This window comes from Micromonospora sp. CA-248260, assembly GCF_050942205.1.
In the GTDB taxonomy this organism is placed as follows: Bacteria; Actinomycetota; Actinomycetes; order Mycobacteriales; family Micromonosporaceae; genus Micromonospora; species Micromonospora antibiotica.
On record NZ_CP192021.1, the window covers coordinates 2,966,780 to 3,079,211 of the forward strand.

At 72.9% G+C, this 112,432-nt stretch carries 104 protein-coding genes and 2 pseudogenes (1 of these 106 only partly in view); 58 read left to right on the forward strand and 48 right to left on the reverse strand.

The features are described 5' to 3' along the window. The 3 genes from ACQP2H_RS13095 to ACQP2H_RS13105 form a co-directional block, all read right to left on the reverse strand. Nucleotides 1-311: the start of a hypothetical protein gene (locus ACQP2H_RS13095; RefSeq protein ID WP_433232974.1), read on the reverse strand. 523 nt of this gene lie to the left of the window's left edge; the window shows 311 of its 834 coding nt (coding positions 1-311); it begins with the start codon at nucleotides 309-311; its stop codon lies beyond the left edge, outside the window. A 269-nt stretch (nucleotides 312-580) separates the two neighbouring features. Continuing rightward, complete coding sequence (locus ACQP2H_RS13100; protein ID WP_208566347.1) at nucleotides 581-1,006, reverse strand: OsmC family protein; 426 nt, start codon at nucleotides 1,004-1,006, stop codon at nucleotides 581-583. A gap of 81 nt (nucleotides 1,007-1,087) precedes the next feature. After that, nucleotides 1,088-2,038 carry a serine/threonine-protein kinase gene (locus ACQP2H_RS13105; RefSeq protein WP_357533860.1) on the reverse strand — a complete coding sequence of 317 codons (951 nt, stop codon included), beginning with the start codon at nucleotides 2,036-2,038 and terminating at the stop codon, nucleotides 1,088-1,090. 240 nt (nucleotides 2,039-2,278) lie between these two features. On the opposite strand from ACQP2H_RS13105, the gene ACQP2H_RS13110 reads away from it, so the two are divergent. The 5 genes and pseudogenes from ACQP2H_RS13110 to ACQP2H_RS13130 all read left to right on the forward strand — a co-directional run bounded on the left by ACQP2H_RS13110 (nucleotide 2,279) and on the right by ACQP2H_RS13130 (nucleotide 8,671). After that, a complete protein-coding gene (locus ACQP2H_RS13110) occupies nucleotides 2,279-2,512 on the forward strand; it encodes a hypothetical protein (protein WP_433232976.1) in 234 nt (77 codons plus the stop codon). 133 nt (nucleotides 2,513-2,645) lie between these two features. After that, complete coding sequence (locus tag ACQP2H_RS13115; protein WP_219460972.1) at nucleotides 2,646-3,392, forward strand: response regulator transcription factor; 747 nt, start codon at nucleotides 2,646-2,648, stop codon at nucleotides 3,390-3,392. 52 nt (nucleotides 3,393-3,444) lie between these two features. Beyond that, nucleotides 3,445-4,908 (forward strand): annotated as a pseudogene (locus tag ACQP2H_RS13120) (HAMP domain-containing sensor histidine kinase); the annotation flags it as partial. Between the two features lie 167 nt (nucleotides 4,909-5,075). Further along, a complete protein-coding gene (locus ACQP2H_RS13125) occupies nucleotides 5,076-7,448 on the forward strand; it encodes a glycosyltransferase family 39 protein (protein ID WP_433232979.1) in 2,373 nt (790 codons plus the stop codon). After that, nucleotides 7,445-8,671 (forward strand): glycosyltransferase, encoded by a 1,227-nt coding sequence (locus ACQP2H_RS13130; protein WP_357533853.1) that lies wholly within the window; start codon nucleotides 7,445-7,447, stop codon nucleotides 8,669-8,671. The genes ACQP2H_RS13125 and ACQP2H_RS13130 overlap by 4 nt, the downstream gene beginning before the upstream one ends. Before the next feature lie 178 nt (nucleotides 8,672-8,849). Here the strand turns inward: ACQP2H_RS13130 and ACQP2H_RS13135 are convergent, their stop codons facing one another. The 10 genes from ACQP2H_RS13135 to ACQP2H_RS13180 all read right to left on the reverse strand — a co-directional run bounded on the left by ACQP2H_RS13135 (nucleotide 8,850) and on the right by ACQP2H_RS13180 (nucleotide 18,548). Continuing rightward, on the reverse strand, nucleotides 8,850-9,920 hold the full coding sequence (locus ACQP2H_RS13135) for a LacI family DNA-binding transcriptional regulator (protein ID WP_433232981.1): 1,071 nt from the start codon (nucleotides 9,918-9,920) through the stop codon (nucleotides 8,850-8,852). A 39-nt stretch (nucleotides 9,921-9,959) separates the two neighbouring features. Further along, entirely contained in the window at nucleotides 9,960-10,622 is a 663-nt protein-coding gene (locus ACQP2H_RS13140) for an SDR family NAD(P)-dependent oxidoreductase (RefSeq protein WP_433232983.1), read from the reverse strand. Beyond that, the gene (locus ACQP2H_RS13145; protein WP_357533849.1) at nucleotides 10,619-11,401 is read right to left on the reverse strand and encodes an HpcH/HpaI aldolase family protein; all 783 of its coding nucleotides are present in this window, start codon (nucleotides 11,399-11,401) and stop codon (nucleotides 10,619-10,621) included. Before ACQP2H_RS13145 ends, ACQP2H_RS13140 begins: the two co-directional genes overlap by 4 nt. Then, a complete protein-coding gene (locus ACQP2H_RS13150) occupies nucleotides 11,401-12,498 on the reverse strand; it encodes an ABC transporter substrate-binding protein (RefSeq protein WP_208566337.1) in 1,098 nt (365 codons plus the stop codon). The genes ACQP2H_RS13145 and ACQP2H_RS13150 overlap by 1 nt, the downstream gene beginning before the upstream one ends. Further along, the gene (locus ACQP2H_RS13155; protein WP_357533847.1) at nucleotides 12,495-13,355 is read right to left on the reverse strand and encodes an ABC transporter permease; all 861 of its coding nucleotides are present in this window, start codon (nucleotides 13,353-13,355) and stop codon (nucleotides 12,495-12,497) included. The genes ACQP2H_RS13150 and ACQP2H_RS13155 overlap by 4 nt, the downstream gene beginning before the upstream one ends. After that, nucleotides 13,352-14,143, reverse strand: a complete 792-nt coding sequence (locus ACQP2H_RS13160; protein ID WP_232377477.1) for an ABC transporter ATP-binding protein — start codon at nucleotides 14,141-14,143, stop codon at nucleotides 13,352-13,354. The genes ACQP2H_RS13155 and ACQP2H_RS13160 overlap by 4 nt, the downstream gene beginning before the upstream one ends. A gap of 2 nt (nucleotides 14,144-14,145) precedes the next feature. Then, on the reverse strand, nucleotides 14,146-15,084 hold the full coding sequence (locus tag ACQP2H_RS13165; RefSeq protein WP_357533844.1) for a polysaccharide deacetylase family protein: 939 nt from the start codon (nucleotides 15,082-15,084) through the stop codon (nucleotides 14,146-14,148). Next, on the reverse strand, nucleotides 15,078-16,223 hold the full coding sequence (locus tag ACQP2H_RS13170; RefSeq protein ID WP_433232988.1) for an MmgE/PrpD family protein: 1,146 nt from the start codon (nucleotides 16,221-16,223) through the stop codon (nucleotides 15,078-15,080). The genes ACQP2H_RS13165 and ACQP2H_RS13170 overlap by 7 nt, the downstream gene beginning before the upstream one ends. Nucleotides 16,224-16,509: 286 nt before the next feature. Continuing rightward, the gene (locus ACQP2H_RS13175) at nucleotides 16,510-17,541 is read right to left on the reverse strand and encodes a quinone oxidoreductase family protein (protein ID WP_357533841.1); all 1,032 of its coding nucleotides are present in this window, start codon (nucleotides 17,539-17,541) and stop codon (nucleotides 16,510-16,512) included. Next, nucleotides 17,538-18,548, reverse strand: a complete 1,011-nt coding sequence (locus ACQP2H_RS13180; RefSeq protein WP_219461002.1) for an asparaginase — start codon at nucleotides 18,546-18,548, stop codon at nucleotides 17,538-17,540. The genes ACQP2H_RS13175 and ACQP2H_RS13180 overlap by 4 nt, the downstream gene beginning before the upstream one ends. A gap of 258 nt (nucleotides 18,549-18,806) precedes the next feature. Here ACQP2H_RS13180 and ACQP2H_RS13185 point away from each other — a divergent pair, with 258 nt between their 5' ends. Next, a complete protein-coding gene (locus tag ACQP2H_RS13185) occupies nucleotides 18,807-19,496 on the forward strand; it encodes a helix-turn-helix domain-containing protein (protein ID WP_433232990.1) in 690 nt (229 codons plus the stop codon). A gap of 1,212 nt (nucleotides 19,497-20,708) precedes the next feature. Here the strand turns inward: ACQP2H_RS13185 and ACQP2H_RS13190 are convergent. Next, a complete protein-coding gene (locus ACQP2H_RS13190) occupies nucleotides 20,709-21,107 on the reverse strand; it encodes a VOC family protein (RefSeq protein WP_363819485.1) in 399 nt (132 codons plus the stop codon). A gap of 184 nt (nucleotides 21,108-21,291) precedes the next feature. Here ACQP2H_RS13190 and ACQP2H_RS13195 point away from each other — a divergent pair, with 184 nt between their 5' ends. From ACQP2H_RS13195 to ACQP2H_RS13210, 4 genes are all read left to right on the forward strand, one after another. Beyond that, a complete protein-coding gene (locus ACQP2H_RS13195) occupies nucleotides 21,292-21,582 on the forward strand; it encodes a hypothetical protein (protein WP_433233793.1) in 291 nt (96 codons plus the stop codon). Between the two features lie 15 nt (nucleotides 21,583-21,597). After that, entirely contained in the window at nucleotides 21,598-23,019 is a 1,422-nt protein-coding gene (locus ACQP2H_RS13200) for a class I SAM-dependent methyltransferase (protein WP_433232993.1), read from the forward strand. Beyond that, nucleotides 23,012-25,060, forward strand: coding sequence for a sulfatase-like hydrolase/transferase (locus tag ACQP2H_RS13205; RefSeq protein ID WP_433232995.1), 2,049 nt, complete (start codon nucleotides 23,012-23,014; stop codon nucleotides 25,058-25,060). The genes ACQP2H_RS13200 and ACQP2H_RS13205 overlap by 8 nt, the downstream gene beginning before the upstream one ends. A 224-nt stretch (nucleotides 25,061-25,284) precedes the next feature. Beyond that, nucleotides 25,285-26,568: a citrate synthase gene (locus ACQP2H_RS13210; protein ID WP_219461036.1), complete on the forward strand. Its 1,284-nt coding sequence runs from the start codon at nucleotides 25,285-25,287 to the stop codon at nucleotides 26,566-26,568. An 83-nt stretch (nucleotides 26,569-26,651) separates the two neighbouring features. On the opposite strand, the gene ACQP2H_RS13215 is transcribed toward ACQP2H_RS13210, so the two are convergent. After that, on the reverse strand, nucleotides 26,652-28,058 hold the full coding sequence (locus ACQP2H_RS13215) for a glycosyltransferase family 4 protein (RefSeq protein WP_357533836.1): 1,407 nt from the start codon (nucleotides 28,056-28,058) through the stop codon (nucleotides 26,652-26,654). Between the two features lie 325 nt (nucleotides 28,059-28,383). On the opposite strand from ACQP2H_RS13215, the gene glgX reads away from it, so the two are divergent. Genes glgX through treZ form a run of 3 tightly spaced genes read left to right on the forward strand, consistent with a single transcriptional unit; the run spans nucleotide 28,384 to nucleotide 34,578 of the window. Further along, nucleotides 28,384-30,504 (forward strand): glycogen debranching protein GlgX, encoded by a 2,121-nt coding sequence (gene glgX, locus ACQP2H_RS13220; protein ID WP_219461039.1) that lies wholly within the window; start codon nucleotides 28,384-28,386, stop codon nucleotides 30,502-30,504. 1 nt (nucleotide 30,505) lies between these two features. Beyond that, nucleotides 30,506-32,848: a malto-oligosyltrehalose synthase gene (gene treY / locus ACQP2H_RS13225; RefSeq protein WP_357533831.1), complete on the forward strand. Its 2,343-nt coding sequence runs from the start codon at nucleotides 30,506-30,508 to the stop codon at nucleotides 32,846-32,848. Next, nucleotides 32,845-34,578 carry a malto-oligosyltrehalose trehalohydrolase gene (treZ, locus tag ACQP2H_RS13230; RefSeq protein ID WP_219461048.1) on the forward strand — a complete coding sequence of 578 codons (1,734 nt, stop codon included), beginning with the start codon at nucleotides 32,845-32,847 and terminating at the stop codon, nucleotides 34,576-34,578. Before treY ends, treZ begins: the two co-directional genes overlap by 4 nt. A gap of 346 nt (nucleotides 34,579-34,924) precedes the next feature. Here treZ and ACQP2H_RS13235 read toward each other — a convergent pair whose 3' ends face one another. Beyond that, nucleotides 34,925-35,161 (reverse strand): winged helix-turn-helix domain-containing protein, encoded by a 237-nt coding sequence (locus ACQP2H_RS13235; RefSeq protein WP_219461053.1) that lies wholly within the window; start codon nucleotides 35,159-35,161, stop codon nucleotides 34,925-34,927. A gap of 314 nt (nucleotides 35,162-35,475) precedes the next feature. Here ACQP2H_RS13235 and ACQP2H_RS13240 point away from each other — a divergent pair, with 314 nt between their 5' ends. After that, a complete protein-coding gene (locus ACQP2H_RS13240) occupies nucleotides 35,476-36,657 on the forward strand; it encodes a helix-turn-helix domain-containing protein (RefSeq protein ID WP_433232999.1) in 1,182 nt (393 codons plus the stop codon). A gap of 193 nt (nucleotides 36,658-36,850) precedes the next feature. Here the strand turns inward: ACQP2H_RS13240 and ACQP2H_RS13245 are convergent, their stop codons facing one another. Then, nucleotides 36,851-38,488 carry a cellulose-binding domain-containing protein gene (locus ACQP2H_RS13245; RefSeq protein ID WP_433233001.1) on the reverse strand — a complete coding sequence of 546 codons (1,638 nt, stop codon included), beginning with the start codon at nucleotides 38,486-38,488 and terminating at the stop codon, nucleotides 36,851-36,853. Nucleotides 38,489-38,730: 242 nt separating this feature from the next. Between ACQP2H_RS13245 and ACQP2H_RS13250 the strand changes: the two genes are divergently transcribed. The 5 genes from ACQP2H_RS13250 (at nucleotide 38,731) to ACQP2H_RS13270 (ending at nucleotide 43,751) form a co-directional block, all read left to right on the forward strand. Continuing rightward, nucleotides 38,731-39,657 carry a hypothetical protein gene (locus ACQP2H_RS13250; RefSeq protein ID WP_433233003.1) on the forward strand — a complete coding sequence of 309 codons (927 nt, stop codon included), beginning with the start codon at nucleotides 38,731-38,733 and terminating at the stop codon, nucleotides 39,655-39,657. Continuing rightward, complete coding sequence (locus ACQP2H_RS13255; protein ID WP_433233005.1) at nucleotides 39,654-40,112, forward strand: ABA4-like family protein; 459 nt, start codon at nucleotides 39,654-39,656, stop codon at nucleotides 40,110-40,112. Before ACQP2H_RS13250 ends, ACQP2H_RS13255 begins: the two co-directional genes overlap by 4 nt. Before the next feature lie 52 nt (nucleotides 40,113-40,164). Continuing rightward, the gene (locus ACQP2H_RS13260) at nucleotides 40,165-41,418 is read left to right on the forward strand and encodes a sensor histidine kinase (RefSeq protein WP_433233007.1); all 1,254 of its coding nucleotides are present in this window, start codon (nucleotides 40,165-40,167) and stop codon (nucleotides 41,416-41,418) included. Continuing rightward, the gene (locus ACQP2H_RS13265; RefSeq protein WP_219461069.1) at nucleotides 41,415-42,041 is read left to right on the forward strand and encodes a response regulator transcription factor; all 627 of its coding nucleotides are present in this window, start codon (nucleotides 41,415-41,417) and stop codon (nucleotides 42,039-42,041) included. Before ACQP2H_RS13260 ends, ACQP2H_RS13265 begins: the two co-directional genes overlap by 4 nt. 138 nt (nucleotides 42,042-42,179) lie before the next feature. Further along, nucleotides 42,180-43,751, forward strand: a complete 1,572-nt coding sequence (locus tag ACQP2H_RS13270) for a pentapeptide repeat-containing protein (protein WP_433233009.1) — start codon at nucleotides 42,180-42,182, stop codon at nucleotides 43,749-43,751. Between the two features lie 44 nt (nucleotides 43,752-43,795). Here the strand turns inward: ACQP2H_RS13270 and ACQP2H_RS13275 are convergent, their stop codons facing one another. The 4 genes from ACQP2H_RS13275 to ACQP2H_RS13290 form a co-directional block, all read right to left on the reverse strand. Beyond that, nucleotides 43,796-43,951, reverse strand: coding sequence for a hypothetical protein (locus ACQP2H_RS13275; protein WP_219461075.1), 156 nt, complete (start codon nucleotides 43,949-43,951; stop codon nucleotides 43,796-43,798). Then, on the reverse strand, nucleotides 43,948-44,169 hold the full coding sequence (locus tag ACQP2H_RS13280; RefSeq protein ID WP_208566316.1) for a helix-turn-helix domain-containing protein: 222 nt from the start codon (nucleotides 44,167-44,169) through the stop codon (nucleotides 43,948-43,950). Before ACQP2H_RS13280 ends, ACQP2H_RS13275 begins: the two co-directional genes overlap by 4 nt. Then, nucleotides 44,169-44,648, reverse strand: coding sequence for a DUF2975 domain-containing protein (locus ACQP2H_RS13285; protein ID WP_219461077.1), 480 nt, complete (start codon nucleotides 44,646-44,648; stop codon nucleotides 44,169-44,171). Before ACQP2H_RS13285 ends, ACQP2H_RS13280 begins: the two co-directional genes overlap by 1 nt. A gap of 68 nt (nucleotides 44,649-44,716) precedes the next feature. Beyond that, entirely contained in the window at nucleotides 44,717-46,195 is a 1,479-nt protein-coding gene (locus ACQP2H_RS13290; RefSeq protein ID WP_208566314.1) for a glutamate--cysteine ligase, read from the reverse strand. A 163-nt stretch (nucleotides 46,196-46,358) separates the two neighbouring features. Here ACQP2H_RS13290 and ACQP2H_RS13295 point away from each other — a divergent pair, with 163 nt between their 5' ends. Further along, nucleotides 46,359-46,694, forward strand: coding sequence for a DUF3817 domain-containing protein (locus ACQP2H_RS13295; protein WP_357533820.1), 336 nt, complete (start codon nucleotides 46,359-46,361; stop codon nucleotides 46,692-46,694). A gap of 141 nt (nucleotides 46,695-46,835) precedes the next feature. Here ACQP2H_RS13295 and ACQP2H_RS13300 read toward each other — a convergent pair whose 3' ends face one another. Continuing rightward, nucleotides 46,836-47,378 (reverse strand): hypothetical protein, encoded by a 543-nt coding sequence (locus ACQP2H_RS13300; protein ID WP_363819453.1) that lies wholly within the window; start codon nucleotides 47,376-47,378, stop codon nucleotides 46,836-46,838. A 175-nt stretch (nucleotides 47,379-47,553) separates the two neighbouring features. On the opposite strand from ACQP2H_RS13300, the gene ACQP2H_RS13305 reads away from it, so the two are divergent. From ACQP2H_RS13305 to ACQP2H_RS13320, 4 genes are all read left to right on the forward strand, one after another. Continuing rightward, nucleotides 47,554-48,672 carry a Vms1/Ankzf1 family peptidyl-tRNA hydrolase gene (locus ACQP2H_RS13305; RefSeq protein ID WP_219461083.1) on the forward strand — a complete coding sequence of 373 codons (1,119 nt, stop codon included), beginning with the start codon at nucleotides 47,554-47,556 and terminating at the stop codon, nucleotides 48,670-48,672. Beyond that, nucleotides 48,665-50,428 (forward strand): thiamine pyrophosphate-binding protein, encoded by a 1,764-nt coding sequence (locus ACQP2H_RS13310; protein WP_219461088.1) that lies wholly within the window; start codon nucleotides 48,665-48,667, stop codon nucleotides 50,426-50,428. Before ACQP2H_RS13305 ends, ACQP2H_RS13310 begins: the two co-directional genes overlap by 8 nt. A gap of 134 nt (nucleotides 50,429-50,562) precedes the next feature. Continuing rightward, nucleotides 50,563-51,966: a hypothetical protein gene (locus ACQP2H_RS13315; protein WP_363819600.1), complete on the forward strand. Its 1,404-nt coding sequence runs from the start codon at nucleotides 50,563-50,565 to the stop codon at nucleotides 51,964-51,966. Between the two features lie 334 nt (nucleotides 51,967-52,300). Further along, complete coding sequence (locus tag ACQP2H_RS13320) at nucleotides 52,301-53,440, forward strand: SigB/SigF/SigG family RNA polymerase sigma factor (RefSeq protein WP_357533815.1); 1,140 nt, start codon at nucleotides 52,301-52,303, stop codon at nucleotides 53,438-53,440. Nucleotides 53,441-53,517: 77 nt separating this feature from the next. Here the strand turns inward: ACQP2H_RS13320 and ctaD are convergent, their stop codons facing one another. The 4 genes from ctaD to ACQP2H_RS13340 all read right to left on the reverse strand — a co-directional run bounded on the left by ctaD (nucleotide 53,518) and on the right by ACQP2H_RS13340 (nucleotide 58,693). Continuing rightward, nucleotides 53,518-55,524 (reverse strand): aa3-type cytochrome oxidase subunit I, encoded by a 2,007-nt coding sequence (ctaD, locus tag ACQP2H_RS13325; protein ID WP_433233014.1) that lies wholly within the window; start codon nucleotides 55,522-55,524, stop codon nucleotides 53,518-53,520. Nucleotides 55,525-55,613: 89 nt separating this feature from the next. Next, nucleotides 55,614-56,342 carry an ATP-binding protein gene (locus ACQP2H_RS13330; protein WP_433233016.1) on the reverse strand — a complete coding sequence of 243 codons (729 nt, stop codon included), beginning with the start codon at nucleotides 56,340-56,342 and terminating at the stop codon, nucleotides 55,614-55,616. A 112-nt stretch (nucleotides 56,343-56,454) separates the two neighbouring features. Further along, nucleotides 56,455-57,612 carry a glycosyltransferase gene (locus ACQP2H_RS13335; RefSeq protein ID WP_219461098.1) on the reverse strand — a complete coding sequence of 386 codons (1,158 nt, stop codon included), beginning with the start codon at nucleotides 57,610-57,612 and terminating at the stop codon, nucleotides 56,455-56,457. A gap of 100 nt (nucleotides 57,613-57,712) precedes the next feature. Next, nucleotides 57,713-58,693, reverse strand: a complete 981-nt coding sequence (locus tag ACQP2H_RS13340) for a glucosyl-3-phosphoglycerate synthase (protein WP_308290700.1) — start codon at nucleotides 58,691-58,693, stop codon at nucleotides 57,713-57,715. Nucleotides 58,694-58,945: 252 nt separating this feature from the next. On the opposite strand from ACQP2H_RS13340, the gene ACQP2H_RS13345 reads away from it, so the two are divergent. Then, entirely contained in the window at nucleotides 58,946-59,980 is a 1,035-nt protein-coding gene (locus tag ACQP2H_RS13345; RefSeq protein ID WP_433233019.1) for a Gfo/Idh/MocA family protein, read from the forward strand. Then, nucleotides 59,973-61,061: a zinc-binding dehydrogenase gene (locus tag ACQP2H_RS13350; RefSeq protein WP_219461106.1), complete on the forward strand. Its 1,089-nt coding sequence runs from the start codon at nucleotides 59,973-59,975 to the stop codon at nucleotides 61,059-61,061. Before ACQP2H_RS13345 ends, ACQP2H_RS13350 begins: the two co-directional genes overlap by 8 nt. Before the next feature lie 66 nt (nucleotides 61,062-61,127). Here ACQP2H_RS13350 and ACQP2H_RS13355 read toward each other — a convergent pair whose 3' ends face one another. Further along, nucleotides 61,128-62,960 (reverse strand): KedN5 family methylcobalamin-dependent radical SAM C-methyltransferase, encoded by a 1,833-nt coding sequence (locus ACQP2H_RS13355; protein WP_433233021.1) that lies wholly within the window; start codon nucleotides 62,958-62,960, stop codon nucleotides 61,128-61,130. 86 nt (nucleotides 62,961-63,046) lie between these two features. Beyond that, nucleotides 63,047-63,655, reverse strand: a complete 609-nt coding sequence (locus ACQP2H_RS13360) for a LysE/ArgO family amino acid transporter (RefSeq protein WP_208566302.1) — start codon at nucleotides 63,653-63,655, stop codon at nucleotides 63,047-63,049. Between the two features lie 650 nt (nucleotides 63,656-64,305). Between ACQP2H_RS13360 and secA2 the strand changes: the two genes are divergently transcribed. The 4 genes from secA2 to ACQP2H_RS13380 all read left to right on the forward strand — a co-directional run bounded on the left by secA2 (nucleotide 64,306) and on the right by ACQP2H_RS13380 (nucleotide 69,096). Beyond that, nucleotides 64,306-66,597 (forward strand): accessory Sec system translocase SecA2, encoded by a 2,292-nt coding sequence (gene secA2 / locus ACQP2H_RS13365; RefSeq protein ID WP_433233024.1) that lies wholly within the window; start codon nucleotides 64,306-64,308, stop codon nucleotides 66,595-66,597. Nucleotides 66,598-66,773: 176 nt separating this feature from the next. Further along, nucleotides 66,774-67,514 carry a GAF and ANTAR domain-containing protein gene (locus tag ACQP2H_RS13370; RefSeq protein WP_219461117.1) on the forward strand — a complete coding sequence of 247 codons (741 nt, stop codon included), beginning with the start codon at nucleotides 66,774-66,776 and terminating at the stop codon, nucleotides 67,512-67,514. A gap of 257 nt (nucleotides 67,515-67,771) precedes the next feature. Further along, nucleotides 67,772-68,233, forward strand: coding sequence for a DUF2231 domain-containing protein (locus tag ACQP2H_RS13375; RefSeq protein WP_433233026.1), 462 nt, complete (start codon nucleotides 67,772-67,774; stop codon nucleotides 68,231-68,233). Between the two features lie 101 nt (nucleotides 68,234-68,334). Next, nucleotides 68,335-69,096: a class I SAM-dependent methyltransferase gene (locus ACQP2H_RS13380; protein ID WP_219461124.1), complete on the forward strand. Its 762-nt coding sequence runs from the start codon at nucleotides 68,335-68,337 to the stop codon at nucleotides 69,094-69,096. Nucleotides 69,097-69,256: 160 nt separating this feature from the next. Here ACQP2H_RS13380 and ACQP2H_RS13385 read toward each other — a convergent pair whose 3' ends face one another. Then, the gene (locus ACQP2H_RS13385) at nucleotides 69,257-69,649 is read right to left on the reverse strand and encodes an ankyrin repeat domain-containing protein (protein ID WP_208566297.1); all 393 of its coding nucleotides are present in this window, start codon (nucleotides 69,647-69,649) and stop codon (nucleotides 69,257-69,259) included. A gap of 179 nt (nucleotides 69,650-69,828) precedes the next feature. Between ACQP2H_RS13385 and ACQP2H_RS13390 the strand changes: the two genes are divergently transcribed. From ACQP2H_RS13390 to ACQP2H_RS13435, 10 genes are all read left to right on the forward strand, one after another. Then, nucleotides 69,829-70,281 (forward strand): cysteine dioxygenase, encoded by a 453-nt coding sequence (locus ACQP2H_RS13390; RefSeq protein ID WP_433233029.1) that lies wholly within the window; start codon nucleotides 69,829-69,831, stop codon nucleotides 70,279-70,281. 96 nt (nucleotides 70,282-70,377) lie between these two features. Further along, the gene (locus ACQP2H_RS13395; RefSeq protein ID WP_208566295.1) at nucleotides 70,378-70,869 is read left to right on the forward strand and encodes a rhodanese-like domain-containing protein; all 492 of its coding nucleotides are present in this window, start codon (nucleotides 70,378-70,380) and stop codon (nucleotides 70,867-70,869) included. 51 nt (nucleotides 70,870-70,920) lie between these two features. After that, complete coding sequence (locus tag ACQP2H_RS13400) at nucleotides 70,921-71,511, forward strand: winged helix-turn-helix domain-containing protein (RefSeq protein ID WP_219461132.1); 591 nt, start codon at nucleotides 70,921-70,923, stop codon at nucleotides 71,509-71,511. Nucleotides 71,512-71,793: 282 nt separating this feature from the next. After that, complete coding sequence (locus tag ACQP2H_RS13405; RefSeq protein ID WP_219461137.1) at nucleotides 71,794-72,402, forward strand: winged helix-turn-helix domain-containing protein; 609 nt, start codon at nucleotides 71,794-71,796, stop codon at nucleotides 72,400-72,402. Nucleotides 72,403-72,426: 24 nt separating this feature from the next. Then, complete coding sequence (locus tag ACQP2H_RS13410; protein WP_219461142.1) at nucleotides 72,427-73,095, forward strand: uridine kinase; 669 nt, start codon at nucleotides 72,427-72,429, stop codon at nucleotides 73,093-73,095. 174 nt (nucleotides 73,096-73,269) lie between these two features. Beyond that, nucleotides 73,270-73,668 carry a TraR/DksA family transcriptional regulator gene (locus ACQP2H_RS13415; RefSeq protein WP_219461145.1) on the forward strand — a complete coding sequence of 133 codons (399 nt, stop codon included), beginning with the start codon at nucleotides 73,270-73,272 and terminating at the stop codon, nucleotides 73,666-73,668. Between the two features lie 291 nt (nucleotides 73,669-73,959). Next, entirely contained in the window at nucleotides 73,960-74,151 is a 192-nt protein-coding gene (locus ACQP2H_RS13420; RefSeq protein ID WP_219461148.1) for a hypothetical protein, read from the forward strand. Nucleotides 74,152-74,155: 4 nt separating this feature from the next. Then, nucleotides 74,156-74,584, forward strand: coding sequence for a DUF2267 domain-containing protein (locus tag ACQP2H_RS13425; protein ID WP_208566289.1), 429 nt, complete (start codon nucleotides 74,156-74,158; stop codon nucleotides 74,582-74,584). 153 nt (nucleotides 74,585-74,737) lie between these two features. Continuing rightward, nucleotides 74,738-75,043, forward strand: a complete 306-nt coding sequence (locus ACQP2H_RS13430) for a hypothetical protein (RefSeq protein ID WP_208566288.1) — start codon at nucleotides 74,738-74,740, stop codon at nucleotides 75,041-75,043. 8 nt (nucleotides 75,044-75,051) lie between these two features. Further along, nucleotides 75,052-76,320: a cupin domain-containing protein gene (locus tag ACQP2H_RS13435; RefSeq protein WP_433233034.1), complete on the forward strand. Its 1,269-nt coding sequence runs from the start codon at nucleotides 75,052-75,054 to the stop codon at nucleotides 76,318-76,320. Between the two features lie 67 nt (nucleotides 76,321-76,387). On the opposite strand, the gene ACQP2H_RS13440 is transcribed toward ACQP2H_RS13435, so the two are convergent. The 5 genes from ACQP2H_RS13440 to ACQP2H_RS13460 form a co-directional block, all read right to left on the reverse strand. Then, nucleotides 76,388-77,047: a hypothetical protein gene (locus ACQP2H_RS13440; protein WP_219461155.1), complete on the reverse strand. Its 660-nt coding sequence runs from the start codon at nucleotides 77,045-77,047 to the stop codon at nucleotides 76,388-76,390. Beyond that, a complete protein-coding gene (locus tag ACQP2H_RS13445; protein ID WP_357533798.1) occupies nucleotides 77,044-79,728 on the reverse strand; it encodes an FtsK/SpoIIIE domain-containing protein in 2,685 nt (894 codons plus the stop codon). The genes ACQP2H_RS13440 and ACQP2H_RS13445 overlap by 4 nt, the downstream gene beginning before the upstream one ends. After that, entirely contained in the window at nucleotides 79,721-80,812 is a 1,092-nt protein-coding gene (locus tag ACQP2H_RS13450) for a hypothetical protein (protein WP_363819428.1), read from the reverse strand. The genes ACQP2H_RS13445 and ACQP2H_RS13450 overlap by 8 nt, the downstream gene beginning before the upstream one ends. A gap of 9 nt (nucleotides 80,813-80,821) precedes the next feature. Next, on the reverse strand, nucleotides 80,822-81,082 hold the full coding sequence (locus ACQP2H_RS13455; protein WP_208566284.1) for a hypothetical protein: 261 nt from the start codon (nucleotides 81,080-81,082) through the stop codon (nucleotides 80,822-80,824). A 202-nt stretch (nucleotides 81,083-81,284) separates the two neighbouring features. Next, entirely contained in the window at nucleotides 81,285-81,662 is a 378-nt protein-coding gene (locus tag ACQP2H_RS13460) for a hypothetical protein (RefSeq protein ID WP_208566283.1), read from the reverse strand. Nucleotides 81,663-81,784: 122 nt separating this feature from the next. On the opposite strand from ACQP2H_RS13460, the gene ACQP2H_RS13465 reads away from it, so the two are divergent. Genes ACQP2H_RS13465 through ACQP2H_RS13475 form a run of 3 tightly spaced genes read left to right on the forward strand, consistent with a single transcriptional unit; the run spans nucleotide 81,785 to nucleotide 84,859 of the window. Next, a complete protein-coding gene (locus ACQP2H_RS13465) occupies nucleotides 81,785-84,337 on the forward strand; it encodes an ATP-dependent Clp protease ATP-binding subunit (protein ID WP_219461175.1) in 2,553 nt (850 codons plus the stop codon). Nucleotides 84,338-84,350: 13 nt separating this feature from the next. After that, entirely contained in the window at nucleotides 84,351-84,515 is a 165-nt protein-coding gene (locus ACQP2H_RS13470; protein ID WP_208566281.1) for a hypothetical protein, read from the forward strand. After that, nucleotides 84,515-84,859: a DUF3140 domain-containing protein gene (locus ACQP2H_RS13475; RefSeq protein WP_219461179.1), complete on the forward strand. Its 345-nt coding sequence runs from the start codon at nucleotides 84,515-84,517 to the stop codon at nucleotides 84,857-84,859. Before ACQP2H_RS13470 ends, ACQP2H_RS13475 begins: the two co-directional genes overlap by 1 nt. 146 nt (nucleotides 84,860-85,005) lie before the next feature. Here the strand turns inward: ACQP2H_RS13475 and ACQP2H_RS13480 are convergent, their stop codons facing one another. From ACQP2H_RS13480 to ACQP2H_RS13490, 3 genes are all read right to left on the reverse strand, one after another. Further along, the gene (locus ACQP2H_RS13480) at nucleotides 85,006-85,242 is read right to left on the reverse strand and encodes a hypothetical protein (protein ID WP_208566279.1); all 237 of its coding nucleotides are present in this window, start codon (nucleotides 85,240-85,242) and stop codon (nucleotides 85,006-85,008) included. Between the two features lie 19 nt (nucleotides 85,243-85,261). After that, on the reverse strand, nucleotides 85,262-86,260 hold the full coding sequence (locus ACQP2H_RS13485; RefSeq protein WP_208566278.1) for a LysR family transcriptional regulator: 999 nt from the start codon (nucleotides 86,258-86,260) through the stop codon (nucleotides 85,262-85,264). Nucleotides 86,261-86,345: 85 nt separating this feature from the next. Continuing rightward, the gene (locus ACQP2H_RS13490) at nucleotides 86,346-86,966 is read right to left on the reverse strand and encodes a hemerythrin domain-containing protein (protein ID WP_208566277.1); all 621 of its coding nucleotides are present in this window, start codon (nucleotides 86,964-86,966) and stop codon (nucleotides 86,346-86,348) included. 312 nt (nucleotides 86,967-87,278) lie between these two features. Here ACQP2H_RS13490 and ACQP2H_RS13495 point away from each other — a divergent pair, with 312 nt between their 5' ends. Next, a complete protein-coding gene (locus ACQP2H_RS13495; RefSeq protein WP_357533794.1) occupies nucleotides 87,279-88,607 on the forward strand; it encodes a M20/M25/M40 family metallo-hydrolase in 1,329 nt (442 codons plus the stop codon). A gap of 47 nt (nucleotides 88,608-88,654) precedes the next feature. Then, entirely contained in the window at nucleotides 88,655-89,317 is a 663-nt protein-coding gene (locus tag ACQP2H_RS13500; protein WP_208566275.1) for a hypothetical protein, read from the forward strand. A gap of 177 nt (nucleotides 89,318-89,494) precedes the next feature. Here the strand turns inward: ACQP2H_RS13500 and ACQP2H_RS13505 are convergent, their stop codons facing one another. From ACQP2H_RS13505 to ACQP2H_RS13530, 6 genes are all read right to left on the reverse strand, one after another. After that, a complete protein-coding gene (locus tag ACQP2H_RS13505; RefSeq protein ID WP_088646215.1) occupies nucleotides 89,495-89,686 on the reverse strand; it encodes a DUF5703 family protein in 192 nt (63 codons plus the stop codon). A 155-nt stretch (nucleotides 89,687-89,841) separates the two neighbouring features. Then, a complete protein-coding gene (locus ACQP2H_RS13510; RefSeq protein ID WP_219461182.1) occupies nucleotides 89,842-90,411 on the reverse strand; it encodes a DUF3105 domain-containing protein in 570 nt (189 codons plus the stop codon). Beyond that, complete coding sequence (locus ACQP2H_RS13515) at nucleotides 90,408-91,616, reverse strand: PqqD family protein (protein WP_208566273.1); 1,209 nt, start codon at nucleotides 91,614-91,616, stop codon at nucleotides 90,408-90,410. Before ACQP2H_RS13515 ends, ACQP2H_RS13510 begins: the two co-directional genes overlap by 4 nt. Further along, nucleotides 91,613-92,716 (reverse strand): HesA/MoeB/ThiF family protein, encoded by a 1,104-nt coding sequence (locus ACQP2H_RS13520; RefSeq protein WP_208566272.1) that lies wholly within the window; start codon nucleotides 92,714-92,716, stop codon nucleotides 91,613-91,615. Before ACQP2H_RS13520 ends, ACQP2H_RS13515 begins: the two co-directional genes overlap by 4 nt. Nucleotides 92,717-92,786: 70 nt before the next feature. Beyond that, entirely contained in the window at nucleotides 92,787-92,909 is a 123-nt protein-coding gene (locus tag ACQP2H_RS13525; protein WP_255470009.1) for a hypothetical protein, read from the reverse strand. Between the two features lie 540 nt (nucleotides 92,910-93,449). Then, on the reverse strand, nucleotides 93,450-94,421 hold the full coding sequence (locus tag ACQP2H_RS13530) for an aldo/keto reductase (protein WP_208566271.1): 972 nt from the start codon (nucleotides 94,419-94,421) through the stop codon (nucleotides 93,450-93,452). A 400-nt stretch (nucleotides 94,422-94,821) separates the two neighbouring features. On the opposite strand from ACQP2H_RS13530, the gene ACQP2H_RS13535 reads away from it, so the two are divergent. The 6 genes from ACQP2H_RS13535 (at nucleotide 94,822) to mshC (ending at nucleotide 100,303) form a co-directional block, all read left to right on the forward strand. Further along, entirely contained in the window at nucleotides 94,822-95,874 is a 1,053-nt protein-coding gene (locus tag ACQP2H_RS13535; protein ID WP_433233041.1) for an LLM class F420-dependent oxidoreductase, read from the forward strand. Further along, the gene (locus ACQP2H_RS13540; RefSeq protein ID WP_219461202.1) at nucleotides 95,871-96,707 is read left to right on the forward strand and encodes an undecaprenyl-diphosphate phosphatase; all 837 of its coding nucleotides are present in this window, start codon (nucleotides 95,871-95,873) and stop codon (nucleotides 96,705-96,707) included. The genes ACQP2H_RS13535 and ACQP2H_RS13540 overlap by 4 nt, the downstream gene beginning before the upstream one ends. 91 nt (nucleotides 96,708-96,798) lie before the next feature. Continuing rightward, nucleotides 96,799-97,503: a histidine phosphatase family protein gene (locus tag ACQP2H_RS13545; protein WP_208566268.1), complete on the forward strand. Its 705-nt coding sequence runs from the start codon at nucleotides 96,799-96,801 to the stop codon at nucleotides 97,501-97,503. Between the two features lie 103 nt (nucleotides 97,504-97,606). Further along, the gene (locus ACQP2H_RS13550) at nucleotides 97,607-98,185 is read left to right on the forward strand and encodes a DUF3090 domain-containing protein (RefSeq protein WP_208566267.1); all 579 of its coding nucleotides are present in this window, start codon (nucleotides 97,607-97,609) and stop codon (nucleotides 98,183-98,185) included. Beyond that, on the forward strand, nucleotides 98,182-98,997 hold the full coding sequence (locus tag ACQP2H_RS13555; RefSeq protein WP_219461206.1) for an SCO1664 family protein: 816 nt from the start codon (nucleotides 98,182-98,184) through the stop codon (nucleotides 98,995-98,997). Before ACQP2H_RS13550 ends, ACQP2H_RS13555 begins: the two co-directional genes overlap by 4 nt. A 67-nt stretch (nucleotides 98,998-99,064) precedes the next feature. Next, on the forward strand, nucleotides 99,065-100,303 hold the full coding sequence (gene mshC / locus ACQP2H_RS13560; protein ID WP_433233044.1) for a cysteine--1-D-myo-inosityl 2-amino-2-deoxy-alpha-D-glucopyranoside ligase: 1,239 nt from the start codon (nucleotides 99,065-99,067) through the stop codon (nucleotides 100,301-100,303). A 175-nt stretch (nucleotides 100,304-100,478) separates the two neighbouring features. Here the strand turns inward: mshC and ACQP2H_RS13565 are convergent. Further along, nucleotides 100,479-100,547, reverse strand: a pseudogene (locus tag ACQP2H_RS13565) (Lrp/AsnC ligand binding domain-containing protein); the annotation flags it as partial. Between ACQP2H_RS13565 and ACQP2H_RS13570 the strand changes: the two are divergent. Beyond that, nucleotides 100,548-101,354 (forward strand): LysE family transporter, encoded by an 807-nt coding sequence (locus tag ACQP2H_RS13570; protein WP_308290704.1) that lies wholly within the window; start codon nucleotides 100,548-100,550, stop codon nucleotides 101,352-101,354. It abuts the pseudogene before it with no gap. 142 nt (nucleotides 101,355-101,496) lie between these two features. Here ACQP2H_RS13570 and ACQP2H_RS13575 read toward each other — a convergent pair whose 3' ends face one another. Both ACQP2H_RS13575 and ACQP2H_RS13580 read right to left on the reverse strand, forming a co-directional pair. Next, entirely contained in the window at nucleotides 101,497-102,288 is a 792-nt protein-coding gene (locus tag ACQP2H_RS13575; RefSeq protein WP_219461215.1) for a GntR family transcriptional regulator, read from the reverse strand. A gap of 159 nt (nucleotides 102,289-102,447) precedes the next feature. Further along, nucleotides 102,448-103,317: a PAC2 family protein gene (locus ACQP2H_RS13580; protein WP_208566261.1), complete on the reverse strand. Its 870-nt coding sequence runs from the start codon at nucleotides 103,315-103,317 to the stop codon at nucleotides 102,448-102,450. Between the two features lie 316 nt (nucleotides 103,318-103,633). Here ACQP2H_RS13580 and metH point away from each other — a divergent pair, with 316 nt between their 5' ends. From metH to ACQP2H_RS13595, 3 genes are all read left to right on the forward strand, one after another. Beyond that, the gene (metH, locus tag ACQP2H_RS13585) at nucleotides 103,634-107,092 is read left to right on the forward strand and encodes a methionine synthase (RefSeq protein ID WP_433233534.1); all 3,459 of its coding nucleotides are present in this window, start codon (nucleotides 103,634-103,636) and stop codon (nucleotides 107,090-107,092) included. A gap of 696 nt (nucleotides 107,093-107,788) precedes the next feature. Continuing rightward, entirely contained in the window at nucleotides 107,789-109,177 is a 1,389-nt protein-coding gene (locus ACQP2H_RS13590; RefSeq protein WP_433233047.1) for a hypothetical protein, read from the forward strand. Between the two features lie 594 nt (nucleotides 109,178-109,771). Next, a complete protein-coding gene (locus ACQP2H_RS13595; RefSeq protein WP_433233049.1) occupies nucleotides 109,772-110,221 on the forward strand; it encodes a hypothetical protein in 450 nt (149 codons plus the stop codon). 155 nt (nucleotides 110,222-110,376) lie between these two features. Here ACQP2H_RS13595 and ACQP2H_RS13600 read toward each other — a convergent pair whose 3' ends face one another. After that, nucleotides 110,377-110,601, reverse strand: coding sequence for a winged helix-turn-helix domain-containing protein (locus ACQP2H_RS13600; protein WP_433233051.1), 225 nt, complete (start codon nucleotides 110,599-110,601; stop codon nucleotides 110,377-110,379). A 510-nt stretch (nucleotides 110,602-111,111) separates the two neighbouring features. Between ACQP2H_RS13600 and ACQP2H_RS13605 the strand changes: the two genes are divergently transcribed. Both ACQP2H_RS13605 and ACQP2H_RS13610 read left to right on the forward strand, forming a co-directional pair. After that, nucleotides 111,112-111,330: a flavin reductase gene (locus tag ACQP2H_RS13605; RefSeq protein ID WP_433233053.1), complete on the forward strand. Its 219-nt coding sequence runs from the start codon at nucleotides 111,112-111,114 to the stop codon at nucleotides 111,328-111,330. After that, complete coding sequence (locus ACQP2H_RS13610) at nucleotides 111,327-111,500, forward strand: hypothetical protein (protein WP_433233055.1); 174 nt, start codon at nucleotides 111,327-111,329, stop codon at nucleotides 111,498-111,500. Before ACQP2H_RS13605 ends, ACQP2H_RS13610 begins: the two co-directional genes overlap by 4 nt. A gap of 36 nt (nucleotides 111,501-111,536) precedes the next feature. Here ACQP2H_RS13610 and ACQP2H_RS13615 read toward each other — a convergent pair whose 3' ends face one another. Continuing rightward, nucleotides 111,537-111,911: a winged helix-turn-helix transcriptional regulator gene (locus ACQP2H_RS13615; protein ID WP_363819390.1), complete on the reverse strand. Its 375-nt coding sequence runs from the start codon at nucleotides 111,909-111,911 to the stop codon at nucleotides 111,537-111,539. Between the two features lie 71 nt (nucleotides 111,912-111,982). Between ACQP2H_RS13615 and ACQP2H_RS13620 the strand changes: the two genes are divergently transcribed. Beyond that, nucleotides 111,983-112,393: a RidA family protein gene (locus tag ACQP2H_RS13620; protein ID WP_219461227.1), complete on the forward strand. Its 411-nt coding sequence runs from the start codon at nucleotides 111,983-111,985 to the stop codon at nucleotides 112,391-112,393. Nucleotides 112,394-112,432 lie beyond the last annotated feature (39 nt).

A 112,432-nucleotide genomic window follows, 5' to 3' on the forward strand; every position in this document is an offset into this window, starting at 1 on the left:
GCCCGGTCCCGTGCGCGGGAGGCCCGCTGTTCGTCGGCGGCCCGGTCGGCCAGCACCTCCTGCACCGGCCGGGGCCGCTGCCGGTCGACGTGGTGCGTGCCGGCGAACGCGATGAGCCCCAGACAGCAGGTGACGCCGCCGGCGAGGGCGATCCGGGCGGGGACCGAGGCGAACGGGGTGCGGACGCCCCGCCGGGGCGGCTCCGGTGCGCGGTGCCGGCCGATCCTCCGTTCGTCCGAGGTGGCCCCGGTCGAAGGGTCAGCCGCGTGCTGTCGGGCCGGTCGCTGCTCATCGGTGTCGTCGGGGTGCACCCGCCGAGGCTAGAGAGGTTTCGGCCGCGGACCACCGCCGTGCCGGGTGGCCTACGCCACAACGGGTCACTTTCCGCCCGGATCTTCTCCGCATATCGCTATGGAAGCCGCGTAAGACTCAGACCGCTTCTGTCGCTTATAGTATTACTTATTAATGCGATAGCGGGCAGAATATCATCGTTGCTGATCGATCGGTGGGCATCGTTCGTCCGGTGGGGGCGATGGTGGCCGTACCACCGATGGCGCCTCCACCGGCCGAACGATGTGGCTCAGTGCCGGCCGTTGTCGGCCGCGCTCACCGTCAACCGGTGCCGGCTGCTGTCGTCGCTGGAGAACGGCCAGAGCCGGTCGGCGTACGCGACCAGCTCGGCCAACTGGTCGCGGCTCAACCCCACCGACGAGATGCTGGCGTGCACGTCGGCCCGGTACCGGCCGTCGTCGTCGCGTCCCAGCTTCGCCTCGGCGGTCACCTGCACCGTGTGCGCCTCGTCGGTGATCTCCCCGGCCGCCTCGACCGCCGCGTGGTGCAGGCAGGAGGCGAAGGCGGCGGCGAGCAGCTGCTCCGGGGTCAACCCCGTGCAGTGCGGCGCGAGCGGCGACGCCAGCGCGGTGGAGAGCCCACCGTCGTCGGTGCGTACGTGCCCGCCCGTGGCGGTCGCGCTGGCCTCGTGCAGCCAGGAACTCGGATCCGGCATCGCGTTCCTCCCTCACTCGTGGGCCGGATTCCCGGCCACGAACGGGTGAAACGCCGTGCCGCGCGGCCGGCGGAACCGGGATCAGACCGATCCGGTACGCGACCAGTCGTGCAACGCCACCACCTCGGTCGCCTCCGCCGCCGCCCGCTCGGTCCAGGGCGACATCGACGCCGTCCGGGGCCGGGGCACCGGTGCCAGCATCGGCACGTAGACCCGGGCGTCGACCACCTCCGCCAGCTCCAGCGCCGCCACCAGACTGCTGGGCCGCTGCCGGGGGTCGTCGTCGAGGCAGCGCCGGCACAGGTCCACCACCTCGGGTGGCAACCCCGCGATCGGCGGCAGCGGTTCCGCCGTGATCTTCCACCGGGCCCCGACCAGTTGGGTGGCGGTGGTCCCCGCCGCGTACGGCAACCGGCCGGTGAGGCAGTAGTAGAGCAGGACCCCCACCGCGTACATGTCGGCGGCGGGGGTGGCCGGCTGCCTGTCGAACTGCTCCGGGGCCAGGTACGCCGGGGTGCCCACCACCATGCCGTCCGGGCTGCGGTCGGGGGCCCCCGCCGGGGTGGCGATGCCGAAGTCGAGCACCTTCGCCCCCGACGGGGTGAGCATGACGTTGGCCGGTTTGACGTCGCGGTGCACGATGCCGTGGGCGTGCGCCGCGGCGAGCCCGGCGGCCACCTCGGCGCAGACCCGTACGGCGATGCGCCAGTCCAACGGCCCGGCCCGCAGGTGCGCGGCGAGGGTCTCCCCCTCCACCAGCTCCATCACGATGTACGGCATCTCCCGGCCCGGCAGCGTCGTGGAGGTGCCGAAGTCGTGGACACTGGCGACGTTGGGATGCACGAGCCGGGCGGCGGAGCGGGCCTCGGTCCGGATCCGCTCGACGGAGGTCTCCTCGCCCCGGTGGGCGGGGGACATCAGCTTGACCGCGACCGGCCGGTCCAGCACGACGTCGTGCGCCCGCCAGACCTCCGACATCCCACCCATGCCGATGCGCTGTTCGAGCTGGTACCGCCCGGCGAGCGTCCTCATCGACCCGCTCCTGTCCATGCCGACCGCGTCGCCGGGATGGCGATGGCGCTGCCGAGCCGGTACCCGGCCGCTGCGCAGGGCAAACCGTCCGCCCGCCCCGGTGGACCCCGGAACCGCCAGGTGCCGGCCCGTCGTGCGGCCTCCGTCGTGCGGCGTCCGTCGTGTGCCCCCGGCCCGGCCGGGTGTGCGGTAGCTTGCCGGGGTGGCCGGCGTACCGTCGGCCCACCACCGGGAGGGTCGATGGGCGAGGTGACCGTACGCTTCCTCGGTGGGCCGGCCCACGACCTGGTCAGGGCGTTGCCAGCCGACCCGGCGGGCGCGCCGCCGGTGCGCTGGGTGCTGCGCCACCCGGACACCCCGCCGACCCCGGGCGGGGGCGGCCCCGACCACCTCTACCAGCGGGACCGGCCGACCGCCGACGGGGTCTGGACGATGTCCTTCGTGCACACCTACCCGCTCGGCGCGGGCCAGTAGCGGCCCACAGAAGCACGATCGGCCCACCCGACCCCGTCCGGCCCGGTACGGTCGAGCGGGGCCGCCGCACGCGCACAGCCGGCACACAGGATGCGCATAGATCAGGACCAGCAACCGGTCCCACGATGGGGGCATGGTGACCGACGGGCAGACCGTACCGAACCGGATCGAGCTTCGCCGTCCCGACGGTGAGCCCGTCCGGGTGCTGGTGGTCGACGACGAACCTACCCTGACCGACCTGCTCTCGATGGCACTGCGCTACGAGGGCTGGCAGGTGCGCAGCGCGGGCAACGGGATGGCGGCGCTCAGCGCGGCCCGGCAGTTCCAACCCGACGCGGTGGTGCTCGACGTGATGCTGCCCGACCTGGACGGCTTCCAGGTGCTGCGCCGGCTGCGCGAGCAGACCCCGACCGTGCCGGTGCTGTTCCTGACCGCCCGTGACGCGGTCGAGGAACGGATCGCCGGGCTGACCGTCGGCGGCGACGACTACGTCACCAAGCCGTTCAGCCTGGAGGAGGTCATCGCCCGGTTGCGCGCCCTGCTGCGGCGTACCGGCTTCGCGGTGACCGCCCGGGAGGAGGCCGTGATCACCGTCGGCGACCTCACCCTCGACGAGGACAGCCACGAGGTACGCCGGGGCGACGACCTGATCACCCTGACCGCCACCGAGTTCGAGCTGCTGCGCTACCTGATGCGCAACCCGCGCCGGGTGCTGAGCAAGGCGCAGATCCTCGACCGGGTCTGGAACTACGACTTCGGTGGGCAGGCCAACGTGGTCGAGCTGTACATCTCGTACCTGCGTAAGAAGATCGACGTGGGACGCCGCCCGATGATCCACACCTTGCGCGGCGCCGGTTATGTCCTCAAGCCCGCGCCGTGACCCGGTCGGCCGGCTGCGTCGCCGGCTGTCCGGTGCGGTCCGGGCACGGTGGCTGGCCGGTTGGTCCCTGCGCCGCCGGCTGGTGCTCACCGTGGTCGCGCTGCTCGCGCTGGTCAGCGTCGGCATCGGCGGGCTGACCACGATCGCGCTGCGGCACTTCCTGATCAACCAGGTCGACAACCAGTTCGCCATGGACAACCGCCGCTTCGACAGCCGGCTGCCCTGGGACCGATCCCCGGACCAGCCGCGCCCTCTCGACCAGTCCGCCAACCGGCAGGGGTCACCCGATCCACCGCCGACGTTCCCGGTCGGCTCGGTCGGTATGCGGGTCACCCCGCAGGGGGAGACGTCGGCCCGCATCCGTAGCAGCTCCGGGGCGACCGAGGCGCTCACCGCCGCCGAGGTCGCCCCGCTGACCCGGCTACCCACCGACCGTGCGCCGCACACCGTCGCACTCGGCGACCGCGGTGACTACCGGGCGGTGTCCCGCCGGCTCCCCGATGGCGACATCCTGATCTTCGCCATCCCGCTGCAGCTGGTGCAGGAGACGGTGTGGTGGATGGTCGTCGCCCAGGCGGGCGTCGCGGCCGCCGGTCTGCTCGTCGCCGGCAGCCTGGGCGCGTTGATCGTCCGGGCCACACTGCGTCCGCTGCACCGGGTGGCGGCCACCGCCGGAAGGGTCGCCGAGCTGCCGCTGGACCGGGGCGAGGTGGCCCTGTCGGTGCGGGTGCCCGACGCCGACACCGATCCGCGTACCGAGGTGGGGCAGGTGGGCGCGGCGCTGAACCGGATGCTCGGTCACGTCGCCGCCGCGCTCGCCGCCCGGCAGGCCAGCGAGACCCGGGTACGCCAGTTCGTCGCCGACGCCTCGCACGAGCTGCGCACCCCGTTGGCCGCGATCCGGGGCTACGCGGAGGTGGCCCGCCGGGGCCGCGACCAGGTGCCGCCGGACGTCGCCCACGCGCTGCGCCGGGTGGAGTCCGCCAGCACCCGGATGACCAGCCTCGTCGACGACCTGCTGCTGCTGGCCCGGCTCGACTCCGGCCGGCCGCTGGCCACCGGGCCGGTCGACCTGACCGCGCTGGTGGTGGACGCGGTCAGCGACGCCCACGTGGCCGGCCCCGAACACCGGTGGCAACTCGACCTGCCCGACGAGGCGGTGGAGGTGCCCGGTGACGCCGTCCGGCTGCACCAGGTGGTGGCGAACCTGCTGGCCAACGCCCGGGTGCACACCCCGCCCGGCAGCACCGTCACCACCCGGCTCGCCCCGATGCCCGGCGCGGTGCAGATCAGCGTCACCGACGATGGCCCCGGGGTGCCGGCGGAGCTGCGCGACGAGGTCTTCGAACGGTTCGCCCGGGGGGACAGCTCGCGGTCCCGGGAACACGGCAGCACCGGCCTCGGCCTGGCCATCGTCGCCGCCGTGGTCGAGGCTCACCACGGCACCGTCGCGTTGGAGAGCCGACCGGGCCGCACCGTCTTCACCGTACGGCTGCCGGACTCCACCGCCCCCGCGCCCCCGTCCTCGGACCCGCCGACACCGGCACGTCCCGCCGCCCCCGCGCCGCAGGTTTCCGTCGCGCCCGCGCGGTCGGACGGCGACGGGCCCGCGTCCCCGGATTCCACAGCGCACGCATAGCCAGGGCACGGGATCGACCCAACCAGCCCGGCCAGGCTGACCGCATGGACAGAACCGAGAGCCTGCTGACGACGCCGGCCAGCCCGCCGGACGCCGCGACCGCACCGCCGGCCCGGTCGGCGACCGTTCACCCGGACGCGGGCGACGCGCCCCCACGACGGGACCCGCGCTGGGTCAGACCCGCGCTGGCCGTGCTGCTGCTCGGCACCGCCCTGCTCTACCTGTGGGGCCTGGGGGAGTCCGGCTGGGCGAACTCGTTCTACTCGGCGGCCGTGCAGGCCGGTGCGGAGAGCTGGAAGGCGTTCTTCTACGGCTCCTCCGACGCGGCCAACTCGATCACCGTCGACAAGACGCCAGCCTCGCTGTGGCTGATGGCCCTGTCGGTACGGATCTTCGGGCTGAACAGCTGGGCGATCCTGGTGCCGCAGGCGTTGCTCGGCGTCGCCTCGGTCGGCGTCCTGTTCGCCACCGTCCGCCGCTGGTACGGCCCGGCCGCCGGCCTGATCGCCGGGACGGTCCTGGCGCTCACCCCGGTCGCCACCCTGATGTTCCGGTTCAACAACCCGGACGCGCTGCTGGTGCTGCTGCTCGTGCTCGGCGCGTACGCCACGGTGCGGGCGGTGGAGACGGCCAGCACCCGGTGGATCGTGCTGGTCGGGGTGCTGGTCGGCTTCGGCTTCCTCACCAAGATGCTCCAGGCGTTCCTGGTGGTCCCGGTCTTCGCCGGGGTCTACCTGCTGGCCGCGCCGACCGGTTTCTGGCGGCGGATCCGGCAACTGCTGCTGGCCGGCCTGGGGCTGGTCGTGGCCGCCGGGTGGTGGGTGGCGACGGTGGAGCTGGTCCCGGCCAGCGCCCGGCCCTACATCGGCGGGTCGCAGGGCAACAGCATCCTGGAGCTGACCCTGGGCTACAACGGCCTCGGCCGGATCACCGGCGACGAGGAGGGCAGCGTCGGCGGCGGCGCCCGGCCGGGCGGCGGTGGGCCGTTCTCCGGGCAGACCGGCTGGTTGCGGATGTTCGACACCGAGGTCGGCGGCCAGATCTCCTGGCTGCTGCCGGCCGCGTTGATCCTGCTCGTCGCCGGCCTGGTGCTGGCCGGGCGGGCGGCCCGCACCGACCGCCGGCGTGCCGGGCTGCTGCTGTGGGGCGGTTGGCTGCTGGTCACCGGGTTGATCTTCAGCTTCATGTCCGGCATCTTCCACGCGTACTACACGGTGGCCCTGGCCCCGGCGGTCGGCGCGCTGGTCGGCATCGGCACCGTCCTGCTCTGGCGGGAACGCCGGGCCGCCGCCCGACCCGCCACCCCGGTCACCGGTACGGCGACGCCCGCCGCGCCGGTCACCGCGTCGGCTGTCCACCCGGGACCGACGCCGGGGGCCGACCCCGGCCCGGCGCAGCCTGTCGCCGGTGCCGCGCCGGGGGCCGGTGGTCGGCGGTCCGCCCGGTGGCGGGGGGTGTTCGCCACCGTCGTCCTGGCCGGCACCCTCGCGGTGACCGCCTGGTGGTCCTGGACCCTGCTCGGGCGCAGCCCCGACTTCCACCCCTGGCTGCGCCCGGCCGTGCTGGTGGTCGGCCTCGCCGTGGCGGTGCTGATCCTGGCGGCCCGACTGCTGCCCCGGCGGCTGGTGCCGGTGGCGCTGGCCCTCGGCGCGTCGGCCGCGCTGGCCGGCCCGGCGGCGTACGCGGCGCAGACCACCGGTACCCCGCACACCGGGTCCATCCCGAGCGCCGGCCCGGCCGTGCAGGGCGGCTTCGGCCCGGGGCGTGGCGGACCCGGCGGCCGGATGGGCAACGGCATGGAGTTTCCCGGTGGCGGCTTCCCGGGCGGCAACCGGCCCGGCGGCACCGGCCAGAACGGTCAGCCTCCCGGCTTTCCCGGTGGTATCGCCGACGGCGGCCCGGGCCAGTTCCCCGGCTTCCCCGGCGGCACCGGCCAGAACGGCGGCCCGGGGCAGAACGGCGGCACCGGCCGCAACGGCGGCACGGGGCAGGACGGTGGGCGTACCGGGGGTGGCCAGGGGCGCACCGGCGGTGGGATGGGCGGGCTGCTCGACTCCCGCGAGCCGAGTGCCGCGCTGAAGGCGCTGCTGACGGCCGACGCCGACGACTACACCTGGGTCGCGGCGGCCGTCGGCTCCAACAACGCCTCCGGATACCAGCTGGCCACCGGTCGTCCGGTGATGGCGGTCGGCGGCTTCAACGGCAGCGACCCGTCGCCCACCCTGGCCCGGTTCCAGGAGTACGTGGCCGCCGGGAAGATCCACTACTTCGTCGGCGGGGGCGGCTTCCGGGCCAACGGGGGCAGCTCCGCCTCCCAGGAGATCGCCGCCTGGGTCGCCGAGACCTTCACCGCGCAGACCGTGGACGGGGTCACCGTCTACGACCTGACCAGTGCCGGACAGGAGGCACAGGGATGACCACGATCGGCAGCCCCCGACGCGCCATCGAGACCCGGACCGACACCCCCACCGCCGTGCTCGACGTGGTGGTGCCGGTCTACAACGAGGAGACCGACCTCGGCCCCTGCGTACGTCGGCTGCACGAGCACCTCAGCGCGCACTTCCCGTACCCGTTCCGGATCACCGTGGCGGACAACGCCAGTGTCGACGGCACCCTCGGGGTGGCCGAGGCGCTCGCCGCCGAACTGCCGCACGTCGAGGTGCGGCACCTGAGCGCCAAGGGTCGGGGCCGCGCGCTGCGGGCCGCCTGGTCGGCCTCGGACGCCCCGGTGCTGGCCTACATGGACGTGGACCTGTCGACCGACCTGGCCGCGTTGCTGCCGCTGGTCGCCCCGCTCATCTCCGGTCACTCGGACCTGGCCATCGGCACCAGACTGGCGCGGACCTCCCGGGTGGTGCGGGGCGCCAAACGGGAGGTGATCTCCCGGGCCTACAACCTGCTGCTACGGGGTGCCCTCGCGGCCCGGTTCTCCGACGCGCAGTGCGGTTTCAAGGCGATCCGCGCCGACGTGGCCCGGGAGTTGCTGCCGTTGGTGCAGGACACCGGATGGTTCTTCGACACCGAGTTGCTGGTGCTCGCCCAGCGGGCCGGGCTGCGCATCCACGAGGTGCCGGTGGACTGGGTCGACGACCCGGACAGCCGGGTGGACATCGTGGCCACCGCCCTGGCCGACCTGCGCGGCATCGGCCGCCTGGGGCGGGCCCTGCTCACCGGGGCGTTGCCGCTGGCCACCCTGCGCGCCCAGTGGGGCCGGGCACCGCTGGCCGGGCAGCCGGCGCGGGTGCCGGTCGGGCTGCCCGGCCAGTTGGCCCGCTTCGCGCTGGTCGGGGTGGTCAGCACCGTGGCGTACCTGGTGCTGTTCGTGGCGACCCGCGGGGTGCTCGGCGCGCAACCGGCGAACCTGGTGGCGCTGCTGGTGACCGCGGTGGGCAACACCGCGGCGAACCGGCGGCTCACCTTCGGCATCACCGGTCGCCGGTCGGTCGGTCGGCACCACCTCCAGGGCCTGCTCGCCTTCGCCCTCGGGCTGGCGTTGACCAGTGGTGCGCTCGCCGCGCTGCACGCCGTCGGCACCCCGGCCCGGTCGGTCGAACTGGTGGTGCTGGTGGCGGCGAACCTGGCCGCCACGGCGCTGCGGTTCCTGCTGCTACGCCTGGCGATGCACCACCGCCGGCGCTGACCGGCCGGGCGGCGACGCGTCGTGACCGCCGTACCCCGCACGACCGGCCCCCGGCACCGGACCGGGTGGCGCGGGGCACGGGCGGATCCGGTCCGGGCGGACCTGGTCCGGGTGGCGCGGGCGGATCCGGTCCGGGCGGCACGGCGGGTGCCGGCCGACCGGGTCCGCCGGGCGGCCGTCAGTTCAATGGTGTGCCCACCCGGGACACCGCCGGCAGCGCGACGGTACCCGCCACCGCCCTCGTCGCGTCGGGGAGGAAGTCGGCGGTGGTCGCCCGGACGACCAGCTCCGGGGCCAGCCGCACCGACGTGGTGCTGCCCGAGTCGAGCAGGGTGAGCAGGGCGTGCAGCGCCTGCGAGCCCATGTCCCGCAGCGGGGTACGGATCGAGGTGAGCGGCACCAGGAGCTGGGCGTCCACGTCGATGTCGTTGTACCCGACCACCGCCACCTCCCGACCGACCCGCAGGCCGTGGTCGCGCAGGGTGCCCATCGCGCCGATCGCGGCGAAGTCGTTGACCGCGAAGACCCCGTCGGGACGACCGGTGGCCAGCAGCCCGGCCATCGCCGAGGCCCCACCGGCGACGTCGAAGGTGGACGGTGCGACCCACCGGGGGTCGACCGGGACGCCCCGGGCCTTCGCCGCGGCGAGGAAGCCCGCGACCCGGTCGGCGGAGGTGCTGGCGTGGCCGGGGCCGGCGATCACCGCCAGTCGCCGGCAGCCCACGTCGATCAGGTGCTCGGCGGCGAGCCGCCCACCGAGGCGGTCCCGGCCGGTCACCGACGGGAAACCCCGGGAGGCCCGGCTGACCAGCACGAACGGCACCCCGTCGGCGGCCAGCCGGGCCAGCATCGGGTCGTTGCGGCGGGCGTCACCGATGATCAGCCCGTCCACCCGTTCCCCGATCAACCGCTGGATGCGCAGCGCCCGCGCCTCGTCGTCGTCCCAGCTGCTGCTGACCACCGCCTGGTAGCCGGCGGCGGCAGCGGCGGCGTCGATGCCCTCGAAGACGGTGGCCAGCACGATGTCGGTGATCCGGGGAACCAGCACGCCGATCACCCCGGTCTTGCCGCTGCGCAGGCTGGCCGCCCAGCGGTCCCGGTGGAACCCGAGCTGCTTGGCGGCCTCCACGATCCGGGTCGCGGTCGCCGGGGCGACCCGCACGTCGTCGCCGCGCAGCACCCGGGAGACCGTGGAGACGTGCACCCCGGTGAGGCTGGCGACATCGCGCAGGGTCACCCGTTTGTTCACTGTGCCTCCCGTGCCGGACCGGTACCCGTACCCGGCAACCTAGCTGAGATGACTGCCCCCGTTCACATCGAAGGTCATGCCGGTGACCGTGGCGCAGGAATCGGAGAGCAGGAACAGCACGATGTCGGCGATCTCCTGTGCCGAGGAGACCCGGCCCAGCGGCATCCGGGCCCGCAGCCCCGCCTTCTGCTCGGCGGTGAGCCGGTCGTGCATCGGGGTGGCCACCGGGCCGGGCGCGACGGCGTTGACCCGTACCCCTTGCGGTCCGAAGTCGACGGCCAGGTGCCGCATCAGGCCCAGCACCCCCGCCTTCGCCGCCGCGTACGCCGTGCCCGACAGCCGGGTGCCGCCGTCACGGGCGTTGAGGCTGCTCATCAGCACCAGCGACCCGCCGCCGGCCGCCGCCATCCGGGGCACCACGGCCTGGCTGACGACGAACGCGGCGGTGAGGTTGTTGAGCAGGGTGCGTTCCCACTCGGCGAGGCTGGTCTGTTCGATGCCACCGGAGCTGACCACCCCGGCCAGGTGGGCCACCCGGCGCGGGGTGCCGATCGCGTCGACGAACTCGCCCACCGCGACCGGGTCGGCGGCGTCCACGCCGGTGGAGACGTCCAGCACGTGGACCGTCTCGCCCCGGGCGCGGGCGGCGGCGACCACGGCCGCGCCGATGCCGCTGGCCCCGCCGGTCACCAGCAGGCTCACGACGTGCCGCCGAGGATCTCGTCGCGGGCCCGCCGGTAGGCGTCGGAGAGCAGCATCTCCGGCTGGGAGTAGACGACGAAGCGGACGCCCCGGTCGATCCAGCGGCGGGCCTCCTCGGCGGAGTAGGCCAGCATGCCGGCGACCCGGCCGGCGGCGACGACCCGCTCGACGAAGTCGACCGCGTGCTTCTCCACCTCCGGGTGGGTGGGCTGGTAGCCCAGGCCCAGCTTGACCGACAGGTCGGCCCGCCCGAGCATGAGCACGTCGAGGTCGGCGGCGAGGATGTCGTCCAGGTTGGCCAGCCCGGCAGGGGTCTCGACCAGGGCGACGACCGTGGTGTTCTGTCCGGCCCAGGTCAGGTAGCGGTCGAAGTCGCCCCGGGCGGTGCCGTGCCCGGCGGCCCGCGCCGCCGAGCACAGCGTCCGGTCACCGACCGGCGGGTAGTGGGTCAGCCGGGCCGCCTCGACGGCCTGCGCGCCGGTCTCCACCAGCGGCAGCACCACCCCACCGGCACCGCTGTCCAGGGACCAGAGCAGGTCCTTCTCCTCGATCCGGCGCAGCCGGACCAGCGGGGTGGTCCCCGCCGAGCCGGCCGCCCGGACCATCGCCAGCACGCTCTGCTCGTCGGCCGCGGCGTGCTCGGTGTCCACGACCAGGAAGTCGTAGCCGAGGGTGCCGAGGATCTCGCCGATCGCCGGTTCCTGGAGCAGGGTCAGGCTGCCGAGGGCGACGCCACCGTCGCGCAGCACCTCGGCCAGCCGGCTCGGACGGGGATACATCAGGACTCCAGCTTCTGCACGCCGCCGCAGTCGCGGTTGGCCGGCACCTCGCCGACGATCTTCAGGGCGGCGTCGACGACGGAACCGTCGTGCCACTCACCGACCTCCGGCAACTTTTCGATGATCTTGTTGTCGAGCAGCCACTTGCCGTCCTCGGCGGTCACCGTGGCGGTGTCCACCCGACCGTTCGGGTCCATGTACGGCCACTGGTCGGTGCCGTACAGCTTGGTGATCGTCTCCGCCGGCACCTTGGTCCGCTCGGCCACGATCTTGATGACGTCGTCCTTGTTGGCCGGGTCCTGGTAGTAGCGCACGCCCTCCAGCCAGCCGGCCATCCACCGGGCCGCGACCTCGGGCCGCTTGCTGATGAAGTCCTGCGACATGGTGATCAGGCCCTGCTCCTGGTTGGGCGCCACCTCGTTCATCGCCAGCACCCGCTTGGCCTGCCCGTCGGTGATGAGCTGGTACGCCAGCGGCTGCACCACGAAGCCGGCGTCCACCGCACCGCTCTTGAGCGCGTTGGCCGTGTCCGGGTAGCTCAGGGTGACGATCTGCCCCAGGTCGGACTGCTTCAACCCGACCTCACCCAGCGCCCGGTCCAGCCAGTACTCGGTGGTCGAACCCTTGGCCAGGATGGCGACCTTCTTGCCCTTGAGGTCGGCCACGCTCTTCAGGCCGCCGTCGAAGGCCTGGGTACGGGCCAGCAGGAGGTTGTCCGACGCGCACCGGTACTGCTGCCGGTCGGCCACCGCCCGCACCCGCAGGCCCTGGTTGACCGCGTTGAACAGCGCGCCACCGGTGCCCGGGATGTTCACGTCGAGCTTGCCCTGACCCTGCACCGCCAGCCGGGAGTAGATGTCGGCGTTGCTGAACTCCACCTCGACCTGGTGCTTGCCGAAGAAGCCCTTCGCGTCGGCCACCATCATCGGCGCCAGCGAGAGGATCTCCAGCGAGTTGACCGTCACCTTGTCGGTGCCGTCGGCGCCCTTCGACTCCGCGTCGTCACCGCAGGCCGCGGTGCCGAGCAGCAGGCTCGCCCCCAATAGCGCGGCGATGACACCTTTTTGCTTGATCGTCGTGATCCGCTTGATTGTCATGATTGGCCCTCCGTCCAGCTGAAGAAGCGCCGCTGCACGCGCAGCGTCACCGTGGTGAGGAAAAAGCCCATCGCCGCGATCACCGCGAGCGTGGCGTACATGTTGTCGATCTGATAGATCTGCCAGTACCGCCAGGTCATCGACCCGACGCCGTCACTGGCGGCGAGGAACTCACCGGCGATGGTGCCCAGCAGGGCCAGCCCCGCGGCCAGCCGGATGCCGGCGAAGATGGACGGCAGGGCGCCCGGCAGGACGATCTTCCAGAGGATCTGCTGCCGGCCGGCGCCCAGGTTGCGGGCCATCAGGATCAGCCGCTCGTCGACCTGGAGCACCCCGGACATCGCGTTCACCACGGCCGGGAAGAACGAGATGATCCCGGCGAGCACCACGATCGGCCGCCCGCCGGTGCCGAAGATGACCAGCAGCAGCGGCAGGATCGCCACCACCGGGATCGGGTACGTGATGGCGATCAGCGGGTCGATCAGCACCCGAACCCACCTCGACCGTCCCATCGCGATGCCCAGCAGCGTCGCCGGGATCACCCCGAGCAGGAAGCCGAGCAGGATGCGCTGGGCGGTGATCCCGACGTTGGGCAGCAGCTCCCCGGAGGAGAAGAGCTCGACCAGGGCCTGCACGCACTCCGACGGGGCCGGGAAGAAGGTCTTGTCGATCAGCCCGGCCATGCTGCCGCCCTGCCACAGCGCCAGCACCACGACCACCGGGACCATGCTGCCCAGCCCGCTGCTGAGCAGCTTGAAGCCGCGACCCGGCGGGCGTTCCGCGCGGGGGTCCACCGCGTAGCGGACCACGGGTTCGTCGGGCGTCCGCTCCCGGGTCGGCACGCTCTGCTCGCTCATCGGTCCCCCTTCGCTTCCGCCCACTCGGCCGCCAGGGTGGCGTCCCGCAACTGCGCCCACAGGTGGCGCTTCAACTCGGTGAACCGCGGGTCCAACTCGACGTCGCGGGTACGCGGCCGGGGGAACGGCACCCGGATCTCCTCGACCACCCGGGTCGGCCGGGGCCCGAGCACGATGATCCGGTCCGCCAGCAGCAGCGCCTCCTCGATGCTGTGGGTGATGAACAGGACCGTCTTGCGGTGCTTCGACCAGACCTGGAGCAGCTCGTCCTGCAACAGGGTCCGGGTCTGGGCGTCCACCGCCGCGAACGGCTCGTCCATCAGCAGGACCTCGGGGTCGCTCGCCAGGGCCCGGGCGATCCCGGCCCGCTGGCGCATCCCGCCGGACAACTCGTGCGGCTTGTTGTCGGCGAACGCCTCGATGCCCATCATCGTCAGGTGCTCCCGGGCCACCTCGCGCCGCCGGGCGGCGGGCACCCCGCGCAGCTCCAGCCCGAAGCCGACGTTGTCGGCGATGGAGCGCCAGGGGATCAGCGCGTAGTCCTGCCAGACGATTGAGGTGAGCGGGCCGGCGGCGGTGCGCTCGCCGACGAAGCGGATCTCCCCGTCGTCCGGCCGGCGCAGCCCGCCGAGCAGGCCGAGCAGCGTCGACTTGCCGCACCCGCTGGGCCCGATCACGCAGACGAACTCCTGCGCCTCGATCGTGGTGCTGAGGCTGCCGACCACCGACAGTCGGCTCCCGTCGGCCCGGGGATACCCCTTGGCCACGTTGTCGATCTCGATGCGCATGGTCACTGCCCTCCGTGGGCCGGCAGGTCGGAGTAGTTGTGGTGCCACCAGTCGGCGATGTCGCGCCGCCTGGCGAACCAGACGCCGGGCAGGTCCTGCGCCCAGGCGATCAGGTCACGCAGCGCGGAGGCCCGCCCGGCCTGGCCGATCAGCCGGGCGTGCAGCCCGATCGAGATCATCTTGGGGGAGGTCTCGCCCTCCTCCCACAGGTACTCGATGCCCCGCCGGCAGTTCTCGAAGAAGTCCGTCGGGTTGCCGTAGCCGGGGCTGAAGGCGAACCGGCCGTCGTTGTAGGTGTGGGTGTACGGCACCACCAGGTGCCGCTGGTCGGCCACCTGCACCCAGTACGGCAGGTCGTCGTTGTAGGCGTTGGAGTCGTAGCGGAAGCCACCCTCCTCGACCAGCAGCCGCCGGGTCCGGTCCGACGGGGCGTAGCGGGAGTACCAGCCGACCGGGCGTTCCCCGCACAGCTCGGTGATCGTCGCCACCGCCTGCCGGATCTCCGCGCGTTCCTCGTCCTCGGTCATCCCCGACGGCTCCCGCCAGCGCAGGCCGTGCGAGCAGATCTCGTGCCCGGCGTCGACGAACGCCTTGGTCAGCGGCCGGTTACGGGCCAGCGCCTCGGCGCAGCCGTAGACGGTCACCGGGGTCTGCGTGCGGTCGAACAGCCGCAGCAACCGCCACGCCCCGGCCCGGCTGCCGTACTCGTAGACCGACTCCTGGGACAGGTCACGGTGCTCGGCGCTGGTCGGCGTGTACGAGATCTCGCCGACCCACTCGTTGACGCTGTCGCCGTCGAGGAGGCTGTGCTCGGCGCCCTCCTCGTAGTTGAGGCACAGGCTCACCGCCACCCGGGCACCACCGGGCCACTCGACGCGGGGCAGGTCCGCGCCGTAGCCGATGAAGTCCCGCTCGGTGCCGGGTTCGACTCTGATCACCATGACGTCATGTCCTTTCTGCCGGATGGGCCGGGCCCAGCGGGAACCGACGGCGGGCCGCCGTTCGGATTCGGTGCCCCACCGCGCACCAGCGCGGTGAGGTCTCGCAGTCGGGTCGCCCCGGGGGCCCGGGTCAGCCCGTGCAGCAGCTCGGCCGCCCCCGCCGGCACCCCCGGCGTACGCAGCAGCGCGGCGTCCACGGCGGCCAGCTCGTCGGCCGTCATCGGGTCCTCCCGGTCGCCGTGGTGGAACCGGGCCCGCCCGGTCAGCCGGGCCCCGCTGCGGGTGGTCACCTCCACCACCGCCGGCCGGCCCGCCGGATATCCCTGGTCCAGCCCGGGGTCGTGGCGTACGGTCACCCGCTCGGCGAGCCGGGCCGCGCGGGCCCGCCGGTCGTCCGCCGGCCCGTCCGGGGCACCCGGGTCGGTGCCGACCAGCCCGCAGGCGACCACCCACGGGATGCTGAACTGGCGTGCCAGCCGGCCGACCGGACGACGCTCGGCGAGCAGGGCCGCGCCCGCGTAGGTGTCCACGGTCACCGTCGCCACCTCGTCGGCCGTCAGGTCCCGGGCCATCGCGCGGGCCACCGTCCACCCGGTCAGGGTGTGCGCGCAGACCCCCACCGGTTTGAAGTAGGCGTCCGGCAGCAGCGGTCGGGATCCCAGCGCGCCGTCCACGGGCCGGTCGGTTCCGCCGTGGTGGACGGTCCGGGCGAGGTGCGGCAGCGCCGGACCGGTGGCCGGGAACCCGGCGTCGGCGAGCCGGGCGACGGTCAGCCCGTTGGCGGTGCCGAGGGCGGGCAGCAGGTAGTGGGCGGCGTGTCCTCGCCGGGTGTCGGCTTCGGGCCCGGCCAGCGCCACGGTCAGCGCCAGGTTCACCGTGTCGGTGACCCCGGCGGTGTCCTGACCGGTGACGATCCCGGCGGCGGCCGCCGCCGCGCCGGTGCCCCACCCGCCGTGCGGGTGCACCCCGGGGCGGGGTGCGCCGAGGAGCAGACCGAGCCGGGCGCCCACCTCCCAGCCGACCGCCAGCGCCCGCAGGAACACCCGCAGGCTGCGGCCGTCGGCTTCGGTGGCGGCCAGCGCGGCGGCGTACGCGTGCAGCCCGGGGTGCCCCGGGATTCGCGCAGGCCCTCGTCGCACTGGCTGACGGTGATCGCCGTCGCCGTCACCGCCGCCGCCCGCGCCGGCTCGTCCGTCCCGCCCGGGGCGGCCAGCAGGGTGCACCGGCCGTGCGGGTCGCCGGGGGTGTCGAGCCCGGCGGGCAGGTGCCCCCGGGCCGCGACGGCGTTGGCGGTCAGCCGGGCTGCCACCTGCCGGACCAGCACCTGTCCAGCGCCGGTGGCCAGCAGCGTGTCGGCGGCCTCGACGGCACCGGCGACGAGCGTGGCCAGCACGTCGCCGCGGGCATCCCCCCGCCGGTGGTCGGTCACGGTGTGATCACCTGCTTGCCGAGCACCCGCCGGTCGGCGAGCGCCTGGTGGGCCCGGCCGGCGTCGGCCAGCGGGAGGACCGCGTCGACCCGGGGGGTGAGTTGTCCCGCCGCGACCAGGCCCAGCACCCGGGCGATCTCGTCGGGGCGCTGGCTGCGCGACCCGCGCAGCTCGTACTCGTTGCGGAAGGTCTCGATGAGGTCGAGGTGCGGGTGCTCCCCGGCGTGGCCGCCGCCGACGATCAGTCGGCCGGTGGGGGCGAGGGTGCCCAGCGCGGCCTCGAAGACGTCGCCGCCGATGTGTTCGACGATCACGTCGAAGCCCGCACCCCCGGTGATCTTCCGGGCCTCGGTGGCCCAGTCGGGATCGCGGGTGCTCAGCACCGCGTCGGCGCCGAGGGAGGAGACGAAGTCGGCCTTCGCCGGGTCGCCGATCAGGCCGACCACCCGCGCGCCGCCGAGCTTGGCGAGCTGCACCACCGCGTGCCCGAGCCCACCGGCGGCACCCGGGGCGAGGACCCACTCGCCGGGCGCGAGTCGGCCGATGGAGTACAGGGTGCGCCAGGCGGTGCCGAAGGAGATCGGGGTGGAGGCGGCGACCACCGGGTCGAGGTCGCCGATGTCGAGCAGGCCGCGCGCCGGGGCCACCGCGTGCCGGGCGTAGCCGCCCCACCTGGTGATGCCGGGCATGTCGGCGTTCGGGCAGAGGTTGGCCCGGCCGCCCAGGCAACGGGGACAGGTCCCGCAGGGCGTGTTGGGCAGCACCAGCACGCGGTCGCCCGGGGCCCGGTCGGTGACCCGGGAGCCGAGCCGTTCCACCACGCCGACGACCTCCCGGCCGAGCACGTGTGGCAGCCGCAGCGGCATCCGGGACACCCCGCTGCGCAGGTCGGCGTCGAGGTGGTTGACGGCGACCGCGAGCACCCGCAGCAGGACCTCGTCGGGGCCGGGTTCGGGCAGGTCGACCTCGGTGAGGGTGAGCGTCTCGGGGCCGCCGTACCCGTTCATGGTCACTGCTTCGGTCTTCACGCGTGACGTCCTTCCACCATGGTGCGCAGGGCTGCCGGCACGGCGCCGGGTTCTTCGACGGCCAGGGCGAGGGCCAACGCCACCCGGGCCTGGGTGCCGGTGAGGTCACCGGCGAAGAGCGCGCCGGCGCGGGCGAGGGTCGCCCCGCCGCCGGCGTAGACCGGGCGGACCCGGCCCGCCCCGGTCCGGCTGGTGATGACCACGGGTACGCCGCGTCGGCCGGCCTCCGCGACGGCCTCGGCGACCGCGGGTGGGGCGTTGCCCGCGCCGAACGCCTCGACCACGATGCCGGCGGCACCGGCGCGCAGCGACGCGTTCAGGTGGGTGCCGTCCACACCGGCGACGAGCTTGACCAGGTCCACCCGGGGAAGTGCGGTGGGGACCGGTCGGTCGGCGTAGTGGCTGCCCCGGGCGGCGGTGGAGACGCGGAGCACGCCGTCCGGGTCGACCAGGGCCAGCACCCCGGCCGTTCCGCCGGAGAACGCCGACACCGCCGAGGTGTGCACCTTGCGGCTCTCCACCGCGGCGTAGGCGACCCCGCCCATGACCGTCGCCGCGCCGACCGGCTGCGGGGCGGCGACGATCCGGATCGCGTCGGCGAGGTTGCGTCCGGCGTCGGAGTCGGGCTCGTCGGCGCTGCGTTGCGCGCCGGTCAGCACGACGCGGGCGTCGGGGCCGGTGAGCTGCCCGGTCAGGTAGGCGGCTTCCTCCAGCGTGTCGGTGCCGTGGGTGACGACGACGCCGGAGAACCCGTCGGCGAGCTTGGCCCGGACGGCCCGGACGGTGCCGAGCATGTCGTCCAGGGAGAGCGCGAAGCTCGGCCGGCAGGACAGGTCGAAGCCGTGGATTTCCACGCCGGCCGGGACGGTGACGTTCTTCAGCAGGTCCGTGACGGAGTCGGTCACGGCCAGGCCCTCGTCGGGGTCCCACCGCGACGCGATCGTCCCACCGGTTGCCAGAACCGCGATCCGCACCAGCCACACCCCCTTGCGCAAACGATTGCTCAACTGGGTGATGACAGTTGCACAAACGTTCGCCCTGCACAAGAGCTGCGGGAACGCGGAAGCGAGGAAGTTATGCGATGGCGATCTGCCAGGTGACGGCCCGATGTCCGGCCTGTTTCGGTGTCCGTCGTCGTCCGGTTCGGGCCGGTGGCCGGTGGCGTGGCGCGGTCCCCGGCCGGTGGCCGGTGGCGTGGCGCGGTCCCCGGCCGGTGGCCGGTGGCGTGGCGCGGTCCCCGGCCGGTGGCGTGGCAGGCTGGGTCCGTGTACCGGGAACGGCCTGCCGAGATGATCGTCGGCGCGGTGCTCTGGGCGAGCGAGAGTCGACCGGACGCCGCGCCGACGCGGGTGCTGCCCGATGGCTGCCTGGATCTGCTCTGGTCGAGCCGGGCGGGCCTGCTGGTCGCCGGGCCGGACCGCACGGCCTACCTGAGCCTGTCCCGGCAGGGGGAGCGGTGGCGTGGTGTCCGGCTACCGCCCGGGCTGGGCCCGGCCGTCTTCGGCGTCCCCGCCGACGAGTTGCGCGACCGTCGGGTGCCCCTCGACGCCCTCTGGGGGCGGACCGCCCTCCGGCTCGCCGACCAACTCGGCGCGTCGCCCACCGCCGCCGATCTGGCCACGGTGGCGGCCGACCGGCTCGCCCGGGTGGGCGGCGCGGACCCGCTGGGCCCCCGGGTGGCCGCCCTGCTCGCCGCCGGCGCCACGGTCACCGCGACCGCCGCCGAGGTCGGCCTCGGCCCGCGCGCCCTGCACCGACGCAGCCAGGCCCTCTTCGGGTACGGCCCGAAGACCCTCGCCCGCATCCTGCGGCTGCGCCGCGCCCTCGCCCTGGCAGGTCGCGGGGTCGGCCTGGCCGAGGTGGCTGCCCGTGCCGGCTACGCCGACCAGGCCCACTTCACCCGCGACGCCCGGGACCTGGCCGGAGTCCCGCCGACCACCCTGCTCGCCCGGTGACCCCGCCCCGTCGGCAGTGGTGCCCCTTGACCCGCGCTGTCCGTTGCCCGGTAGTGCCCGTTGCCAGGGTGTTGCCTGTCGCTGTCCGTTGCCCGGTAGTGCCCGTTGCCGTTACTCGGGGCTGCCCGTCATCGGGTGCCTTGGCAGCCGTGGGCGGCTCCGTCGACATCGGCGCGACGACGGACGGGGCAGTCGGTCGTCAGTCACGTCGTGGTCGCCGTGGGCCGGGTGCTGGGCAAGCGTGGCCGGGCGATGGCCCGGAAGTCCGTTGCGGAAGGGCCGCCAGCGGACGCCGGGCCACGGCGGGCATCGTCGGGCTGATCGAGACGATTCCGGTGCTCCGGCCGGCGCACTGAGCGCCGGGCCGTCGCCCGGGCCATTACCCGGGCCGTCGCCCGGGTCGTCGGACAGCCCGGCTGACCATGTGCTGTCCGGGCCCTTTCGAGCTGATGACCCAAACGACTCACCACCCTGCCTCCGCCCCGGTCGTCCGGAGTCCTCGTCGGTCACCACCCTGCTTCCGCCCTGGTCGTCCGGAGCCCTCGCCAGTTTCTCCAGGACCTTCCACGCCCGCCGGTCGGCGTCGGAGGGGAGGGCCGATGACGCCACCGACCGACGATGTCGGCTCGGGGATGAGAGGGTGGCGGGCCGGTTCTGTCCTCGTTCTCCCCGCTCCGCCTGCCCGAACCGGCCCGGCAGCGGCGAAGTCGGTGAGCGGGCCGGTCGAGTGAATCGTTGACATCATCAGCTCGAAAGGACCCGAACAGCACCACGCCTGGTCCCGCTCCCGGCAGGATCCCGCGTCCGGGTGGCATCCCGGGCAGTGTGGCGCGCGGGCGCGGGCTGTGGTGGTGCGGCGAGTGGCCGCGCGGGCTGTGGTGGTGCGGGGGAATGGCCGCGCGGGCTGTGGCCGCGCGGGCTGTGGTGGTGCGGGCTGTGGTGGTGCGGGCTGTGGCCGCGCGGGCTGTGGTGGTGCGGGCTGTGGTGGTGCGGGCTGTGGTGGTGCGGGGGAGTGGCCGCGCAGGCTGTGGTGGTGCGCGGGCTGTGGCGGGGCAGGCGGTGGCCGCCCGTGGCTGTGGCCCCGTGGGGCGGTGGCGGTGGCGGTGCGGTGGCGCGGGCAGTGGTGGCGCGAGCCGGGTCTTCTCGGTTTCGGTTACCACGCCGTCCCGCCGGCAGCAGGTGGGAATGCCGGCAAATCCGTGGCCGCCGTGGTCAGCTCGGGTCGAGCGGGGCGAAGAGGTCGACACCGTTGCCGTCCGGGTCGTGCAGGACGGCGTACCGCTGGCCCCAGAAGGCGTCCCAGGGGGCGACCTCACCGTGGAAGCCCGCGTCGGTCAGCGCGGTCCAGTACCGGTCCACCTCGGCCGGGTCGGCGCAGCGGAAGGCGAGGCTGGCGCGCGGGCTGCCGCTGGGTGGCGTCCAGTCGGGGTGGAAGCCGCGCAGCAGCGTCACGGTGTCCCAGGCCAGCCGCAGCCCACCCGGCAGGGTGACCTCGACGTGGTCCTCGTGGTCGGCGTCGGCGGGGATGTCGAGCCCGAGCCGGCGGTAGAAGTCCAGGGTGCGGGCCATGTCGTTGACCGCGGTGCCGATGAGGTCGAAGCGGGGCGTCATGGGTTCAGGCTAGGTCGGTGCCCGACCCGGGGTCTTGAACGGAACGGACCGAGGAAACCATGTGCCCCTCGCGCGGGGACCGGACGACGTACGGTGTCAGGGGAGAAACCCGCCTTTCAGGTTCAAATGCCTCGTAACGGCGTGCCTGTCGGCGGTCCATGACGGCGAGGGAAGGGAGCGGCCGATGATGCACCTGGCCTACCTGGACGCGGGATCCGGCAGTCTGATCGTGCAGGCGGTGGTCGGCGGAACAGCGGGCGCAGCGGTCGCCGCCAAGCTCTACTGGCGGCGGGTGGCGGCCCGCTTCCGTCGCCAGCCCACCGAACCCGTCGAGGCCCGCCCACCCGGCCAACCCGCCGGGCAGGCCGAGGCCACCGCGACCGGGCGGCAACCGGTCGCGACCGGGCGGCACCCCTCCGTACCGGCCGAGGCCACCCGGACCGACCGGCAACCGCGACAGCCCGCCGGCAACTGACGGGCCGGCGCACGGATGACCACCGCCGACCTCGGGATCCGGGCCGAACCCGGCTCCTTCCGCGACCCCGCCAACCGGGTCTTCCACCTGGGCGAACAGGTGCTGCGCGGGCTCGGCCCGCAGGGCACCGCCGACTGGCAGGTCCTTGCGGCCAGCGGGTTCTTCGCCGCGCTGCTCGCCGAGGGCAAGGTCTGCGCCACCTCGGCGGTGGACCCGGCGACGCTGCCGGACACCGGGTGGACCACGGTGCTGCGGCACGAGCGCATCCCGTTCGTCTCGCATCCGTACGAGTGGTCGTTCGGCATGTTGCGCGACGCCGCCCTGCTGCACCTGGAGATCCTGCGTCGGGCGCTGGAGGCGGGGTTCACCGTCAAGGACGGCTCGGCCTACAACCTCCAGTGGCGGGGGGCCACCCCGGTCTTCATCGACATCGGCTCGTTCGCGCCGCTGACCGAGGGCGAGCCGTGGGCCGGCTACCGGCAGTTCTGCCAGACCCTGCTCTATCCGCTGCTGCTTCAGGCCCATCTCGGGGTGGACTTCCAGCCCTGGCTGCGGGCCCGGGTCGACGGCATCACCCCCGACCAGCTCCGACCGTTGTTCCGGGGCGTGCGCCGGCTGCTGCCCGGGGTGCCCACGCACGTGCACCTGCACGGCGCGATGCAGGCCCGCAACGCCGACGCCAGCAGCAACGCCGTCGCCGCCCAGCTGCGCGACGCGGGCTACTCCCGCCAGCTGGCCCTGGCCACCGTACGACGGTTGACGCGGCTGGTCAGTCGGCTGGACCGTCGGGTGGCCGGCAGCCACTGGGTCGACTACCCGCGCACCTGCGGCTACACCACGGCGGACCGGGCGGCCAAGGAGAGCTTCGTCGAGGCGGCGGTGGCGGCGGGCGGCACCCCCCGGCTGGCGCTCGACCTGGGCGCCAACGACGGCCGGTACGCCCGGATCGCCGCCCGGCACGCCGCCCAGGTGGTCGCCGTCGAGCAGGACCCGGCCGTGGTCGACGCCCTCTACCGGGCGCTGCGTGCCGAGGGTGACCGGCGGATCCTGCCGCTGGTGATGGACCTGGCCGACCCGTCACCCGGCGGCGGCTGGCGGGGCGTGGAACGGGCCGGGTTCGCCGCCCGGGCCCACGCCGACGTGGTGCTCGCCCTCGCCGTCGTGCACCACCTGGCGATCGGCCACAACGTGCCGCTTCCCGAGGTGGTCGACCAGCTGGTCGGGTACGTCCGACCCGGTGGTCGGCTGGTGGTGGAGTTCGTCGATCCGCAGGACCCGATGGCGCGGCGGCTGCTGGCGAACAAGCCGGCCGGGATCTTCCCCGACTACCGGCGCGACGAGTTCACCCGGCTGCTGACCGCCCACTGCCGGATCGAGCGTCGGTGCGAACTGCCCTCCGGCACCCGGACGCTCTACCAGGTGGTGGTGGGTGACTGAGCCGACCCTCACCCGGACCGAGCCCGTCGCGCCGCCCGCGCCGGATGAGCGGAGCGCGCCGTCCACCCGCCGGGTCGAGCTGCGCCGGGCGGCGGAGCTGGTCGCCCTGGTCGGCCTGGTGGTCACCCAGCCGTTGCTCGACGTGCTCGGGCGCAGCCCCGACTTCTTCCTGTTCCACCGGGCCGGCAGCGGGGACGTGCTCGCGCTGGTGGCGTTGGTCGCGGTGGTGCCCGGCCTCGCCGTGGTACTGCTCGGGGCGGCGACCCGGCTGGCCGGGGCCCGGGTCCGGGCCGGTGCCCACACGGTGCTCGTCGGGCTGCTGCTGGCCGGGCTGGCCGTGCAGGTGGGCCGGCAGGTGACGGCGCTGCGGGGCGTACCGCTGGTGGTGGTGGCGGTGCTGGCCGGGGCAGCCGGGGCGGTGGCACACCGGCGCTGGTCGCTGCCCGGCCGGGTGTTGCGGGTGGCCGCCGTCGGACCGGTCGTCTTCGTCGGGTTGTTCCTGTTCGCATCGCCCGCCTCGGCGGTGGTGCTGCCCCGCGCGCACGAGGGTGCCGCCGGGGTCGCCGGCCCGGGCTCGCACCCGCCGGTCGTCATGATCGTCCTGGACGAGTTGCCGCTGGTGTCGCTGCTCGGTCCGGACGGACGGATCGACGCGGCCCGCTACCCGAACTTCGCCGAGCTGGCCGGCGGCTCCACCTGGTACCGCAACGCCACCGGCGTCAGCGGGTGGACGCCGTACGCGTTGCCGGCGATGTTGACCGGCCGCTACCCGTCGACCCCGGCCGCCCCGCACTACTCGCAGTACCCGGACAACCTGTTCACCGCCCTCGGCGGCCTGTACGACATCCGGGCCCAGGAGAGCATCACCCGGCTCTGCCCGCCCAGCCGCTGTGACCAGCCGGTCGCCCCCGAACAGGGGCTCGGCGTGCTGGTCCGGGAGAGCGGGGCGCTGCTGGGCCGCATCGCCGCCCCGGTGGACAGCCGGGTCGACCCGCAGGAGTCGTACCGGGAGCAGACCGCCGCCGAGGTGGGCCTGGACGCCGCCGAACCGGTCCCGGCCGACCCGAAGTTCCGTTGGGACAGCCTGAACGACAACCAGCCGGCCCGGTTCACCGCTTTCCTGGCCGGGCTGCGCCCGTCCGACCGGCCGACCCTGCACTTCCTGCACCTGCTGATGCCGCACGCCCCGTGGGTGTACCTGCCGTCCGGAGCGCGTTACGACGCACCGGACGACCTGCCCAACGACGGCGCGGGTTGGGCGGAACTGGCCCGGGCCCGGCACCTGGCCCAGTTGCGGTACACCGACCGGCTGGTCGGCGAGACGCTGCGCACCCTGCGCGCCTCCAGCCTGTACGACAGGTCGCTGGTCGTGCTCACCGCCGACCACGGGGTGAGTTTCGCCCCGGACTGGCAGGGGCGGGGGATGGGGGCCATCACGCACGCGCCCGGCGAGGTGGCCTGGGTGCCGCTGTTCGTCAAGGAGCCCGGTCAGCATGCCGGTCGGGTCGACGACCGCAACTGGGAGCACGTGGACCTGCTGCCCACCATCGCCGACGAGGTGCACGTCCGGGTCCCGTGGCGGCTCGACGGCCGGTCTGCGCAGCAGCCGCCCCGGGAGCGTGCCGAGAAGTTCTTCTACGACCAGCCCGGTGAGCGGGTGGCCCTTCCCGGCGGGGTGCCGGCCCGTCCCGCGCCGCCCGTCCCGCATCCGCTGGTCGGCACGACGGTGGGGGAGAAGCCGTCGGGTGGTACCGCCTCGGTGGCGCACCTGGGCGCGTTCGACCACGTCGATGCGGGGGCGGGGGAGCTGCCGGCCCTGGTGTGGGGGACCGTGCCCAGGCAGGTGCCCGACGGCACGCTGCTCGCGGTGGCCGTCAACGGCCGCATCGGCGCGGTCGTCCCGGTGGTGCCCCCGGACCGGGGGGGTCGCCGGTTCGCCGCGTTCCTCCCCGACGACCGGCTGTTCCGGGCCGGGGCGAACCGGTTGGACATCTACCGGGTGGGCAGCGGCGGCGATCTGCGTCGATTGACCCTCTCCTAAGCTGTAGTGCAATTTCCTGGCATTTCGCCGCTTTTCTGCGTCCCGTCACCGGTGTCCGGCTCCGGCCGTACCCCCGGGCCCGGCGGGGTTTCCGCGCCGCTGGGTCGGGAATCGGGTGACGCATACCTCACCGCAGAACCACGGGGGGCGGTATCCCCGCGACCGCGATTACGGTAAAAGCGAAGGCAATTCAACGAAGATTCGCCGGCGAAGCGAGGAACCACATGACGGAAGTCAAGCTCGACCACCCCGGTGGGCAGCTTTCGATGCCGGTGCAGGGCGCGGTCGAGGGCCCTGCGGGCATCGGGGTCAGTAAGTTGCTCAAGGAAACCGGGATGACAACATACGACCCCGGTTTCGTGAACACCGCATCCTGTTCTTCCGCGATCACCTACATCGACGGTGACGCGGGCATCCTGCGGTACCGCGGCTACCCGATCGATCAGCTGGCCGAGAAGTCCTCCTTCCTGGAGGTCTCCTACCTGCTCATCTACGGTGAGCTGCCGACCCAGCAGCAGCTGGGCGAATTCAGCGAGCGGATCCGGCGGCACTCCCTGCTGCACGAGGAGATGCGCCGGTTCTTCGACGGCTTCCCCCGGGACGCCCACCCGATGGCCGTGCTGTCCTCGGCGGTCAGCGCCATCTCCACCTTCTACCAGGACAGCCTGGACCCGTTCGACTCCGAGCACGTGGAGATGTCCACGGTCCGGCTGATGGCGAAGGTCCCCACCATCGCCTCGTACGCCTACAAGAAGTCCATCGGTCAGCCGCTGCTGTACCCGGACAACTCCCTGGGTTACGTGGAGAACTTCCTGCGGATGAACTTCGGCGTGCCCGCCGAGCCGTACGAGGTCGACCCGGTGGTGGCGCGGGTGTTGGACATGCTGTTCGTCCTGCACGCCGACCACGAGCAGAACTGCTCGACCTCCACCGTCCGGCTGGTCGGCTCCAGCAACGCCAACCTCTTCGCCTCGGTCTCGGCCGGGGTGAACGCCCTGTTCGGTCCGCTGCACGGCGGGGCGAACCAGGCCGTGCTGGAGATGCTGGAGAAGATCGAGGCCGACGGCGGTGACGTCGCGTCCTTCGTCCGCAAGGTCAAGGACAAGCAGGACGGCGTCAAGCTGATGGGCTTCGGGCACCGGGTCTACAAGAACTACGACCCCCGGGCCGCCATCGTCAAGAAGGCCGCCCAGGACGTGCTCGGCCGGATGGCCAAGCCGGACCCGCTGCTGGACATCGCGATGCAGCTGGAGGAGATCGCGCTCGCCGACGACTTCTTCGTGTCCCGCCGGCTCTACCCGAACGTGGACTTCTACACCGGGTTGATCTACAAGGCGATGGGCTTCCCGACCAAGATGTTCACGGTGCTGTTCGCGCTGGGCCGGCTGCCCGGCTGGATCGCCCAGTGGCGCGAGATGATCAGCGACCCGGAGACCAAGATCGGCCGGCCCCGGCAGGTCTACACGGGTGCGCCCGAGCGGGAGTTCACCGCGATCTCGCAGCGCTGACCCCGGTCACGACGAAGGCCGCCGACCCCGCTGGGGGTCGGCGGCCTTCGCGTACGGGAGACCGGGCGTCGGGGCCCGGTGGATCAGCGCAGGCCGGCGGCGACGAGCAGGTTGCCCGCCGGGATCGGGGCGGTGACCCGGCCGGTGGCCATCCGCTGCTCGGCCCGCTGCGCGGTGAACGCGGCGTCCCCGGCGATCGCCGAGGCGTACGCCGTCGCGGTGCGGGCGGCGATCGCCGACCAGCCGTACTGCTCGTGGACCATGGCGCGGGCCCGGCGGGCGAGCACCCGGGCGCGTTCCCGGTCCGACAGCAGCGCGTGCACGGCCTCGGTGAGGTCGGCCGGGTCCTCCGGGGCGAAGGTCATCCCGGTCACCCCCGGCTCGACGATCTCGGCCAGCCCGCCGGTCTCGGCGACCGCGAGCGGTGCGCCGGCCGCCGCGCCCTCCAGGGCGACCATCCCGAACGGCTCGTAGATGCTGGGCACCGCGAAACAGTCCGAGGCGGCCATCACGGCCGGCAGGTCGGTGCCGCCGAGGAAACCGGGCATGGCGACCGTGCCGCCCAACCCGAGCCGGCGCACCTCGGCCTCCAGCTCCGCCTTGTACGGCCCGTCGCCGACGATCACCGCGCGCAGGCCGGGGTGCCGCTCGCGCAGCCGGGGCAGGCCGGCGAGGAGGTGCTGGACGCCCTTCTCGTAGACCAGCCGGCCGGCGAAGGTGACCAGCGGCCCGTCCCCGGCGAACCGGGCGCGGGCCGCGGTGACCGCCGAGGTCGGCACCTTCCAGCGGTGCGGCTCGACCCCGTTGGGGACCACGTCGACCCGGGCGGTCGGAACGTCGAACAGCGCGCCCACCTCGTCGCGCATGTACCGGGAGCAGACGATGACCCGACCCGACTCGGCGGCCAGCCACTGCTCGACGCCGTGGATGGTCCGGTTCATCTCCCCCGGCAGCCAGCCCTGGTGCCGGCCGGCCTCGGTGGCGTGGATGGTGGTCACCAGCGGCACGTCCAGGTGGGCGCGCAACGTCATGGCGGTGTGCGCGACCAGCCAGTCGTGGGCGTGGATCACGTCGTACGCGCCGGACTCGGTGGCCCGCAGGGCGGCCCGGGTCAGGGTGTGGTTGAACGCCATCGTCCAGGCCAGCAGCGAGTCGGTGGCCAGCGGGAAGGTGACCGGGTCCTCGGCGGCCCGGACGATCCGCACGCCGTCGGCGTACTCCTCCAGCGCCGCGCCCTCGGTGTGCCGGGTGACGACGGTGACCTCGTGCCCGGCGGCGGCCAGGGCCACCGACAGGGCGTGCACGTGCCGGCCGAGCCCGCCCACCAGCACCGGCGGATACTCCCAGGAGAGCATCAGGATGCGCCGGGTGCGCGGGGGCACGCCGGAGCCGCCGCCCTGCTGGGGGAGCTGGGGCCGGAAGGTGGGGGTGGGCCGGCGGGTCCGGTCCACAGCGGTCGCGAGCTGGTCGCTGACCCGCAGGGTGGTCACATCAATCTCCGTCCATGCGCACGCGATCACGCCGGCAGCGGTGACGGCGGGAGGGGGCGGTGGTGGGGGTGGCCGAGGGCCGAGTGGCGACGTGCCCGCGCGGGCGCGTCGCGTCTAGCAAAGGGCATCGGGCGGCTCGGCGCATCTCGAAAGGGCCTATCGTGACGGACGACACCTGACGGTGGGTGATCCCTCGGACGGGTGGAAATCGGGTGCCGTCCGAACGGGTGGATTGGCCGACCCGGCCACGGGGCATCAGTGGCGTGCGCATCGGCCGGTCCCCGACTCGGCAGGTGTGCTCATGATCATGGGCCGAAGGAGCGACATGCAGGTCTGGCCGGGTGAGCGTTATCCCCTGGGCGCCACCTACGACGGGATGGGCACCAACTTCGCGATCTTCTCGGAGGTCGCCGAGAAGATCGAGTTGTGCCTGTTCGACGAGTGGGACACCGGCGCGGAGCGCCGGGTCGAGCTGCGTGAGGTCGACGCGTACGTCTGGCACGCGTACATCCCCGGGATCGAGCCGGGCCAGCGGTACGGCTACCGGGTCCACGGCCCGTACGACCCCGCCAACGGTGTCCGGTGCAACCCGCACAAGCTGCTGCTCGACCCGTACGCCAAGGCGGTCGACGGGGAGGTCAGCTGGGACCCGGCGGTCTACGACTACGAGCTGGGCGGTGACCCGGACCGGATGTCGCAGACCGACTCGGCCCCGTTCATGCCCAAGTCGGTGGTGGTGAACCCGTACTTCGACTGGGGCAACGACCGGCCGCCGCGCATCCCCTACCACCACTCGGTGATCTACGAGGCACACGTGCGCGGGCTCACCATGCGTCACCCCGGCATCCCGGAGGAGCTGCGCGGCACCTACGCGGCGATCGCCTCCCCGGTGATGATCGACTACTTCCGGCAGCTCGGGGTGACCGCCATCGAGCTGATGCCGGTGCACGAGTTCGTGCACGACCACCGGCTGGCCGACCTCGGCATGCGCAACTACTGGGGTTACAACAGCATCGGCTTCTTCGCCCCGCACCACGGCTACTCCGCGCTGGGCCGCCTCGGCCAGCAGGTGCAGGAGTTCCGGGGCATGGTCAAGGCGCTGCACGCCGCCGGCATCGAGGTCATCCTCGACGTGGTCTACAACCACACCGCCGAGGGCAACCACCTGGGCCCGACGTTGAGCTTCAAGGGCGTCGACGCCCCCAGCTACTACCGGTTGTCCGAAGAGGACCGCCGGTACTTCGTCGACTACACCGGCACCGGCAACAGCCTCAACGTGCGCAGCCCGCACTCCCTCCAGCTGATCATGGATTCGCTGCGCTACTGGGTGACCGAGATGCACGTCGACGGGTTCCGCTTCGACCTCGCCGCCACCCTGGCCCGCGAGTTCTACGAAGTCGACCGGCTGTCCACGTTCTTCGAGGTGGTGCAGCAGGACCCGGTGGTCAGCCAGGTGAAGCTGATCGCCGAGCCGTGGGACGTCGGCCCCGGCGGCTACCAGGTCGGCAACTTCCCGCCACTGTGGACGGAGTGGAACGGCAAGTACCGCGACACGGTCCGCGACTTCTGGCGCGGCGAGCCGGCCACCCTGGCCGAGTTCGCCTCCCGCATCTCCGGCTCGGCCGACCTCTACCAGGACGACGGCCGCCGCCCCTTCCACAGCATCAACTTCGTCACCTGCCACGACGGGTTCACCCTCAACGACCTGGTGTCGTACAACGACAAGCACAACGAGGCCAACGGTGAGGAAAACCGCGACGGCGAGGGCCACAACCGGTCCTGGAACTGCGGCGTCGAGGGGGAGACCGACGACGCCGGCATCACCGCACTGCGGGCCCGGCAGCGCCGCAACTTCCTCGCCACCCTGATGCTCTCCCAGGGCGTGCCGATGCTCGGCCACGGCGACGAGCTGGGCCGTACCCAGCACGGCAACAACAACGCCTACTGCCAGGACAGCGAGCTGGCCTGGGTGGACTGGGAGCACGCCGACGACGACCTGCTGGCCTTCGTCCGGCGGCTCACCGACTTCCGCAACCGGCACCAGGTGTTCCGTCGCCGCCGGTTCTTCACCGGCCTGCCGGTGGGTGGCCGCAACGCCGAGGCGGGGCTGCCGGACCTGGCCTGGTACACCCCCGACGGCCGGGAGATGACCGGTGAGGACTGGGGCAACGACTTCGGCCGGTCGGTGGCCCTGTTCGTCAACGGCGACGGCATCCCCGAGCGCGGCCAGTACGGCCAGCGGCACCGGGACTCCTCGTTCCTGCTCTGCTTCAACGCCCACGACGCGCCGCTGGACTTCACCCTGCCCGGTGCGGAGTTCGGGCAGCGCTGGGAGTTGGTGATCAGCACCGCGGAACCGGATCCGGAGAAGCCGACGGTGGTCGAGGCGGGCGGCGCGGTCTGCGTGCCGGACCGTTCCCTGGTGGTCCTGGAGAGGACGGTCTGACATGCCCGCTCAGCCCGCACCCGACTCGACGGCGACGGTCGGGTCGACGTACCGCGTCCAGGTCCGACCCGGGTTCGACCTGGACACCACCGCCGGGCTGGCCGACTGGCTCGCCGACCTGGGCGTCACCCACCTCTACACCGCACCGCTGCTCACCGCGACCCCCGGCTCCGCGCACGGCTACGACGTGGTCGACCACCGCGCGGTCAACCCGGAGCTGGGCGGGGAAGCCGGCCGGCAACGGCTGGTCCGGGCGTTGCGGGCGGCCGGGCTGGGCCTGGTCGTCGACATCGTGCCCAACCACGCCGGGGTTGCCCAGCCGGCCGCCAACCCGGCCTGGTGGGACGTGCTGCGCCGGGGCCGGGACTCGGCCTACGCCGACTGGTTCGACGTCGACTGGGAGCGGGGGCGGCTGCTGCTGCCGGTGCTCGCCGACAGCCCCGACGCGACCGACGACCTCAAGCTGGTCGACGGGGAACTGCGCTACCACGAGCACCGGTTCCCGATCGCCGACGGCACCGCCGACGGCAGCCCCCGCGACGTGCACGACCGGCAGCACTACGAGCTGGTCTCCTGGCGGCGTGGCGACGCCGAGCTGACGTACCGCCGGTTCTTCGCCGTGTCCGACCTGGCCGGGCTGCGGGTGGAGGACCCGGCGGTCTTCGACGCCACCCACGCCGAGGTGCTGCGCTGGGTGGCCGCCGGTGAGGTCGACGGCATCCGCGTCGACCACCCCGACGGCCTGCGCGACCCGGCCGGCTACCTGACCCGGTTGCGGGCCGCCGCCCCGCACGCCTGGCTGGTGGTGGAGAAGATCCTGGAGTACGGCGAGGAGCTACCGGACTGGCCGGTCGACGGCACCACCGGCTACGACGCGCTCGCTGCGGTCTGCGGGCTGTTCGTCGACGGGCGGGCCGAGGGCGACTTCACCGCCCTCGACGCCCGGCTCACCGGCCGGCACACCTCGTGGCAGGACCTCACCCACACCACCAAGCTGGAAGCCGCCACCCGGCTGCTCGCCGCCGAGTTGGGCCGGCTCGCCGCGCTCGCCCCCGACCTCGACCGGGACGCCACCCGGGCGGCCCTGGCGGAGTTGGCCGCCTGCTTCCCGGTCTACCGGGGCTACCCGCCGCACGGGGCCCGGCACCTGGCCGCCGCCCGCGCCGAGGCGGGCCGCCGCCGGCCCGATCTCACCGCCACCCTCGACGCGGTGACCGCGCTGCTGCGCCGTCCCGAGCACGAGCTGGCCGCCCGGTTCCCGCAGCTCACCGGTGCGGTGATGGCCAAGGGGGTGGAGGACACCGCCTACTACCGGTGGAGCCGGTTCGTCGCGTTGAACGAGGTCGGTGGCTCGCCGGCCCACTTCGGGGTGCCGCCGGCGGAGTTCCACCGGTTCGCCGCCGCCCGGCAGGTCCGCTGGCCCACCAGCATGACCACGCTGTCCACCCACGACACCAAGCGCGGCGAGGACGTCCGGGCCCGGCTGGCCGTGCTCGCCGAGCTGCCGGCCCGTTGGGCGGAGCAGGTCGGTGACTGGATGGCCCGTGCGCCGCTGGCCGATCCGGCCTTCGCCCACCTGCTGTGGCAGACCGCCGTGGGTGCCTGGCCGATCGACCGGGAGCGGCTGCACGCGTACGTGGAGAAGGCCGCCCGGGAGGCGTCGACCTCCACCAGCTGGGCCGACCCCGACCCGACCTTCGAACACGACCTGCACGCCCTGGTCGACCGGCTGTACGACGACCCGCTGCTGCACGACGAGGTCAGCGCGTTCGCCGCCGAGCTGACCCCGGCCGGCTGGTCCAACGCGCTCGGCCAGAAGCTGGTCCAGCTCGCCATGCCGGGGGTGCCCGACACCTACCAGGGCACCGAGTTGTGGGAGAACTCGCTGGTCGACCCGGACAACCGCCGCCCGGTCGACTTCGCCGTACGCCGGGAGCTGCTGGCCCGGCTCGACGCCGGCTGGCAACCGGCGGTGGCCGCCGACGGCGCGGCCAAGCTGCTGGTGGTCTCCCGCACGCTGCGGCTGCGCCGTGACCACCCGGAGCTGTTCGCCGGCTACCGGCCGGTGGCCGCGCACGGGCCGGCCGCCGCCCACGTGGTCGCCTTCGACCGGGGTGGTGTGATCGCGGTGGCGACCCGGCTGCCGGTGGGGCTGGCCCGCGACGGCGGCTGGCGTGACACCCGCCTGTCGATGCCCGGCAACAGTGTTACCGACGTGTTCACCGGACGGGTCTACAGTGGTTCTGAGCTGCTCCTTCATGATCTGCTGAGCACCTACCCCGTCGCGCTCCTCGCGCCCACCGCCCTGCTGGCTCCCACCGACCCCGTGGAGGCTGCCGCATGACCGAGTTCACCGTCTGGGCGCCCGACGTCGCCCGGGTCCGGCTGCACCTGCCCGGCGTCGCCGACCGCGACATGCGGGCGGGGCCGGACGGCTGGTGGCGGGTCGAGGTGCCCGCCGCCGGCCCCGGCACCGACTACGCGTTCCTGCTCGACGACGACGACACCCCGCTGCCCGACCCCCGGTCGGCCTGGCAGCCGACCGGGGTGCACGGACCGAGCCGACGCTACGACCACGCCGCCTTCGCCTGGACCGACCAGGGCTGGCCCGGCCGGCAACTGCCCGGCAGCATCCTCTACGAGCTGCACGTCGGCACGTTCACCCCGGAGGGCACCTTCGACGCGGCGATCGACCGCCTCGACCACCTGGTCGACCTCGGCGTCGACCTGATCGAGTTGCTGCCGGTGAACGCCTTCAACGGCGAACACAACTGGGGCTACGACGGGGTGTGCTGGTTTGCCCCGCACCAACCCTACGGCGGGCCGGACGGGCTGAAACGCCTGGTCGACGCCGCCCACGCCAGGGGGCTGGGGGTGATCCTCGACGTCGTCTACAACCATTTCGGGCCCTCCGGGGCCTACGCGCCGAGGTTCGCGCCCTACCTGACCGAGCAGGACAACTCCTGGGGACGCACGGTCAACCTGGACGGCCCGCACTCCGACGGGGTGCGCCGCTACATCGTCGACTCGGTGCTGATGTGGCTGCGCGACTACCACGTCGACGGCCTGCGGCTGGACGCCGTGCACGCGATGCCCGACTCCCGCGCGGTGCACGTCCTGGAGCAGGTGGCGGTCGAGGTGGAGGCGCTCGCCACCCACCTGGGCCGGCCGCTGTCGCTGATCGCCGAGTCCGACCTCAACGACCCCCGGCTGATCACCGCCCGGGAGGCGGGCGGCTACGGCCTGCACGCGCAGTGGAACGACGACGCCCACCACGCCCTGCACACCCTGCTCACCGGGGAGCGGCAGGGCTACTACGGCGACTTCGGCTCGCTGGAGTGCCTGACCGACGTGCTGACCGGGGCGTTCTTCCACGCCGGCACCTGGTCCAGCTTCCGCAACCGCAGCCACGGCCGGCCGGTGGACCGGCACGCCACCCCCGGGCACCGGTTCGTGGCGTACCTGCAGAACCACGACCAGATCGGCAACCGGGCCACCGGCGACCGGATCTCCGCCGGCCTGTCGCCCGCGCTGCTGCGGGTCGGGGCGATGCTGCTGCTGACCGCGCCGTTCACCCCGATGCTGTTCATGGGGGAGGAGTGGGCGGCCAGCACGCCGTGGCAGTTCTTCACCAGCCATCCGGAGCCGGAGCTGGCGGCGGCGGTCGCGACCGGCCGGCGGCGCGAGTTCGCCGCGCACGGCTGGCCGCCGGGCGACGTGCCCGACCCGCAGGACCCGCAGACCTTCCTGCGTTCCCGGCTCGACTGGGCCGAGCTGGACAAGCCCGAACACCGCGAGATGTACGACTTCTACCGGCGGCTGATCGCGCTGCGCAAGGCCCGCCCCGACCTGTCCGACCCCCGCCTGCACCAGGTGGAGGTACGCCACGGCGACGAGTTCCTGGTGGTCCGCCGGGGCGGATGCCTGGTGGTGGCGAACCTCGCCGGTCGACGCCAGCGGATCACCCTGCCCGGGGTGGCACGCCGGGTGCTGCTCACCACCGGAGAGGGCGTCACGGTGATGCGCGACCGGGTGGAGCTGCCGGCGGAGACCGCCGCGATCGTGGCTCTCTGAGCGCCGCGCCCGGCTGTGCCACGGCTGGCTGTGCGCGGCAGCGGTCGTGGCCCGGGGTCATCTGCGCGGGCCCGCGCGTTTCTCGGGTGACACGGGCGGTGCGGCGGGTAGCGGCGGGCCGCTGCTGCCCGCTGCTGCCCGCGGCAGCATCGGGGATCGCGAGGGTGCATGTCCCCGCGAGGGGTCGTCACGCTGGGTCACGGGTGCGGCGGGAGCCAGTGTGCGCGCAGAGCAGTATGCCTGTCCGTCATATTTATGCCTGTGTGTCATAAGCCCGATCGGACCATGACACTCCAGACCCGACCTCGCGCCGCCCGCTGACGGGCGACGAGCATCAGCCCGCAGCTCAGGACTCCTCGAACAGCTTCCCGGTCACGTAAGTGCCCTTGCCCTGGCGTCCCTGAAGCTCGCCGGTGATCTGGAGATGTTCGATCGCCCGCCGCACCGTGCCGATGGAGCAGTCGTACCTCTCGGCAAGTTCAGGCAGCGACGGGAGTTTGTCGCCTTTCTTGAGCTGCCCCGAGGCGATCGACGTCCGGATGTCGTTGATGACCATCCGGAAGGTCGGGACGTAGCCACTCATGGAATTCAGTAGATCAGTCGGCCCAGCTAGCCATGTCCAGTATGTATTTTGTTTCAACACTGCTTACACTGTCTACTCTGCTAGTAGAGTTGGACCCCGGTCAGTGATGAAGAGGGGTGTCATGCCGAGACGAAAGTGGTACCAGCATCCGGTCTATTCGGTTCAGGACGATCCGTCCCCTCCAAGGAACCGGGGTGAGCGGATTGATGCAGCTGAGCGGGAGGCGGCTCGGTGTCGCCTGCTCGCGCAGGCCGAGGCGGAGCGGGTACCCGTGGAGGACACGACGCGCGCCGTGCCGGATCGGCGGTGGCGGCGTGGGCTCTGAGGAACTGCCGGTCGGACGGCGGGTGGCGCGCTGGCGGGTACGGCGGCGGATGACCCAACAGATGCTTGCCGACCGGCTCGGCAAGTCGAAGAGCTGGGTGGACAAGGTCGAACGCGGGGTCCGCACGTTGGACAGGTACTCGGTCATCCAGGAGATCGCCGAGGTGCTGCGGGTCGATCCGGCGGTGCTGCTCGGCACCCGGCTGCCGTCGGCGGGCGGGACCGGCGTGGACGGGGTGGACGGGCTGCGCGCCGCCCTCGCCCGTTACGACGTCACGGTCGGGGTGGTGTCACCGGCGGAACTGCGGCGGCATGTCGGGCACGCCTGGTTGACCTATCAGCACGCGCACTACGCGCAGGTGCTGCGGGCACTGCCGGGGTTGCTCGACGCGGCCCGCAGCCGGCACGCGACCGCCCCGGAGGGCGCGGCGGAGGCGCTGGTGCAGACGTACCGGATCGCCTCGGCGGTGCTGGTGAAGCTCGGCGAGGCCGACCTCGGGTGGTTGGCCGCCGACCGGGCGGTGGCCGTGGCCGGCGACGACCCGGTACTGGCGGGTACGGCGGCGGTCGCGGTGGGGCAGGCGTTGCGGGCCCTGGGCCGTGGCCGGTTGGCGCTCGCGGTGGCCGTGGCCGCCGCGCGTCGCGTCGCCCCGAGGCCGGTACGCGACGTCCCGGCGGGCCGGCAGGCGCTCTGCGGGACGCTGCTGCTCCAGGCCGCCCTTGCCGCCGCCGAGCACGGCGACACCCACCGGGCCGACGAGCTGATCGACCTGACTGCCGGGATCGCCACCCGGGCCGGGAGCGGTGACGATCCGCACCGGATCTGCTTCGGGCCGGTCGCCGTCGAGCTGGCCCGGGTGGTGGCGGCGATCGAAGTGGGCGACGGTGGGGAGGCTGTCTACCGGCACGAGCAGGTGGTCCGTCGGGAGGGGTGGCAGCTGCTGCCGGCCGAGTACCGGGCCGCCTACCTGGTCGACGCCGCGCGGGCGTACCTCCAGGTCGGTGACCTGTTCGGGGCCGGTCGGGTGCTCGTCGACGCGGACGGCATCGCGCCGGCCGAGGTGCGCTGCCGGCCGGCGGCGCGTGCGGTGATCGCCGAGATCGCCCGGGGCCGGCCTACTGTGGCCGGTGTCGCGCGACTGGCCACGCTGGTCGGCCTCACGACCCGGTGACCGGTCGCCCTCCGCCTGCCCCGCCCGCCTGCCCCGCCCGGCCTGGTCCGCCGCCTCCGCCTGCCCGGCTTGCGGCCCGCCCTTGGCCGTCGCCGCCGACGGGCCGCCGGCCGTGTCGGCCGTGCCGACCGGGCTGCCCGTGGTGGTGGCCCGGCCGGTCGGACCGGCCGGGCCACCACCCGCAGGCCGGCGGCTACAGGGTGACCTGCCGGCCGCCGAGGGTCACCACGAGCCGCCCGTCGGAGGCGAAGGACCAACCGATCGCCCCGGTGTACGACGCGCAGCGGGAGCCGTTGGCGCCGTTCCAGAACTGGTTGGAGCTGTCGGCGTTGCCGACGATCTTGTCGTTCGAGCCGCTGCCGCTGCGGCACGAGGTGTTGCTCCGGAACACCGAGCTGCCACCGTCGAACGAGAAGTTGCGCTCGGTGTTGTCGATGCTCAGGTTGTTCGAGATCGACATCGAGCCGAGGTTGCGGTTGTAGGTGAACCCGTGCTTGCCGTTGCGGAAGGCGATGGTCCGCCGCACGACGTGGTTGACCGCGATGTCCTCGCCGCCGAGCTTGAAGCCGTTGCGGTCACCGTTGCCGTTCTGGGTGCCGTTGCTGAGCGTCCCGTTGTTGTAGGCCAGGGAGTCCTCGATGGTCACCACGCCGATGGCTCCGGTGTCGGTCTTGGTGTAGAGGTCCCACCCGTCGTCGATGTTGTTGTGGGACACCGCGTACCGGAAGACGTTGCCGTTGCCGACGGTGAGCTTGGCGGCGAAGCCGTCGGCGTCCTCCCCGTCGGAGTCGGCGTTGTCGTGCGACTCGGCGCTGAGCACCAGGTTGTTGGCCGGCCACTGGTCGCGCGGGGTGCTGGAGGCGATCCGGGAGAGCTGTAGCCCGCTGTCGCGGTTGAAGCGGGTCACCGTACGTTCGATGATGTTGTTGCTGCCGCCCACGAAGATCCCGTTGTCGCCGGCCCGCTCGACGACGATGCCCTGGACGTGCCAGTACGACCCGTTCAGCGCGAGCCCTCGGTTGGCCGGGTCCTCGCTCATCGCCGAGAAGTTCAGCACCGGCTTCTCGCCCGGGTAGGCGAACAGCTTCTTGCGGGCGCTGGCGGTGCCGTTGTTGCCCGGTTCGATGGTCACGGTCTGCGCCAGATTGTACGTCCCGGCGCGGACATAGATCGTCCCGCCGGCGGTGACCCGGGTGATGGCCGAGGCGAGCGTGGTCGGGTTCGTCTGGGTGCCGGCCGCACCGGCGCTGCCGTTCGGTGCCACGTACAGCGTGCTGCCCGACGGCGGGGGTGTCGTGGGCGGTGGGGTGGTCGGCGGCGGCGTGGTCGGCGGGGGCGTCGTGGGTGGGGGTGTGGTGGGCGGGGGTGTCGTCGGGGGCGCACTGGTGGGGGTGCCGGTGGTGGGGGTGACGCCGCCGGTGCAGGCCACCCCGTTGACCGCGAAGTTCGTCGGGACCGGGTTGCTGCCGGTCCAGGTGCCGTTGAAACCGAACGAGACCGTGCCGTTGGTGGCGACCGCCCCGTTGTAACCGGCGTTCGCCGCGCTGACCGTGCTGCCGCTCTGGCTGAACGTGGCGTTCCACCCCTGGTCGACGCGCTGCCCGGCACCGAACGTCCAGGTGGTCGTCCAGGCGCTGAGCGGGTCGCCCAGATTGGTGAGGTTGACGCTCGCGGTGAAACCGCCGGACCACTGGGTGGACACCGTGTAGTCGATCCGGCAACCGGCGGCGGCCTGGGCGGCGTTCGCGGTGATCACGACTCCGGTCGCGGTGAGCGTCGTCGCCGCCACTGCGGACATCCACAGTGCCGTCCGACGCTGTCGGTAGATCATGGTCTTCTCCTGGGGGTTGGGGTACGAAGCCCGCCCTGCCCCGGGGCCGCTCCGGGAGGTGGTGGGTCGGCGCGTCAGTCGAGGTAAGCGCTTTCCAAGGTACTGAGCATCGTCTATGCCGTCAATCCGCCCGTCCGCCCCGGCACCCCTCCACCCTGGGGAGGAGGCGGCCTCCGACCGGGGGCCGTGACCGGGGCTTCCGGTCGGGCGCGGCCGGGCCGGCGGCCGGCGAGGCTCGACACATGACTGAACTGATGTCCCGGGCGGCCGGCCGGCACCGCCCCCTGATGGTGCTCAGCGTGGCGGCGGCAGTGCTCGCCGTCGTCACCGCCGTCGGTGTGGTCGTCGACGGGCGGGTGCTCACCGGCGTGCCGATCTGGCTCAAGCCGTTCAAGTTCTCGGTGTCCTTCGCGCTCTACGCCGCCACCCTCGCCTGGATGCTGGCGCAACTGCCGCGCCGCAGCCGGATCGCGGAGTGGTCGGCCGGCGTGGTGGTGGCGACGGCCCTGGTCGAGATGGTGGTGATCGTCGGGCAGGTGCTGCGCGGCACGACCAGCCACTACAACCAGACCACCCCGCTCAACGCCGCCCTCTGGCAGGTGATGGGAATAGCGATCATGGTGTTGTTCGCCGCGCACCTGATCGTCGCGGTGGTGCTGCTGGTACGGCGGCCCACCGACCGGGCCACCACCTGGGCGGTGGCTCTGGGGCTCGGCCTGTCCGCGCTGGGGATGCTGGCGGCGTTCCCGATGGTGGCCCAGGACCGGGCCGGGCCGGACGGGATCGCCGGGGCGCACAGCGTGGGCGTGCCGGACGGCGGGCCGGGCCTGCCGATCGTCGGGTGGAGCACCACCGGGGGCGACCTGCGGATCGGGCACTTCGTGGGGCTGCACGCCATGCAGGCGCTACCGATCCTGGCCTACCTGCTGCGCCGCTACCTGGGTCACTGGCTCGACGAGCGGAGCCGGGTCCGGCTGCTGGTCGTCGCGGGGGCCGGGTACGGCGTACTCACCGTGCTGCTGACCTGGCAGGCGCTGCGCGGGCAGCCGCTGCTGCGGCCGGACCTGGCCACCCTCACCGCGCTGGCCGCCCTGGCTGCGGCGACCACGGTCGCCGCGGTGGCGGTGGTGGCCCGGCGACGTCGCCCGGAACTGGCGCTGGCCGCGTGACCGCCACCTGGTTCACGCTGACCTTCGCGCTGGCCGCACCGTTCTGGGCGCTGATGATCCTGCTGCCGGGCTGGTCGTGGACCATCCGGATCGTCCGGTCGCCGTTGATCGTCCTGCCGGTCCTGGTGATCTACGCGGTGCTGGTGCTCCCGGCGCTCGGCGCGGTGCTCCCGGTGGTGACCTCGCCGACCCTGACCGGGGTACGGGACCTGTTCGGCACCGACGTCGGCGCGGCGGCAGCCTGGGCGCACCTGATCGGGTTCGACCTGTTCGTCGGCCGGTGGGCGTGGCTCGACAGCCGGGACCGTGCCGTGCCGGCGCTGGTCATGGCCCCGGTGCTGGTGGCGACGATCCTGCTGGGACCCCTCGGCCTGGCCGGTTACCTGGTGCTGCGGACCCGCTGGGCCCACCCGAGTGGGGCAGCTGCCGCTCCCACCTCCCGATCCGTAGGCTGACCCCGTGGGTTGGGTCGGGCGACTGTTCGACGCACGGGACACTCTCGTGCGGATGCTGCTGCTCGATCTCAGTGGCCTCGGTTACCTCGTCTTCGGCACGCAGGCCGGTAAGCCGCCCACCGACGCCCAGTGGGCGCTGGCGGTGGTCGCGTTCGCCGTCGCGTTGCTCGCACACCGCCGGCCCCTGGTGAACCTGACGGTGCAGACCGGACTGCTGGTGGTCGCGGTCGTGGCCCTCGACGACACCACCATCAACCAGGTCGGGGCCAGCTGGGCGCTGCTCGAACTGACCATGCGGTCCCGTCGGCCGCGTACCGGTTGGCTGGCCGCCGGCGGGCTGGCCGTGGTCACGGCGTTCGGCCCGTCCCCGTCGGGTCACGGGGCCCGGGGCATCGTCGGGACGGTGTTCGGGGTGCTGGTCTACGTCGGGCTGCCGCTGCTGGTCGGCACGGTGGTGCGTACCAACCGCGAACTCGCCCGGCAGGCCGAGGAACGGCTCCGGGCGGAACAGTTGCGACGCGAGTCGGACAACAGGGCGGCGCGCGCCGACGAACGCAGCGCCATCGCCCGCGAGCTGCACGACGTGGTCGCGCACCATGTGGCGTCGATGGTGCTGCGTGTCGGTGTCGCCCGGCACGTCCTGACCGACCTCGGCCCCGGGGTGAGCGCGGTCTTCGACGACGTGCACGCGACCGGGACGGCGGCGTTGGCCGACCTGCGGGGGCTGGTCGCGGTGCTGCGTGATCCCGACGTGGCGCACGGGGACGCGGCACTGATCTCGATCGAGCCGGCGGCGTTGCCGACCGCGCTCGGCGCGGCGATCGACCGGGCCCGGCAGGCCGGGGTGACGGTGGAGGCGGAGGTCGATCCGGCGGTGGGCGCACTCGACGCGGTACGCGGGCTGGCGGTGCTCCGGTTGACCCAGGAGGCTCTGACGAACGTGGTGAAGCACGCCGGCACGTCCACGCGGGCACGGCTGTCGGTGTCGGTCGTCGAGGACGCCGTCCACTGGGAGGTGTCCGACGACGGTCGGGGCTGGGCTCCGGCGGCGGTGCCGCCCGGTGGTGGACACGGTCTCACCGGCATGCGGGAACGCGTGGAGGTCCTCGGTGGGCGGTTGGACGCCGGGCCGGCCGGCACCGGCTGGCGGGTCCGGACCGTGCTGCCTGCCGGTGCGTCCCCCACCGGGGCGTCGCCCGGTGCCGGTGCGTCGCCGGCCGGTGCGGGGACGCCTCGGGCCGGGTGGGCCGGCCCGGCGTCCCCGCCGCCCGGTTCCGCCGGGCCGTACGCGGCGGGGCCGGCGTGATCCGGGTGCTGCTGGTCGACGACCAGCACCTCATCCGTGCGGGCCTGCGCATGCTCTGCGAGGCACAACCCGACATCGAGGTCGTCGGGGAGGCCGACAACGGCCGCGACGCGGTCACCCTGGCCGCCCGGCTCGTCCCCGACGTCGTGGTGATGGACCTGCGGATGCCCGGTGTCGACGGGATCACCGCGACCGGGCGCATCCTCGCCGACCGGCCCGGCACCCGGGTGCTGGTGTTGACGACGTTCGGCGACGACGACCATCTCTATCCCGCCCTGACCGCCGGTGCCTGCGGGTTCCTGCTCAAGGACGCCCCGCCTGCCGACCTGGTCGACGGGGTCCGGCGGGCCGCCGCCGGAGCCAGCCCGTTCAGCGAAGAGGTGTTGCAGCGGTTGGTCGGTCGGGCGGTGCGGGCCCGCGTGCAGCCGCGCACACCGGTGACGGGCCTGACCGCCCGCGAGCGGGACGTCCTCGACCTGGTGGCCGAGGGGCTGTCCAACACCGAGATCGCCGACCGGCTGCACATCGGCGTGACCACCGTCAAGACCCACATCACCAGTCTGATGACCAAGACGGACAGCCCGAACCGGGTTCGCCTGGCGCTGTTCGCCCGAGGCGGCTGACCGGGCCCACCGGGGGCGGCTGACCGGGCCCACCGGGGGCGGCTGACCGGGCCGCCCGGCTGGGGTGGCTGTCGGTCGGCCCGGCTATCCTGCGCGACGCCGGGGGCGTCCCCGGCGAGGGCTCGGGTGGGAGGTCGGGTGACGGTCGGGGAGTCGGACTCGGTGGCGTTCCAGGTAGCCGTCCGCGCGGTGGCGCAGGAGACCGGCGCGGGCCGGATCGTCGCCCTGCGTGGCCTCGGCGAACTGGTGTCCGGCTGCCCCGGGCTGCGACCCCGGGCGGTCGCGGCTCTCGCCGACGGGCTGCGGGCACCGGTGGGGGCCGACGGGTGGGACGCCGACGCCCGGCGGGAGGCGGGCCGGGTGCTGGCCGCGCTGTTGCGCCCGGCGGCGGAAGCCCCGGCCGGGCCGGCGGACCCGACCGCCGATCCGGAACCGCCGCCCGCCGTCGACCTCGACCTGCGGGGGGCCACCCTGGTCGACCTCGACCTCTCCTGCGCGGTGCTGGGCGCGGCCCGGTTCGCCGACGCCCGGTTCCTCGGGACCACCTCGTTCTCCGACGTCCGGTTCACCGGCGACGCCGACTTCGCCCGCACCGTCTGGCCCGGCCCGGCCCGCTTCACCCGGGCCCGGTTCCTCGGCCACGCCGCATTCGGTCGGGCCCGGTTCCGCGCCGACGCCGACTTCACCGGGGCCCGGTTCGCCGCGTTCGCCTGGTTCGGCCGGGGCGAGGACGAGCTGTGGGAGGACGACCCGGCCTGGGAGACCATCGAGGAGACCTCCCCGGCACCCTGGGACGAGCCGAACGAGGACGACCCGCACTGGCCCGTCGCCGTGCTGATGGGTGACTACCAGGAGTGGAGCGAGGGCGGCGACGGTGCCCGGTTCGTCGGGCCGGTGTCGTTCCGGCAGGCCAGCTTCGCCGGTCCGGCCTGGTTCTTCAAGGCGCGGTTCGGGGCCGCCGCGACGTTCCGACGGGCCCGGTTCGGTGGGCCGGTCCACCTCGACCAGCCCAGCGTGGACCTCACCGGCGCGACCTGGGCCGGTACGGCCGACGACGGGCCGGTGTGCTGGCCGCTCGGCTGGACGCCGGCACCGGCCGGGCCGGACGGGGCGCAGTTGGTGCCCGACGACGCCGTCCGCCCGTATTCGGGTCAGCTCGCCGACGCCGACCCGGACGTGCGCCGGGCGGGGCTGGCGGTCCTCGCCGACCTGGGTGACGCCCGGCCGGAGCTGCGGCAGCGGGTGGTGGACGCGGTCTGCGGCTACCTGCGTACCCCGCTGTCGTTCGACCTGGCCGGGCCCCGCACCGACGGGCAGGCCGCCGAGCTGGAGCTGCGGCGCACCGCGCAACGGATGCTCGCGGCGCGGCTGCGTCCGTCGACGCCCGCCCCGGGCGAGCCGCCGCACTGGCCGGGAACGGACCTCATGCTCTGCGGGGCCACCCTGGTCGACCTCGACCTCGGCGGTTGCCACGTCGGCCACGCCGATTTCACCGGCGCCCAGTTCCACGGCGACACCGGGTTCGTGGGGAGCGTCTTCACCGGGGCGACCTTCCGGCTCGGCGGCGGCGACGGGCAGGCGACGTTCCACGGTCCCGTCAGCTTCGCCGGGGCACGCCTCGACCGCCGACGCGGTGTGCGCGAGGTCCTCGGCGCCGTGGCGGGTCACGCCGGGATGGTGGTCGACGAGACGGCGTCTCCCCCGGCGTGAGCGCCACCGCGCGGCGCCCTTGAACGACCCGGCCCCGGCGGGCGCTACCGCAGGACCCGTACGCCGATGGCGATCGCGCCGATGACCAGCAGGCCGCCCAGGAACTGGAGCCCGGGGGAGTCGTCGGACTCGCCGAGTACGACGCCGGCCACCCCGACGGCCAGGAGCACGACGGCGACGAGGGCGGACAGGTACCTCACGGCGTCGGCTCCTCGTCGTCGACGAATTCGAGCAGGTCGCCCGGCTGGCAGTCGAGCACCCGGCAGATCGCCTCCAGCGTGCTGAACCGCACCGCCTTGGCCCGGCCGTTCTTCAGCACGGCCACGTTGGCCGGGGTCAGCCCGACCCGCTCGGCGAACTCGCCGACGCTCATCTTGCGTCTGGCCAGTTGCACGTCGATGCGGACGACGATGGGCATCAGATCACCGCCTCCAGGTCGGTGCGCAGTGCGGTGGCCTGCCGCAGCAGCGCCCGCATCACCACCATCAGCAGCCCGAGCACGGTGACGCCGACCGACAGGAGGAACAGCAGCATCGGCAGCCCGGGGTCGTCGGCGTGGAACCCGACATAGCCGAAGACGGCCACCAGCACCAGCCAGCCGGCGGCGACGGCCCAGACGATGGCGTCCACCCAGGCCAGTGCCGACTCACTGAAGATCCGGTCGTTTCTGACCAGGGTGAGCAGCCGCCAGGTGGCGACGATCACCACCTGTACGCAGAGCACCCAGAACACCGTCACGGCGGTGGCCGGCCAGCGCAGGTAGGCCTGCTCGGGTGCTTCGCGCGCCAGGTGGGCGAACTGGCCGGGCAGCGACATGGTCTGGAACAGCACCAGCACCGCGAACAGGACCACGAGGAAGCCTCTGAGGGCGGTGACCGCCCAACGCGCTGTCGTCATATATCGACTATCGCTCGTAAGCTATCGAAAGTCAATCGACTCGGCGGGTGGGCGGTGACCCGACACCGTCAGGGGACCGGCCACTCGTGGACCGGCTGGTTGCTGTGCATCAGCTCGACGTAGTGGCGGACCACCTCCCGCAACGCCTCCGGCCGGTCGAGATGGTCGGCGGACTCCAACCGGTGCAACGTCGCCACCTGCCAGCTCGCGCCGTTGCGTCCGGTCAGGCAGCGCTGCTCGATGATGCCGAGCAGCCGGTCACGTTCGGCCGGATCCACCCCCCAGCCGTCCAACCCTTGGTGCGCCAACGGCAGCAGCCGGCGCAGCACCAGCTCGGTCGCCGGCAGATAGCCCAGACCCGGCCAGTAGACCTGCGCGTCGATGCCGTGCCGGGCCCCGCTGGTGAAGTTCTCCTCCGCCGCGCTGAACGACATCTGCGACCACAGTGGCCGGTCCGACTCGGCCAGCGCCCGGACCAGCCCGAAGTAGAACGCGCCGTTGGCGATGGTGTCCACCACCGTCGGCCCGGCCGGCAGCACCCGGTTCTCCACCCGCAGGTGCGGGCGGCCCTTCCACACGTCGTACACCGGCCGGTTCCAGCGGTAGATGGTGCCGTTGTGCAACCGCAGCTCGGCCAGCCTCGGCACCCCACCGGCAGCCAGCGTCTGCGCCGGGTCCTCCGGGTCGCAGACCGGCAACAGCGCCGGGAAGTAGCGCACGTTCTCCTCGAACAGGTCGAAGACGCTGTTGATCCAGCGCTCACCGAACCAGACCCGTGGGCGTACCCCCTGGGCCTTGATCTCCTCCGAGCGGGTGTCGGTCGCCTGCTGGAACAGCGGCACCCGGGTCTCCCGCCACAGCTCCCGGCCGAAGAACAGCGGGGAGTTCGCGCCCAGCGCCACCTGGATCCCGGCGACCGCCTGGGCGGCGTTCCAGTAGGCGGCGAAGTCGACCGGGCTGACCTGCAGGTGGAACTGGGTGCTCGTGCAGGCCGCCTCCGGGGTGATGGTGTCGGCGGTGGTCGCCAACCGCTCCACCCCGCTGATCGCGATCCGCAGGTCCTCCCCACGGGCGGCGAAGATCTGCTCGTTGAGCAGTGCGTAGCGCGGATTCGCCGACAGCGCCCCGGCGGTCAGGTGCCCCGGCTCCAGGGTCGGCAGGATGCCGATCATCACCATGTGGGCGTCGACCGTGCGGGCCTTCTCCTCGGCGGCGTTCAGGCTGGCCCGCACGTGAGACTCGAACTCGGCCGTGCCGGTGCCGACGAGTCGTCGGGGCGCCACGTTGATCTCCACGTTGAACTGGCCCAGCTCGGTCTGGAAACTGGGATCGGCGACGGCGGCCAGCACGTCGGCGTTGCGCATCGTCGGCCGGGAGTCGTCGTCGACCAGGTTCAGCTCGATCTCCAGGCCGGTCATCGGCCGCTCGACGTCGAACCGGGACTCCCGCAGCATCTCGGCGAAGACGTCCAGACACCGGCGGACCTTCTCCCGGTAGCGGGCCCGGTCCTCCCGGCTGAACGTGCGCGCTCCGACTTCCTCACCCATGGCCACCCGCCCTGTCACCGTTGGTCCTGTCAACCTCGCACGTCCCGGACGGACCGGGAAGACCCGAAGGACCCCCTACGTACCCACCGGGGACCCGGGTGATCCCCGTCGCCCCCCGGTCGTCACGCGCCGGCCGCCGACGGCGGCTGGCTACCATGACCCGATGCGCGAGAAGGTGACCCGGTTGTTCGTGGCGGCGGCGATCGCCGAGGCGTGCTCCTGGCTGGCCCTGCTGGTCGGCATGGCGGTCAAGTACGGCCCGCCGGGCAACGAGATCGGCGTCAAGGTCTTCGGGCCGATCCACGGCGCGCTCTTCGTCGCGTACGGCCTCCTGGTGCTCGCCGTCGCCCGGCTGCACCGGTGGTCCCTCGGGGTCACCGTCGTCGCCCTGGTCTGCGCGGTGCCGCCGTTGGCCACCCTGTTCTTCGAACGCTGGGCCGCCCGCCGGGGCCTGCTGCGGGCCACCGGGGAGCAGCGCCCGTTGACCCCCGTCGGCTGACCGCCCCGCGTGCGCGCCCGGCGGGGACACCCCGCGACGGGCCGACGCCGGGAGTCGACCGGGCCGGAACCCACCCACCCACGACCGGGCCGCCCGTCCGGGCCCGGCCGTCGGGGCGGGTGACGATCGGACGGGTCGCCGTCAGGTGAGGACCACGGCGGCGGCGACCAGCAGCACCAGCACCGCCCCCAGCACCGCCTGGATCAGCAGCGGCGGGCCCAGGTGGCTCCACACCGTGGCGGTACGCGGGGTGAGCAGCTGACCGGTGGTCAGGTTGACGATCCGTTCGATGCGCGGCGGCAGGTCGACGTCCTGCGGCCGCAGGGTCAGCTGCACCCAGTCGGACGGGTGCACCGCGCTCTGCGGCAGGTGCCCGTGCAACTCCACCTCATAGAGCAGACCCTTGTCGTCGCGCACCCGCAGCGGTGTGACCAGGAACTCCGGACCCTTTTTCAGGTCCTTCCAGGTGCGGCGCGCGCCCCCGCCGGCCCGGGAGAGGGCGGTCCGCACCAGCAGCACCAGCAGACCCGCCACGCTCGCCGCGGTCAGCACCGCCACCAGCACCGGCTGGCCGATCCTGACCTCGCGGGGGTAGCCGTCCATGAACCGGACCACCCGCCCGGTGAGTATCCGCTGGGTGGGGCGTACCACCCGATTTCGGAGATCGCTGTCCATGTTCACCACCGAGAGTCCCTTCCCGTTCACTGATGGTATCCAGCAAACGGGTCGAACGACGTGAATGAACCGGAGAGTCACGACACGGACGACGGTGGGTGAGGCGCTTCGGCTGGTGGTCGGGCCGAGGTGACATCCCGGGCAGCCCGGGTAAGCGGGCGGCCGAGCCGGAAAGGGGTCGAGCATGCAGCTGTCCTTCCTGCGCCCGCTCTATGACCGTCCCGGGCCGTGGTGCTCGGTCTACCTGGACGCCTCCCGGGACACCCAGGACGCGCGTCCGGCGTTGGACCTACGCTGGCGGGCCCTTGCCGAACAACTCGCCGCCGACGGCGCCGACGAGCCGACCATCGCGGCCCTGGACCGGGTGGTCCGGGGTCACGACCCGATGCCCGGCGACTACGGGCTGGCCGCGTTCGCCAGTCGGGGCCGGGTGGTGCTGTCCGAGTACCTCGCCGCGCCACCACTGCGCGACCTGGCCGCGTACACGCCGCTGCCGCACGTGATGCCCCTGCTGGCGCAACGCGGGGAACAGGTGGCCTGGGTGCGGGTCCTCGCCGACCGCACCGGCGCGGACGCGGTCGCGGTCAGCGCCGGTGGGGTGCCCCGACGGGCCCACGTCAGCGGCCGGCAGACCTACCCGCTGCGCCGGGTGCAACCCGGCGGCTGGTCCCAGTCCCGCTACCAGCGGGCCGCGATGGAAGCCTGGCACCACAACGCCGGGGACGCCGCCGCGGCCACCGCCGAACTGGCCGACCGGGTCGGCGCGGACGTGGTGGTCGTCGCCGGGGACATCCGGGCCACCGGGATGATCACCGCGCAGCTGCCGGCCCGCTGGCAGGACGTGGTGGTGCGCACCGACGCCGGCTCCCGGGCCGGTGGCGCCGACCCGGCCGCGATGGACGACGTCACCGTGCAGACCATCGCCGAGGTCGCCGACCAGCACGTCACCGCCGCGCTGGACCGGTTCGGCACCCAGGAGGACGTCGGTGCGGGGCTGGCCGCCGTGGTGGCCGCCCTGCAACGCAACCAGGTCGACACGATGCTGCTCGTCGACGACCCGTCGGCCGTCGGTGAGCTGTGGATCGGACCCCGCCCGACCGACATCGCCACCGCACCCGGCCAGCTCGCCGCCGTGTCCGACCCGCAACGGGTCCGCGCCGACGCGGCACTGGTCCGGGCGTTGGTCGGCACGGACGCGGACCTGACCGTCCTCGGGCCGGACGAGGCCCCCGAACTGGCCGACGGGATCGGTGCGGTGCTGCGCTACGTCGACCCGGCCACGCCGGGACGCGACCATGGCTGACCGTACGGTCGCGCAGCTGGTGGTGGACCGGTTGCGGGCCTGGCGGGTGCCCCGCGCCTTCGGCTGCCCGGGGGACGCGATCGCCCCGGTGGTCGAGGCACTGGACACCGCGGGCGGGGACCCGGAGTTCGTCCCCGCCCGGCATGAGGAGGCCGCCGCCTTCATGGCGACCGGGCACGCCAAGTTCACCGGCGGCATCGGGGTCTGCCTGGCCACCCAGGGCCCCAGCGCGGTGCACCTGCTCAACGGTCTGTACGACGCGAAACTGGACAGCCGGCCGGTGGTGGCGATCCTCGGGGAGGACGTCACCGGACCGCTCGGTGAGGTGCACGAGGAGATCGGGCTGAGCCGGCTCTTCGGCGACGTCTGCCACCAGTTCGTCCGCTACGGCCGTACCCCGGCCCAGGTGCCGGCCCTGCTCGACCAGGCGTTGCGCACCGCCGCGGCGACCCGCAGCCCGACCTGCGTGGTGCTGCCCCGCGCGTTGCAGGTCGCCGTGGTGCCGGACCTGCAACCGGACACGGTGGGGGTGCTCAACGCGACGCCGGGCGAACCGCTGGCCCGGGTGCTGCCCCACCAGGCGGACCTGGACGCCGCCGCGGCGCTGCTCAGCGTCGGAGCGCGGGTGGCGATCCTGGTCGGGCAGGGCGCCCGGGGTGCCGCCGGGCAGATCGCGGCGCTGGCCGACCGGTTGGGTGCCGGCGTCGCCAGCTCACTGCCGGGCAAGCCGGTGCTCGACGAGCGGCTGCCGTTCCACACCGGGGTGCTCGGTGCGGTCGGCACCACCGCCGCCGCCCAGCTGATGGGTGGCGCGGACACCCTGCTGCTGGTGGGCACCAACGACCCGTGGACCGACTACCTCCCGATGCCCGGTCAGGCCCGCACCATCCAGATCGACATCGACGGGCGACGGATCGGCAGCCGGTACCCGGTGGACGTGCCGCTGGTCGGCGATGCCACCGAAACCCTGCGCGCGCTGCTGGCCCAGGTCGCCGACCGGCCCCACCGGCAGTGGCGGGCCACCGTCTCCGGCTCCGTCGAGCGGTGGCGCGCGGAGGCCGCCGCCCGCGCCGCCGAACCGGCCGAACCGGTCAACCCGCAGCTGGTGCTGCACGAGCTGTCCACCCGGTTGCCCCGCACCGGGTCGGTCGCCGTGGACGTCGGTTCGGTGCTCTACTGGTACGCCCGCCACCTGGAACTGCCGCCCGGGGTCGACGCGCAGCTCTGCGGCGCACTCGGCTCGCCGGGCTGCGCCGTGCCGTACGCGCTCGCCGCGAAACTGGAGCGCCCGGACGAGCCGGTGATCGCCTTGCTCGGTGACGGCGCGATGCAGCTCAACGGGCTGGCCGAGCTGATCACCGTGGCCCACCGCTGGCAGGGGTGGGCCGATCCCCGGCTGGTGGTGCTGGTGCTCAACGACCGTGACCAGCGCGGTCTGGACCACCGCGGGTGGGTGCCGGGCGTGGCCGGGCGGCGGGCCGACGTGCCGTACGCCGGTTGGGCCCGGCTGCTCGGGCTGCACGGTGTCCGGGTGGACCGGCCGGAGCTGGTCGGCGCGGCCTGGGACGAGGCGCTCGCCGCCGACCGCCCGTGCGTGCTGGAGGCGGTGGTGGACCCGGGCGTGCCGCTGCGGGTGCCGGAACCGGCCCTGGCCGACCTGCGGGGCCTGTTCGCCGACGGCGACGCCGCCCGACGCGTCCGGGACCGGATGATGTCGGCCGAGCGATCGGTCGTCGAGGCCGAGGACCTCGTCTAGCACCGTCGTCGCCGGTGCACCCCCGGGGTCGGGGATTGCGCCCGACGGGGCGGGATGCCCCGTTTAGACCCCAGAGGGAGGGGAAGCCGGGCTGCGTGGTGAGTGATCGAGGCGGGGTGGAGCCGGCGTCGGTGGTGCCGGCGGGACCGACGGCCCAGGGTGCGGGGCTGGCCGGCGACCGGGTCGTGGCGGTGGGCAGCCCCGCGCGGGTGCTGGTGGCCGCCGCCGCCCGGGCCCTGCGCGGGGTGGACTGCGCCGACCTGGGCCAGCCGAGCCCGCCGTCACGGTTCACCCCCGCGCCGGAGCCGGTGCGGGGGGCCGTCGCCGGGCGGGTCGCCGGCAAGCTGGCGCTCACCGCCGCACAGGCCGGCGAGGTGGACGGGGAACGGGTGGCCCGGTGGATCGTCGACCAGTACCCCCGGGAACGGTATCCGGCGCTGGTGCTGGGCTCCCCGCACGCCGCCGCGGTGCACCTGGCCGTGGCGCTCGGGGTGCCCTGGCTGCCCACCGGGTTCGAGATGACCGCGCACTGGACGCGCGGCGCGGTGGACCGGCCCGGTGCCGCCCTGGACCAGGGTGCCGCGTTCGCCGCCCGGGTCCTCGCCGGCAACCCCGACCTGCACGTCCGCCAGGTGCACTGCCCGGCGAGCCGGGGCACGCTGGCCGGCGTCGCGATCAGCCTGGTGGCCCGGTGGCGGGCGTTGCCGGTGGCGTACGCCCGGTTCCTGGCCGACCGGCTGACGCCCCGGGCGGTGCTGCTGCTGGTCGGTGACGGCCGTCGGTGGCCGGTGTCGGACTCCGGGCAGGGGCACAGCTTCCAGCTCGGCTCCCCGGCCAGCGGGCTGGAACCGGTGGACTTCCACACCGACTCACCCACCCTGCGTCAGGTGCTGCGGGCGGTCGGCGGGACCGGGCAGGGCTGGGAGCCACCGGCGGTCACCGCCGCCCGCGAGCCCGCCGAGCACGGGGTGGAACCGGGCTTCACCCGCACGCTGGACCACTGGGCCCGCAGCCGGGGGCACGAGCTGCGTCAGGTGCAGACGCCGCACCCCGGGGCGCTCAGCGCGGCGACCGCCGACCTGTACCGCCGGTGGCTGCGTCGGGCCGGCAAGACCGGCGACCGGTTGGTGGTCGAGTGCGGCCGGCTGTTCGACCCGTGGCAGGTGGTACGGGCGGGACTGGTGCCGTACTGGTGTGAGAACGCGACCCGACGCAGCGTCGAGGAGGTGGAGTGGTGGCTCGCCGGCAGCGAGCCGTTCAGCTCGGTGGACGTGCTGCCCGAGTCGCCGGGGATGCGCTCACCGGCGCTGGCCGGGCTGCCGCAGTGGCTGGCGGTGGCGGCGTTCGGCCGTCGTCGCCGGGCCCTGGACCGCACCGCCGCCCGCGGCTACCCGGTCGCCTCGGTGGCCACCCGGCGGGCCACCGAGGTGCTGCGCGGTCAGCCGTACGACCTGCCGACGCCGCCGCCGCTGAGCGTGGCCGACGCGTTGGCCGGGCTCCGGGACGCGGGTGCCCCGCTGGGGTTGGCCGTGTCCTGACCGGCCTGCCCGTCCGGCACCGACACCGCCCGCTCCGGCGGGCGACGGGCAGCCGGTAACCCGGAAAGGGGACGCCGGGGGTGTCCGCGCCGTCGGGCCGGACCGGGCACACCGAAACATCCTCGCGAACCCGGGGCCGCGTGGTTGAGTACCTGGGGAGCGGGAAGACCGCTCGCCGCGACGGTGCGATCACGCCGGGTGGCGACCGGTCATCGCCTCCGCGCGTCCGGCGATCCCGGCGCGGCACGTGACCCCACTTCCGACCCGGTGCGTGGTGCCACCACGCGCACGACCGGCTCGATCCGGGCGGGGGACCTTCCTGAGGGAGGCGCGGATGTTCGGACAGACCACCACGACCACACCACCTCCGACCGAACGGGGTCTGGAGGATCTGGACGCCGCCGCGCTGGCGTACGCCGCGCGGATCGCCGGCCTGCCACCGGAGCGTCGGGGCGAGGCCCGCGAGGACCTGGTCCGGTTCGCCCTGCCGTTCGCCGGCCGGCTGGCCCGCCGCTACCGGGGGCGGGGCGAGCCGTTGGAGGACCTGGAGCAGGTGGCCCGGCTCGGCCTGGTCAACGCCGTCGACCGGTACGACCCCGAGCGGGGTTCGTTCACGGCGTACGCGGCGATCACCATCGTCGGTGAGATCAAGCGGCACTTCCGGGACCGCACCTGGGGGGTGCACGTGCCCCGGCGGTTGCGCGACCTGATCCTGGAGGTCGGGCAGGCCACGTCGGCGCTGACCAGCGAACTGTCCCGCGCGCCGAGCGTGGCCGAGCTGGCGGCCCGGCTGGAGACGCCGGAGGAGGAGATCCTCGCCGCCCTGGAGTCGGCGGCCGGCTACAGCCCCGCCTCGCTCAACGCGCCGGTCGGCGGGGAGAGTTCCGCCGAGTTCGGTGACCTCGTCGGCGAGTCGGACAACGCGTTGGAGTCGGTGGACGACCGGGTGACGGTCAGCGGGCTGCTGCACCGGCTGCCCTGGCGGGAACGGCGCATCCTGGCGATGCGCTTCTACGGCAACCAGACCCAGGCCGAGATCGCCGCCCGGTTCGGCATCTCCCAGATGCACGTGTCTCGGCTGCTGTCGCGGGCGTTGACCTGGCTGCGTCAGGCGATGCTCGCCGACACCCCGCCGCCCTGGCAGAACGGCACCGCCGAGACGGAGACCGGCCGGAACCGGATCGCGGTCAGACGCACCACGGAGCGGACGGTGGTCGAGGTCGGGGGAGAGATCGACCGCGACGGCGCGGACCAGTTGCGCCGGACGATGCTGGAGGCGGTCGCCGGGCAGCCCCGCGAGCTGGTGGTGGACCTGGACGGAGCGGGCGGGGTCGACGCCGGTGGCATCGCCGCGCTGGTGGCCGGCCGGGACGCCGCCATCCGGACCGGGGTGCCGCTGCGGCTGACCCGGGCCCAGCCGGCGGTACGGCGGTCGCTGGCCGCCGCCGGCCTGCCCGCCACCGTGGACGCCTGACCCCGGCTCCGGCCGGCGCAGGACGAACGTCGGGCCGGCCCCCCCGAACGGGGTGCCGGCCCGACGGCCGTTGCGGGTCAGCGCCGTCCGGGGTCGTCGTCGTCCGTGCCGTGCGGGTGCCGCCACCGCTCGGGGGTGTCGGGGTTCGCACCGCCGGGGCCGCCGTCGTCCGGGGCGTCGGAGTGCGCGAAGCCGGGACGGCGGACGTCCTCCGGTTCGGGCACCTCCACCGGGCGGGCGCCGGACTGCGGGGCGGGTTGGTACTCCACCGCCTCCCGGGCCCCGTGCGCGCCCTCGGCCGCCGGTGACTCGGGGACGTGCCGCTCGTGGTGCAGCTCGTCGTGCAGGTGCTGCGGTGGCCGGGTGGTGCGTTGCGGCAGGTCCCGGCCGAGGTCGGCGACGAGGGGGCCGTACTTGGCGTCGAAGGCGGGCCGCTCGGAGCGGATCCGGGGCATCCGGTCGAAGTTGCGCAACGGGGGCGGGCAGGTGGTGGCCCATTCCAGGGAGTTGCCGAAACCCCACGGGTCGTCCACCGTCACCAGCGCGCCGTAGCGCCAGGACTTCCACACGTTGTAGAGGAAGAACAGGGTGGACGCGCCGAGCACGAACGACCCGACCGTGGAGATCATGTTGAGCGTGGTGAAGCCGTCGTCGGGCAGGTAGTCGGCGTACCGGCGGGGCATCCCCTCGTCGCCCAGCCAGTGCTGCACCAGGAAGGTGGCGTGGAAGCCGATGAACATGGTCCAGAAGTGCAGCTTGCCGAGCCGTTCGTCGAGCAGCCGGCCGGTCATCTTGGGAAACCAGAAGTAGACCCCGCCGAACGCGGCGAACACGATGGTGCCGAACAGCACGTAGTGGAAGTGCGCCACCACGAAGTACGAGTCGGTGACGTGGAAGTCCACCGGCGGGCTGGCCAGCAGCACCCCGGTCAGGCCGCCGAGCAGGAAGGTGACCAGGAATCCGACGGCGAACAGCATCGGCGTCTCGAAGGTGAGCTGCCCCTTCCACATGGTGCCGATCCAGTTGAAGAACTTCACCCCGGTGGGCACCGCGATCAGGTAGCTGAGGAAGCTGAAGAACGGCAGCAGCACCTGGCCGGTGGCGAACATGTGGTGCGCCCAGACGGTCATCGACAGCACGGTGATCGCGACGGTGGCCAGCACCAGGCCGGTGTAGCCGAAGATCGGTTTGCGGCTGAAGACCGGGATGATCTCGGTGATGATGCCGAAGAACGGCAACGCCACGATGTAGACCTCGGGGTGGCCGAAGAACCAGAACAGGTGCTGCCACAGCATCGGCCCGCCGGTCGCCGGGTCGTAGACGTGGGCGTCGAGCAGCCGGTCCGCGCCCAGCGCCAGCAGCGCGGCGGCCAGCAGCGGGAAGACCAGGATCACCAGGACGGCGGTGAGCAGCATGTTCCACGTGAAGATCGGCATCCGGAACATGGTCATGCCGGGCGCGCGCAGGGTCAGCGTGGTGGTGATCAGGTTGACCGCGCCCAGGATGGTGCCCAGGCCGGAGACGACCAGGCCGACCACCCACAGGTTCCCCCCGATGCCGGGGGAGTGCGTCGCGTCGCTGAGCGGGTTGTACGCCGTCCAGCCGAAGTCGGCCGCACCACCGGGGGTGAGGTAGCCGCCGACGACCATCGTGCCGCCGAACAGGTACAGCCAGTACGCGAACGCGTTGAGCCGGGGGAACGCCACGTCCGGTGCGCCGATCTGCAACGGGACGATGTAGTTGCCGAAGGCGAACACCAGTGGGGTGGCGAAGAGCAGCAGCATGATCGTGCCGTGCATGGTGAACGCCTGGTTGTACTGCTCGGGGGAGAGGAACTGCATCCCGGGCCGGGCCAGCTCGGCCCGGATGAGCAGGGCGAGCACGCCGCCGATCAGGAAGAACACGAACGACGTGGCCAGGTAGAGCAGGCCGATCTGCTTGGCGTCGGTGGTGCCGAGCAGCCGCAGCAGCTTGTTCCCGGGCAGTGCCGGGCGGACCGGTCCGGGGAAGCCACCGAACCGGGCCGGGGCGAGGATCGCCGGGCCGCGGTCTCGGGCGGGTTCCGTGGTTACCCGTCTGGGCATGGCTCTCTCACCCCGTCGTGACGACAGAAAGGACGGGCGCGACTACCCGTCCCTCCGCCCATGTAACCAGGCGAGAGAGGGAATTTCGGTCAATTCGCGGGCAGGAGTGCCCAAACCACTTTGCCGTCGGCCAGCGGGGAACTGCCCCAGCGCTGCGCCATGTCCCGGATCAGCAGCAAACCCCGGCCGCCCTCGGCGGTCACGTCCGGGCTGGCCGCGCGCGCCACCGCCCGGCTGCCGTCGGCGACCGCCACCCGCAGGTACGGCTGGTGCAGGGTCAACGTGATCCGCATCGGGGTGTGGGCGTGCCGCACCACGTTGCCGACCAGCTCACTGAGCACCAGCGACGCCGGTTCCACCAGGTGCGGGACGTTCCACCGGGCGCAGGCGTCACCGACCAGCTCACGGGCCCGCCGGCAGGCCCCCGCCACCGGATCCAACCGGACCCGCAACCGGGGTGCGGCCCTCGCCCCGGCCAGCCGGGTCGCCTCGGCGCAGTCCTGCCGTACCGGCACCACCCGGCAGGTGGTGGAGGTGGACAGCCAGGCGGCGGCGTCCGGCGGGGGGGAGCAGAGCACCACCGGCACGGCCGGCCAGTCCGCGGCCTGCCGGGCGGTGGCGGCGAAGACCGACAGCGCCAACCGGTCGGCGACGGTCACCCCGCCCAGGTCGACCACCAACGCGTCCGGCAGCGTGGCCAGGCAGCGGTCCAGCACGGTGTGTACGGCGCGCATGGTGCCCAGGTCGAGTGCGCCCGCGAGGCGTACGACGGTCACGGGTGACTCGTCGTGGACCTCGCAGGTGATCCGGCTGGCCATCGGCCCCTCGATTCCGCTCGCGGTGCTGGGCAGAACTGCCAGGTACCCGCGGTCCCGGGGAACGAAACCGGGCCCGGACCGAGGACGGGCCGGACCCGGTCGGGTCGGTGGTTCAGGCGGCCTGGAGCTGCGGCTTGCGGGCCCCGGCGCGGACCGTCTCGTAGAGCGTGACGTACCGCTGCGCCATCACCGCCGGGGTGAACCGCTCGGCGGCCTCCCGCCGGCACTCGTCCGGATCGAGCCGGCGTGCCGCCAGCAGCAGCTCACCCAGCTCCTCCTCGTCGTCGGTGAGCAGGCCGGTCCGCCCGTGCGCGATCAGCTCGGGCAGGCAACCCCGACCGGTCGCCACCACCGGCGTGCCCAACGCCAGCGACTCCACCACGGCGGTCCCGCCGGGTTCCTCCCAGCGCAGCGGGAACAGTGACGCCCGCGCCCCGGCCAGCAGGTCGTCGCGCTCCCGGCCGGCCACCGTGCCCACCCAGCGGACCAGGTCACCGTCGACGTGCGGGGCGACCTGGTCGTAGAAGAACCGCACGTCCGGGTTCTGCCGGGCCTCCTCGCCCGCCGCGGCCAGGTCCGCCGGCCGGTGGTACGGCCCGACCGGGCCGGCGAGCACCAGCGGCACCCCGGTGCGCCGGGCCAGCCGGGCGCCGACGTCCTGGCCCTTGCCCGGGTTGATCCGGCCGAGAATGATCGTGTAGTCACCCTTGGCCGGCCGGGGCGCCCGGTCGGCGTGCACGGCCAGCGGGGTGGACAGGTGCACGTGCCCGACCGAGTGCGCCCGCAGCGCCCGGGGTGCGCGGGCCAGTTGGGCGGCGGAGACCCCGTTGACCCGGACCCGCGCCCCGGCGTCGAGGTTGCCGTACAGCTCGGGGTGCTTGGCGAGGTCCCAGTGCAGGGTGTGCAGCACCGGTGGGGCGGCCGGCCCCATCGCCGCGAGGGTGGCCAGCCCGACGGCTTCCACGTGGTCGTGCACCAGGTCGATGTCGTCGCGGCCGTGTACCTGCCGGACCACCCCGGCCAGGTGCGCCTGGGACACCCCGCACACCTGGTTGTAGGGCCGTTGCAACGCCGCGAACTGCCCGTCGTCGTAGACCGAGAACCTCTCGTCCACCGGCAGGGTGCTCGACCCCACCGAGGCCAGCACCACCTTCACCCCGAGCCGACGCAGCTCCGGCACCAGGGTGGCGATGACGTTCTCGATGCCGCCGTAGCCGGGTGGGGGCACGGACAGCCAGGGGCCGGCGTTCATCAGCACGGTGAGACTCATGATCGGGGAATCCTCTCGGGACGGTGGGAGTCCCGGGCGGGTGTCGACCCCGCGCGTCGGGTGGCACTGCCGGTGTCGCGTCGGAGGGTCCGCCGCGTCGTCACGCGGCCACCCGCCGGCGCGGCAGCCGGGGCCGCAGCTCGGCCAGGGGTGGACGTTCCTGCACCGAGACGTCGTTGACGACGATCTCCCGGTCGAGATTCGGCAGCGCCTCCGAGCCGCCCCGACGGAACTGGGTCAGCAGCGCTCCCGGGCTGGTGCCCGGGGCGGCCCAACCGCGCCGCTGCAACCGCGTCCAGGCGGTGTGCATGATCTGCGCGGACATCCGGCCCAGGGCCGCGGTGTCCTGGTGCCGGTGCTTGCGCTCGCCCAGGTCGACCTGGGCCAGCGCGTCCAGGCCGACCAGTTCCAGCAGATCGATCAGCATGGCCGTCTCGACCCCGTAACCGGTGACGAACGGCACCCGCTCCAGCACCTCGCGCCGGCCGGCGTACTCGCCCGCCAGGGGCTGCACGAAGCCGGCGAGCTCCGGCCAGAACAGGTTCAGCAGCGGCCGGGCCATCAGCTCCGTCACCCGTCCGCCGCCGTCGGTCTCGACGCTGGTCGTGCCGACCAGGGGCCGGTGGTAGAAGCCCTTCACGAACTCCACCGACGGATCGACCAGCAGCGGACCGATCAGGCCGGTCACGAAGTGCGGCCGGAACTCCCGCAGATCGGCGTCGATGAACGCGACGACGTCGCCCTCGGCGGCGGCCAGGCCGGCCCAGAGCGCGTCACCCTTGCCGGTCAGCCGGGGCAGCCCCCGGGTCATCTCGTCCTGACCGACCACCTCAGCGCCGGCGGCCCGGGCCACCTGTGCGGTCCGGTCGGTCGACCGGGAGTCGACCACGATCAGCTCGTCGACCAGGGGAACCCGGTCCATCAGGTGTTCCCGGATCGTCGCGACGATCGCCCCGACGGTGGCTTCCTCGTTGCGGGCGGGCAGCACAACGCTGACCCGGTTCTCTCCCTTCGCCCGCATCAGCCGTCGCGTGGGCCAGTCCTGCGCCGACGTCGTTCGATAGGTGGCCCACGCCTCCACGACAGGAGAGACGATCGGTGTTGTATCCCGCACTGGCAAACCCCCAGATCCATGGCGGAAAACCCGGATGTGGTTTTCCCACCCCCGCACAACCGCTAACCGGATAATCCCTAACAGCTTGATCACGTCGGTTCCACCGGCCGGTTCCCGGCAGGTGAACGCTGTGTTGCGCGACGACCCCGGGGTTTCGCCCCGGCCCATCGGGGGGAGTGCTGACGGCGTTGGTCATGACCGCGTCGAGAGGGCCGAAGAATGCGTACGTGCCGGGTGGGGCTGGTCGGGGCCGGCGGGGTGGCGCAACGCCACGCCCGCGTGCTGGGGAGTTTCGCCGACGTGGAGTTGCTCGGCGTCACCGACGTGGCCCGGGACGCGGCGACGGAACTGGCCGCCGCGCACTCCGCGCACGTCTTCGCCGACGTCGACGAACTGCTGGCCGCCGGCCCGGACGCCGTCTACGTCTGCGTGCCCCCGTTCGCCCACGGGCCGGTGGAGGAAGCCGTGATCGCAGCCGGGGTGCCGATGTTCGTGGAGAAACCGGTCGCCGCCGACCTGGACACCGCCGAGCGGATCGCCGCCCTGGTCCAGGAGAAGCAGCTGCTCACCGCCGTCGGACACCACTGGCGTCACCTGCACGTGGTGCAGCGGGCCCGGCAACTGCTCGCCGACCGTCCGGTACGGATGGTCAACGGAGCCTGGCTGGACAAGGTGCCCCCGGTGTCCTGGTGGGCGGTGCGGGACCGCTCCGGTGGCCCGGTCGTCGAGCAGGCCGCCCACGTGCTGGACCTGATCCGCGTGCTGGCCGGTGAGGCCGTCGAGGTGACCGCGTACGGCGACGGCAACCCGCCGCCGGTCGACGACGCCGACATCGACGCGGTGACCGCTGCCACGCTGCGCTTCGCCTCCGGGGCGGTGGGCACCCTCGCCGCCGCCTGCGTGCTCGGCTGGAAACACCGCGCCGGCCTGGAGATCCTCGCCGACGGGCTGGCCCTGTCCCTGGCCGAGGACGGCCTGACGATCCGCGACGCCGACGGGGAACGCCACCTGGCGGCCGACCCGGACGACGCCCGGGTCGCCGTCGACCGGGCCTTCGTCGACGCGGTCACCGGCGTCGGCGACGACATCCGGGTGCCGTACGCGGAGGCGTTGCGCACCCAGCGACTGGCGGTCGCGGTCGCGCAGAGCGCCCGCACCGGTCGCCCCGTCACCCTGCCCACCGGCCCGGCCGCCCTGACGTCGGTGGCCGGCGGCGTGCCGGCGAGGCCCGCGGGGGCGACCGTCGATGCGTGACACGGTGGTGGTGGTCAGCGGACCGGGACGGGTCGAGCTGGCCGAGCAGGAGGCCGGTGAGCTGCGCGACGGCACCATCCGGGTGCGGACCCGCTACAGCGGCATCTCCGCCGGCACCGAGCTGAGCTTCGTCAAGGGCACCAACCCCTACCTCAACGTCACCTTCGACACCGGCCTCGGCCTGTTCCGGCCCGGAACGGCCAGCACCCCGTACCCGGTCACCCGGCTCGGCTACATGCAGGTCGCCGAGGTGGTGCAGAGCCGTACCCCGGCGATCGCCGTCGGCACCGTCGGTGCGATGACCTACGGCCACCGCACCGGGTACGTCGCCGACCCGCTGGCCGAACGGTTCGTGCCGCTGCCCGACGACCTCGATCCGCTGCTCGGCGTCTACGTGGCCCACATGGGCCCGATCTGCGCCAACGGGCTGCTGCACGCCGCCGCCGACCTGTATGGCACCGATGTCCGCTCGCTCGGCGACGGGGTGCGCGGCCGACGGGTCGCGGTGGTCGGCGGTGGGGTGGTCGCCCTGCTCACCGCCCTGTTCGCCAGGCAGCACGGTGCCGCCTCGGTGGTGGTGGTCGACCCGACGCCGCAGCGCCGCCAGGTCGCCGAGGCGCTCGGCCTGCAGACCCTGGACCCGGACGCCGACGACCCCGCCGTGGTGCTCAAGACCCGGTGGCATCACAGCGCCGGGGACCGGGGCGCCGACGTGGTGTTCCAGTGCCGGGGTCAGGACTGGGCGCTGCACCTGGCGCTGCGCCTGCTGCGCCCCCAGGGCACCGTGATCGACCTGGCGTTCTACCAGGGCGGCGCGGACGCCGTCCGGCTCGGTGAGGAGTTCCACCACAACGGGCTGTCGCTGCGCTGCGCACAGATCGGCCGGGTGCCCCGGGGTCTCGCCCCCACCTGGGACCGGGAACGCCTCTCCGCCGAGACGATCGACCTGCTGCGCCGGTACGGCGACCTGATCCGCACCCATCTGATCTCGGCCGTGGTCCCGTTCGCGCAGGGACCCGCCCTCCTCACCGAGCTGGCCGAACGCCGTCGCCAGGAACTCCAGGTGGTGCTCACCGGCTGACCGGCACCGCACCGGGGGCCGGTCGCGTGCGATGGGCCGGCCACCGCACGCGACCGGTACCGCAGGTCACCGCGCGGCGGCGGTCACCTGCGGCACGGCCCGGGCGAAATAGTGCGCCCCGGTCTCGTGGTTGTCCAGGTGCTGGTAGAACCCGCGTGTGCTGCGGAACTCGTACGTCGTCACCGCGGCGCGCGGGGCGGTCAGGTCCCCGTCGGCCAGGGCGGCGAGCACCTCTGCGACCGGCATGGGGAAGGTGACCGGGTCACTGGCGTACTCCTCGCCGTCGACCCGCCAGCCGGCCGGCCGGGTGGCGCCCGGTGGCTGGTAGACCGGGCGGCTCCAGCGCTCGAAGCGGTACAGCTCCCGGCCGAACTCGGCCCAGTCGGCCGGGAAGCGGCTGACCACGGCGTCGTTCCACCACCGTTCGATCTGCTCGTCGAGCGCCGGCTCGCTGTAGAGCATCCGGTGCCCCGCCGCCACGGCCGGCGACTCGGCGATGATCGGGAAGCTCTCCCGGAACGCCACCACCGCCGGGTGGGCCGACGCCTCGATGAAGTCCCGCAGACTGTTGATCACCTGGCTCTGGGTGAGCCCGGCGAGTAGGCGGGCCGGTCGCCACAGCCGCCGGAAGTACTGGTTCTCGCCGAGGATGCGGGCCAGGTACATGAAGCGTTGCATGGCGAAGTTCTCGGCCAGGGTCGAGGTGCGGTTGGCCAGCACGTACTCGAAGTCGTCGTGCTGGCCCCGGACAGTCACGAACCCGTGGAGCTGGCGCTGCTCGCTGTAGCCCGTGTTCGGCAGCAGCAGCAACGGGTAGACCGCGATCCGGGGGACCTTCTCGGCGAGGCGGTCGTAGCCGTCGAAGAACGAGGCGGTGGTCTCACCGGGCGCTCCCCAGATCAACTCGACGAACGCCTCCATCTTCTCCTGGGCCAGCCAGTCGGCGAGCGCCTCCCACTGGTTGAGCTTCATGTTGCGCCGCTGCATGTCGCCCAGCGCCTCGTCGGACAGCGTCTGGAGGGCGAGCGTGAACGAACTCTTGAACCCCCGGTCCCGCAGGGTACGCACGATGCGGTGGAACCGCTCGGACTTGTTCTTGGCCCAGTTGGCCTCCAGCGCCGTCGGGAAGCCGTACCGGGCGTTGGTGCTCAGCAGGTCCTCGGTGAACTCCTCGTCGGCCTCCAACATGCCGAAGTTGGCGTCGCAGAGGAAGACCGTGGGCACCTGGTGGAAGCCGAACAGGTCGAGTTCCTCGGCGAGGCGTTCCCGGGAGAACGAGCGCACCCGCTGCCCGGTAGCCCCGCCCCAGTAGCAGAACGAGCACTTGTACGGGCAGCCCCGGTTGGTCTCCAGCAACGCGAACTCGTACGGGAACGCTCCGTTGCGGTCGACCAGGGGGATGGCTCCGGTGAGGAACGGCGAGGGGATCACGTCGAGGTTCTCGATCCGTGGCCGGTCCTCGGTGGTGTGGCAGGCCCCGTCCGGGTCCCGGTAGGAGACCCCGGCCACGGTGTCGAGCGCCGGGTCACCGGGGCGGGCGAGGATCGCGGCGGTCAGGTCACGGAAGGTGAGTTCCCCTTCCCCGTTGACCACCACGTCGACCGCGGGGTGTTCGCGGAACACCCGGGGCCCCTGGTGGCTGACGTGGTTGCCGCCGAAGACCACGGTGCCGCCCGGCTTCAGCTGCTTGTAGAGGTCGGCCAGGCAGGCGAAGTTCCGGTAGTTCCAACCAAGCACCGAGAACGCGAGAATGTCCGGCGGCTCACTGGCGAATATCCTTCGGGCCATTTCGGTGATCGACCAGCCGCCGCGCAGGTTGTGGATCTGCACGTCGGTCTCGGAACCGAGGTCGGGATCGGCGTCGAGGATCGCCTTGAGATATCCCGCCGCCAGTGGCATGGAATCGATGGGCAGGTCCCATGCGCTTTGTTGCACCAATCCGATCTTGAACATGGTGCGGTGTCTCCGTTCGCGAATAGGAGGGACTAACCGCGTACCGCTTCGATGGCGAACAGTGCTGCGAACAGGAGCAGCAGCGAACCGGAGAGCCAATCGATCCATTGCCGACGCTGCGGGGTCAACCAGCGCCGCAGGGAGGATGCCGCGGAGGTGAGGACGATGAACCACACCCAGGAGGCGCTGACCGTGCCGGCGGCGAACACCGGTCGGTCGTCCGGGGTCTGGGTGGCGATGGCGACGCCGAGTACACCCACCACGTCGAGCACCGAGTGGGGGTTGAGCACCGAGACCGAGGCACACCGGGCCACCACCCGGGTCCAGGGCAGACCACCCGTGGCCAGGGCGTCCGGCCCGCGGGTGCTGGTGCGGAAGCACTGCACCCCGAGGTAGCTCAGGAAGCCGACCCCGACGACGAGCAGCACCGTCTTGAGGCCGGGGACGCTCTGCAGCACCGCCGAGGCGCCGGCGCCGCCCAGGACGATGAGGACGGTGTCGCAGACGCCCGCGGCACCGACCGCCACCCAGGCCCGTGGCATGCCCACGCTGAAGCCCTGGTTGATGAGGAAGATGTTCTGTGGACCGATCGGCGTAATCATGGCCAGCCCGAGCAACAGGCCGGCGAAGAAGATGTCCATACTCCTACCCGTAGCCCCCCGGCGGAATAGTGAGAGTAATGATCGTAGCGGTTCGGGTGCGGCGAATCGCCAACCGTCTTCGGCGTGCCGCACCGGGGTTGCTCGACCGCCCGTCGCGGGCATTTGACAGCGGATCCAGCGGAAGTCGGGATGGCATTCTCCTCCCCCTGGGATGCCTGCCCGGGAGCAACAGCAGTCAATGTACCGGGTGTCCGCCAGCACCCGCGCCCCCGACGCCGGATAATTGCGGCACCCGTGGTGGCGGCCGGCGTCCGGATCGCGTCGCCCCGGCGGTTGTGCGGTGGCGGTGAGGCGAACTGACCTGCGACTACGGAGGGCTATGGGAGCTTCGCCCCCCGTCGCCGTGGGCCCGCCGTCCGCCGCCGAATCCGCCGCTCACACGTCCCATAAAGTGGGAATTGTGGATCGGGGGTGCTCCGGCCACCGAGCCCCCGCCCGGCGGGCCGGACCGGCCCCCCGGATCGACGCCCGCCAGTCCACCGCGTCGGTCGCCGCCGGTCGGCCGGTGGCCACCCGGACCCGCCGGCACCCGCGTTGACCTGCCCGCACGGGTGGGGAACGGGACACCGGGCCCGCGTCGGGCCAACCGGGCAGCCTTTTCCGCGCTGGTTCGCGTACCGTTGCCGCTCATGGGTGTGTCGCAACGGTTGAAGAGCAGGTTCCGCCGGTTCCTCCAGCGCCCCGGGACGACGGTCGACCTGGCTCCGCTGGAGAAGCTGCTGCCGCGGATCGCCGCGCGCGAGGATGACCTGTCGGCGCTCGACGACGACGCGCTGACCGTGGCCGCCGGTGCGGCCACGGAGTACGCCGAGATCTGTGCCGTCGGCCGCGAGGCCGCCCGCCGGGGCCTCGACCAGCGGCCGTACGACGTGCAGCTGCTCGGCGCGATGGCGCTGCTGTCCGGCAAGGTCGCCGAGATGGCCACCGGTGAGGGCAAGACGCTCACCGCCACCATCGCCGCCTACGGGCACGTCCGGCTGGGCAACGGGCCGGTGCACGTGCTCACCGTCAACGACTACCTGGCCCGCCGGGACGCCGAGTGGATGACGCCGGTCTACCGGCTGCTCGGGCTGAGCGTGGGCTGGGTCAACGAGGCCTCCACCCCGACCGAGCGGCGGGCCGCGTACGGCTGCGACGTCACCTACGTCTCGGTCAGCGAGGCCGGGTTCGACTTCCTGCGCGACCAGCTCGTCACCGACATCGCCGACCGGGTCCAGCCGCCGCTGGCCACCGCGATCGTCGACGAGGCCGACTCGATCCTGATCGACGAGGCCCGGGTGCCGATGGTGCTGGCCGGCTCGACCACCGGCGAGCAGGACCCGGTGCACGCCTCCGCCGCACTCGTGCGCGGCCTGCGCAGGGGCCGGCACTACACGGTCGCCGAGGACGGCCGCAGCGTCGCCTTCACCACCGAGGGCCTGGCCGCCGTCGAGGCCAAGCTGGGCGGCATCGACCTGTACGACACCGAGCACGTCGGCCAGCTCTCCGCGGTGAACGTGGCGCTGCACGCGCACGCCCTGCTGCACCGCGACGTCGACTACATCGTCCGTGACGGTTCGGTGGAGCTGATCGACGAGATGCGCGGCCGGGTCGCCCAGCGCCGCCGCTGGCCCGACGGCCTCCAGGCCGCCGTGGAGGCGAAGGAGGGACTGGACGCCACCGCCGAGGGCGAGGTGCTGGGCACCATCGCCGTGCAGGCGTACATCGCGCGCTACCCCAAGCTGTGCGGCATGACGGCGACCGCGGTGCTGGTCGGCGACCAGCTCCGCGAGTTCTTCGGCCTCGAGGTGGCGGTGATCCCGCCGAACACCCCCTGCGTCCGCGAGGACGAGCCGGACCGGATCTACGCGACCCGGGCGGAGAAGGAGGAGGCGCTGATCGACGAGATCCGGCGCTGCCACGAGGCGGGCCGCCCGGTGCTGGTCGGCACCCTCGACGTCAAGGAGTCCGAGGGGCTCGCCGCCGGCCTGCACGCCGCCGGGGTGCCGTGCGTGGTGCTCAACGCCAAGAACGACGACGAGGAGGCGGCGATCATCGCCGAGGCCGGCGCGTACGGCGCGGTGACCGTCTCCACCCAGATGGCCGGCCGGGGCGTGGACATCCGGCTCGGCGGCAGCGAGCAGGTCGACCAGGAGCGGGTGGCCGAACTCGGCGGCCTCTACGTGATCGGCAGCGGCCGGCACGACAGCCGTCGGGTCGACGACCAGCTGCGTGGTCGGGCCGGCCGGCAGGGTGACCCGGGCGGTTCGGTCTTCTTCACCAGCCTGGAGGACGACCTGGTCGTGCGGCACGCCGGCGACACCATCCCGGCCTCGCCCCGGATGAACGCCGACGGCCTGGTCACCGACGAGCAGGTCGACTACGCGGTGGAGCACGCCCAGCGGGTCGCCGAGGGCGTCAACCACGAGATCCACCGCAACACCTGGCGCTACAGCGTCGTCATCGAGCAGCAGCGCATCGCCCTGGCCGAGCGCCGGGAGCGGCTGCTCACCTCGGACGTGGCCGCGCTGATGCTGCTCGACCGGATGCCCGACAAGGCCGGGGAGATGGACGAGGACCTGCTGGCCCGGGTGGCCCGCTCCATCGCGCTCTACCACACCGACCGGCTCTGGGCGGAGCACCTGGCCGAGTTGTCCGAGGTTCGCGAGGGCGTGCACCTGCGGGCGCTGGGCCGGCTCGACCCGCTCGACGAGTTCCACCGGGCGGCGGTGCCGGCGTTCACCAACCTCATCCCCGAGATCGAGACGCGGACCCTGGCGACCTTCGAGGAGACCGAGTTCGCCGAGGATTGGGAGCCGGACGCCGCCAAGCTGGTGCGGCCCAGCGCGACCTGGACGTACCTGGTGCACGACAACCCGTTCGGCTCGGAGCTGGACCGGTTGATCGCCTCGGTCGGTCGTCGGCTCGCCGCCGTCCGCTGAGCGGCCCGGGAACCCCTCCGGTGCGAAACGCGCCGGAGGGGTTCCTTTACGCGGTTTCGATCCGGTTTTGCCAGGGTAGTAGCCCGGGGCCCACGACTCGGGGGAGAGATCATCACGATGACACAGGCAACGACGCCGGTGCCGGGCGGCAGCTGTACGACGGAGCCCGTGGGCCGGTGAACCTGGACATGCGGGAGCTGACCATCGACACGCTCGGGGTACTGGAGACGGCCGCCCTGCTGCGGGAGCTGACCGCGGGGCTGATCGCGGTCGACGACTTCGACGAGGCGCTGACCGAGCTGGTCCGGATCGCCGCGGACGCCGTCCCGGGGGTGCTCTGGTGCGGTTTCACCGCGCTGCGGGCCGGTGAGCCCGCCGGGGTGGCCGCGTCGGACCCCCGGCTGGCCGAGCTGGACGACCTGGGGCACGGTGCGGAGTCACCAGCGATGAGCGCCATCCGCCGCCGCGAGATGATCATCGCGACGGATCTGACCGTCGAGGACCGGTGGGCGGCCTGGACCGACCGCGCCCGCCGGCTCGGCGTGCGTGGGGTGATCTCCGCCCCGGTGGACGTGGACGAGCGGGCGATCGGCTCGATCAACCTGTACGCCGGCCGGCACGGCACGCTGGGCACCCGGCACCAGCTCACCGCGATGCTGCTCGCCGAGCACGCGGGACTGCTGCTGGCCGCCGTACGGGACCGGGCCAGGCGGGCCGAGCGGGACAGCGAACGTGACGGCGCGCTGCTCGGGGAGAACGTCGTCGGCCAGGCCGTCGGGGTGATCATGACCCAGCGGGGCTGCCCGGCGCCGGAGGCCCTCGACGTGCTGCGCAGCGCGGCGTCCTCACTGGACATCCCGCTACGGGAGGTGGCCGAACGGCTGGTCACCACGGTCTCCCGCCCCCGCGAGTCCTGACGACCGGCCGGTTCGGTCGACCCGCTCGCCGGGGCCGACGTAGCAGTATCGACGTATGGCGATGCCGCCATGTCGCCGATGCTGATCCCGGTACGGCGTCAGCCGACGGTGTCGTTTCTCTCCGGACCCGCGAATCACGGCCCGACCGTTTCGTCGCAGCGGCGTGCGGGTAGCACCCTGGACCGGTGAGCTGAGCCGATCCCGGGGAGGAAACGATGGAGAGCCGCCTGAGGGTGCAGGGGCATCCCATCCAACCGATGCTCGTGACGTTCCCGTTCGGGCTCTTCGTCAGCGCCACCGTCTTCGACCTCGCCGACGTGGCCGGTGGTCCGGCCTTTCTCGGTGAGGTCGGCTACTGGACGGCGGTCGCCGCGCTGGTGGCCGCCGGGCTCGCCGCAGTGGCCGGCATGATCGACCTGTGGGACGTACGGCCGGGGCCGCACCGTCGCACCATGATCACCTTCAACATGGTCAACGCCGGCATGGCCGCGCTCTTCCTGCTGGCCTGCCTGATCCGGGCGGACGCCCCACAGCGTGGTGCGACCGGGGTGCTGCTGGTGACCGAGCTGGTGGCGCTGACGGTCGGTGCGGTCGGCGTCGGGCTCGGTGCCCGGCTGATGCGCCAGTTCGATTCCGGCCTCCCGGAGCCCACCGGCTTCGACGCCTTCGACGCCCTCCCCGCCGGCTCCACCGTCGAGATCGCCCGCCCCGCCCCCTGACCGCTGTCCCCGCCCCGGCAACGCGCCGGGCGGCGATCCGGGTGGGGTCCGGCGCGGACAATGGGGTTGCTGCTCGCGCCGGGGTGCCGCAGGGTGGGCGGATGGTCGGTCGGAGCTGTGCCGAGTTGATCGCCGAGGCGGCGGTGGCCCCCGTCGACGGCTGGGGGTTCGACTGGCTGGGCGGCCGGGCCACCGAGGAACGCCCACCGTGGGGTTACGCCCGCCTGTCGGCCGCCCGGATGGCGGCGGCCCAGTCGGCGTTGGACATCGACACCGGTGGTGGTGAGGTGCTCGCCGAGGTGCCGCAGCCGCCCCCGCTGCTGGTCGCCACCGAGGCGTGGCCGCCGAACGTCGCGGTCGCCCGGCGGACGCTGGAACGGCTCGACGGGCGGGTGGTGCAGGTCGACCCCGACGCGGGCCTGCCGTTCCGGGACGCCGCCTTCGACCTGGTGACCAGCCGGCACCCGGTGCACACCCCGTGGGCGGAGATCGCCCGGGTGCTGCGGCCCGGCGGCCACTACCTGTCCCAGCAGATCGGCGCCGGCACCATGCGCGAGCTGAGCGAGGCGGTGCTGGGGCCCCTGCCGCCGCCGGCCACCCGGCACACCGCCCAGGCGGTGGCCGCCGCCCGGGCCGCCGGCCTCGACGTGGTACGCCTCGAGCGGGCCGTCCTGCGGGTGGAGTTCCACGACGTCGGTGCCGTGGTCTGGTTCCTGCGTAAGGTGGTCTGGACCGTGCCGGACTTCGACGTCGAGCGGTACCGGCCGCAGTTGGAGCGGCTGCACGCGCGGATCCGGGCCGACGGTGTGTTCGTCGCCCACTCCCGCCGCTTTCTGATCGAGGCCGACAAGCCGGCCGGGTGACCCCGACCACGCCGACCGGTCGGGCGGAAGGTCCACTCCGGGGGGTCGCCGACGCGGTGTCCGCCTGCCAGGACACCGCACCGTCGACCGGGCCGAGTCGACCGGGCCCGGAGGCCGCCGCGCCCGTCGCGGCTGGCCGGTGTCCCCGCCGGAGCCGGGGTCAGCGGGTGGCGAGCAGGGTGAGCATCTCCGGCAGGTCGAAGAAGCGGGCCGTCTCCACCGCCGACGGGGTGCCGTGCTCCGGGTCGGCTCCGGCGTCGAGCAGGGCACGTACCGTCTCGGCGTCGCGCCGGAACACCGCTGCGGCGAGCGCCGTCTGCCCCCGGTCGTTGACCCGGGTGTGGTCCGCGCCCCGGGCCAGCAGCACCGCCACGGTCTGCGGGTGGGCGTGGTAGGCGGCCAGGATGAGCAGGGTGTCGCCCCTGTCGTTGGTCATGTTCACCGGTAGCCCGGCGTCGACGTGGCCGCCGAGTTCGGTGGCCTCGCCCAGCCGGGCCAGGTCGAACATGCGGTGGGCGAAGGCCAGCGTCTCGGCGTCCAACTCCTCGGTCACCGGTCCAGCCTAGAGGTCCGGGCGCGGGCGGGGGCGTGGTCGCCGGGTGCCCGCTGTCACCCGTCCGGATGCCGGAGCGGGCCGGCCCGTACCTCCTGTCCCAGCATGCGGTATTACCTACTAAACCTATAGGCTTTACAGCTTAGAGTGGTGCGGGACGTTTCACCACGGGAGTGACCATGACCAGCATCCACGCCGCCGACCTGCTCGCCGTCGCGGGCCGGTACACCGACCCCACCACCTGGGCGGTGCCGCTGTGCTTCGACCGCGCCGAGCGGTGGTACGCCCGGCTCGTCTCGGCCGACGACCACGAGGTCTGGGCGCTGAGCTGGCTGCCCGGTCAGGGCACCGACCTGCACGATCACGGTGGCTCCTCGGGCGCCTTCCTGGTCGTCGCCGGTGAGTTGACCGAACAGACGGTCTCCGGTGGACGGCTGCGCCCGCACCGGCTCGCTGCCGGGGCCGGGCGACGGTTCGGCCCCCGCCACGTGCACGTGGTGACCAACCGGGGCGACCGGCCCGCGGTCAGCGTGCACGTCTACCGGCCCGCACTGCGCCACATGACCCGGTACCACCTCGTCGACGGCCGGCTCCAGGTGGCCGAGGTCGCCCTCGCCGGCGTCTCCTGGTGACGCCCCCCCGCCGCCGCTGTCCCCGTCCCTGCCGCTGTCCCCGCCCCCGCCCCTGTTCCGCCCGCCCGTCGGCTCGCCCATGGAAGGACCGCGACGATGCCGCAGCACCTCACCCTCACCGAGAGTTGTCCGGCCCCGCCACCGGGTTCGCGTGGCATCGACGAGATCCTCGCCGAGGCCCGCACCCGCCTGCGCCGGCTCGACCCCGAGCAGGCGCACCTGGCCCACCGGGGCGGATCACTGATGGTCGACATCCGGCCGGCCGCCCAACGGGCCGCCCACGGCACCGTGCCGGGCGCTCTGGTGATCGAACGCAACGTGCTGGAGTGGCGGCTCGATCCACGCTGCCCGGCCCGGCTACCCGAGGCGGCTGGCTACGACCTGCCGGTGCTGGTGATCTGCCAGGAGGGCTACACCTCGTCGTTGGCCGCCGTCGCGTTGCAGGATCTCGGGCTGCACCGGGCCACCGACGTGGTCGGCGGATTCGTCGCCTGGCGGATCGCCGGACTGCCGACCCTGGGGCCGGCGCCGTCGCCCCGTACCCCCTCCCTCGCGCCGCCGGTGACCGCCGGCCGGACGCCGCACTGACCGTCGCGCCCCACCGGGCGTGGCGGACGCACCGCCACACAGGAGGCTCCCATGTCCCTCGTCACCCTCACCGCGCGTCCGCACCCACCGGGCCGCCCCGACCGGGTGGCGCCGGGTCGGCCCCGGTCCACGCCGTCGGTGACCATCACCCTGGACCTGGCCGCCGGGCCGCTGACGCCCCGGCTGGCCCGCCTGGTCGACCTGCTCGGCGAACTGGTCGAGACGGGGGAGGGGGCGGTCCGGCTCAGCGAGCCGACCGCCCCGCGCCTGCTGTCGTCGGTGCCGCCCCCGCGCCCGTCGCCGGCCACGATGGACCCCTCGCCGGCCGGTGACGACCCGCAGACCCTGCGGATCTTCGCCGGGACCCGGGTGGTGCGCCAGGGCGAGCGGGAGATCTCGCTCACCCGCATCGAGTTCGACCTGCTGCTCTTCCTCGCCGAGCACCCGCACCGGGTCTTCACCCGGCTCCAGCTGCTCGGCAGCGTCTGGGGGTACGAGCACGCCGTCGCCCGTACCGTGGACGTGCACGTCCGGCGGCTGCGCGCCAAGTTCGGCGTGGACACCCCGCTGGTGACCACCGTGTACGGAGTGGGTTACCGGCTCGCCGACGAGGCGAGGGTCCGGGTGGACCGCTTCCGCTGACCGTCGGACCCATTCGCGACGCACCCGGCTCAGCCGAGCGGGTGCGTCGCGTCGTCGTGGTGGTGCCCTGACGCGCAGGCACCCCCCGTTTTGGGACACGTCGGCGCTTCTGCTGTAATCATCTGGCTCGTACGCAGAGCGAGGGACCGGCTGCGAACTGTTCGTCAATTGTCACATTCATGCAACGCGGTCGCCCCTTGACCCCCGTCCAGGGGCCGGGAAGCATCGATGCAGCGGCGTCCCGGGCCGTGCGGAGTTACCCGGACCAGCCCAAGGAGGACCATGTCGGTCAGCCCCGCATCGTCGCGCGCCGGATGGCATACGTCCCAACCCTCGGTCCCGGGTCGACCCCCCGGCGGCCAGCGTCGGCCGGCCAACGGCGTGACCCCCGTGCTCACCGTGACCCTGTCGATCCCGCTGGCCAGCGAGGAGTCGCTGACCCCGCCGGCCCGCCGGCTGCTGGAGGCCGCCCGCGAGATGCTGGAACGCGGCGAGGGCACCATCACCACCACCGGCGTCCCCGCCGAGCGGCGACCCGACCAGGTCCCGGCCGGCCGGTCCCCGGGTCGGTCCCTCGCGGCCACCATCCCGATGCTGCACATCCTGGCCTCCTCCCGCTCGGTGCTGCGCGACGGCGAGCCGCTGCCGCTGACCCGACTGGAGTTCGACCTGTTGCTGCACCTGGTGGCCCACCCCCGTCGGGTGTTCACCCGGTTGCAACTGCTCAACGCCGTGTGGGGCTACGAGCATGCCGGGGTACGCACCGTGGACGTGCACGTCCGTCGGCTGCGCGGCAAGGTCGGCATCGACGTCCCGCTGGTGACCACGGTCTACGGGGTGGGCTACCGGCTCGCCGACGACGCCCGGGTCACCGTCGACCGCACCGGCTGAGGGCCCGCAGGGCACCATGGGGGGATGCGTGTCCGTCCGATCTCGCCCGACCGGCTCGTCGCCGAGTTGACCGAACGGCTCCTCACGGTCGCGTCCGCACCGGCCTCCGCCGGATCCGCTGCGCCGGCCCATCTACGGGTCGCGGTCGACGGCCCACCGGCTGCGGCTCCCGAGCGGCTCGCCGCCGCCCTGATCGACCCGCTGCGCGCCGGGGGTCGCCCGGCGGTGCACCTGCGTGCCGGGGACTTCCTCCGGCCCGCCTCGGTCCGCTACGAAACCGGCCGGACCAACCCCGACGCCTACTACGAGAGCTGGACCGACGAGGCCGGCCTGCGTCGGGAGGTGCTCGACCCGGCCGGCCCCGGTGGCACCGGGCGGGTGCTGCCCTCGCTGTGGGACGCGGCGGCCGACCGGGCCAGCCGGGCGGCCTACCGGGTCCTGTCCCCGGGTACGGTGCTGGTGGTCAGTGGGGCGTTCCTGCTCGGTGGGGGACTCCCGTTCGACGTCACCGTGCACCTGGTGCTCTCGCCGGGCGCGCTGGCCCGGCGCACCGAACCGGCGCAGCGGTGGACCCTCCCGGCCTTCGCCCGGTATGCCGACGAGGTCGCCCCGGCCTCCTTCGCCGACGTGGTGGTCCGGGTCGACGACCCCCGCCACCCGGCTTGGGTGCAGCGGGACGAGGCGACCGGCTGAGCCCTCGGCGTGGCTCGCGGGAGGCGGCGCTCACCGGACCGGGAAACCCGATGGTTTGCTGGATCGGGAGAGTGGGTAATCGCGGGGCTCATCCGGCACGGGTGATCTCAACCGTGCCGTCCGAGTCCGGAGCGCGCCGTTCGGCCGCGCCGGTCCCAGGAAAGGCAGGCAGCGATGCTCGTCCACGACACCGTCGGCACCGCCCGTACCACGGCGGAGGCCGACCAGATCCGGACCTCCCTGCGGGCCCGTTACGACGAGTTGTCCGCGGAGTACGAGCAGGCCGTCGCGCAGAGCCAGGTGCTGCGGCTGGTGGAGGTCGGCGACACCGCCGGCGACGACCAGGCCGACAGCGGCACCAAGACCGCCGAGCGGGACACCGCCCAGTCCCTGCTGCGCACCATCCTCGACCGGCGGGCCCAGTTCGAGCACGCGCTGACCCGGCTGGACGAGGGCACCTACGGCTTCTGCGAGGGCTGCACGGCGCCGATCCCGGTGGAGCGGCTCGAGATCTACCCCTCGGCCACCGCCTGCGTGACCTGCAAGCAGAACCGGGAGCGGCGGGCCGCCTGACCGCAGCCCTCCCGCCACCACGCGCCGACCGCCGTCCACCACGTGCGGCCGGCCGCTGACCGCGGCCCTGGTGCCGCCACCACCGGCCGGTGACCGACGCCGGTCACCTCCCCCCAGGTCGCCTGGTTTCACCTCGTCGGGGTGAGGACGACTCACCCCGCCACCGGGCAGCATCGAAGGTGCCGGCCGGTGCTGGCGGACCGGGGCGATGCTCCCGGCCGTGCCGGCCGGCAGGGCCGACCGGTCGCGTCGTGCGGCCGGACACCGAGAACGGGCACGGAGGTGACCGAGATGGCGGTGCGGGTGGTGGTGGACCCACGACGGGGCGCGGTGCTGCACGTCGTCGGCTCGGGTGGGGACACCCGTCGACCGGAGCGGATCGGCCGGGGCGGGAGTCCGGCCCGCCAGGGGCGGGGACCGTCGGGGCCACCCCGACGTGCCGACGACCGTCGGTGGGACGGCGAGCCGAAGGCCGGGAGGTGACCCGATGGCGGAGCAACTGATGTCGGCGTTCGAGTCGTCGGTGGACAAGACCAACCTGATCCTCAAGGACATCGAGCAGGCGTACGGGTGGCCCCGGGCGCGACGCAACCAGTCGTACGCGGCGCTGCGTACGGTGCTGCACCTGCTGCGCGACCGGATGACCGTGCAGGAGTGCGCGGAGTTCGCCGCCCAGTTGCCGGTCCTGGTGCGGGGCATCTACTTCGACGGGTGGCAGCCGGAGAACGTGCCGGTCAAGCTCAACCGGGACGACTTCCTCTACGAGGTCCGGCAGGGCTTCCCGTACGACGTCGAGGGTGGCCCGCAGCGGGTGGCGCAGGTGGTGCTGGACGCCCTGCGCCGGCACGTCACCCAGGGCGAGTGGCAGGACGTGAAGTCCGGCATGCCGAGGGACCTGCAACGGCTGATTCCCTGATCCGGGTCGCACGTTGCCCCCGACCCGGGCCCGGCGATCCGTCCCGCGCGTCGGACCGGGCGTCTACGGTGTGGTTAGAGAAGATCGTGTGGGGGGTACCACCCGCACGACAGACCCCGCCCGTGGCGGGGCGGCACACCCGAGGGAGCACCCATGGCACTGAACGACGACGACATCCAGACCACCAGCGGCGGCGGCCTCGAAGGTCCGGCCGACGGCGGCGCGACCCCGGGTCAGCACGACGGTGGCGCGGACGGCAGCGCGGAGGGCCCGGCTGACGGCGGGGCCACCCCGGGTCAGCACGACGGTGGCGCGGACGGCGGGGCCGAGGGCCCGGCTGACGGCGGCGCGACCCCGGGTCAGCACGACGGTGGCGCGGACGGCAGCGCGGAGGGCCCGGCTGACGGCGGGGCCACCCCGGGTCAGCACGACGGCGGCGCCGACGGCAGCGCCCGCTGACCGGCACCGTGACGATCATCGACCCGCCGGGCGGCTACGGCCGCCCGGCGGTCCCGTCTGTGGCGACCCGGGCGTTGGCGCGCTGCGTCAGCGTCGAACCGGCCAAGTTCGCCGCGGCCCACTGGGGCCGCGCGCCACTGCTGTCCCGCGCCGCCGAGCTGCCCAACGCCGCCGGGTTCACCGATCTGCTCAGCCCGGACGACGCCGACGAGCTGCTCAGCCGGCGCGGTCTGCGTACCCCGTTCCTGCGGGTGGCCCGCGACGGCCAGTTGGTGCCGGCGGCACGGTTCACCGGCGGCGGCGGCGCGGGCGCGGAGATCAGCGACCAGGTCCTCGACGAGCGCATCCTGGAGCTGTACGCCGGTGGTGCGACGCTGGTGCTCCAGGGACTGCACCGGCTCTGGCCGGCCCTGGTCGACTTCGCCCGCGACCTCGGTGCCGCCCTGACGCAGCCGTTGCAGGTCAACGCCTATCTCACCCCACCGGGGAGCCAGGGCTTCGCCACCCACTACGACACCCATGACGTCTTCGTGCTCCAGGTCGACGGCCGTAAGCGCTGGCGGATCCACCCGCCCGTGCTGACCGACCCGTTGGAGCGTCAGCCCTGGGGCGGTCGGGCCGACGAGGTGTCCGCCACCGCCGACGGCCCGGCCGCGCTGGACGTGGTCCTCGAACCGGGCGACGCGCTCTACCTGCCGCGTGGTTGGCTGCACAGCGCCCAGGCGCAGGAGTCCCGCTCGCTGCACCTGACCGTCGGCATCCGGGCGCTGACCCGGTACGCCCTGGTCGAGGAGCTGCTGGCGCTGGCCGCCGAGGATCCCCGGCTGCGGGCCGGGTTGCCCTTCGGCACCGACGTCGCCGACCCGGACGCCATCGAGCCGGAGCTGACCGAGACCGTCGAGGCGCTGCGCGACTGGCTGCTGCGGGCCGACCCGGCTGCGGTCTCCGCCCGGCTGCGGGACCGGGCCTGGCCGGCCGCCCGGCCGGCCCCGATCCGGCCGCTGGCCCAGGCCGCCGCACTCGACGGCCTCACCGCCGACAGCCGGATAGCACCCCGGGGCGGCCTGCGCTGGCAGCTCACCGCCGACGCCGACCGGGTGGCGCTGCGGCTGGTCGACCGCACCGTCACCCTGCCCGCCCAGTGTGCGGCGGCGCTGCGTGCCCTGCTCGGGTCCACCGGTCTGCGGGTGGGCGACCTGCCCGGTCTCGACGACGACGCCGACCGGTTGGTGCTGGCCCGTCGATTGCTACGCGAGGCGGTCGCCGTACCGCTGTGAGCGCCGGCCCGGGCCGGGGTGGCGAGTGGTCCGACCTGCGCCCCGGGCCGGGCGGTCCGGGGCGTGGTCAGCGGGTCGACACCAGCAGCAGGATCGTGGTCAGCACCCCGGCGGCCAGCACGACCGCCAACGGGCGGGGGCCGAGCAGCGCATGCCGGCGGTCGGCGAGCCGCTTCGCCGGTGCCAGCCCGGCCACCGGGCCGAGCAGCGTCACCACCAGCGCCAGCACCGGCATCCCGACGGCCAGGTCACCACCGTAGCGCTGGCCGACGGCCCGGGCGCCGGCCCCGAGGGCGTACGCGACGACCGCCCCGGCGACCCCGCAGAGGGCGAGCAGCGGGTTCACCGACCCGGGCAGCTCACCTCGTTGCCCGGTCCGGTCCAGCAGCTCGCGTACGCCGTGCAGCAGCGGCACCGGGTCGCCGGTGACGTCCCGGGCCGGCCCCGGCGGGTCGCCGAGGCGGCGGGTGCCCAGCAGGGAGCGCAGCTCGGCCCAGAGGTGACCGACCTCGGTGTCGACCCGCTCCAGCATCGACCGGGCGTCGGTGGCCTCCTGCTCGGCGTCCCGCAGCTGGGCGCTCGCCTGGGCCACGGCCCGTTGCGCGGCGGCGCACTGCTGGTCGTGCCAGGCCTGCGCCTCGGCCCGCTGGGCGGCCACCCGGCCGGTCAGTTCGGCGAGCCGGCGCACGTGCGCGGCGTAGGTGTCACTGGCGACCGGTTCGTTCATCGGGACGGACCATAAGGGATGATCACCTGTCCGGTGCGGTGCACCGCCCGGTCGAAGAAGAGCCCACGCCACGGACGCGGGTACCAGTCCGGCCCGCCGGAGCCCGGGTAGAGCGCCGAGCCCAGCTCGCCACCCTGCACGTCCAGGGCCACCCAGGCGCCGATCTGGTCGGTGCGGGCGGCCGGCCCGCCCAGGTCCGCCCGCATCCGGGCCACCCCCCGCCACCAGGCCAGCACGTGGGTACGCCGTTCCGGCCCGTCGTGCAGGATGCGGCGCAGCCGGTCCAGCCCGGTCGATCCGGGTGAGCCGGTCGCCAGCGCCCCCGCCGCCGCGTCGACGGCGAACAGCAGCAGGTAGTGCGGGGTGGACGGGGTGCCGGGGCGGGTCAGCGCGGTCGCCGTCTCGGCCATCAGCTCGGCCACCGTCTCCTCGTCGTACCAGGCGGCGTCGTCGGCGAGGTCCTCGTAGAGGGCGCGGGCCGCCGGGTCGGCGTCCGGGTCGAGGCAGGCGATGGAGAACCGGGCGCTACCGGGGCGGTGCTGCCGGGCCAGGGAGCGGGCGGCGGCGTCGAGCACCGCGCACGCCTCGTCGACCCGGGTGCCCAGGACGGCGAGGTTGCGCCCGGGCGCCCGGGGCAACCGCAGCGCCGCCGACCGGGACTGCACGTCGATGATCTCCCCGAGCACGGCGACCGGGCCGCGCGGCGGGAGGTCGTCCTCCGGCGGGGTGAGGGCCCGGAAGTCGGGTGCCTCGGCGAGCCGGGGGATGGCGTCGCCGTCGAAGAGCCGCGCCGGGGCGGCGTCGGCGGGCCGCATCCGCCACAGCCGGTGCTGCAACTCGCTCCAGGTCTCCCAGTCGCTGGCCGACGGGATGCGGGCCACCTGGTTGCCCTCGGTCATCCCCGACTCGGCGTTGACCACCGCGTGGTGGCGGGGCAGCGCCTGCGCGGCGTCGTTGCGTTCGGCGAGGATGCGCAGCGCCTTGGGCAGGGCGATCCGCAGGGTGAACTGGGCGACCAGGGCGGGCCGCCCCCACAGCGCCTCGATGCCCCGGACGTCCTGCGAGGCGAGTACCAGGTGGATGCCCTGCGACCGACCGCGTCGGGCCAGGTCCTCCAGCAGGTCGGCGGCCTCCCGGGCCACCACGTCCCGACCGGCCAGCAGCGCCTGGAACTCGTCGACCACCGCGACGATCCGGGGCCAGTGCCCGGTCGGGTCCACCGCGCGCAGCTCGGCCAGCTTGGTCACCTCGTGTTTCTTGGCCGCGTCGGCGCGTCGGCGCAGCTCCTCGGCGAGGAAACGCAGCAGGGCCAGGCCGAACTCCCGGTCGGTGTTCACGTTGATCCCGACCAGCCGCATGTGCGGCAGCCAGCTCGGGTCACGGCGGCCCTGGGCGAACCGGGCGAAGGACACCCCCTCCTTGAAGTCGAGCAGATAGAACTCCAGCTCGGCGGGGGAGTAGCGGGCGGCCAGCGCACCGATCCAGGCGAAGATGAGGTTGGTCTTGCCGGTGCCGGACGGCCCGCCGATCAGCGCGTGCGGGGGATAGTCGCCGAGGGTCAGCAGCACCGGCCGGCCGTGCGGTCCCTCGCCGATCGGGGCGGTCAGCCCGTGCGCCGAGTCGTCCTTCCACATCTGCTCCGGCGGGGGGAGCAGGTCGGTGAAGGGGGTCGGTGGCGGCCCGGCGTTGACCCGGGTGGCGACCTCCCGGCAGGTCTCGGTGACCAGGGTGGCCGGTGGGGGCGGGTCGAGGCGTACCGGGGGGCCGGGTGGGTCGCCGATGCGGACCCCGCCCGGCCCGGTGACGATCCGGGTGAGGCTCGGGTCGTCCGGCAGGTCGATGCCGCGTGTCACCAGGTGCACCCCGCAGGCCGCGCCGGTGCGGACCACCCGGTCGAGCTGGCCACGTTCGTGCCGGGACAACTCGTCCCCGCCGAGCAGTACCGCCACCCGCCACGGTTCGGGGCGTCGGCCGGTGGCCACGGCCAGGGCGCGCAGCGAGCCGTACTCGCCGGCCAGCACCGTCTCGTTGATCCGGCGGATCTGTTCCACCAGATCGTCGAGGAGCCGGGCCAGCCCGCCCGGCCCGACGAAGGTGAGCAGCCCGGCGGTGCCGAGCGGGGCGAAGCCGGCCAAGCCGCCACCGAGGTGTTCGGGGTCGTAGCCGTAGAGCCGGACCGCGCCCGGCTCGGCCCGGCCGACCCCGCGCAGCAGCAGCGCCGACACCACCGCGTCGGCGCCCTCCCGGTCGTCACCGAGCAGCTGTACGTGACCGGCGTCGAGCAGCGGCACCAGCGCCGGGACGGGTTCCGCTCCGGGCACCCGCAGGGTGCCGACGCGCAGCGGGCCGGGGCTCTCGCCGCGTCCCGCCGGGGTGACCCGCCACCCGGACCACGGCATGCCGGCCGCCCCGGGGGCCTCCCGCCGGGCGGCCTCGGTCGCCCGGTGGGCCAGTTCGGCGAGCCGGGCGGCGTGTCGTCGGTCGATCTCGACGAGTCGTCGGTCACGTTCCGCGCCGACCCGCTCCGGTACGGCGGTGGCGGCCCGCCGGACCCGGGTCAGTCGGTCCCGGGCGGCGGTCAGCTCCACCTCCGCCGAGGCGAGCCGGGTACGGGTGACGCCGAGCGCCTCGGAGAGCATCCCCCGCACCCGCGCCGCCACCTGGGCGCGTAGGTCAGCCACGGGGCCCACCGTCCGCCCACGGACTCCTGCGGCCCGGCGCGGGAAACCCGGTGGGTGGCCCCGCTCCCGGCGGCGGGCCCGGCTCGGGCCGGCGGGGTGGGCCCGGCTCGGGCCGGCGCGGTGGGCGTGGCTCGGGGTGCCGCTCGGCGAGCGGACGCGGGCGGGAGCGGTCGGCCTGCGGTGTCCGCTCGGGCGGCTGCGGGGCCGGCTGCCGCGACGGGTCGTGGTCCTCGCGGGGCAGCTCCCGGCCGAGCCGGGCCAGCAGCACACCGGTGAGCACGCCTGCGGTGACGGCGGGGTCGGCGGCGTGGGGTTGCGCGTCGTCCCCGTCACCCCGGCGTGGTGGGGGCATCCGGCAGACCCGGGTGAGCAGGGTGTGCAGCACCGGTGGGGGCAGGCCGGGCAGCAGGTCGCGGACCCGGCCGTCCAGCTCCCGGCGCAACCGGGGCAGGTCGTCGGCGCGGGGCGGGTGGCCGAGTAGTTCCCCGGCGAGGTCGCGCAGCAGCGGCGGGGCGATCGCGGCCAGGCCGAGGCCGACGTCGGCGTGGGCGGCGCGCAGCTCCCGGTGCAGCCGGTCCCGGTCGCCGGAGCGGATGCCGGCCACCACCCGACGCAGCAGCTCACGCGAGTCGGCGACCCGCTCGTCCGGCTGCTCGGCGGGGCCTTCCCGCCCGCCGGTCAGCTCGGCCACCCGGACCGCCCACCAGCGTTTGACGGTGGGGTCCTCGTCGGCGGCCGGTGCCGGTGCGGCCGGCGGTGCGGTGCTCTCGCCCCGGGGCCCGTCGTGGCGTGGCGCGGGACCGTCGGCGCGGGCCGGGGGCGGGCCGTCGGGGGCCAGCCCGATGGCGGCCAGGTATCCGGAGAGCTGCTCCTGGGCGACCCGCAGGGCGTGCCCGGCCGACTCGGCGTGCTCGGTGGCGGCGGCGAGTTCCGGCACCCCCATCGGGTTGGCCGACTCCTGACGTACCCAGCGCAGCCGCTCGGTGGCCTGGCCGAACTTCTCCAGGGCCAGGGCGAGCTGGGCCAGCGGGAACTCCTCGGCGGCGGCCCGTACCTGGGCTCCGACGTCCTCGACGATGGACACGACGCCCCGCTACAACGACGACACGTAGAGCTGTGCCTGTTCCACCGCGACGAGTGTCGCGGCGAGACATTCCTCCAGCTCCTGGCCGGCCTGGGTGAGGGAGGCCTGGGCCGCCTCGACGGTCTCGTGCCCGCTGCCCTCCAACGCCCCGGCGAGGGTCTGCTGCGCCTCGGAGAGTTTCTCCCCGGCGGCCTGCACGGCGCTCTGCCCGTCACCGATCTGTTGGAGGGCGATGTCGATCGCGGCCTTCAGCTCGGCGACGCTCGCCACGGTGACCTCCTGTGGGCGGGGAGATCTCCATTACAACGTATCCCCGACGGGGAGAGAACATCCGCCCTGTCGGTGTTGCTGCCCGGGTGTCCGGTTACTGCCCTGACGTGCGGGAAAGCGGTCGCGGGGTCCCGCAAGCAAGACGCCTGATCCCGTCGGCGGGACTGGGTGGGGGTGGTCCCGGACCCCGGACCGCCCCGGATCAGGAGGGCAACCAGCGGGGGCCGTACACCTCGGCGCCCAGCTCACCCACCCGGCCGCGCAGCTCCCGGTCGGCGGTGACCACCAGCCGACGCCGGTCCGGCGCGTCCCGGACCAGGTCGACGATGGTGTCGTCGCCCGAGCCGGGGGCCGCGACGGTGCGTACCCCGGCCACCCCCGGCACGTCGCGGGCCGCGCCCTCCACCACCAGCACCACCTCGACGGGCGCGGGCAGCTCCGGGGGTACGCCGGCGTCGGCCACCGGGACCAGCCGGTCGCGCAGCCGGGCCGCCGCGCCGGCCCGGTCGTGCCACCAGCCGTCCGGTCGGGAGCCGACCACGTTCGCACCGTCGACGATCAGCAGCGGGTTGGTGTCCATGCCCCCCACCCTGCCACCTGCGGGCGTTTGTCGGGGCGACCGTCGGGTAGCCACCGGCGATCGTGTCGCGCCTACGTGTCGCCCTCGGCGACCCTGCCGCGCCCGAGGAGCGGAGGACAGACATGATGGGACCCGGTGACTTCGGCTCCGACCCGTGGGACGAGTTCCTGGCCCGGTACTTCGGCCGGGGTGAGGGCGGACGCCGGCCGGCCCATCGGGTCGACATCACCCGGCTGATGACCGCCGACGCCCGGGAGATGCTGGCCGACGCGGCCCGCCGGGCCGCCCAGAAGCACAGCACCGACCTGGACACCGACCACCTGCTCTGGGCAGCGTTGCAGCGTGACCCGCTGCGGGACCTGGTCCGCCGCGCCGGTGCCGACCCGGACACCCTGGTCAACGCGCTCGGTGGCCGCGCCGACGGCGCCCCGGGCGGCGAGGTGCCACCCAACCTCTCCCTCACCCCGGCGGCGAAACGGGCGTTGCTCGACGCCCACCAGCTGTCCCGGGCGATGGGGGCGAACTACATCGGCCCCGAACACATCCTGATGGCGTTGCCGCTCAACCCCGAGTCGCCCGCCGGTCGGATGCTCGCCGCCGGCCGGATCCAGCCCGAGTCGCTCCAGGCGGCCGGCGCCGAACGCGGCCCGATGGCCGGCCCGAAACCCGACCGGGGCACCCCCACCCTCGACCAGTACGGCCAGGACCTCACCGACCTGGCCCGCAACGACCAGATCGACCCGGTGATCGGACGCGCCGACGAGATCGAACAGGCCGTCGAGATCCTGTCGCGGCGCACCAAGAACAACCCGGTGCTCATCGGTGAGGCCGGCGTCGGCAAGACCGCCATCGTGGAGGGCCTGGCCGAGCGGATCTGCGACGGCGACGTGCCACAGACCCTGCTCGGCAAGCGGGTCGTCCAGCTCGACCTGGCCGGCCTGGTCGCCGGCACCCGCTACCGGGGCGACTTCGAGGAGCGGCTCAAGAAGGTGATCGACGAGATCCGGGCCCACCGGGACGAGTTGATCATCTTTCTGGACGAGATCCACACCCTGGTCGGCGCGGGCGGCGCCGGCAGCGAGGGCGGCATGGACGCCTCCAACATGCTCAAGCCGGCCCTGGCCCGCGGCGAGCTGCGGGTGATCGGGGCGACCACGCTTGACGAGTACCGGCGCAGCATCGAGAAGGACGCCGCCCTGGCCCGCCGGTTCCAACCGGTGCTGGTGCCCGAGCCCGACGTCGAGGACACCGTGGCCATCCTGCGCGGCCTGCGGGACCGCTACGAGGCCCACCACCAGGTCCGGTTCACCGACGAGGCGCTGGTCGCAGCCGCCGAACTGTCCGACCGGTACGTCACCGACCGGTTCCTGCCGGACAAGGCGATCGACCTGATCGACCAGGCCGGTGCGCGGGTACGGCTGCGCACCCGGACCCCCGCCTCGGACGTCCGGGAGTTGGAGCAGCAACTGGAGGACGTCCGCCGGGACAAGGAACAAGCCGTCGCCGACGAGCAGTACGAGAAGGCGTCCGCCCTGCGCGACCGGCTCGCCGAGGTGGAGGCGCAGATCGGGCGGGCCCGGGGCGACGGCGGGGACAGCCAGGTCCCGTCGGTCGACACCACGGAGATCGCCGAGGTGGTCTCCCGCTCCACCGGCATCCCGATCAGCCAACTCACCGAGGAGGAACGCGACCGGCTGCTGCGCCTGGAGGGGCACCTGCACCAGAAGGTGATCGGCCAGGACGACGCGGTCACCGCGATCGCCGAGGCGGTCCGCCGCTCGCGTACCGGGCTGGCCGACCCGAACCGGCCGATGGGCAGCTTCCTGTTCCTCGGCCCGACCGGCGTCGGCAAGACCGAACTGGCCCGCGCCCTGGCCGAGGCGCTGTTCGGGGAGGCCGACCGGATGGTCCGGGTGGACATGAGCGAGTTCCAGGAACGGCACACCGTGGCCCGGCTGGTCGGTGCGCCCCCCGGCTACGTCGGCTACGAGGAGGCCGGTCAGCTCACCGAGGCGGTACGCCGCCGCCCGTACGCGGTGGTGCTGCTCGACGAGATCGAGAAGGCCCACCCGGACGTGTTCAACATCCTGCTCCAGGTGCTCGACGACGGGCGGCTCACCGACAGCCAGGGCCGCACGGTCAACTTCAAGAACACCGTACTGATCATGACGAGCAACCTGGGTTCGGAGCTGATCACCGGTGCCCAGCGTACGGTCGGGTTCGGGGTCGGCGCGCAGGGCGACCAGCAGGAGGCCGACGAGCTGCGGGAGCGGCTGATGCGCCGGCTCCAGGAGAACTTCCGGCCGGAGTTCCTCAACCGGATCGACGAGACGATCATCTTCCAGCGGCTGGAGGCCGAGCAGCTACGCCAGATCACCGGCCTGCTGCTGGAGGAGACCCGGCGTCGGCTGCACGCCCAGGACATCCAGGTCGACGTCACGGCGGCCGGCACCGACTGGCTGGCCGAGCACGGCTACCAGCCGGAGTTCGGGGCCCGCCCGCTGCGCCGGGTGATCCAGCGGGAGGTGGACAACCGGCTGTCCCGGATGCTGCTGGAGAACCAGCTCTCACCAGGGCAGAAGGTCACCGTCGACGCGCGGGACGGGCAGCTCACCTTCGACGTGTCCGCCGGCGACCGCGACTACGCGCCCGCCACCACCTCGCATCCCCGATGACCGGAGGGCGGAGATGACCGAACCCGAGGAGACCGAGGAGTACGCCGAGCAGACCCCACCCATCCTCGCGGCCCCGACGGCGAACCCGGGGCGGGTCCAGGTGCCGCCGGAGGGACTCAAGCAGTGGACCGACGACGGGGACCCGGCACCACCCGGGGCACCGGAAGAGGAGGCGTGATGGCACGCGAACAGCGACTCGACCCCGAGGTGGAGGTGCTCTGGGAGGACTTCCACGCCGAGGTGAACGTCCCCTCCGAGCAGCTGCGGCAGTGGCTGCTGACCCGGGGGTCGGGGGAGGAGGCGTTCGGCCCCGACCCGGATCTCGACCTGCCCGAGCCCGGCCGGCAGATCCTGGCCGTGCTGCGCAAGCGCAAGGTCGACCTCACCCCGGCCGACGTGGCGGTGATGCGGACGGCGATCGACCGGATCCGGTCGTTGGTGGACGAGAAGCCCGGCGACGTCGACGACGAGTGGCGGTACGCCCTGCTCGACCTGGGCCACGACGTCCTCGTCGAACGCTGACCGGGACCGTCGCCCGCCGACCCGGTTCGGATGCCGACCCGGTCCGGCGGGCGGACCGGTCCGGCGGGGGCCGGGCGGCTCCGAAGGCTGGTCGACGATGGCGCGGGCACCCGGGACGCCGTCCCGGGTGCCCGCTCGTCGGTGGGCTACTCGGACCCGAGGCTGGGCAGTTGCAGGCCGGCGGCGTCGGCGGCGTCCTGCCGCTCGGCCCGGGTCTGCTCCTCCCGGGTGAGCAGCGTCGCGTACTCGGTGATGTCGGCCGGGTCGGGCACCTCGGGCAGGCGACGCAGGAACGTCTCGACGTCGCGGGCGGCAGCGGTGTGCGCGGTGGCCGCCCGGCGCAGCAGTTCCCGCTGGTCGGCGGCCGGATAGAGATCGGTCATGCAGGGCTGATACCCGTCGTCACGCCGTTCGCACCCGCCCGGCCGGGCGGGCCGTGCCGGTGTCCCGGGCCCCGAACTCGGGATGCCGCAGCAACCAGGCCAGGTAGTCGGGATGCGCGGCCAACGAATCGGTGTACGCGGCCACCGCGTCCTCCAGCACCGCCTCGGCGACCCGGGCCGCCGGGGATTCGGGGTGCCAGCCGAGCAGCAGCCGCCAGCGCAGCGGGATGCCCGCGAGCCGACGGGTCACCAGCCCGGCGACCGGACGGAAGGTGGCCTGGCACAACGCCACCGCCTCCCCGGCGTCGACCAGGTCCATGCAGCCGCGCACGTCGGTCTCGTACACCTTGCGGGGGGTGAACCCGGCGCGGGCGCACGCGGCGGCGAAGCAGTCGCCGAAGCAGCCGTCGCCCGGGGCGGCCACCCACTGCTCGTGGCGCAGTTCGGCCAGGCCGACCTCGTCCTGGCCGGCCGTCGGGTGGCCGGCGGGCAGCAGCACCAGCACCGGGTCGACCGCCACCTCCTGCCAGGTCAGGCCGAACTCCGCCGGTGGGGTGGCATCGCCGCAGATCCCGGTCAGTGCGAAGTCGAGCCGGCCACCGGCGACGAGGGCGGCCAACTCGTCGGCCGACCACGACGCGTAGGTGGTGATCTGGGCGTGCGGCTGCTCGGCGGCGAGCCGGTGCACCAGCCGGCCCAGGATGGGACTGTTCACCCCGCCGAAGCGGTACCGGCCGAGGGCGTCGTCGGCGCCGGCCAGTCGGGCCGCCTCGTCCTGTAGGCCCTTCATCGCCGGCAGCAGCACCCGGGCCCGGGACAGCACCAACTCTCCCAGGGCGGTCGGCCGGGCCCCCCGGCGGTCCCGTTCGAACAACGGACCGCCCAGCGTCCGCTCGATGCGCTGAAGCTGGGCGGTCAGGGCCGGCTGGGCCAGGCCGAGGGCGGACGCGGCCTTGGTCACGCTGCCCGTCTCGGCGATCGCGCAGACCACCCGCAGGTGGCGCAGCTCCAGATTCATATGGTGACGGTATGGCCACTCGTCGATAGACGGAAGGCCCTGAACGCAACCGGCTGGCCGAGCTGAACGGATCGGAGTCGACCGGTCACCGCCGCGCGCGGCGGGTGAGGTCGCTCAGCTGGGTACGCCGGCCGGTCACCGCGTCGCGGAGCTTGTCCACCACTCCGACGGCCGGCTCGACGATCCGGTTCCACGGCGGGGTGGCCGGGGTGCCCGGGTGCGGCCGGGTCGGGGCCGCCTCTTCGGCGATCTCCCACCGGTTGCCCAACCGGATCAGCTCGGCGTCGGTGGCCACCTCGCGCAGCGGGACGATGAGCGCGCCGACCGCGGTGACGTGCCGCCGGATCTGGACCACCACGTCGGCGAGCGTCGGGTCGTCCGGGCCGCGCAGGGCCTTCAGCACGGTGAGCAGCGCCGCGTCCGCCGCGATCTCCCGGTCCACCCGGGCCCCGGCGTCGGGCAGCGCGGCACGGGCGCTGGGCAGCAGGTACTGCTCCTCCGCCGACAGGTGCCGCGACACCGTGGCGGTGAGCACCTGGAGCACCTCCCGCCGACGCTCGACCGCCAGGGTGGGGTCGGTGACCTGCTCGACGAGGTCGAGCAGTTGCCGGTGCTCGGTGTCGGCGAGATCGGCCATGCTCCGCCCACCCGGGCGGTAGGCGTCGTCGGCGGCCGGGGGCAGCGGGGGCAGGGGAACGGCGGACATGACGCCCTCCTCGACGGGGCCGGCACGGGTCGCCGGCCGGTGCGACGGGCGAAACGGGGACGCCAGCGCCGGTACCCGTACCCGGTGACCGGCAAACCCCGGCGGCCGGTGCGGGCACCCCGGCCCAGGTCGTCCGGCGCTGTCGACCGGGCCGTCCGGCGCTGTCGACCGGGCCGTCCGGCGCTGTCGACCGGGCTCGGCGGCGCAGGCCGGCCCGGCCCGGCGGGTGGTCCCGGTGCGGTCGGCGGGGCGGGACGTGCCAGAGCCGGCCGGGCCGTTCGCGGCGGGACCGGCGACTGGTAGAAAGAGGCGATGACGAGCGATGCCGCCTCCGCCCCGCCCGATCCCACCGTCGAGGTCGTCGACCTCTGCCGTGACCTGCTGCGCATCGACACCACCAACACCGGTGACAACGCCACCAGTGCGGGGGAGCGCCGGGCCGTCGAGTACGTCGCGGAGAAGCTCGCCGAGGTCGGCGTGGCCGCCGAGATCCACGAGTCCGCGCCGGGCCGGGCCAACCTGGTCGCCCGCATCCCCGGCGTCGACCCGAGCCGGGACGCCCTGCTGGTGCACGGGCACCTGGACGTGGTGCCCGCCGACGCCGACGAGTGGTCGGTGCACCCGTTCTCCGGGGAGATCCGCGACGGCTACCTGTGGGGCCGGGGCGCGATCGACATGAAGGACTTCGACGCGATGGTCCTGGCGGTGGTACGCCACTGGCAGCGCACCGGTGTCCGTCCGCCCCGCGACATCGTGCTGGCCTACACCGCCGACGAGGAGGCGGGCAGCGACTACGGCGCGCACTTCCTCGTCCAGCAGCACCGGGACCTCTTCGACGGCTGCACCGAGGCGGTCGGGGAGGTCGGCGGCTTCTCCTACTCGATCAGCGACGCCCAGCGGCTCTATCTGATCGAGACGGCCGAGAAGGGGCTGGACTGGATGCGGTTGCACGCCAAGGGCCGCCCCGGGCACGGCTCGTTCGTCCACGACGACAACGCGGTCACCGCGCTGGCCGAGGCGGTCGCCCGGATCGGCCGGCACCGCTTCCCGATCACCGTCACCCCGACCGTCCGGGCCTTCCTGACGGAACTGTCCGACGTGCTCGGCGTCGAGCTGGACCCGGACGACCCGGAGACCGCCATCGCCAAGCTCGGCCCGATCGCCAACATCATCGGGGCGACCATCCGCAGCACCGCCAACCCGACCCGGCTCGCCGCCGGCTACAAGGACAACGTCATCCCCGGCCGGGCCACCGCCACCATCGACTGCCGCAGCCTGCCCGGCCAGTCGGAGCTGCTGGAACGGCAGCTGCGCGAGCTGGTCGGCCCGGACATCGAGATCGAGTACATCCAGCGGCAGCCGGCCTTGGAGACCACCTTCGACGGGGACCTGGTCGAGGCGATGTCGGCCGCCCTGCGCGCCGAGGACCCGGGGGCGCGGCCGGTGCCGTACATGCTCTCCGGTGGCACCGACGCCAAGGCGTTCGCGCAGCTCGGGATGCGCTGCTTCGGTTTCGCCCCGCTGCGGCTGCCGGCGGACCTCAACTTCTCGGCGTTGTTCCACGGCATCGACGAGCGGGTACCGGTGGACGGACTACAGTTCGGCGTGCGGGTGCTCGACCGGTTCCTCCGCAACTGCTGAGCAGCACCGGTGCCGCACCTTCCCCCATTTGTTGAAGGGACTGCCTCATGACCGACCAGCACGGTGAGCTGGACGCCGCCCTGGAGCGCGTGATCGACGCGGCCCGCGCCCACCTGACGGCCGTGCGTGCCGCCCAGGGGCGGATCGACGACGACGACGTGTGGCAGGCGTACGTGGCGTTGAACAACGCCTCCTTCGCCTACGACGAGCAGCTGCTCGACGCGTTCGGCGAGGTCACCCCCTGGGACGTGGAGTCGATCGACCCGGACGAGGCCGACGAGCGCTTCGGCGGCGCGGCCGAGGGCGCCGAGGCCACCGATCCGCACCCCCAGGTCATCTCGGTGCGGCAGCGCCGCGACTACCGGGTGCCCAGCGTCTCGGCGCTGCTGCGGGTCGCCGAGGTGGCCCGCCGGGAGGGCACCCCCGAGGACGACGAGCCGGCGCCGGTCGAGGGGGTCGGCGAGGCGGTGCTGGAGCTGTTGCAGAGCGGCGACGGTTCGCTCAGCGCCCTGGACGTGCCGGAGCTGGAGCCGCTGGACGGCGTGGTGATGGTCAGCGAGGTGGGCACCCCGGTCGACCTGGAGTCGTTCGACGACGACGACCCGGTGGGCCCGTTCTCCCCGGCCGCCGACGACCGGCTGGTGGGCCGGCTCGACGAGCACCCGTTCCTCGACGAGGACGACCACGACCACGCCGGGCACCAGCACTAGGTGTCGGGCGTGCCGGCCCGGGCTCACCTGACCCGGGCCGGCACGGTGTCCCTCCGCACCCGCCGCGTCGGTGCCGACGGCCAGCCTTCGGTGCCGGCGGCCAGCCTTCGGTGCCGGAGGGCACTGCCGGGTGCCGGTGGCCTCTGCCGGTGCCGGTGGTCAGCGTCGTGCCGGTGGTCAGTAGGACAGGCCCGGCTGCGGCTGGTTGACCCGGCGGCGACGCAGCACCACCTTGCGGGTGCCGTCGCGGAACAGTTGCACCCGGGCCAGCTCCCAGCCGGAGAACTCGGCCTGGATGGCCAGCTGCGCCGCAGCGGTCAACCGGTCGACGTTCGGCGGCAACCGCAACGGCGCGTATTCGTAGTCCATGGCATCCATGCTGCCCAGCCCGGCGGCCGGGCGCCACCCCCCGCGCGGTGCGCCGCGCCACCACCGGGGGTGACCCCGCCCTCGTCGACCCGGCCCGTCAGGTCCGCCCGTCGGCCCGGACCGTCAGGTCGCCCTGCTGCGCTCAGCCCCACCCGTCACCCCGACACACAGTCGGTCGCCCCGTGCTGCCAGGAATGGTCGTAGCGGCCGGCGATCCGCTCGATGAACTCCTCGACCGCCCGCTCGTCGAGGGTGTCCAGCCGGTCCAGCCGCTGCCAACCGGTCAACCCGATGCCGTGACCCAGCGGTGGGTAGGGGGCCACCACCACGTCTCGGGGATGCCGGCGGCCGAGCCGCTCCAGCTTCTCGACATCGCCGGGCGGGACGTCCGGGGCGTACTGCACCAGCACGTGGCCGTGTTCCAGCGCGTGCACCTGGAGTTCCTCCGGCACCGCGTCGCGGTAGATGCCCGGCACCACCACCCGGGGCGAGTGCGGCCCCGACGTCGGCGGGAGCGTCCGGTACGGCTCGTGCGGCGCCCCCTCGTACGCGATGTGCCGGTCGCCCTCGAACGGTTGCGCGGTGCCGGGCAGCCGGTCGCAGGGCAGCGCGGTGTCCCCGCCGACCAGGTTGATCAACACCCCCACCCCGAGGCTGGACATGGTCGCCACACTGAGCACGGTGACCACCACGCTGACCACCGGGCCGAGCCATCTGCGGTTCACGTGGCCAACCTTCCGGCGCGGTAACGATTACGCACGATCACCCCGAGTGGAAGCAGAATGTTGAGCGAGGCGAAAGCCGCCAGCGCAATTCCCTCCCACCAGTAGGCACTGCCGAACGGTGCGCCGGTCAGCACCCCGGCGGCCCACCCCAGGGTCACTTTCGCCCCCGGTAGCAGAAAATGGATGGCGAACCAGACCATCCAGATTACTCCGGCGACATACAACAATCGGTACCAGCGGGACACCCGCAGATCCCGGGCGTGTGCGTCACGCAGCACGGCGCGTTCGGCCGGGGTCAACCGGCGAATCCATTTCTTGACGCTGAGCCGGGTCACCTCGTGCAGGTTGCGGCAGCCGGTCGCGGTGGCCATCACCAGGTACATGTCGGTGCGCAGATAGGCAAGCGTCTGGAAGGCCAGCTTGACGGCCTGACTGAACACCACCATGGCGAGGAACCGCACCATCCCCGGCGGCAGTTCCAGCCAGCCCCGCGACCAGGCGAACCGTGGGGCGACGGCGGCGAACAGCAGGATCCCGTCGATGGCCATACCGGCGAGGAACGGGCCGTAGCGGCGTTCCGGCGGCAACGCCCAGAGCCCGGTCAGGTCGGTCTCCAGCACCGGGAAGATTCCCCGGCGTTCCAACCGCAGCTGCGACCGTACGCCGACGGCCGCCCCGGCGAACGCGTGCCACGCCTCGTGCACCACCGTGAGCAGGGCCACCGTGACATTGGTGATCAGCAGGCTGAGCACCACGTCGGGAAAGATGAAGGTGTCCTCGTAGGTGGGCAGCAGCGACGGCTCGGCGACGAACATCGCCAGGGTGGCCAGCAACGCGCCGACGTAGATCGTCCAGGCCACCCGGCCGAACAACGGCCGGACCAGCCGGGCCGGGATGCGCGACACCGACCAGGGTCGGGCCGGTGCCGGTGGCGGCCCCTCCTGCACCCGGATGATGCCCGCCTCGACCAGCACCTCGACGAAGTCCAACGCGTCGACCGGTTCACCGGTCTCGCGTTCCACCTCGTCGGCGGCCTCGGCGACGGTCCGGCCGGCGGCGAACAGCGCCACCAGCCGCGCCCCCACCTCGGGCACCACCACGAAGTTTCCGCTGGCCAGGTCGCCGACGACGTACTCGTCGTCCTCCTCCTGGCGGACCACCAGGTGGGTCACCGGAGGGTGGCTGTCCAACCCGAGCACGGTCACCGTTCCTCCTGGAACCAGCCGCAGGTGTCGCACTTCACGCCGGGCCGGGGATTGACCACGTAGTGATAGGTCAGGTCGGTCAGGCTCAGGTGGAACATCCGGCCCCGGGTGGTCGTCGGGATGCCGGCGAGGTGGTAGACGACGTCGAGGGCGGCCAGGTGCCCGGTCAGGTTGGCGGTGGGGGCGATCACCGCGTGCCCGGTGAATCCGAACAGCTCCTCCGGCTCGGTGCCGTGCTCCTCACGCAGCCGGTCGGTGACGCTCGGCAGGCACGCCTCGCAGCAGGTCTGACCGGGCACGAAGAGACCGATCACCGCCATCGGGCCGGCGTACTGGGCGAGCATCCAGGGGGTGCCGGTGGCCAGGGCCGCCCGGTTGGTCCACTCCCGGATGGCGTGCCGGGGCTGGTCGGCGCAGAGCACCAGCAGGTCGCGGTCGCGCATCAACGCCGCCACGTCCGCCGTCGAGTCGACCCGGGCCTCCTCGCCGGTCACCGTGACGTGGGAGTTCATCAGGCGCAGCCGGGCCACCGCGGTGTCCACCTTGGCGGCGCCGATGTCGTCCTCGGTGTAGAGCAGTTGCCGGGTCAGGTTGCCCGTCTCGACCACGTCGAAGTCGACGCAGTGCACCGTGCCCACCCCGGCGGCCACCAGCGAGGCGGCCACCGCCGAACCGGAGCCGCCGAGCCCCAGCACCACCACCCGGCCCGCCTTGAGCCGGGCCTGCACCTCGTAGCGGGAGGTACGCGGGGTGAGATCCACCCAGGCGTGGTAGGTGAACGCCCGGTCGTAGCGGTCGATCTCCGCCGGGCTCAGCTCGGGCGGGGGCGGCGCGGCGGCGTCCTCCACGTACCCGGCGTCGATGATCGTCTCCAGCGCGTCGGTCGCCTCGTCGGCCGTCATCTCCGGGTGCCCGGCGAGCAGCGCCGCGACGATCTCGGCCCGGGTGCGGGTGCCGTCCATCAGACCGAGCAGCGCCCAGAGGCTGCCGTCCTCGTCGTCGATCTCCGCGCCGATCCCCAGCTGCCGACCACCGATGTTGATCAGGGTCGGGCGGAGCCGTACCGGCTTGTGGATGCCCTTGATCCGGGGCCGCTGCATCGGGCGAAGACCTCCTGGAAGATGGCCGGCCGGGGCGCGGCACGCCGCGCCCCGGCCGAAACGGGGTGGGTCAGCCGCAGACGTCGTTGCGGCAGCCCGGCTCGCTGATGATGGCGACGGTGGTCTCGAGCCGCTCGAGCTTGCGCACGACGACCTTGGCGGGCTTGCGCTTGACGTCGGTCTTACGGTCCACGGGTCCTCCAACGAAATGGGAGAAACGGCGCGGCGGGGGTCGCTCGCGCCGCAATCATTAGAGCACCGCCATTGGTTCGCCACAATGTTTTCGGGGGCCGGATCAGGTGGCCCGCGAGGGCGGTAATCCCTTTTCGGGCAGGGCCGCCGGAAAGCGGACGAACAAAGCCGGGCCAAAAGCGCGCCAGGGGCGTCGAAGTCCGCCTATTCGGGCGGAACACACACCAGCGGGTGGATCGAATTATGGGGGTGTGACAGTTGGTAAAGGATGATCGGCGGAATTGACGGGCTCCGGTGCGCTTTTGGGGCGTTCCGCTACCTTGTGCGGGGTCGCCGCCGGGGCCCGCTGCGGCCGGACTGCCACACCGTCGGCCCGCTGCGGGCACGGCAGCCGCCCGGCCGGCGTGGGCGGGCGAGGACGGTCCGACGCCCGTCGGGGCACGGCGACGGCCCCACCGGCGTCCGGTGGCGGGCCGGGGTCAGCCTTCCGCGTTCCGGCACCGGGACGGTCCGGGTCAGCCCCCGCTCCGGTGCGGGCGGGTCAGCCCTCGCGTTCCGGGTAGCCGGCCGGCACGGCGGACACGTCGTCCAGGGCCGTGGTGATCTCCTCCGGCAGGGTCATCCGTTCCACCTGCAACGCGCCGAGCAGCTGGCCGACCGTGCGGGCACCGAGGATCGGCGCCGTCACCCCCGGCCGGTCCCGGATCCAGGCCAGCGCCACCTCCAGCGGCGACACGCCCAGCCCGCCCGCGGCGATGCTCACCGCCTCGACGATGCTGGAGCAGCGCGGCTCCAGGTAGGTGGCGACGAACGGCTCGAAGTGCGCCGAGGCGGCCCGGGAGTCCGCCGGGCGGCCGTTGCGGTACTTGCCGGTCAGCACCCCCCGCCCCAGTGGCGACCACGGCAGCACGCCCAGGCCCAGCGCGGCGCAGGCCGGCAGCACCTCCCGCTCCACCCCCCGCTCCAGCAGTGAGTACTCCATCTGGGTGGCGACCACCGGGGCCCGCCCCGGCCAGGCGGCCTGCCAGGCGGCGGCGCGGGCGGTCTGCCAGCCGGAGAAGTTCGACACCCCGACGTAGCGGACCCGGCCGGAAGCCACCGCGTGGTCCAACGCGGCGAGGGTCTCCTCCAACGGGGTGTCCGGGTCGTAGCCGTGCACCTGCCACAGGTCGACGTGGTCGGTGCCGAGCCGGCGCAGCGAGCCGTCCAGCGTCCGCAGCAGGTGCCCCCGGGAGCCGTCGCGCCGTCGGCCGCTGCCCGGCCGCAGACCCGCCTTGGTGGCGATCAGCACGTCCTCCCGGGGGACCAGGGTGCCCAGCAGCGAGCCGAGCACCGACTCGGCGTCCCCGTCGGCGAACACGTCGGCGGTGTCGACCAGGTTGCCGCCCGCGTCGAGGAAACTCTTCAGCTGGGCCGCCGCGTCGTCGGCGTCGGTGTCCCGGCCCCAGGTCATGGTGCCGAGCGCGAGCCGGGAAACCGCCAGCCCGCTTCGGCCGAGCGGTCGCTGTTGCATGGGTGAACCTTATTTCGAACCCGGCGCAACCGATATCCTTGCTCCCGGCATCTCTGCCTGTCGGGTCGCCGATCCGACCGTCACCGCCGCCCCCGGTGGCGCGTTGTGCACCCGATGCGCCGATCCGGTCGCTGGTTGTCGACCCCGCCCACCCGCCGCTGCCCGTCCGACGTGGGCCGCCCGTCGCCACCCCGTCCGACGTCGGTCGCCCGGCCGACCCGCCCGGCCGTCACCGCCCGTCCCGCACCGGTCTACGTCGGCGTACCCGCGACCGGCTCGGCCCGACCGGCTCGGCCCGCCGGTGTCGGCGGACGCGGTGCCCGGGGGTGAGCCGGTCTCCGACGGGACCCATGGCATTGCGTAACCTGATGCGACCTGTGGTGCGGGATGGGGAGGATCAGTGCGACTCGGGCTCAGCCTCGGATATCAGACAGCGTGGAGCACGCCGGCGGACCACCTGGCGCTCGCCCAGGAAGCGGACCGCCTCGGCTACTCGGTGGTGTGGGCGGCGGAGGCGTACGGCTCGGACTCCCCGAGCATGCTGGCCTGGATGGCCGGCCAGACCCAGCGGATCGACGTGGGCAGCGCGGTGATGCAGATCCCCGCCCGTACCCCGGCGGTGACCGCGATGACCGCGGCGACCATCGACGCCCTCTCCGGCGGCCGGTTCCGGCTCGGCCTGGGCGTCTCCGGCCCGCAGGTCTCCGAGGGCTGGCACGGCGTCCGGTTCGCCAAGCCGCTCGCCCGCACCCGCGAGTACGTCGACATCGTGAAGCTGGCGGTGGCCCGCAAGGAGGTCGCCTACGCCGGTGAGCACTACACGCTGCCGCTGCCCGACGGCCCCGGCAAGGCGCTGCGACTGGGTTTCCACCCGCCACGCGAGCACATCCCGATCTACCTGGCCGCCGTCGGCCCCAAGAACCTGGAACTGGCCGGTGAGATCGCCGACGGCTGGCTGGCGGTCTTCTACGCCCCCGAGTTCGCCGAGGAGCAGCTCGCCTCGGTGCGGGCCGGACGGGCGAAGGCGGGCAGGGAGCTGGCCGGCTTCGACGTGGTGCCGTCGGTGCCGGTGGTGGTCGGCGACGACGTGGCCTCCTGCGCCGAGCTGGTCCGCTGGTACGCCGCCCTCTACGTCGGCGGGATGGGCAGCCGGCAGCAGAACTTCTACAACCAGCTGGCCACCCGGATGGGCTACGGCGACGCCGCCCGGCAGGTCCAGGATCTCTACCTGGCCCGGCAGCAGCGGGACGCGGCGGCGGCGGTGCCGATGGAGTTCATCGACCGCACCTCGCTGCTCGGCCCCAAGGAACGCATCGCCGAGCGGATGCGGGAGTACGCGGCCGCCGGGGTGACCACCCTGTCGGTCACCCTGTTCGTGGCCGACCGGGACAGCGGCGTGCAGACCCTGCGTACCGTCGCCGAGGCCCTCGACCTCTCGGGAGTCGGCGAGTGACCTGGGTCGAGGCCATCGTCCTGGGCATCGTCCAGGGGCTCACCGAGTTTCTTCCGGTGAGTTCGTCGGGGCATCTGCGGATCACCTCGGCGATCTTCTTCGACCGGGACGCGGGCGCGTCCTTCACCGCGGTGACCCAGCTGGGCACCGAGGCGGCCGTGCTCATCTACTTCGCCAAGGACATCTGGCGGATCACCCGGACCTGGCTGGTCGGCATCCGGGACGCCTCGGTCCGCTCCAGCCTCGACTACCGGATGGGCTGGTACGTGATCGTCGGTTCGATCCCGATCGGGCTGTTCGGTTTCCTGTTCAAGGACCAGATCCGCACCGCCGGGCGCAACCTGTGGGTGGTCTCCACCACGTTGATCGTCTTCGCCTTCGTGCTGGCCTTCGCCGAGTACTGGGGCCGGCAGACCCGTACCCTGGCGAACTTCCGGATGCGCGACGGCATCGTGATGGGCTTCGCCCAGGCCATGGCGCTGGTCCCCGGCGTGTCCCGCTCCGGCGGCACGCTCACCGCCGGCCTGTTGCTCAACCTGACCCGGGAGGCCGCCGCGCGGTACTCGTTCCTGCTGGCCATCCCGGCGGTGGTGATGTCCGGCATCTTCAGCGTCGGGGACGTCTTCGAGCCGGCCGCGCCGGGCACCTCGGTGCCCTCGGTGGCGCAGATGGTGGTCGCCACGATCATCGCCTTCGGCATCGGCTACGCGGCCATCGCCTGGCTGCTGCGCTATGTGGCGCACCACACCCTCTACGTCTTCGTCCTCTACCGGGTGGCGCTCGGCACCCTGGTACTGGCGCTGCTGCTCACCGGCACGATCAGCGCCACCTGACCCGACGCCGGCCCGCCGGACCCGACGGCCCCCGACACCACCAGCCGGTGTCGGGGGCCGTCGCCGTGCCACCTGCCCCTAGGGTGGGGGCGTGGCGACCCTTCTGCTTCTGCGACACGGCCGGACGACCGCGAACGCCGACGGCGGGCTGGCCGGCCGGCAGCCGGTCGAGCTGGACGACACCGGGCGGGCCCAGTCGGCCGCGGTCGGCGAGCGGCTTCGTGGCCTGCCGTTGGCGGCGGTGGTCACCAGTCCGCTGATCCGCTGCCGGCAGACCCTCGACCTGGCGCTCCCGCAGGCCGCGCCGGTGGTCGAGGAGGGGCTGATCGAGTGCGGCTACGGCGCCTGGGAGGGGCAGCCGTTGAAGAAGCTCGCCAAGGAGAAGCTCTGGCCGGTGGTGCAGCAGCATCCCAGCGCGGCCGTCTTCCCCGACGGGGAGTCGATGGCGCAGATGTCCGCGCGCGCGGTCGCCGCGGTGCGGGCCTGGGACGCCCGGGTCACCGCCGAGCACGGGCCGGAGGCGGTCTGGCTGGCGTGCAGTCACGGCGATGTGATCAAGGCCATCGTGGCCGACGCCCTCGGGGTGCACCTGGACCTGTTCCAACGCATCGTCGCCGACCCGGCCTCGGTCACCGCGATCCGCTACACCTCGCTGCGGCCGTTCCTGGTCCGGCTCAACGACACCGGCGGTGACCTGGCCGCACTGGTGCCGCCGCCGGCCCGGCGGCGGCGTCGGGCGACCCGACCGGCCGACTCCGACGCGGCCGTCGGCGGGGGTGCGGGGACCGCCGGCTGAGCCGGCGGTCCGACGTCGCACCCGGGTCGCGCCGTTTCGCCCTCGGCTGATTCGGCGTCGGTGCCTTGCGCGACCGTTCCACGCTCCGGATAGGGTCGTGGGTATGACCCACCAGGTGCACGCCTTCGAGCCGCCGGAGCGGTTCGTCGCCGGGACCGTCGGGCCACCGGGGGAGCGCACGTTCTTCCTCCAGGCCCGCGGTGGCGGTCGGCTGGTCAGCGTCGCGCTGGAGAAGGTGCAGGTCTCCCTGCTCGCCGAAAAGCTGGAGGAGCTCCTCTCCGAGGCGCAGCGCCGGTTCGGTGTCGAGCTGCCGGAGGCGCCCGTGGCCGTGGGTGACAACGACCCGTTGGACAACCCGGTCGACGAGGAGTTCCGGGTCGGCACCCTCGGGTTGGCCTTCGACGTGGACTCCGCCACCGTGGTGATCGAGGCGATCGCCGCCGGCGAGGGGGAGGCCGAGGTCGAGTTGGGCGACGACGACGAGGCCGACGAGGACGACGACGAGGAGCCGGACGAGGACCTCGACCGGCTGCGGGTGCGGCTGACCCCCGAGGCGACCCGCGAGTTCATCGAACGGGCCCGCCGGGTGGTCAACGCCGGCCGTCCGCCCTGCCCGCTGTGTGGGCAGCCGCTCGACCCGGCCGGGCACCTCTGCCCCCGGCACAACGGCTACCACCGGTGACCTCGTCGGAGGTGCGGCGTCAGGACGCCGACGCCGCGCTCCGGCTGCTGTGCGACGGTGAACTGGAGCTGGAGGGGCGGCTGGTCGACGCCTCCAACACCACCCTGCGGGCGATCCTGACCCTGGACGGCCGGACGGCCCGGTGCGTCTACAAGCCGGTGCGCGGCGAGCGCCCGCTCTGGGACTTTCCCGACGGCACCCTCGCCGGCCGGGAGGTCTCCGCCTACCTGGTCTCCCGGGCCACCGGCTGGGACCTGGTCCCGCCGACGGTGCTGCGGGACGGGCCGCTCGGGCCGGGGTCGTGTCAGCTCTGGATCGACGAGCCGGACGACGCCGATCCGCTGGTCGGGTTCGTGCCGGCCGAGGCGGTGCCGCCACGCTGGTTCCCGGTGGCCGCCGCCCGCGACGACGACGGGGCGGCGTACGCCCTGGCACACGCGGACGATCCCCGGTTGGCCCGGCTGGCGGTGCTCGACGCGGTGCTCAACAACGCCGACCGCAAGGGCGGGCACGTGCTGGCCGGCGCGGACGACCGCATCTACGGGGTGGACCACGGGGTCTGCTTCCACGTCGAGGACAAGCTGCGGACCGTCCTGTGGGGGTGGGCGGGCCGCCAGCTCCCGGCGGATGCGGTGCAGGTGCTCGACGCCCTCGCCGGGCAGCTTGCCGGCGAGTTGGGTGAGGAGTTGGCGGAGCACCTGACCCTCGGCGAGGTCGCCGAGGTGGGGGCCCGGGTGGGGCGGTTGCGGGACACCGGTCGTTTCCCGTTGCCGCCGCAGGAGTGGCCGGCGATGCCCTGGCCGCCCATGTGAGCCGTTGTCGTGTTGATCACCCGGGCGACCGTGCCCGGCGGCGGGACGGCTCGTTAGGCTGACGGTCATGGAGTCTTGGGCGGGACACGAGGTGCCACGGCTGCCGGGCGACGGCGGGCCACTGAGCTTGTACGACTCGGCGCGGCGCGGTGTCCACCCGAGCAGCCCTGCCGCCCCGGCCACCATGTACGTCTGCGGCATCACCCCGTACGACGCCACCCACCTGGGGCACGCCGCCACCATGATCACCTTTGATCTGGTGCAGCGGATGTGGCGTGACGCCGGTCTGACCGTCCGGTATGTGCAGAACGTCACCGACATCGACGACCCGCTGCTGGAACGCGCCGAGCGTGACGGGGAGGACTGGAAGGTCCTGGCGATGCGGGAGACCGCGTTGTTCCGCGAGGACATGGAGGCGTTGCGGATCATCCCGCCGGCGTACTACGTCGGCGCGGTCGAGTCGATCCCGGACATCGCCGACCGGGTGCAGGAGTTGCTCAAGGGCGGTGCCGCCTACCGGCTCGACGACGGCACCGGCGACGTCTACTTCGACATCGCTGCCGCCCCCGCGTTCGGCTACGAGTCGAACCTGACCCGGGAGCAGATGCTGGAGATCTTCCCCGAGCGCGGTGGCGACCCGGAACGGGCCGGCAAGCGCGACCCGCTCGACCCGCTGCTGTGGCGCGGCGCGCGCGACGGCGAGCCGTCCTGGCCGGGCGGTGAGCTGGGCCCGGGGCGGCCCGGCTGGCACATCGAGTGCACCGTGATCGCGCTCAACCTGCTCGGTGACCGGCTCGACGTGCAGGGTGGCGGCAACGACCTGATCTTCCCGCACCACGAGTGCTCCGCCGCCCACGCGGAGCGGCTCACCGGCACCGCCCCCTTCGCCGACCACTACGTGCACGCCGGCATGATCGGCCTGGACGGCGAGAAGATGTCGAAGTCCAAGGGCAACCTGGTCTTCGTCTCCCGGCTGCGCGCCGACCAGGTGGATCCGATGGCCGTCCGGCTCGGCCTGATGTCCGGGCACTACCGGACCGACCGGGCCTGGACCGACGACGTGCTGACCGCCGCGCAGGAGCGGCTGGACCGGTGGCGGCGGGCCGCTACCGCGCCGTCCGGGCCGTCCGGCGCGGCCTTCCTCGCCGGGGTACGCGAGCGCCTCGGCGCCGACCTGGACACCCCTGGCGCACTCGCCCTGGCCGACGGCTGGGCGGATGCGGCGCTGGCCGGCACCACCGACGACCCGCAGGCCCCCGCCCTCTTCGCCACCACCGTCGACGCCCTGCTCGGCATCCGCCTCTAACCCCACCCGCCCCGACCACGGCACGGCCCCCGGCCGGACTCCGCGTGGCCCCGTCCGGCTCGTCGATCATGGAGTTGTGGTGGGGTTGAGCCCCGTTGCGGGGTTGCGGGGCGGGTTGGCGCAGCGCGACCCGCGTCTGGGTCTGCACCACGCCGCAGCTCTTCTTGAGCCGACGCAGCAACGCGTCCAGGGCGGCGGTGTCCCGTAGCCGGGCCCGCAGCAGATAGTCGTACGGCCCGGTCATGTGCACCGCGTCGACGATCTGCTCGATCGGGGCGATGGCATCGACGAACGCCTCGTAGTCGGTCCCGGCGTCGTCCGGGAGGGGATGCTGCGTGGCCACCGCAGTGGCCTGGCCGCCGCTTCCGGCGTCGCTACCGTCGACACCCTCTACTGCCTCGGCGCGCTGCTGACCGGGGCGGCGCTCGCGCCGGTGATCGCCTCGTGGGGCGACGCCCCCCGCTATCTGTCCGGGTTGGTGATCGTCGGGCTGGGCTGCCACCAACTGGTCACCCTGCGCCGCGCCCCGGCACGCCCCGCCGGTGCCGGAGCCGAGCGGAACGCCAGCGGCGGAGCCCGCCGGGACGGTGCCGGTGCCGAGCGGAACGCCACCGGTGGAGCCCCCGGGGACGGGACCGGTGCCGAGCGGAACGCCACCGGCGAGGCCTGGCGGAACGGCACCGGTGGAGCCCTGCGGGACCGGGCCGGTGCCGAGCGGAACGGCGGCGGTGGGGAGCGTCCGGCCCGGACCGCCGCCGGACCGGTCTACGTCCGCTTCGTGCTCCTCACTGCGGTCAACCCGTTGACCCTGGTGTACTTCTTCGCCCTGGCCGGGACGGTGAACGCCGTGCCGGGCAGTTGGACGGGGCCCGGGGTGTTCGTCGTCGCTGCCGGGCTGGCCTCCCTGCTGTGGCAGACCGGCCTCGCCGCGATCGGCGCGGCCCTGGGCGCCACCGTCCCGGTACGGGTCGCCGACCTGCTCGGGGTGGTCGCCTCCCTGATCGTCGTCGTGCTTGGGGCGGCCGTCGTCGTGGTCACCGCCGTCACCTGAGGCACGGCTGGCCCCGTGCGCCCGGTGCCGTCCCGCGAGCCGCGCCACCCCTGCCCGGCCTGCGGTACTGCCCCGCCCGGCCCCCGCGCGGTGCTGCCCGGCCGTGCGGGGGGCCGGGACGGCGGGCGGTGCCCGGTCGGGATCAGCCGAGGACCAGGCCGGGGTCGGGGTCGGGGTCCGGCGCGGGGGCGGGGATCTGGTACTCCTCGGTCAGCGTGGTCATCGGGCCGGGCCAGGTGGCCTGGGCGACCTCGATCGGCTTACGGTGGGCGTCGTAGGCGACGTGCAGCAGGTGCAGCACGGGCGTGTCGGGGCGGATCTGGAGGGTCTCCGCCTCCTCCCGGCTGGGCTGGCGGGCGCTGATGGTGTCGGCGGCGGTGGTGTACCGCCGGCCGGTCGCCTCCTCGGCCTCCTGGTAGAGCGGTCGACCGAATGCCTCGGCCCGTTCCAGGGAGGTGCCGGCGGTGTCCTTCGGCAGGAACCAGGACGCGCCCACCTCCACCGGGGACTCGTCGGTGCGTACCAGGTGCCGGCGGCAGAGCAGTTCGGTGCCGTCGGGGATCCCGAACGCGTCGGCCACCTCGGGCGGGGCGGGTGTCCGACCGACGGAGACGAGCTGCTGGCGGTACCGGGCGGCGAGGTCGGCGTGGTAGCCCCGGAAGCCGCCGTACCGGCCCCGGGAGAGCCGGTTGAGTCGCCGCCGGGTGCCCCGCACGTACGTACCGGAGCCGGGTTTGGTGATCAGGATGCCCTCGACCCGCAGCTGGTCGATGGCGCGCTGCACGGTCTGCTTCGCGACCCCGAACAGCTCGGCGATGGCCGGGATGGACGGCAGCCGCTCGCCCGGCCCCCAGTCGCCCCGGCGCACCTGGGCCTTGAGCTGCGCGGCGATCTGCCGGTGCGGGAACTCGGCGGTCCCCGGGTTGATCTGCACGCCCGCCTCCTCCTGACAGCTAGGTTCCTAGGATGCCCTAGAGGACGTGACGACGCCACCCCGGACACGCCGAAAGGCCCCGGACGCCGCGACGTCCGGGGCCTTTCGAAGACAACTGCCAGAAACCCGAAAGATGACTACCAGGAATGCGAAGAACGACTACCAGGAGCCGGCGGTGGGGCCGGCGGAGCCACCCCGGCGGCGCAGGTACTTCTCGAACTCCTGGGCGATCTCGTCACCGGTCAACGGCGTGATGCCCGCGTCACCGACCCGTTCCTCCAGCTCGCGGACGTACTCACCCAGCTCGGCGTCCTGCTCGGCGGCGCTGCGGACCCGCTGCTCCCACTCGGCGGCCTCCTCGGCCAGGTCGGCCATCGGGACCGGCAGGTCGAGCACCTCCTCCACCCGGTGCAGCAGGGCGAGGGTGGCCTTCGGGCAGGGCGGGTTGTTGGCGTAGTGCGGCACGTGCACCCAGAACGACACCGCGTCGACCTCGGCCCGGGTGCAGGCGTCCTGGAGCACCCCGACGATGCCGGTGGGCCCGTCGTAGCGGGTGGGGGTGAGCTGGTAGCGCTGGGCGGCCTGGGCGTCGGAGGCGCTGCCGCTGATCGGCAACGGCCGGGTGTACGGCACGTCGGCCAGCAACGCGCCCAACAGCACCACCCGCTCGACCTCCAGGCTGTGGCAGATCTCCAGCACCTGCTCGCAGAAGGTGCGCCAGCGCATGCTCGGCTCGATGCCCCGGATCAGCACCACGTCGCGTTCGGTGCCCTCGGGGCTGGCCACCACGAACTTGGTGGTGGGCCACTCCACCCGGCGGGTCTCGCCGTCGGACATCGTGATCGTCGGCCGACTGACCTGGAAGTCGTAGAACTCCTCCGGGTCGATCTCGGTGATCTGCCGGGCCTGCCAGACCTGCTCCAGGTGTTCCACGGCGGCGGTGGAGGCGTCCGCGGCGTCGTTCCACCCCTCGAAGGCGGCGATCGCCACCGGGGACCGCAACACCGGCAGCCCGTCGAACTCGGTCACGCCGTCACCTCGCCCCGCTCGTCGCCGACGGTGCCGGGGGTCGACCCGGTCACCCGCCCGCCGTGCACGGTGGCGTCCCTGATGTCCTTCACGTCCGCCAGCCTACGTCCCGGCGCGGCGCGTGGCCCGTCGGCCGCGCCGGTCCGCCGACCCACCCCGCCCCCGAACCGGTACGAACCGACCCGATGAGCGGATGGACACATAGTGGGACGGGGCCGGGCGTCGACAATCGTCGGGATCCTCGCACTAACCTGAACCTGTGCGGACTTCGTTGCGGGATGTGCTGGCCGACCGGATCCTCATCGCCGATGGCGCGATGGGGACGATGCTCCAGGCGGCTGACCTGAGCCTCGACGACTTCGAGGGGCTGGAGGGTTGCAACGAGATCCTCAACGTGACCCGCCCCGACGTGGTCCGCGGTGTGCACGAGGAATACCTGGCGGCCGGCGCGGACTGTGTCGAGACGAACACGTTCGGTGCCAACCTCGCCAACCTCGCCGAGTACGACATCCCGGAGCGCATCCGGGAGCTGTCGGAGGCCGGCGCACGGATCGCCCGGGAGGCCGCCGACGCGTACACCACGGCCGAGCGGCCCCGCTTCGTGCTCGGCTCGATCGGCCCCGGCACCAAGCTGCCCACCCTCGGCCACGCCCCCTACGCGACGCTGCGGGACGCCTACCAGGAGAACGCCGCCGGGCTTATCGCCGGCGGGTCGGACGCGTTGATCATCGAGACCTGCCAGGACCTGTTGCAGGTCAAGGCGGCCGTGGTCGGGTCCAAGCGGGCGATGGCCGAGCTGGGCCAGCAGGTGCCGATCATCTGTCACGTCGCGGTGGAGACCACCGGCACGATGCTGGTGGGCAGCGAGATCGGGGCGGCGCTGGCGGCCATCGAGCCGCTCGGGGTGGACCTGATCGGGCTGAACTGCTCGACCGGCCCGGCCGAGATGGGTGAGCACCTGCGCTACCTGTCGCAGCACTCCCGGATCCCGCTGTCGGTGATGCCCAACGCCGGCCTGCCGGTGCTGACCGCCGACGGGGCGTACTTCCCGCTGACCCCGGTGGAGCTGGCCGACGCCCTGGAGCGGTTCGTCGGCGAGTACGGCGTCGGGCTGATCGGTGGCTGCTGCGGCACCACCCCGGAGCACATCCGGGCGCTGGCCGAGCGGCTGCACGACGCGTCCCCGGCACCCCGGGAGCCCCGGCATGAGCCGGGCGTCTCGTCGATCTACCACCCGGTGCCGTTCGCCCAGGACGCCTCGGTGCTGATGGTGGGGGAGCGGACCAACGCCAACGGTTCCAAGGCGTTCCGTGAGTCGATGCTCGCCGCCGACTGGCAGGCGTGCGTCGAGGTGGCCCGCAGCCAGGCCCGCGACGGCTCGCACCTGCTCGACCTGTGCGTCGACTACGTCGGCCGCGACGGCACCCAGGACATGCGGGAGCTGGCCGGCCGGTTCGCCACCGCGTCCACCCTGCCGATCATGCTGGACTCCACCGAGCCGCAGGTCATCGAGGCCGGGCTGGAGATGCTCGGTGGGCGCTGCGTGGTCAACTCGGTCAACTTCGAGGACGGCGACGGCCCCGGCTCCCGCTACGCCCGGGTGATGCCGGTGATCGCCGAGCACGGCGCGGCCGTGGTGGCGCTGCTCATCGACGAGGAGGGGCAGGCGCGTACCCGGGAGTGGAAGGTCCGGGTCGCGGCCCGGCTGATCGACGACCTGACCGGCCGGTGGGGGATGGACCGGGGGGACATCCTCATCGACGCGCTGACCTTCCCGATCGCCACCGGCCAGGAGGAGACCCGCCGGGACGGCATCGAGACCATCGAGGCGATCCGGGAGATCGCCGCCCGCTACCCCGGGGTCAACTTCACCCTGGGCATCTCGAACGTCTCCTTCGGGCTCAACCCGGCGGCCCGGCAGGTGCTCAACTCGGTGTTCCTGCACGAGTGCGTGCAGGCGGGGCTGACCTCGGCGATCGTGCACGCCAGCAAGATCCTGCCGATGTCCAAGATCCCCGAGGCGCAGCGGGAGGTGGCCCTCGACCTGATCTACGACCGGCGGCGCGAGGGCTACGACCCGGTGCAGCGGCTCATCGAGGCGTTCGAGGGGGTCGACGCCGCCTCGGCGCGGGCCACCCGGGCCGAGGAGTTGGCCGGGTTGCCGCTGGACGAGCGGCTCAAGCGACGGATCATCGACGGCGAGCGCAACGGCCTGGAGGCCGACCTGGACACTGCGATGGCGCAGGGGCGCAGCCCGCTGTCCATCATCAACGACATCCTGCTGGACGGGATGAAGGTCGTCGGTGAGCTGTTCGGCTCCGGGCAGATGCAGCTGCCGTTCGTGCTCCAGTCCGCCGAGGTGATGAAGACGGCGGTGGCCTACCTGGAGCCGCACATGGAGGCCGTCGAGGACGGCGGCAAGGGCCGGATCGTGCTGGCCACCGTGCGCGGCGACGTGCACGACATCGGCAAGAACCTGGTCGACATCATCCTGTCCAACAACGGCTACGAGGTCGTCAACATCGGCATCAAGCAGCCGATCACCGCGATCCTCGACGCCGCCGAGGAACACCGCGCCGACGCGATCGGGATGTCCGGGCTGTTGGTCAAGAGCACCGTCATCATGAAGGAGAACCTCGCCGAGATGGCCTCGCGCGGGGTGGCCGAGCGGTGGCCGGTGCTGCTGGGCGGGGCGGCGCTGACCCGCGCGTACGTCGAGGACGACCTGCGGGCGATGTTCCCCGGCCAGGTGCACTACGCGCGGGACGCCTTCGAGGGGTTGGCCCTGATGGACCGGGTGATGACCGCCAAGCGCGGTGGCGCACCCGTGATCGACCCGGAGCGGGAGGCCGCGCTGGCGGCCCGGCGGGCCCGCCGGGAGAAGCAGCGCACCATGGTCACCGAGGTGCTGCCGGAGCTGGACGACGCCTCGGTGCGCTCCGACGTGGCGACCGACGTGGCCGTGCCCACCCCGCCGTTCTTCGGCACCCGGGTGGTCAAGGGGGTGCCGCTGGCCGACTACGCGTCCCTGCTGGACGAGCGGGCCACCTTCCTCGGCCAGTGGGGGCTGCGCGGGTCGCGGGGCGGCCAGGGCCCGTCGTACGAGGAGTTGGTGGAGACGGAGGGGCGGCCCCGGCTGCGCTACTGGCTGGACCGGCTCATCGCCGACCAGGTGCTGGAGGCCGCCGTGGTGTACGGCTACTTCCCGGCGTACTCCGAAGGCAACGACCTGGTGATCCTGGACGAGAACGGCAACAGCGAGCGGGCCCGGTTCTCGTTCCCCCGGCAGCGGCAGGAACGCCGGCTCTGCCTGGCCGACTTCTTCCGCCCGAGGGGTGACGGGCTCGACGTGGTGGCGTTGCAGCTGGTCACCGTCGGCCAGCCGATCAGCGAGTACACCGCGAAGATGTTCGCCGCCAACGAGTACCGCGACTACCTGGAGGTGCACGGGTTGTCCGTGCAGCTCACCGAGGCGCTCGCCGAGTACTGGCACCGGCGTATCCGCTCCGAGCTGACCCTGCCGGGCGGCGGCACGGTCGCCACCGGCGACCCGACCGACCTGGCCGGGCTGCTGCGCAACGACTACCGGGGCTGCCGGTACGCGTTCGGCTACCCGGCCTGCCCCGATCTGGAGGACCGGGCCAAGATCGTGGAGCTGCTCGGGGCGGAGCGGATCGGCGTGCAGCTGTCGGAGGAGTTCCAGTTGGTGCCGGAGCAGGCCACCGACGCGATCGTGGTGCACCACCCGGAGGCCAACTACTTCAACGCCAAGTGATCGGCGCACCCGCTCTGACCTGCAGCGGAGCGCCCGGAACTGTCCTGATCTCCATGATCATTCCGCTTTCAGGCCGTCGGGGGTCTGCAAGTCGTCAGCGAAGGCGTGGTCGATCGCGCGACGGGTGCGGTCTTCGCTGGCCGGCAGCAGGGGCGTGTTGATCCGGAGCGTGAACCCCAGGATCGGAGTGCCCGAAGTACGCCGAGCAGGTCGACCTGATGGCGGGCTTCCACACGCCCGAATTGACGGCCGTTCGGCTCAGCGTCGTACTGGCCGGGGTCGTCAGGCAGAGCGGCACCTTCGCGGCTCGCCGGTCGAACTGCCCCACGAGAGGGTTATGTCGACCGGCGGGTACTGCTTCGCGTGCTCGGTGAGCCGGCGCGACACCGACTCAGGTGTTGATGGCAGTTCCGGGGCTTCATGATGTCGAGACACAGACAGTGCCTCCGGCGGGGTTCTCGGGCGTTCTGAGATGGTGGTGCCACCCCGACAGCCTTCGTCCGGGCGAAGCCGAGCAGGTTGGGCCTTGCCTGGTCAGGGTCGTTCAGACAGTGGTGTGCTCTTCTACAGGGGATTGATGTTTGACGGAGGGTAGACGTAGCATGACCTTCCGTTGTGGGGCTGGGTGATGTCTGGAGCGCGATGAGAGTTTCAGAGTACTTTCAGCTGGGACGAACTCAGCCGGAGCTAGATTTTGTGGACGTCGACACAGCAACCGACTCTCGCGTATTCATTGATCCCCGAGCTATTCGCATTCAGCAGTCAGATTTCGCCGAGAAATGCCAAGTGCTTCTCGTGTCCTTTTTTCATGAATTGCTGATGGCGATCGTTGAGAAAGATGACGATCGGGTTTACAACCTCCTCGGTCAACTAACTGAGCCCAACGAGACGCATCTTGGGTACTCGCGCGGTCGTTCGCGCGGTCGCGGCCTCGGGGGTGTCGGTGCTGGGCGCGTGGCAAATATGATCCGCAAGAGCAAAGCTGCTGAGTCTGGTGTGTTGGCCGATCTGGAGGACACTGCACTTTTTATCCCCGGGATCAAGAACGACATCGTTTCGGACATTGCAACGCACGTCCTACGAGGTGCACTTGTCGGCTACACGCAGAAAGCTGCAGAGTATTACCATATCCCGGTCGAGCGACAGTACAGTGGGGCTATTTGGAACCTGGACAGCGGGGAATGGGATTTTAGCCATGTCGACTTGCCCCGTGTTGATGAGAGCCCTCTGCTGCTCATCCCAAAGTCCATCGTCCGTTTTGAACTGACCTTAGACGAAGATAAGTACTACAACGGCTTTCTGGCACCGCTGCACGAGGCTGCGGAAATCGACGCAAGAAGCAACTTGGTTTCCATATTGAAGAGTGGCACTCCACGTGTTAACCGCGAAAAGCTGCGTGAGAAGTACCCGGTCAACAAAACTGCAATCGTAGAATATACTCAACAGTTTTCCGGAGTTCTCGACCGATATAAGGCGTCCATCTCTCATTTGACAAGTCCGGTTCTCACTCACGAGCAGTTGGCACAAAGGCTCGACGTGCCGACGCCAAACTACGACGCCCTGCTCGCCCGCGTAAAGCGAATTCCTGCCGGCAGGGCCGCAGCACACATCTACCATCGCGCGGTCGAAGAGCTCATGTCCGCGCTCTTCTACCCCCACCTCGGCAACATGCGGTTAGAGAGGGAGATCCACGAGGGTCGGAAGCGGATCGATATTTGCTACGATAACTTGAGCAGCATGGGTACATTCTTCTGGTTCACCCAACATAAGGCTGCGGAGATTCCAGTCGAGTGTAAGAATTACCGGAAAGATCCAAGGAACCCTGAGCTCGATCAGCTCGCTAATCGATTCTCGGTGCACCGAGGTCGCGTGGGTTTTATCGCCTGTCGAAAGCTTTACGATAAGGACCTTTTTATTCGGAGATGCAGGGATACTGCTCTCGATGGGAATGGGTTCATCCTCCCGCTAGACGATGCTGACTTCGAAGAGCTTGTGCGAGAGCGTAAGGCGCTGGCGCAGGCATCGTTTCGGGACAAGTCCATGTACAAGCTGCTTCGAGAGCGGTTTGACGCACTCGTCTCCTGATGCACGCTCCTAGGAACGGGACCCGCCAGGTGACGTACGCAGCCGCCCACCCACCCGCGGGGTACCGCCCATCTGGGAGGAGTGGTTTTACGGCAGCGAAGTACAGCAACCGACGACACAGGCGAAACTACGGTGGTCGCCATCAGACCGTTGACTATCAGTGCGAGCTGGACGGCATCGCTACTGCCGATCTTTGGGGGACGAAGTGGCCTCGCAACGACGAAGGAGCTCAGGGTCATGTCGTCTACAGGCCGTCTAAGAGAATTAGTGGTGACCAACGACGACGAATAACGGCAGGCCCCGGTGCGGGTCGGCGGGCTTTCGGTCCGCTTGGCGGAGGTATGCCGATCACCGTTTACACTGCAACGCCTAGCGACCCCGTTGCCTATCTGAGCTGCGCATACATCGGCCAGGGTCAGCCGGCTGTTTCGAGCGGTCGTGCTCGTAGCCAGTTGCTCATCGACGTTAGAATCGGCGGGCATGGGGCCACGGCGTACGCGGGTTCGGCTGTCCGTCGGTGTCGGTGGAATGCGGAAGGCCAGGGCGCTCGTGGCCGCTCTGCCGTTCATCGTCGTGTGTGGAGTCCTGCTCTGGGTGCCTCTGGACCTGATCTCCGAGTCGCTGATGGAGCGCCCGATCAACCTGTGGGGCTCGCTGCTGCCCCACCTGTTCGTCTCTGCCTGGTTCTTCCTGGGTGCCTACATCGTCGGAGCGGTCAGCCTGGCGATTACGGCGGTGATTCCGTACGGGGTCTGGGTGGACGGAACGTCGCTCGGTGAACGCCTGTGGTTCAGGACGCGATGGGTGGACCTGTCCGCAGCGGATATCGACGCGGAGGAGGATCCCCGGCGAGGCGTCATGACACTGCTGGTCGCCGCTGCGAACCCGGAGTTCCAGATGAGATTGCCGCTACGAGGGGGAAAGAGCCTGCCACCGGAGGAGTTGGTCGCCTTGGCCGATGCGATAACCGGCACGAGGGTTCGTCAGGGGGCTGACGATGCCGCCTTCATGATCGCAGACCGTCTGCGCCGTTTGGCCTCCTGATGTCGTGCTGGTGCCGGTCTGAACGGACGTCTGTTCGGCGACGAAGACGCCTACGCCCGGCAGGGTTTCGGTCATCTTCTTGTGCTACAGCACCTGCGTTCCCCGGTCGATCACAGGCGGGGCGGCCCCGAAGCCATCCCGCCGCATGACCGAGGCTAGCGGGGGAGCGGCTTGGTGACGTACACACCCTTGCCCTGTCTGCCGTCGATCAACCCTTCGGCTTTGAGGATGAGCATCGCGGCGCGGATGACGGTGTTGCTCACCTCGTATCGCTCGCACAGGGCGGCAAAGGACGGCAGTTTGTCGCCCGGCTTCAGGTGGCCGGAGCTGACCTGCTCGCGGATGTCCCGGGCGACCTGTAGGTACGCGGCTTCAGACATGGTGGTGCTCCCAGCTTGGCGGCTGGTGCAAGGAGACCACGTCGCCGCCGGACTTGCAACGCAATGTGTTGTCAGGAGTTGACCCTGCGCACATTGCGTCTTAAGTTGCTCGTGGGATCGCCCAGCTTGGCGGCCGGGTGTCCCCGCCGTGGGTGCCCTGCCTCGAACGGACTGGTCGGGGTGCCCACGGCCCCTGGAAGCGTCCACGGGAGGTGTGGTGACCCAATCCAACGAGGGGGCGGTGAATGACATGCCGATGGGGCCGGGCAACCGGAGTCCCGGCCATCGCCGCCCGGCGGGCCGGGGCATAGGACCCGGGGGCGACCAGCGGCGCGTCTCGTACGACGGGTACGTCGCGGCGGTGGCGTTGACGCTCGCCCGCCGACACCGGCCGGCCTGGTCCTGGCGGCGCTGGCGGTGGGTCTGCCGCTGTGGTGCTGACCTGCCCTGCCACAGCCGGCACCGCATCCCGATCAACCGTGGTCACTGGCCCGATCAGGACGATCCCCGGTGACGAACCATCACCCGACCTCGCCGACCTGGACCTGTGGCGGCTGCGGTGCCGACTGGCCCTGTGGGCCGGGTCGCCGGCAACTGCTGGCCGAGTACCGGGATGCCCGGGTGGCCCTCACGCTCTACCTGGCTGCCCAGCTCGTCACCGCAGGCCGGGACCTTGCCCGGTTTCCCGCCGGCCAGCTGCACCATCGGTTCCTCGGCTGGACCCGATGAGCATCCTGCGACGTGGCGACGAGAAGTACCACTACAGCGACGGCTCACACCGGTGGGTCCCGCCGGACCCGGACTACGACCAGGAGGTGTGGAACGAGGAGGTCCGCCAGCACAAGCACGGCCATCTCAGGAACGAGCACCCGAAGGTACGCCTCCAACGCCTCGTCTGAGGCGTCACCCCGGGGAGGCGGCGCGGTCGCGCGCCGTCAGGTCGCCTCGTCGTACGACCGGCGGGCGGCTTCGATGGCGGGTAGGTGCTGTCCGGCCCAGTCGAGCAGCACGTCGACCGGGTTGCGCAGGGTCTTGCCCAGCGGGGTGATGCGGTACTCGACGGCGACCGGCCGGGAGGAGAGGACGTGTCGCGCGACGATGCCGTTGCGTTCGAGCCGGCGCAGGGTGGCGCTCAGCGACTTCTGGGACACGGCGGGGATGGCGTGGCGCAGTTCGTTGAACCGGGATGGTCGTTCGCAGAGCTGGTGGAGCACCTCCAACGACCACTTGTCGAGGACCTGGTCCAGGAGTTCACGGTGCGGCGGGGTGATCTGGAGGCGTTCTGCCGCGAGGGGGTCGGTAACTGCCATGACACTTAGTCTCGTTGAAGTTTCCTTGGCGCACCAGGTATCCATGAGCTACCCAAGAGGAAGGAAGCCAGATGGGTGTCCAGCTTTTCTCGCCGCAGGGCATGATGCAGCCCGTCCCCTATCACCACGTCGCAGTCGCGTCGGGGTCACGCCACGTCCACGTGGCCGGCCAGATCAGTCGGGACGAGGCTGGCCGGCCGGTCGCCACCGGCGACCTACGGGGTCAGGTCGCCCAGGCGCTGCGCAGCACGGGACACGGCCTGGCCGGTGCCGGCGCGGGCTTCGCGGATGTCGTCCGCCTGACGTTCTACGTGACGAACTGGTCGCCGGAGCGGATCGGCGACTTCATGGCCGGGGTCGAGGATGTCGCGGGGGAACTCGGCCTGCCGCAGCCGCTGCCCCCGTCGTCGCTCATCGGCGTCGACTACCTCTTCGAGCCCGACGTCCTCGTCGAGGTCGAGGCGACGGCGATCCTGGACTGAGCGGCGAGCTCAGGGGCGTCGTGCCGGCTATGATCCGCC

Excerpts from the sequence above, each read along its gene's own strand:
- ACQP2H_RS13100 (WP_208566347.1), bottom strand. The coding sequence starts at position 1,006 with ATGCCGGATCCGAGTTCCTGGCTGCACGAGGCCAGCGCGACCGCCACG.
- ACQP2H_RS13105 (WP_357533860.1), bottom strand. The coding sequence starts at position 2,038 with ATGAGGACGCTCGCCGGGCGGTACCAGCTCGAACAGCGCATCGGCATG.
- ACQP2H_RS13110 (WP_433232976.1), top strand. The coding sequence starts at position 2,279 with ATGGGCGAGGTGACCGTACGCTTCCTCGGTGGGCCGGCCCACGACCTG.
- ACQP2H_RS13115 (WP_219460972.1), top strand. The coding sequence starts at position 2,646 with ATGGTGACCGACGGGCAGACCGTACCGAACCGGATCGAGCTTCGCCGT.
- ACQP2H_RS13125 (WP_433232979.1), top strand. The coding sequence starts at position 5,076 with ATGGACAGAACCGAGAGCCTGCTGACGACGCCGGCCAGCCCGCCGGAC.
- ACQP2H_RS13130 (WP_357533853.1), top strand. The coding sequence starts at position 7,445 with ATGACCACGATCGGCAGCCCCCGACGCGCCATCGAGACCCGGACCGAC.
- ACQP2H_RS13145 (WP_357533849.1), bottom strand. The coding sequence starts at position 11,401 with ATGTATCCCCGTCCGAGCCGGCTGGCCGAGGTGCTGCGCGACGGTGGC.
- ACQP2H_RS13150 (WP_208566337.1), bottom strand. The coding sequence starts at position 12,498 with ATGACAATCAAGCGGATCACGACGATCAAGCAAAAAGGTGTCATCGCC.
- ACQP2H_RS13155 (WP_357533847.1), bottom strand. The coding sequence starts at position 13,355 with ATGAGCGAGCAGAGCGTGCCGACCCGGGAGCGGACGCCCGACGAACCC.
- ACQP2H_RS13160 (WP_232377477.1), bottom strand. The coding sequence starts at position 14,143 with ATGCGCATCGAGATCGACAACGTGGCCAAGGGGTATCCCCGGGCCGAC.
- ACQP2H_RS13165 (WP_357533844.1), bottom strand. The coding sequence starts at position 15,084 with ATGGTGATCAGAGTCGAACCCGGCACCGAGCGGGACTTCATCGGCTAC.
- ACQP2H_RS13190 (WP_363819485.1), bottom strand. The coding sequence starts at position 21,107 with ATGACGCCCCGCTTCGACCTCATCGGCACCGCGGTCAACGACATGGCC.
- ACQP2H_RS13195 (WP_433233793.1), top strand. The coding sequence starts at position 21,292 with ATGATGCACCTGGCCTACCTGGACGCGGGATCCGGCAGTCTGATCGTG.
- ACQP2H_RS13200 (WP_433232993.1), top strand. The coding sequence starts at position 21,598 with ATGACCACCGCCGACCTCGGGATCCGGGCCGAACCCGGCTCCTTCCGC.
- ACQP2H_RS13210 (WP_219461036.1), top strand. The coding sequence starts at position 25,285 with ATGACGGAAGTCAAGCTCGACCACCCCGGTGGGCAGCTTTCGATGCCG.
- glgX (WP_219461039.1), top strand. The coding sequence starts at position 28,384 with ATGCAGGTCTGGCCGGGTGAGCGTTATCCCCTGGGCGCCACCTACGAC.
- treY (WP_357533831.1), top strand. The coding sequence starts at position 30,506 with ATGCCCGCTCAGCCCGCACCCGACTCGACGGCGACGGTCGGGTCGACG.
- treZ (WP_219461048.1), top strand. The coding sequence starts at position 32,845 with ATGACCGAGTTCACCGTCTGGGCGCCCGACGTCGCCCGGGTCCGGCTG.
- ACQP2H_RS13235 (WP_219461053.1), bottom strand. The coding sequence starts at position 35,161 with ATGAGTGGCTACGTCCCGACCTTCCGGATGGTCATCAACGACATCCGG.
- ACQP2H_RS13245 (WP_433233001.1), bottom strand. The coding sequence starts at position 38,488 with ATGATCTACCGACAGCGTCGGACGGCACTGTGGATGTCCGCAGTGGCG.
- ACQP2H_RS13250 (WP_433233003.1), top strand. The coding sequence starts at position 38,731 with ATGACTGAACTGATGTCCCGGGCGGCCGGCCGGCACCGCCCCCTGATG.
- ACQP2H_RS13260 (WP_433233007.1), top strand. The coding sequence starts at position 40,165 with ATGCTGCTGCTCGATCTCAGTGGCCTCGGTTACCTCGTCTTCGGCACG.
- ACQP2H_RS13280 (WP_208566316.1), bottom strand. The coding sequence starts at position 44,169 with ATGCCCATCGTCGTCCGCATCGACGTGCAACTGGCCAGACGCAAGATG.
- ACQP2H_RS13285 (WP_219461077.1), bottom strand. The coding sequence starts at position 44,648 with ATGACGACAGCGCGTTGGGCGGTCACCGCCCTCAGAGGCTTCCTCGTG.
- ACQP2H_RS13290 (WP_208566314.1), bottom strand. The coding sequence starts at position 46,195 with ATGGGTGAGGAAGTCGGAGCGCGCACGTTCAGCCGGGAGGACCGGGCC.
- ACQP2H_RS13295 (WP_357533820.1), top strand. The coding sequence starts at position 46,359 with ATGCGCGAGAAGGTGACCCGGTTGTTCGTGGCGGCGGCGATCGCCGAG.
- ACQP2H_RS13305 (WP_219461083.1), top strand. The coding sequence starts at position 47,554 with ATGCAGCTGTCCTTCCTGCGCCCGCTCTATGACCGTCCCGGGCCGTGG.
- ACQP2H_RS13310 (WP_219461088.1), top strand. The coding sequence starts at position 48,665 with ATGGCTGACCGTACGGTCGCGCAGCTGGTGGTGGACCGGTTGCGGGCC.
- ACQP2H_RS13320 (WP_357533815.1), top strand. The coding sequence starts at position 52,301 with ATGTTCGGACAGACCACCACGACCACACCACCTCCGACCGAACGGGGT.
- ctaD (WP_433233014.1), bottom strand. The coding sequence starts at position 55,524 with ATGCCCAGACGGGTAACCACGGAACCCGCCCGAGACCGCGGCCCGGCG.
- ACQP2H_RS13330 (WP_433233016.1), bottom strand. The coding sequence starts at position 56,342 with ATGGCCAGCCGGATCACCTGCGAGGTCCACGACGAGTCACCCGTGACC.
- ACQP2H_RS13335 (WP_219461098.1), bottom strand. The coding sequence starts at position 57,612 with ATGAGTCTCACCGTGCTGATGAACGCCGGCCCCTGGCTGTCCGTGCCC.
- ACQP2H_RS13345 (WP_433233019.1), top strand. The coding sequence starts at position 58,946 with ATGCGTACGTGCCGGGTGGGGCTGGTCGGGGCCGGCGGGGTGGCGCAA.
- ACQP2H_RS13350 (WP_219461106.1), top strand. The coding sequence starts at position 59,973 with ATGCGTGACACGGTGGTGGTGGTCAGCGGACCGGGACGGGTCGAGCTG.
- ACQP2H_RS13355 (WP_433233021.1), bottom strand. The coding sequence starts at position 62,960 with ATGCCACTGGCGGCGGGATATCTCAAGGCGATCCTCGACGCCGATCCC.
- ACQP2H_RS13360 (WP_208566302.1), bottom strand. The coding sequence starts at position 63,655 with ATGGACATCTTCTTCGCCGGCCTGTTGCTCGGGCTGGCCATGATTACG.
- secA2 (WP_433233024.1), top strand. The coding sequence starts at position 64,306 with ATGGGTGTGTCGCAACGGTTGAAGAGCAGGTTCCGCCGGTTCCTCCAG.
- ACQP2H_RS13375 (WP_433233026.1), top strand. The coding sequence starts at position 67,772 with ATGCTCGTGACGTTCCCGTTCGGGCTCTTCGTCAGCGCCACCGTCTTC.
- ACQP2H_RS13380 (WP_219461124.1), top strand. The coding sequence starts at position 68,335 with ATGGTCGGTCGGAGCTGTGCCGAGTTGATCGCCGAGGCGGCGGTGGCC.
- ACQP2H_RS13390 (WP_433233029.1), top strand. The coding sequence starts at position 69,829 with ATGACCAGCATCCACGCCGCCGACCTGCTCGCCGTCGCGGGCCGGTAC.
- ACQP2H_RS13395 (WP_208566295.1), top strand. The coding sequence starts at position 70,378 with ATGCCGCAGCACCTCACCCTCACCGAGAGTTGTCCGGCCCCGCCACCG.
- ACQP2H_RS13400 (WP_219461132.1), top strand. The coding sequence starts at position 70,921 with ATGTCCCTCGTCACCCTCACCGCGCGTCCGCACCCACCGGGCCGCCCC.
- ACQP2H_RS13405 (WP_219461137.1), top strand. The coding sequence starts at position 71,794 with ATGTCGGTCAGCCCCGCATCGTCGCGCGCCGGATGGCATACGTCCCAA.
- ACQP2H_RS13410 (WP_219461142.1), top strand. The coding sequence starts at position 72,427 with ATGCGTGTCCGTCCGATCTCGCCCGACCGGCTCGTCGCCGAGTTGACC.
- ACQP2H_RS13415 (WP_219461145.1), top strand. The coding sequence starts at position 73,270 with ATGCTCGTCCACGACACCGTCGGCACCGCCCGTACCACGGCGGAGGCC.
- ACQP2H_RS13420 (WP_219461148.1), top strand. The coding sequence starts at position 73,960 with ATGGCGGTGCGGGTGGTGGTGGACCCACGACGGGGCGCGGTGCTGCAC.
- ACQP2H_RS13425 (WP_208566289.1), top strand. The coding sequence starts at position 74,156 with ATGGCGGAGCAACTGATGTCGGCGTTCGAGTCGTCGGTGGACAAGACC.
- ACQP2H_RS13430 (WP_208566288.1), top strand. The coding sequence starts at position 74,738 with ATGGCACTGAACGACGACGACATCCAGACCACCAGCGGCGGCGGCCTC.
- ACQP2H_RS13440 (WP_219461155.1), bottom strand. The coding sequence starts at position 77,047 with ATGAACGAACCGGTCGCCAGTGACACCTACGCCGCGCACGTGCGCCGG.
- ACQP2H_RS13460 (WP_208566283.1), bottom strand. The coding sequence starts at position 81,662 with ATGGACACCAACCCGCTGCTGATCGTCGACGGTGCGAACGTGGTCGGC.
- ACQP2H_RS13465 (WP_219461175.1), top strand. The coding sequence starts at position 81,785 with ATGATGGGACCCGGTGACTTCGGCTCCGACCCGTGGGACGAGTTCCTG.
- ACQP2H_RS13470 (WP_208566281.1), top strand. The coding sequence starts at position 84,351 with ATGACCGAACCCGAGGAGACCGAGGAGTACGCCGAGCAGACCCCACCC.
- ACQP2H_RS13475 (WP_219461179.1), top strand. The coding sequence starts at position 84,515 with ATGGCACGCGAACAGCGACTCGACCCCGAGGTGGAGGTGCTCTGGGAG.
- ACQP2H_RS13480 (WP_208566279.1), bottom strand. The coding sequence starts at position 85,242 with ATGACCGATCTCTATCCGGCCGCCGACCAGCGGGAACTGCTGCGCCGG.
- ACQP2H_RS13485 (WP_208566278.1), bottom strand. The coding sequence starts at position 86,260 with ATGAATCTGGAGCTGCGCCACCTGCGGGTGGTCTGCGCGATCGCCGAG.
- ACQP2H_RS13490 (WP_208566277.1), bottom strand. The coding sequence starts at position 86,966 with ATGTCCGCCGTTCCCCTGCCCCCGCTGCCCCCGGCCGCCGACGACGCC.
- ACQP2H_RS13495 (WP_357533794.1), top strand. The coding sequence starts at position 87,279 with ATGACGAGCGATGCCGCCTCCGCCCCGCCCGATCCCACCGTCGAGGTC.
- ACQP2H_RS13500 (WP_208566275.1), top strand. The coding sequence starts at position 88,655 with ATGACCGACCAGCACGGTGAGCTGGACGCCGCCCTGGAGCGCGTGATC.
- ACQP2H_RS13505 (WP_088646215.1), bottom strand. The coding sequence starts at position 89,686 with ATGGACTACGAATACGCGCCGTTGCGGTTGCCGCCGAACGTCGACCGG.
- ACQP2H_RS13520 (WP_208566272.1), bottom strand. The coding sequence starts at position 92,716 with ATGCAGCGGCCCCGGATCAAGGGCATCCACAAGCCGGTACGGCTCCGC.
- ACQP2H_RS13530 (WP_208566271.1), bottom strand. The coding sequence starts at position 94,421 with ATGCAACAGCGACCGCTCGGCCGAAGCGGGCTGGCGGTTTCCCGGCTC.
- ACQP2H_RS13550 (WP_208566267.1), top strand. The coding sequence starts at position 97,607 with ATGACCCACCAGGTGCACGCCTTCGAGCCGCCGGAGCGGTTCGTCGCC.
- mshC (WP_433233044.1), top strand. The coding sequence starts at position 99,065 with ATGGAGTCTTGGGCGGGACACGAGGTGCCACGGCTGCCGGGCGACGGC.
- metH (WP_433233534.1), top strand. The coding sequence starts at position 103,634 with ATGGGGACGATGCTCCAGGCGGCTGACCTGAGCCTCGACGACTTCGAG.
- ACQP2H_RS13600 (WP_433233051.1), bottom strand. The coding sequence starts at position 110,601 with ATGTCTGAAGCCGCGTACCTACAGGTCGCCCGGGACATCCGCGAGCAG.
- ACQP2H_RS13610 (WP_433233055.1), top strand. The coding sequence starts at position 111,327 with ATGAGCATCCTGCGACGTGGCGACGAGAAGTACCACTACAGCGACGGC.
- ACQP2H_RS13615 (WP_363819390.1), bottom strand. The coding sequence starts at position 111,911 with ATGGCAGTTACCGACCCCCTCGCGGCAGAACGCCTCCAGATCACCCCG.
- ACQP2H_RS13620 (WP_219461227.1), top strand. The coding sequence starts at position 111,983 with ATGGGTGTCCAGCTTTTCTCGCCGCAGGGCATGATGCAGCCCGTCCCC.